General features: G+C 71.4%; 101 protein-coding genes, 5 tRNA genes and 1 pseudogene (1 of these 107 running past the window's edge). 62 read left to right on the top strand and 45 right to left on the bottom strand.

What is annotated here, in order from left to right; all coding sequences use genetic code 11:
* Positions 1-1,479, top strand: partial view of a hypothetical protein gene (locus EYW40_RS04495; protein ID WP_135820402.1) — the 3' portion only. 66 nt of this gene lie to the left of the window's left edge; the window shows 1,479 of its 1,545 coding nt (coding positions 67-1,545); its start codon lies off the left edge, out of view; it ends in the stop codon at positions 1,477-1,479.
* A gap of 15 nt (positions 1,480-1,494) precedes the next feature.
* Here the strand turns inward: EYW40_RS04495 and EYW40_RS04490 are convergent, their stop codons facing one another.
* Both EYW40_RS04490 and EYW40_RS04485 read right to left on the bottom strand, forming a co-directional pair.
* Positions 1,495-1,728, bottom strand: coding sequence for a DUF8119 family protein (locus EYW40_RS04490; protein WP_202614428.1), 234 nt, complete (start codon positions 1,726-1,728; stop codon positions 1,495-1,497).
* Between the two features lie 39 nt (positions 1,729-1,767).
* Entirely contained in the window at positions 1,768-2,937 is a 1,170-nt protein-coding gene (locus tag EYW40_RS04485; protein WP_135820401.1) for a hypothetical protein, read from the bottom strand.
* Between the two features lie 296 nt (positions 2,938-3,233).
* On the opposite strand from EYW40_RS04485, the gene EYW40_RS04480 reads away from it, so the two are divergent.
* From EYW40_RS04480 to EYW40_RS04470, 3 genes are all read left to right on the top strand, one after another.
* Positions 3,234-3,809 carry a heme NO-binding domain-containing protein gene (locus EYW40_RS04480; protein ID WP_135820400.1) on the top strand — a complete coding sequence of 192 codons (576 nt, stop codon included), beginning with the start codon at positions 3,234-3,236 and terminating at the stop codon, positions 3,807-3,809.
* 1 nt (position 3,810) lies between these two features.
* Positions 3,811-5,361 carry a methyl-accepting chemotaxis protein gene (locus EYW40_RS04475; protein ID WP_135820399.1) on the top strand — a complete coding sequence of 517 codons (1,551 nt, stop codon included), beginning with the start codon at positions 3,811-3,813 and terminating at the stop codon, positions 5,359-5,361.
* Between the two features lie 211 nt (positions 5,362-5,572).
* Positions 5,573-6,757, top strand: coding sequence for an outer membrane protein assembly factor BamB family protein (locus EYW40_RS04470; RefSeq protein ID WP_135820398.1), 1,185 nt, complete (start codon positions 5,573-5,575; stop codon positions 6,755-6,757).
* Between the two features lie 106 nt (positions 6,758-6,863).
* On the opposite strand, the gene EYW40_RS04465 is transcribed toward EYW40_RS04470, so the two are convergent.
* The 3 genes from EYW40_RS04465 to EYW40_RS04455 all read right to left on the bottom strand — a co-directional run bounded on the left by EYW40_RS04465 (position 6,864) and on the right by EYW40_RS04455 (position 10,332).
* Positions 6,864-7,127 (bottom strand): hypothetical protein, encoded by a 264-nt coding sequence (locus EYW40_RS04465; RefSeq protein WP_135820397.1) that lies wholly within the window; start codon positions 7,125-7,127, stop codon positions 6,864-6,866.
* Positions 7,124-7,921, bottom strand: a complete 798-nt coding sequence (locus EYW40_RS04460; RefSeq protein WP_135820396.1) for a hypothetical protein — start codon at positions 7,919-7,921, stop codon at positions 7,124-7,126. Before EYW40_RS04460 ends, EYW40_RS04465 begins: the two co-directional genes overlap by 4 nt.
* 131 nt (positions 7,922-8,052) lie before the next feature.
* On the bottom strand, positions 8,053-10,332 hold the full coding sequence (locus EYW40_RS04455) for a bacterio-opsin activator domain-containing protein (protein ID WP_135820395.1): 2,280 nt from the start codon (positions 10,330-10,332) through the stop codon (positions 8,053-8,055).
* 171 nt (positions 10,333-10,503) lie between these two features.
* Between EYW40_RS04455 and EYW40_RS04450 the strand changes: the two genes are divergently transcribed.
* Positions 10,504-12,687, top strand: coding sequence for a PAS domain S-box protein (locus EYW40_RS04450; protein WP_135820394.1), 2,184 nt, complete (start codon positions 10,504-10,506; stop codon positions 12,685-12,687).
* Between the two features lie 333 nt (positions 12,688-13,020).
* Here the strand turns inward: EYW40_RS04450 and EYW40_RS04445 are convergent.
* The 3 genes from EYW40_RS04445 to EYW40_RS04435 all read right to left on the bottom strand — a co-directional run bounded on the left by EYW40_RS04445 (position 13,021) and on the right by EYW40_RS04435 (position 14,075).
* A tRNA-Phe gene (locus EYW40_RS04445) sits at positions 13,021-13,094 on the bottom strand.
* 67 nt (positions 13,095-13,161) lie between these two features.
* Positions 13,162-13,659: a GNAT family N-acetyltransferase gene (locus tag EYW40_RS04440; protein WP_161973159.1), complete on the bottom strand. Its 498-nt coding sequence runs from the start codon at positions 13,657-13,659 to the stop codon at positions 13,162-13,164.
* A gap of 342 nt (positions 13,660-14,001) precedes the next feature.
* Positions 14,002-14,075 (bottom strand) — tRNA-Val (locus EYW40_RS04435).
* 83 nt (positions 14,076-14,158) lie between these two features.
* On the opposite strand from EYW40_RS04435, the gene EYW40_RS04430 reads away from it, so the two are divergent.
* From EYW40_RS04430 to EYW40_RS04420, 3 genes are read left to right on the top strand one after another with little or no spacing between them, the layout of a single operon-like run.
* Positions 14,159-14,725 carry a DUF192 domain-containing protein gene (locus EYW40_RS04430; protein ID WP_135820392.1) on the top strand — a complete coding sequence of 189 codons (567 nt, stop codon included), beginning with the start codon at positions 14,159-14,161 and terminating at the stop codon, positions 14,723-14,725.
* Positions 14,726-14,757: 32 nt separating this feature from the next.
* Positions 14,758-15,027 carry a DUF7538 family protein gene (locus tag EYW40_RS04425; RefSeq protein WP_135820391.1) on the top strand — a complete coding sequence of 90 codons (270 nt, stop codon included), beginning with the start codon at positions 14,758-14,760 and terminating at the stop codon, positions 15,025-15,027.
* A 52-nt stretch (positions 15,028-15,079) separates the two neighbouring features.
* Positions 15,080-17,020, top strand: coding sequence for an ABC transporter ATP-binding protein (locus tag EYW40_RS04420; protein WP_135820390.1), 1,941 nt, complete (start codon positions 15,080-15,082; stop codon positions 17,018-17,020).
* A gap of 41 nt (positions 17,021-17,061) precedes the next feature.
* On the opposite strand, the gene otsB is transcribed toward EYW40_RS04420, so the two are convergent.
* The 3 genes from otsB to EYW40_RS04405 all read right to left on the bottom strand — a co-directional run bounded on the left by otsB (position 17,062) and on the right by EYW40_RS04405 (position 20,069).
* Entirely contained in the window at positions 17,062-17,910 is an 849-nt protein-coding gene (gene otsB, locus EYW40_RS04415) for a trehalose-phosphatase (RefSeq protein ID WP_161973158.1), read from the bottom strand.
* Positions 17,907-19,445: an alpha,alpha-trehalose-phosphate synthase (UDP-forming) gene (locus EYW40_RS04410; protein ID WP_202614427.1), complete on the bottom strand. Its 1,539-nt coding sequence runs from the start codon at positions 19,443-19,445 to the stop codon at positions 17,907-17,909. Before EYW40_RS04410 ends, otsB begins: the two co-directional genes overlap by 4 nt.
* A 279-nt stretch (positions 19,446-19,724) precedes the next feature.
* Positions 19,725-20,069 carry a DUF5789 family protein gene (locus tag EYW40_RS04405; protein WP_135820389.1) on the bottom strand — a complete coding sequence of 115 codons (345 nt, stop codon included), beginning with the start codon at positions 20,067-20,069 and terminating at the stop codon, positions 19,725-19,727.
* A gap of 87 nt (positions 20,070-20,156) precedes the next feature.
* On the opposite strand from EYW40_RS04405, the gene EYW40_RS04400 reads away from it, so the two are divergent.
* Positions 20,157-20,894, top strand: a complete 738-nt coding sequence (locus tag EYW40_RS04400) for a creatininase family protein (RefSeq protein ID WP_135820388.1) — start codon at positions 20,157-20,159, stop codon at positions 20,892-20,894.
* On the opposite strand, the gene EYW40_RS04395 is transcribed toward EYW40_RS04400, so the two are convergent.
* Both EYW40_RS04395 and EYW40_RS04390 read right to left on the bottom strand, forming a co-directional pair.
* Positions 20,895-21,314: a DUF5790 family protein gene (locus EYW40_RS04395; RefSeq protein ID WP_135820387.1), complete on the bottom strand. Its 420-nt coding sequence runs from the start codon at positions 21,312-21,314 to the stop codon at positions 20,895-20,897. It abuts the gene before it with no gap.
* Between the two features lie 93 nt (positions 21,315-21,407).
* Positions 21,408-21,755 (bottom strand): dihydroneopterin aldolase family protein, encoded by a 348-nt coding sequence (locus tag EYW40_RS04390; protein WP_135820386.1) that lies wholly within the window; start codon positions 21,753-21,755, stop codon positions 21,408-21,410.
* 122 nt (positions 21,756-21,877) lie between these two features.
* Between EYW40_RS04390 and azf the strand changes: the two genes are divergently transcribed.
* Complete coding sequence (azf, locus tag EYW40_RS04385) at positions 21,878-22,621, top strand: NAD-dependent glucose-6-phosphate dehydrogenase Azf (RefSeq protein ID WP_135820385.1); 744 nt, start codon at positions 21,878-21,880, stop codon at positions 22,619-22,621.
* Between the two features lie 71 nt (positions 22,622-22,692).
* The gene (locus EYW40_RS04380) at positions 22,693-24,087 is read left to right on the top strand and encodes a PAS domain-containing sensor histidine kinase (protein ID WP_135820384.1); all 1,395 of its coding nucleotides are present in this window, start codon (positions 22,693-22,695) and stop codon (positions 24,085-24,087) included.
* On the opposite strand, the gene EYW40_RS04375 is transcribed toward EYW40_RS04380, so the two are convergent.
* Positions 24,084-24,704, bottom strand: coding sequence for a DUF309 domain-containing protein (locus EYW40_RS04375; RefSeq protein ID WP_135820383.1), 621 nt, complete (start codon positions 24,702-24,704; stop codon positions 24,084-24,086). The two genes, EYW40_RS04380 and EYW40_RS04375, sit on opposite strands and share 4 nt — an antisense overlap.
* A gap of 146 nt (positions 24,705-24,850) precedes the next feature.
* Positions 24,851-24,923, bottom strand: a tRNA-Arg gene (locus EYW40_RS04370).
* A gap of 158 nt (positions 24,924-25,081) precedes the next feature.
* Between EYW40_RS04370 and EYW40_RS04365 the strand changes: the two genes are divergently transcribed.
* From EYW40_RS04365 to EYW40_RS04350, 4 genes are all read left to right on the top strand, one after another.
* Entirely contained in the window at positions 25,082-25,639 is a 558-nt protein-coding gene (locus EYW40_RS04365) for a hypothetical protein (protein WP_135820382.1), read from the top strand.
* A gap of 138 nt (positions 25,640-25,777) precedes the next feature.
* Positions 25,778-27,238: a single-stranded DNA binding protein gene (locus tag EYW40_RS04360; RefSeq protein WP_135820381.1), complete on the top strand. Its 1,461-nt coding sequence runs from the start codon at positions 25,778-25,780 to the stop codon at positions 27,236-27,238.
* A gap of 166 nt (positions 27,239-27,404) precedes the next feature.
* Positions 27,405-27,836, top strand: coding sequence for a histone family protein (locus tag EYW40_RS20370; protein ID WP_135820380.1), 432 nt, complete (start codon positions 27,405-27,407; stop codon positions 27,834-27,836).
* Complete coding sequence (locus tag EYW40_RS04350) at positions 27,837-28,847, top strand: histone deacetylase family protein (RefSeq protein ID WP_135820379.1); 1,011 nt, start codon at positions 27,837-27,839, stop codon at positions 28,845-28,847. It abuts the gene before it with no gap.
* Here EYW40_RS04350 and cca read toward each other — a convergent pair.
* Positions 28,826-30,184, bottom strand: a complete 1,359-nt coding sequence (gene cca, locus EYW40_RS04345) for a CCA tRNA nucleotidyltransferase (protein WP_135820378.1) — start codon at positions 30,182-30,184, stop codon at positions 28,826-28,828. The genes EYW40_RS04350 and cca overlap by 22 nt on opposite strands.
* A gap of 109 nt (positions 30,185-30,293) precedes the next feature.
* On the opposite strand from cca, the gene EYW40_RS04340 reads away from it, so the two are divergent.
* Positions 30,294-30,366 (top strand) — tRNA-Asn (locus tag EYW40_RS04340).
* A 1-nt stretch (position 30,367) separates the two neighbouring features.
* On the opposite strand, the gene EYW40_RS04335 is transcribed toward EYW40_RS04340, so the two are convergent.
* The gene (locus tag EYW40_RS04335; RefSeq protein ID WP_135820377.1) at positions 30,368-31,717 is read right to left on the bottom strand and encodes a glycosyltransferase family 2 protein; all 1,350 of its coding nucleotides are present in this window, start codon (positions 31,715-31,717) and stop codon (positions 30,368-30,370) included.
* Between the two features lie 230 nt (positions 31,718-31,947).
* Between EYW40_RS04335 and EYW40_RS04330 the strand changes: the two genes are divergently transcribed.
* The 4 genes from EYW40_RS04330 (at position 31,948) to EYW40_RS04315 (ending at position 38,651) form a co-directional block, all read left to right on the top strand.
* Positions 31,948-32,022, top strand: a tRNA-Ile gene (locus EYW40_RS04330).
* Between the two features lie 176 nt (positions 32,023-32,198).
* Positions 32,199-33,569 carry a UDP-N-acetylglucosamine 2-epimerase gene (locus EYW40_RS04325; RefSeq protein ID WP_135820376.1) on the top strand — a complete coding sequence of 457 codons (1,371 nt, stop codon included), beginning with the start codon at positions 32,199-32,201 and terminating at the stop codon, positions 33,567-33,569.
* A gap of 106 nt (positions 33,570-33,675) precedes the next feature.
* On the top strand, positions 33,676-36,972 hold the full coding sequence (locus EYW40_RS04320; protein ID WP_135820375.1) for a tetratricopeptide repeat protein: 3,297 nt from the start codon (positions 33,676-33,678) through the stop codon (positions 36,970-36,972).
* Between the two features lie 92 nt (positions 36,973-37,064).
* On the top strand, positions 37,065-38,651 hold the full coding sequence (locus EYW40_RS04315; RefSeq protein WP_135820374.1) for a cellulase family glycosylhydrolase: 1,587 nt from the start codon (positions 37,065-37,067) through the stop codon (positions 38,649-38,651).
* Between the two features lie 30 nt (positions 38,652-38,681).
* Here the strand turns inward: EYW40_RS04315 and EYW40_RS04310 are convergent, their stop codons facing one another.
* Positions 38,682-40,004 carry an outer membrane protein assembly factor BamB family protein gene (locus tag EYW40_RS04310; RefSeq protein WP_161973157.1) on the bottom strand — a complete coding sequence of 441 codons (1,323 nt, stop codon included), beginning with the start codon at positions 40,002-40,004 and terminating at the stop codon, positions 38,682-38,684.
* A gap of 180 nt (positions 40,005-40,184) precedes the next feature.
* Here EYW40_RS04310 and EYW40_RS04305 point away from each other — a divergent pair, with 180 nt between their 5' ends.
* The 11 genes from EYW40_RS04305 to EYW40_RS04250 all read left to right on the top strand — a co-directional run bounded on the left by EYW40_RS04305 (position 40,185) and on the right by EYW40_RS04250 (position 54,464).
* Complete coding sequence (locus EYW40_RS04305) at positions 40,185-42,872, top strand: transglutaminase TgpA family protein (RefSeq protein ID WP_135820372.1); 2,688 nt, start codon at positions 40,185-40,187, stop codon at positions 42,870-42,872.
* Entirely contained in the window at positions 42,869-43,576 is a 708-nt protein-coding gene (locus EYW40_RS04300) for a DUF7269 family protein (RefSeq protein ID WP_135820371.1), read from the top strand. Before EYW40_RS04305 ends, EYW40_RS04300 begins: the two co-directional genes overlap by 4 nt.
* Positions 43,576-44,862, top strand: a complete 1,287-nt coding sequence (locus EYW40_RS04295) for a DUF58 domain-containing protein (RefSeq protein ID WP_135820370.1) — start codon at positions 43,576-43,578, stop codon at positions 44,860-44,862. The genes EYW40_RS04300 and EYW40_RS04295 overlap by 1 nt, the downstream gene beginning before the upstream one ends.
* Positions 44,859-46,382 (top strand): DUF7519 family protein, encoded by a 1,524-nt coding sequence (locus EYW40_RS19515; RefSeq protein WP_161973156.1) that lies wholly within the window; start codon positions 44,859-44,861, stop codon positions 46,380-46,382. The genes EYW40_RS04295 and EYW40_RS19515 overlap by 4 nt, the downstream gene beginning before the upstream one ends.
* Before the next feature lie 56 nt (positions 46,383-46,438).
* Complete coding sequence (locus tag EYW40_RS04280; protein WP_135820368.1) at positions 46,439-47,413, top strand: AAA family ATPase; 975 nt, start codon at positions 46,439-46,441, stop codon at positions 47,411-47,413.
* Positions 47,414-47,492: 79 nt separating this feature from the next.
* On the top strand, positions 47,493-48,206 hold the full coding sequence (locus EYW40_RS04275; RefSeq protein WP_135820367.1) for a queuosine precursor transporter: 714 nt from the start codon (positions 47,493-47,495) through the stop codon (positions 48,204-48,206).
* A gap of 75 nt (positions 48,207-48,281) precedes the next feature.
* Positions 48,282-48,551, top strand: coding sequence for a hypothetical protein (locus tag EYW40_RS04270; protein ID WP_135820366.1), 270 nt, complete (start codon positions 48,282-48,284; stop codon positions 48,549-48,551).
* 176 nt (positions 48,552-48,727) lie between these two features.
* Positions 48,728-49,768, top strand: coding sequence for a metal ABC transporter substrate-binding protein (locus EYW40_RS04265; RefSeq protein WP_135820365.1), 1,041 nt, complete (start codon positions 48,728-48,730; stop codon positions 49,766-49,768).
* Positions 49,765-50,505 carry a metal ABC transporter ATP-binding protein gene (locus tag EYW40_RS04260; protein WP_135820364.1) on the top strand — a complete coding sequence of 247 codons (741 nt, stop codon included), beginning with the start codon at positions 49,765-49,767 and terminating at the stop codon, positions 50,503-50,505. Before EYW40_RS04265 ends, EYW40_RS04260 begins: the two co-directional genes overlap by 4 nt.
* Positions 50,498-51,349 (top strand): metal ABC transporter permease, encoded by an 852-nt coding sequence (locus EYW40_RS04255; protein WP_135820363.1) that lies wholly within the window; start codon positions 50,498-50,500, stop codon positions 51,347-51,349. The genes EYW40_RS04260 and EYW40_RS04255 overlap by 8 nt, the downstream gene beginning before the upstream one ends.
* 97 nt (positions 51,350-51,446) lie before the next feature.
* Positions 51,447-54,464: an FAD-binding and (Fe-S)-binding domain-containing protein gene (locus tag EYW40_RS04250; protein ID WP_135820362.1), complete on the top strand. Its 3,018-nt coding sequence runs from the start codon at positions 51,447-51,449 to the stop codon at positions 54,462-54,464.
* A 37-nt stretch (positions 54,465-54,501) separates the two neighbouring features.
* Here EYW40_RS04250 and EYW40_RS04245 read toward each other — a convergent pair whose 3' ends face one another.
* Both EYW40_RS04245 and EYW40_RS04240 read right to left on the bottom strand, forming a co-directional pair.
* The gene (locus EYW40_RS04245) at positions 54,502-55,251 is read right to left on the bottom strand and encodes an SIR2 family NAD-dependent protein deacylase (RefSeq protein ID WP_135820361.1); all 750 of its coding nucleotides are present in this window, start codon (positions 55,249-55,251) and stop codon (positions 54,502-54,504) included.
* Positions 55,252-55,332: 81 nt separating this feature from the next.
* Complete coding sequence (locus tag EYW40_RS04240; protein WP_135820360.1) at positions 55,333-56,547, bottom strand: acyl-CoA dehydrogenase family protein; 1,215 nt, start codon at positions 56,545-56,547, stop codon at positions 55,333-55,335.
* Between the two features lie 166 nt (positions 56,548-56,713).
* Here EYW40_RS04240 and EYW40_RS04235 point away from each other — a divergent pair, with 166 nt between their 5' ends.
* A complete protein-coding gene (locus EYW40_RS04235) occupies positions 56,714-56,965 on the top strand; it encodes an MTH865 family protein (protein ID WP_135820359.1) in 252 nt (83 codons plus the stop codon).
* 36 nt (positions 56,966-57,001) lie between these two features.
* Here the strand turns inward: EYW40_RS04235 and EYW40_RS04230 are convergent, their stop codons facing one another.
* Positions 57,002-57,778 carry an SDR family oxidoreductase gene (locus tag EYW40_RS04230; RefSeq protein ID WP_135820358.1) on the bottom strand — a complete coding sequence of 259 codons (777 nt, stop codon included), beginning with the start codon at positions 57,776-57,778 and terminating at the stop codon, positions 57,002-57,004.
* A 210-nt stretch (positions 57,779-57,988) separates the two neighbouring features.
* On the opposite strand from EYW40_RS04230, the gene EYW40_RS19510 reads away from it, so the two are divergent.
* The 3 genes from EYW40_RS19510 (at position 57,989) to EYW40_RS04220 (ending at position 59,388) form a co-directional block, all read left to right on the top strand.
* Positions 57,989-58,153, top strand: coding sequence for a hypothetical protein (locus tag EYW40_RS19510; protein WP_161973155.1), 165 nt, complete (start codon positions 57,989-57,991; stop codon positions 58,151-58,153).
* A gap of 326 nt (positions 58,154-58,479) precedes the next feature.
* Positions 58,480-58,782: a hypothetical protein gene (locus tag EYW40_RS04225; protein ID WP_135820357.1), complete on the top strand. Its 303-nt coding sequence runs from the start codon at positions 58,480-58,482 to the stop codon at positions 58,780-58,782.
* Between the two features lie 276 nt (positions 58,783-59,058).
* Positions 59,059-59,388, top strand: coding sequence for a hypothetical protein (locus tag EYW40_RS04220; RefSeq protein ID WP_135820356.1), 330 nt, complete (start codon positions 59,059-59,061; stop codon positions 59,386-59,388).
* A 17-nt stretch (positions 59,389-59,405) separates the two neighbouring features.
* Here EYW40_RS04220 and EYW40_RS04215 read toward each other — a convergent pair whose 3' ends face one another.
* The gene (locus tag EYW40_RS04215) at positions 59,406-60,197 is read right to left on the bottom strand and encodes an enoyl-CoA hydratase/isomerase family protein (protein WP_135820355.1); all 792 of its coding nucleotides are present in this window, start codon (positions 60,195-60,197) and stop codon (positions 59,406-59,408) included.
* 25 nt (positions 60,198-60,222) lie between these two features.
* Complete coding sequence (locus EYW40_RS04210; protein WP_135820354.1) at positions 60,223-61,785, bottom strand: long-chain-fatty-acid--CoA ligase; 1,563 nt, start codon at positions 61,783-61,785, stop codon at positions 60,223-60,225.
* Positions 61,786-61,932: 147 nt separating this feature from the next.
* Here EYW40_RS04210 and EYW40_RS04205 point away from each other — a divergent pair, with 147 nt between their 5' ends.
* Entirely contained in the window at positions 61,933-63,030 is a 1,098-nt protein-coding gene (locus EYW40_RS04205; protein WP_135820353.1) for an aminopeptidase, read from the top strand.
* Between the two features lie 208 nt (positions 63,031-63,238).
* On the opposite strand, the gene EYW40_RS04200 is transcribed toward EYW40_RS04205, so the two are convergent.
* From EYW40_RS04200 to EYW40_RS04190, 3 genes are all read right to left on the bottom strand, one after another.
* Complete coding sequence (locus EYW40_RS04200; RefSeq protein ID WP_135820352.1) at positions 63,239-64,138, bottom strand: glycosyltransferase family 2 protein; 900 nt, start codon at positions 64,136-64,138, stop codon at positions 63,239-63,241.
* A gap of 55 nt (positions 64,139-64,193) precedes the next feature.
* Entirely contained in the window at positions 64,194-64,901 is a 708-nt protein-coding gene (locus EYW40_RS04195) for a class I SAM-dependent methyltransferase (protein ID WP_135820351.1), read from the bottom strand.
* A 120-nt stretch (positions 64,902-65,021) separates the two neighbouring features.
* The gene (locus EYW40_RS04190) at positions 65,022-65,429 is read right to left on the bottom strand and encodes a PPOX class F420-dependent oxidoreductase (RefSeq protein ID WP_135820350.1); all 408 of its coding nucleotides are present in this window, start codon (positions 65,427-65,429) and stop codon (positions 65,022-65,024) included.
* Between the two features lie 137 nt (positions 65,430-65,566).
* Between EYW40_RS04190 and EYW40_RS04185 the strand changes: the two genes are divergently transcribed.
* The 4 genes from EYW40_RS04185 to EYW40_RS04170 all read left to right on the top strand — a co-directional run bounded on the left by EYW40_RS04185 (position 65,567) and on the right by EYW40_RS04170 (position 67,952).
* On the top strand, positions 65,567-65,851 hold the full coding sequence (locus EYW40_RS04185) for a winged helix-turn-helix domain-containing protein (protein ID WP_135820349.1): 285 nt from the start codon (positions 65,567-65,569) through the stop codon (positions 65,849-65,851).
* An 81-nt stretch (positions 65,852-65,932) separates the two neighbouring features.
* Complete coding sequence (locus tag EYW40_RS04180; protein WP_135820348.1) at positions 65,933-66,706, top strand: MBL fold metallo-hydrolase; 774 nt, start codon at positions 65,933-65,935, stop codon at positions 66,704-66,706.
* A gap of 92 nt (positions 66,707-66,798) precedes the next feature.
* Positions 66,799-67,500, top strand: coding sequence for a YkgJ family cysteine cluster protein (locus EYW40_RS04175; RefSeq protein WP_135820628.1), 702 nt, complete (start codon positions 66,799-66,801; stop codon positions 67,498-67,500).
* 56 nt (positions 67,501-67,556) lie between these two features.
* Positions 67,557-67,952 (top strand): TRAM domain-containing protein, encoded by a 396-nt coding sequence (locus tag EYW40_RS04170; RefSeq protein WP_135820347.1) that lies wholly within the window; start codon positions 67,557-67,559, stop codon positions 67,950-67,952.
* A 54-nt stretch (positions 67,953-68,006) separates the two neighbouring features.
* Here EYW40_RS04170 and EYW40_RS19845 read toward each other — a convergent pair whose 3' ends face one another.
* Positions 68,007-68,183: a hypothetical protein gene (locus EYW40_RS19845; protein ID WP_202614426.1), complete on the bottom strand. Its 177-nt coding sequence runs from the start codon at positions 68,181-68,183 to the stop codon at positions 68,007-68,009.
* A gap of 119 nt (positions 68,184-68,302) precedes the next feature.
* Between EYW40_RS19845 and EYW40_RS04165 the strand changes: the two genes are divergently transcribed.
* Entirely contained in the window at positions 68,303-69,271 is a 969-nt protein-coding gene (locus EYW40_RS04165; RefSeq protein ID WP_135820346.1) for a nucleotidyltransferase family protein, read from the top strand.
* Positions 69,272-69,307: 36 nt separating this feature from the next.
* Here EYW40_RS04165 and EYW40_RS04160 read toward each other — a convergent pair whose 3' ends face one another.
* The 6 genes from EYW40_RS04160 to EYW40_RS04135 all read right to left on the bottom strand — a co-directional run bounded on the left by EYW40_RS04160 (position 69,308) and on the right by EYW40_RS04135 (position 75,972).
* Entirely contained in the window at positions 69,308-70,030 is a 723-nt protein-coding gene (locus EYW40_RS04160; RefSeq protein WP_135820345.1) for a diphthine--ammonia ligase, read from the bottom strand.
* Positions 70,031-70,108: 78 nt separating this feature from the next.
* A complete protein-coding gene (locus EYW40_RS04155; protein WP_135820344.1) occupies positions 70,109-71,260 on the bottom strand; it encodes a DUF373 family protein in 1,152 nt (383 codons plus the stop codon).
* A 124-nt stretch (positions 71,261-71,384) separates the two neighbouring features.
* Entirely contained in the window at positions 71,385-72,392 is a 1,008-nt protein-coding gene (gene sppA / locus EYW40_RS04150; protein WP_135820343.1) for a signal peptide peptidase SppA, read from the bottom strand.
* 121 nt (positions 72,393-72,513) lie between these two features.
* A complete protein-coding gene (locus EYW40_RS04145) occupies positions 72,514-72,816 on the bottom strand; it encodes a hypothetical protein (protein WP_135820342.1) in 303 nt (100 codons plus the stop codon).
* Between the two features lie 161 nt (positions 72,817-72,977).
* Entirely contained in the window at positions 72,978-73,859 is an 882-nt protein-coding gene (locus EYW40_RS04140) for a coiled-coil protein (RefSeq protein ID WP_135820341.1), read from the bottom strand.
* Positions 73,860-74,109: 250 nt separating this feature from the next.
* The gene (locus EYW40_RS04135) at positions 74,110-75,972 is read right to left on the bottom strand and encodes a glycoside hydrolase family 2 protein (protein WP_135820340.1); all 1,863 of its coding nucleotides are present in this window, start codon (positions 75,970-75,972) and stop codon (positions 74,110-74,112) included.
* Between the two features lie 186 nt (positions 75,973-76,158).
* Here EYW40_RS04135 and EYW40_RS19840 point away from each other — a divergent pair, with 186 nt between their 5' ends.
* The 3 genes from EYW40_RS19840 to EYW40_RS04125 are packed head-to-tail and all read left to right on the top strand — an operon-like array spanning position 76,159 to position 77,660.
* Positions 76,159-76,320, top strand: a complete 162-nt coding sequence (locus EYW40_RS19840) for a hypothetical protein (protein WP_202614425.1) — start codon at positions 76,159-76,161, stop codon at positions 76,318-76,320.
* A 25-nt stretch (positions 76,321-76,345) separates the two neighbouring features.
* Positions 76,346-76,759, top strand: a complete 414-nt coding sequence (locus tag EYW40_RS04130; RefSeq protein ID WP_135820339.1) for a DUF371 domain-containing protein — start codon at positions 76,346-76,348, stop codon at positions 76,757-76,759.
* Between the two features lie 37 nt (positions 76,760-76,796).
* Positions 76,797-77,660, top strand: coding sequence for an endonuclease III domain-containing protein (locus EYW40_RS04125; RefSeq protein ID WP_135820338.1), 864 nt, complete (start codon positions 76,797-76,799; stop codon positions 77,658-77,660).
* A 337-nt stretch (positions 77,661-77,997) separates the two neighbouring features.
* Here EYW40_RS04125 and EYW40_RS04120 read toward each other — a convergent pair whose 3' ends face one another.
* Positions 77,998-79,929 (bottom strand): beta-CASP ribonuclease aCPSF1, encoded by a 1,932-nt coding sequence (locus EYW40_RS04120; protein ID WP_135820337.1) that lies wholly within the window; start codon positions 79,927-79,929, stop codon positions 77,998-78,000.
* 454 nt (positions 79,930-80,383) lie between these two features.
* Here EYW40_RS04120 and EYW40_RS04115 point away from each other — a divergent pair, with 454 nt between their 5' ends.
* Complete coding sequence (locus tag EYW40_RS04115) at positions 80,384-80,866, top strand: DUF7984 family protein (protein WP_135820336.1); 483 nt, start codon at positions 80,384-80,386, stop codon at positions 80,864-80,866.
* A 4-nt stretch (positions 80,867-80,870) separates the two neighbouring features.
* Here EYW40_RS04115 and EYW40_RS04110 read toward each other — a convergent pair whose 3' ends face one another.
* Together EYW40_RS04110 and EYW40_RS04105 are read right to left on the bottom strand one after the other, a co-directional pair.
* Positions 80,871-81,596, bottom strand: coding sequence for a DICT sensory domain-containing protein (locus tag EYW40_RS04110; protein ID WP_135820335.1), 726 nt, complete (start codon positions 81,594-81,596; stop codon positions 80,871-80,873).
* Complete coding sequence (locus EYW40_RS04105; protein WP_135820334.1) at positions 81,580-81,993, bottom strand: DUF7344 domain-containing protein; 414 nt, start codon at positions 81,991-81,993, stop codon at positions 81,580-81,582. The genes EYW40_RS04110 and EYW40_RS04105 overlap by 17 nt, the downstream gene beginning before the upstream one ends.
* Before the next feature lie 110 nt (positions 81,994-82,103).
* Here EYW40_RS04105 and proS point away from each other — a divergent pair, with 110 nt between their 5' ends.
* Complete coding sequence (gene proS / locus EYW40_RS04100) at positions 82,104-83,558, top strand: proline--tRNA ligase (protein ID WP_135820333.1); 1,455 nt, start codon at positions 82,104-82,106, stop codon at positions 83,556-83,558.
* Positions 83,559-83,609: 51 nt separating this feature from the next.
* Here proS and EYW40_RS04095 read toward each other — a convergent pair whose 3' ends face one another.
* Positions 83,610-84,119: a zinc metalloprotease gene (locus EYW40_RS04095; RefSeq protein ID WP_135820332.1), complete on the bottom strand. Its 510-nt coding sequence runs from the start codon at positions 84,117-84,119 to the stop codon at positions 83,610-83,612.
* A gap of 192 nt (positions 84,120-84,311) precedes the next feature.
* Between EYW40_RS04095 and EYW40_RS04090 the strand changes: the two genes are divergently transcribed.
* The 4 genes from EYW40_RS04090 (at position 84,312) to EYW40_RS04075 (ending at position 92,570) form a co-directional block, all read left to right on the top strand.
* Positions 84,312-85,019, top strand: coding sequence for a metallophosphoesterase family protein (locus EYW40_RS04090; RefSeq protein WP_135820331.1), 708 nt, complete (start codon positions 84,312-84,314; stop codon positions 85,017-85,019).
* The gene (gene ppk1 / locus EYW40_RS04085) at positions 85,016-87,274 is read left to right on the top strand and encodes a polyphosphate kinase 1 (RefSeq protein WP_135820330.1); all 2,259 of its coding nucleotides are present in this window, start codon (positions 85,016-85,018) and stop codon (positions 87,272-87,274) included. The genes EYW40_RS04090 and ppk1 overlap by 4 nt, the downstream gene beginning before the upstream one ends.
* A gap of 254 nt (positions 87,275-87,528) precedes the next feature.
* A complete protein-coding gene (gene gltB, locus EYW40_RS04080) occupies positions 87,529-92,064 on the top strand; it encodes a glutamate synthase large subunit (protein WP_135820329.1) in 4,536 nt (1,511 codons plus the stop codon).
* A gap of 74 nt (positions 92,065-92,138) precedes the next feature.
* Positions 92,139-92,570 carry an NUDIX hydrolase gene (locus EYW40_RS04075; RefSeq protein WP_135820328.1) on the top strand — a complete coding sequence of 144 codons (432 nt, stop codon included), beginning with the start codon at positions 92,139-92,141 and terminating at the stop codon, positions 92,568-92,570.
* Here EYW40_RS04075 and EYW40_RS04070 read toward each other — a convergent pair.
* From EYW40_RS04070 to EYW40_RS04060, 3 genes are read right to left on the bottom strand one after another with little or no spacing between them, the layout of a single operon-like run.
* On the bottom strand, positions 92,567-93,289 hold the full coding sequence (locus tag EYW40_RS04070; RefSeq protein WP_135820327.1) for a methyltransferase domain-containing protein: 723 nt from the start codon (positions 93,287-93,289) through the stop codon (positions 92,567-92,569). The genes EYW40_RS04075 and EYW40_RS04070 overlap by 4 nt on opposite strands.
* On the bottom strand, positions 93,286-93,669 hold the full coding sequence (locus tag EYW40_RS04065; RefSeq protein ID WP_135820326.1) for a nascent polypeptide-associated complex protein: 384 nt from the start codon (positions 93,667-93,669) through the stop codon (positions 93,286-93,288). Before EYW40_RS04065 ends, EYW40_RS04070 begins: the two co-directional genes overlap by 4 nt.
* Before the next feature lie 41 nt (positions 93,670-93,710).
* Entirely contained in the window at positions 93,711-94,184 is a 474-nt protein-coding gene (locus EYW40_RS04060; RefSeq protein WP_135820325.1) for a PUA domain-containing protein, read from the bottom strand.
* 130 nt (positions 94,185-94,314) lie between these two features.
* Between EYW40_RS04060 and EYW40_RS19835 the strand changes: the two genes are divergently transcribed.
* Positions 94,315-94,491 (top strand): hypothetical protein, encoded by a 177-nt coding sequence (locus tag EYW40_RS19835; protein WP_202614424.1) that lies wholly within the window; start codon positions 94,315-94,317, stop codon positions 94,489-94,491.
* A gap of 33 nt (positions 94,492-94,524) precedes the next feature.
* On the opposite strand, the gene EYW40_RS04055 is transcribed toward EYW40_RS19835, so the two are convergent.
* Positions 94,525-95,022 carry a LabA-like NYN domain-containing protein gene (locus EYW40_RS04055; protein ID WP_135820324.1) on the bottom strand — a complete coding sequence of 166 codons (498 nt, stop codon included), beginning with the start codon at positions 95,020-95,022 and terminating at the stop codon, positions 94,525-94,527.
* Between the two features lie 79 nt (positions 95,023-95,101).
* Positions 95,102-95,926: a M48 family metalloprotease gene (locus EYW40_RS04050; protein ID WP_135820323.1), complete on the bottom strand. Its 825-nt coding sequence runs from the start codon at positions 95,924-95,926 to the stop codon at positions 95,102-95,104.
* Positions 95,927-96,236: 310 nt separating this feature from the next.
* On the opposite strand from EYW40_RS04050, the gene dapA reads away from it, so the two are divergent.
* The 9 genes from dapA to EYW40_RS04005 are packed head-to-tail and all read left to right on the top strand — an operon-like array spanning position 96,237 to position 104,391.
* Positions 96,237-97,157: a 4-hydroxy-tetrahydrodipicolinate synthase gene (gene dapA / locus EYW40_RS04045; RefSeq protein WP_135820322.1), complete on the top strand. Its 921-nt coding sequence runs from the start codon at positions 96,237-96,239 to the stop codon at positions 97,155-97,157.
* Positions 97,154-97,933 (top strand): 4-hydroxy-tetrahydrodipicolinate reductase, encoded by a 780-nt coding sequence (dapB, locus tag EYW40_RS04040; protein ID WP_135820321.1) that lies wholly within the window; start codon positions 97,154-97,156, stop codon positions 97,931-97,933. Before dapA ends, dapB begins: the two co-directional genes overlap by 4 nt.
* A complete protein-coding gene (locus tag EYW40_RS04035; RefSeq protein WP_135820320.1) occupies positions 97,930-98,772 on the top strand; it encodes a 2,3,4,5-tetrahydropyridine-2,6-dicarboxylate N-succinyltransferase in 843 nt (280 codons plus the stop codon). Before dapB ends, EYW40_RS04035 begins: the two co-directional genes overlap by 4 nt.
* Complete coding sequence (gene lysA / locus EYW40_RS04030; protein ID WP_135820319.1) at positions 98,769-100,031, top strand: diaminopimelate decarboxylase; 1,263 nt, start codon at positions 98,769-98,771, stop codon at positions 100,029-100,031. The genes EYW40_RS04035 and lysA overlap by 4 nt, the downstream gene beginning before the upstream one ends.
* The gene (gene dapF / locus EYW40_RS04025; protein WP_135820318.1) at positions 100,028-100,876 is read left to right on the top strand and encodes a diaminopimelate epimerase; all 849 of its coding nucleotides are present in this window, start codon (positions 100,028-100,030) and stop codon (positions 100,874-100,876) included. The genes lysA and dapF overlap by 4 nt, the downstream gene beginning before the upstream one ends.
* On the top strand, positions 100,873-101,946 hold the full coding sequence (locus EYW40_RS04020; protein WP_135820317.1) for a M20 family metallopeptidase: 1,074 nt from the start codon (positions 100,873-100,875) through the stop codon (positions 101,944-101,946). The genes dapF and EYW40_RS04020 overlap by 4 nt, the downstream gene beginning before the upstream one ends.
* 49 nt (positions 101,947-101,995) lie before the next feature.
* Positions 101,996-102,658, top strand: a complete 663-nt coding sequence (locus EYW40_RS04015) for a cyclase family protein (protein ID WP_135820316.1) — start codon at positions 101,996-101,998, stop codon at positions 102,656-102,658.
* Between the two features lie 31 nt (positions 102,659-102,689).
* The gene (locus tag EYW40_RS04010; RefSeq protein WP_135820315.1) at positions 102,690-103,613 is read left to right on the top strand and encodes an ABC transporter ATP-binding protein; all 924 of its coding nucleotides are present in this window, start codon (positions 102,690-102,692) and stop codon (positions 103,611-103,613) included.
* Complete coding sequence (locus tag EYW40_RS04005; protein ID WP_135820314.1) at positions 103,606-104,391, top strand: ABC transporter permease subunit; 786 nt, start codon at positions 103,606-103,608, stop codon at positions 104,389-104,391. Before EYW40_RS04010 ends, EYW40_RS04005 begins: the two co-directional genes overlap by 8 nt.
* A 29-nt stretch (positions 104,392-104,420) precedes the next feature.
* Here the strand turns inward: EYW40_RS04005 and purB are convergent, their stop codons facing one another.
* Positions 104,421-105,812, bottom strand: coding sequence for an adenylosuccinate lyase (gene purB, locus EYW40_RS04000; RefSeq protein WP_135820313.1), 1,392 nt, complete (start codon positions 105,810-105,812; stop codon positions 104,421-104,423).
* Between the two features lie 168 nt (positions 105,813-105,980).
* On the opposite strand from purB, the gene purH reads away from it, so the two are divergent.
* On the top strand, positions 105,981-107,594 hold the full coding sequence (purH, locus tag EYW40_RS03995) for a bifunctional phosphoribosylaminoimidazolecarboxamide formyltransferase/IMP cyclohydrolase (RefSeq protein WP_135820312.1): 1,614 nt from the start codon (positions 105,981-105,983) through the stop codon (positions 107,592-107,594).
* Between the two features lie 71 nt (positions 107,595-107,665).
* Positions 107,666-110,101 (top strand): dihydropteroate synthase, encoded by a 2,436-nt coding sequence (gene folP / locus EYW40_RS03990; protein ID WP_135820311.1) that lies wholly within the window; start codon positions 107,666-107,668, stop codon positions 110,099-110,101.
* A gap of 21 nt (positions 110,102-110,122) precedes the next feature.
* Here folP and EYW40_RS03985 read toward each other — a convergent pair whose 3' ends face one another.
* Together EYW40_RS03985 and EYW40_RS19830 are read right to left on the bottom strand one after the other, a co-directional pair.
* Positions 110,123-111,190, bottom strand: coding sequence for a glycosyltransferase family 4 protein (locus tag EYW40_RS03985; RefSeq protein WP_135820310.1), 1,068 nt, complete (start codon positions 111,188-111,190; stop codon positions 110,123-110,125).
* 87 nt (positions 111,191-111,277) lie between these two features.
* Positions 111,278-111,873 (bottom strand): annotated as a pseudogene (locus EYW40_RS19830) (hypothetical protein); the annotation flags it as partial.

Below are 111,873 nucleotides of genomic sequence, written 5' to 3'. Positions count from 1 at the left end.
CTGACGGCGGTCCCGTCGGCCGCGACCGGCGCGACCCGGGCCGAGGCGACGCACGCGGTCGCGCAGGGCGGGACCTGTACGCCCGTCGTTCCCCTGTCGGGCGACCGGCCGGTCGAACGGCTGTACGACCTCCGCATCCCGGACCGCTTCGGCGGGGAAAACGGGGCGACCGACCCCGGATCGGGCCCGTACTACGGCTCGGTCGGGACCCGGGACCTCCAGCGGTCGAACACGTCCGTCAGCTTCCTCTACGACGGGCCGAACGGGCTGAGCCTCGTCGTCGTCCACGGGGCGTTCGACGGCGGCGGGGCGGCCTCGTGGCGGGTCGAGGGCGTCCCGCAGGGGGCGTCGTGGGCCGTGAAGGACGACCTGTACCTCGACCCCGACACCGGGGAGCCGGCGGAGAGGAACTACGACCGCTGGGCCGTCGACGGGACCACCCACCGGATCGACTGGACGTGGGGCGACAGCGGGACCGACGGCGGCGCGCTCCGCGGCCTCGGCGACGAGTTCGCGCTCGCGGTCGACCCGGCGTTCAACGGGGCGGCCGCGCTCGCCGACGGGCCGTACGACGGCGAGGTCACCGACTGGCAGTTCCTCTCGTTCCCGGACGGCCGGGCGTCGCCCGAACGGGTCCCGCTCGCGCTGGACCGCGAACTGGTCGTTCGCGCGGGCGGTTGCGGCGGCGGTGGCGACCCCGGCGGGGGGGACGAGGGCGGCGACAAGGCCCCCGACGAAGTGGAAGTCGACGTCGACGTGAAGCCCGGCAGCGGCGACGCCGCAACGGTCAACCCCCGGAGCCGAGGCGTGATCCCGGTCGCGGTCCGGAGCGACGCGGTCGACCCCGCGGCGGTCGACGCCGGGACGGTGCGGTTCGGCCCGCCGGCCGTCGTCGACGACGGCGGCGGGGCCGGCCCCGTTCACGGCGGCCACCCGGCCGACGGGGCGCTCGTCCTCCACTTCCGGGCGGCCGAGGCGGGGTTCTCCGCGGGCGACGACGCCGCGAAACTCGTCGGGAAGGCGGACGGGGTTTCGGTCGTCGGGACCGCGGACGTGCGGATCGTCGGCAGCGAGGGGGACGACTCCGGCGACGCCGGACGCCGCGACGGCGGTGCCGACGACCGGAACCGCGGGGCGGACGGCGACGACCGGGGCGGCGACTCCGGGGACGATGGGCCGGGCGACGCTCCGGGCGGCGACGGTGACGCTTCGAGCGGAGGCGAGGACGACGGCGATTCGCCGCCGGAAGGGCGCGGCGACGAGGGCGGTGGCAACCCCGGGCGCGGTAACGGCCGTGGCCGCGGACGCGGCAACGACCGAAACGGATCCGACGGCGGCGGGGACGGCGGACGCGGTGGTGGTGGACGCGGTAGCGGCGGGAACGGGCGTGGTGGCGACGGGAACGGGCGTGGTGATGAGCGCGGCCGGGGCCGCGGGAACGGCGGGTCGAACGGGCGTGGGAACGGCCGCCGGGGCTGACCGCCCCGCGCCCCGTCAGCCGCGCAGTCGGCTCGCCAGCGCCCGTCCCCGGAGCGAGTAGCCCAGCACGCCGCCGAACACGACCGCGTAGTAGGCCAGGAGCGGCCACCCGGCCACCCGGAACGCGACCGACACGACCACGACCCAGGCGACGACGAGGACGAGGTCGACCAGGAGCGAGCGCCACGGGAGCACGCCGAGCGCCCCGCTGACCGGGGCCGGGAGCCGAGAGGGGTCCGTCGAGGTCACGGCCGCCCTGTCGACGCGGACCGGCGTAAAGGTCGCCCGTCAGAAGTGGAGGCCGTGCTCGTCGAGCAGGTGGTGGGCGGCGGTCCCCCACGAGAAGTCCGCCCCGGGCCACCAGGTGCGGGCGTTGTTGAGGCCGCCGACGAGCACGCCGCCGTCCGGGTTCTCCGGGTCGACGTGGTAGTTCACGGACCCGCTGTCGCCGTCGACGACGTCGCCCTGGCCGCCCCACTTGAGCTGGCCCGTCTTGCAGCTCCGCCCCGTGTAGCAGGTGACGCCGTCGATGCCCTCGATGCTCCCCGTCGTGCGGTCGGAGTACGACCCGACCTTCGTCAGTTTCTCGCCCCGGGCCATCAGGTCGGCCAGCCCCAGCCTCGTGTACTGCCCGACGACCCGCCGCGGCGAGGCCCGCTGGATCGCCGACCGCGGCTCGAACCCGTCGGTCGGCGCGACCCGCACCAGGTCCGCCGTCGGATACCCCCGCGCGACGGTGCCGACGACGTGCGGGTCGCCGTCGACGAGCACCGCGAGCGGCTCGCCACGGTGCTCGGTCGTCATCGTCCCGCCCTCGCCGAACACGTGGTTCGATGTCCCGAAAAAGGGCGACCCGCTCTCGCCGTACAGCGCCGGCGTGAGCGTCCCGTGGCCGGCGTCCGTCTCGCAGACGACGCCGCCGGGGACCCGACCCGACGACAGCGACGGGAGCTGATAGGCGTCCGCCCGGTCGGAGTCCGCGTCCGGCTGGGGCGGGACCCCCTCCAGGAGGTTCACCGACAGGTCCACCCCGTCGGACGGGTCGGCCAGCGCGTCCGAGACGTTCTCCTCCGTCGCGTCGACCGAGAGGCTCGCCGCCGGCCCGTCGTGGCTCCCCGGGACGACGAACGCCCCCACCAGCGACTCCGCGCCCGCCTGTATGAGTCGCTCCTTGGCCTCGAACGCGATCCGGAGGCTCTCGTGCCACGCCGCGGGCACCTCCTTGGTTCGCGGTTCGAGTTCCGGCGACCCCGGGTCGGGCCGCACCATCGCGTAGGTGATCGTGTCGAGGTCCCGCGACGAGACGTAGTCCGCCCCGAACCCGGCGACGAGCGCGGCGCTCGCGCCGAGGTTGACGCCCGTCCGAAGCAGCCGGCGGCGTCGCATCGCGGGTCCCGCGTCGTCGGTTCCGGTCGCTTCCGCGTCGGCTTCCCCGTCCCCCCGTGTCACGCCCGCCATACGGTGCGAAGGACTAATTGGTTATCCCCGGTCGGCGCTGTCGCCCGGTACGTGGGGTGGCCACGCGGCGGTTCCGACCGTTCGTGGTGTTTGGAACTTCCTGCCCCCGTTAATAGATGTCAATGCGGTGTTTGGTTTTTCCTAGCATCCCCGTACTGGACAACTGTGGTTTTATATACTTTCCCTTCTTGACCATTATGCAGTATGGTTCTCGAACTGATACTGGCACTGAAAGGGAATGTGCAGCCGTCGTTGGGCCGTAGCGACCGCTCTTCCGGTCGTGGGGATCGTCGCTGATGCACGGGATCATTCTGAAGACGCTGAAGGACTACGTCGTCGAGCAGTACGACGCGGAGACGTGGGAGGACGTACAGGCGCGGGCGGGGCGTGAAGGCGAGATGTACGTCGCGGTCACGACGTACGACGAGGAAGTCACCGTCGACCTGCTGGACGCGGCGCTGGACGTCACCGACACCTCGATGAAGACGTTCATGTACGACTGGGGGAAGTGGATCATCGAGCCCATCATCGAGATCTACGGGAGCGCGTACGTCGAACCCCACTGGGACGGGCTCGACCTGCTGACCCAGATCGAGGCGATCCACACCCAGTTGCGGCAGCGCCGGATGGGCGAGATGACGCCGCCCGTGTTGCGGATCGAGAAGATCGAGGAGGAGACGCTGAAGATCGTCTACGGCTCGCAGCGACAGTGGTGCCAGTGGATCCCCGGCCTCATCGAGGGCGTCGGCGACTACTACGACGAGGAGTTCCGCTACAAGGAACACACGTGCATGCTCGAGGGCGACGACCGCTGCACGTTCAGCGTAAAGCGGGTCTCCCCCACGCCGGCCGCCGGAGGGGCGGGTGACTGAGATGGCGTCCGACGCCACACCCGATGACGCCGCACCTGACGACGCCGCACCCGACGACGGCGGGTCCGGCCTCGGGACGCTCGGCTTCGGGATCGCGACGCTGCTCGCCGGCGGCCTCGTCCTCGGCGGCGCGCTCGTCGGGACGGGCAACACCGACCCCACCGTCGCAGCGGCCGGCGGGGCCGGCGTGCTCGCGAGCGTCGTCGTCGGGACGGCGCTGTCCGCGCGGCGCGCCAGCACCGACTCCGGCGAACGCGAGGCGTTCCGGACGGCGCTCGAAACCCGGGAGTCGGGGGCACGGATCGACGGGGACTGGAGCCGCCCCGTGTTCCAACTCGCGGCGAGCGAACTGAACGACCGCGTCGGCGAGGCGGCGGCGCTGCGGGAGCAGGTCGACGGCCTCGAAGCCGACCTCGCGACGCTGCGCCGTCGCGTCCGGGAGTACGACGCCGTCGCGGCCGACGTCGAGAAGTGCGTCGAGCGCGCGGCGAACGAGGACGACTTCACCGCCCGCGTCGACGAGGAGCGGTCGGACGAGACGGCCCGCACGACGGCCGCGGCGGTGAACGCGCTCCTCGACGAGGTGGCGACCACGCTGGCCGACATCCGCGGGTTCGCCGACGAGGTCGCCGCCTACAGCCACGAGGTGACCCTCTCGACCCAGGAGGTCAGCGAGGGCGCCGACCGCGTCCACGTGATGCTGAACGAGATATCCGAGGAGTCGAACGCCCAGGCCGAGGAGCTCGAACGCGCCACCGAGGAGGTCGGCGACCTCTCGGCGACCGTCAAGGAAATGTCGGTCTCGACGGCCGAGGTCGCCGACATCGCCGAGCGGACCGCCGAGGTCGGCCGCTCCGGCCGTGACGCCGCCAACGACGCGATCGACGGCATGAACGAGATCCAGACCCAGTCCGCCGAGACCGTCGACGCGCTCGAACAGCTCGAAGCCGAGGTCACCCAGATCGACGAACTGGTCGACGCGATCCGGGAGATCGCCGAGGAGACGAACATGCTCGCGCTGAACGCCAACATCGAGGCCTCCCGGACCGGCCAGGAGGAGGGCTTTGCGGTCGTCGCGACCCAGATCAAGGAGCTGGCCGAACACTCCAAGGAGGCGGCCGACGAGGTCGAGGAGCGCCTCGACAACATCCGCGCCCAGACCGAACGGACCGTCGACGAGGCCGAGCAGACGAGCGAGCGGATCGCCCAGCAGACCGCCTCCGTCGAGGACGCGGTCGACTCGCTGGAGAAGGTCGCACAGGCAGCGGCCCAGACCAACGCCGGGGTCCAGGCGATCAACGAGACCACCGAGCAACAGACCGACTCCGTCGGCGAGGTGCTGGACACCGTCGAGGGCGCGACCGAGGTCTCCCTCGAGACGGCCGACGAGGCCGAGCGCGCGGCGACCTCCGCCGAGTCCCAGTCCGCGGCGCTCTCCCGCGTGAACGAGAGCATCGACCGGCTCGCCGACCAGGCCGACGAACTCAGCGAAACGCTGGAGTCCGTGTCCGTCGCCGACGGCGAGGAGGCGGCTCCGTCCGACGCGGCGTGAGGGCAGCGGGGGCCGACTTCGCCCCTCTCGCGGATTTCTTCTAGCCGGAACTCCGACGTACGGCCGCAGTAATCAGCGGTTTTGTCGACGTCCCGTCACGGGGCGCGCTTTCCGTCCACCCGCGACGCTGGCCTCGCGGCAACCACCACCGCGCCGGCGACGCTAATCACGTAGTCTCGCGTTTTAACAGCGGCTTCTTCGAGTTCCCTCCATGCCAAAACCGATGGACCGGCGGCGGGCGCTGCAACTCGTTGCGACGACGGGGGCCGCGGCCCTCGCCGGCTGTTCGGGCGGCGGCGACGCGGCCGATTCGGACGACAGGCCCGACGACAGCACCGACGCAGCGACCGTCGACGGCACCGGGAGTTCGACCGGCGACGGGACGGACGGGAACTCGCCACCGCCGGGGTTCGAGTCGCTCTGGGAGAGGAAGTTGCCCGAGGAGGACGCGAGCGCGGCCCAGTACATCACAGCGACGGGGGACGACTTTCTGGCCGTCGCCGTCGAAAACGTCCTGTACGGGATCGACACGGCCGACGGAACGCTCAACTGGGAGTTCTCCGACGGCGGTGACATCGACGCGCTGGCGGTCAGCGACACCCACGTCTTCCTCCACCACACGGCGCGGCAGGGGCCGGGAACGGTGTACGCCGTCGACCAGGCGAACGGCGAGAAGGCCGGCCAGCGGCAGGGGGCGTCGGACCGGCTCCCGATGCTTGCGCTGACGGAGTACGTCGTCGTGCCCCACGAGTATCAGAACTTCAACGACGGCCTGTACGTCATGACGCCCGACGGGGGGCTCTACGGGAGCCTCACCGAGGTGCCGGGGGTCAAGTGGGTTGACGGGGAGGGCGACCGCGTCGTCGTCGGCCGCTGGGAGGCCAGCGACAACGCCGGGGTGGTCGGCCACGACCTGAGCGTCGACGTCGGCAGCGAACGGCGCTGGACGATCCCCGACCTGGAACTGTTCGACACGACCGTCGTCGACGGGACGCTGGTCGCCCCCAACGGGGACGCCTACACCCTGCTCGACGTCGAGACCGGCGACCGAACCGACGTCCCGGTCGAGACGGAACTGAGTTCCCATGGGATCGTCTCCGCCGGCGGACTGGCGTTTCACATGACCGGCAACGAGGTTATCCACGCTGTCGACCCCGCCGCCGGGGAGGTGGCGTGGACGACCGAGGAGAACCTCGACGGCGTCACCAGCCTGGTGTCGACCGGCGACGCGGTCGTCCTCCGGCACGCGGACCACTTCCGCGGGCTCGCCCCCGACTCGGGCGAGGTGCTCGCACAGGGCGGGACGTCGCAGGCGGAACCGCTGTCCGTCGCGGCCAACGGCCAGGGGGTCTACTCCTGTCACACGACCGTCTTCGCCCACGACGTCGAGTTTTGAGGCGGGCACACCGGCGACACCTGGGGTCGGAGCCGCCCCGACTGCCGGATGGGAGGTACGCATCCCGGCGGACGCGGCGTCCGAGCGGTCCCGCGGCCACCGGACCCTACCTGCTCCCGTCCTGGTGTCCGGATCCGCCGCCGAGCGTCACCGTGAGTTCGTCGCTCCGAACCGCCCCGTAGCAGGACGCACAGCCGACGAACCCGAGGATGCCGCCGACCGCGAGCAGGACGACCCGGCCGACCCCCGCGGCGGTCAGGCCGGCAGCGACGAGCGCCGCGCCGACGAGCAGGAACGGGGTCCCGACGACCAGTTTCAGCACCCTCGCCTTCGTCCCCCGAAGGGTAAACGAGATACCATCGCCCGTCATCGTGGCCGCTCGTGGTCGGTGAGCGTCATCTCGAGGAGCGCCTCGCCGCCCTGTTCGAACAGCAGCGACACCGCGAACGGGTAGCCATCGGCGAGACGGACGGTCTGCACCTGGTCGACCGAGTCGGGGGTCACTGTGAACTCGGTGCACGTGACGCCGCTTACCGTGGTCTCGCCGGCGACGTCGACGGTCGCGGTTTCCCAGTCCTCGTTTTCGCCGGTGCTCCGGACGGTAAACGCGTTCCCGGCGCGCAACTCGCCTTGCTGCCCGTAGACGAGCGCCGACCGGAGCAGCGGGAAGTAACTGACGTCGCGTGCGCGCTCGACTTCGTCGACGATGCCGCTCTGCGTGCCCGAAATCGACTGGGTGTGTGTCTCCCCGTTGGCGACGGTCGTCCGGTCGACCGTGACGTCGTCGCCGGCGACCGAAGCGACGACCCACGTCTCCTCGCTCTCCGCGTCGCCGAAGGTCGTGTCGTACGTGTACGACTCGCCCTCGGAGAACGTGTACGCCGGGAGTCGGACGTCGTCCGGCGTCCCCTCCGAGTTCTCGGCTTCCGTCCCCGTCCGGTCGGGACCCTCCGTTTCCGTCCCCGTCCCCTCCGGCTCCGACGCGGTGGTAGACGCCGCCCCTTCCGTCGCCGTCGAGCCGGTCGTCCCGTCGCCCTCGCTCGCGTCGGTATCCGAATCGGCGTCGCCGCCGTCACCGCCGCCGCTACAGCCGGCGACGCCGAGTGAGACCGCGACCGCTCCCAGTCCCCGGAGGAACCGTCGCCGGCGGGCATGCCGGCTCATGAGTCGCTCCACGTCGCGGCACCCGGCCGTGTTCGAGACGCTCCTGTTCGGGGTGTCCCGGCAATGCTGTGGTAGTCCACACCGACGTGTGGAAACGGTGATACAAAGCTCCGGACACTATCTGTATAGCGTCACTGCTCGATGAGCGTCGAGAGGATGGCTCGCTGGGCCTTCCGCAGGTGGCCGTGGAGCGTCGGCGGGGCGATGTTCAGCGACGCGGCGACCGCCTCGGCCGTGCTCGCACGCGGCCAGTCGAAGTAACCCGCCCGATAGGCCGCCTGCACGGCTTCGCGCTGTCTCTCGGTCAGTTCGTCGAGAACCCCGTCCGGGCGGCCGACCGTCGTCACGTCCCGGTCGTACTCGCGGGTCGAAACGAGGTCGGCCCCGTCGTACTCCGCCCGGACGTGGTCGACGATGTCACGGACGTCGCTGTCGGCGGGGGCCTCGACCGTCAGGCGGACGCCGGTGGCGTCCCCGGACGCATCGCGGACGGTCGCCCCGACGCTGGTGATCGTGTCGAGAAGCGGCGACGTCGACATGACGAGTTCGACCCGGCCGCCCTCCCCGTCCACCGGGACGACCCGAGCGCGTTCGACCCCCGTCTCCCCGTTCAGTTCGTCCACGACGCCGTCGACTTCTGCCCCGTCGACGGAGAGATACAGGACCCACTGGGGCCCGGCCGAGACGTACCCGTCGAGCGCGATCGAACAGTCGAACTCGGTCGCTATCCGGGCCAACATGGAGTCCGCGACGGGGACCCGAAACCCGAGTTCGACCACGGCGTCGGCGAACAGTAACTCGCGGTTGTTCGCGGCGTAGATCACCGACCCGACGGCACGCCCGAGGACGTCGAACCCGGCCCGGGCGCGGTCACCGAACGCCCCCTCGTGCGTGGCGTAGACCACGAGCACTCCGTACACCGCGTCCCCGTCCCGAAGCGGGACCGCGATGGTCGCCTCGAACCCCCGGTCACTCGCCGCCTCGGGCCAGCCCCCGTCGGACCCGTCGGCGGAGGTGGCGACCGCGATCGACCGGCTCCGGAGTGCCCGGTTCTCCGGCCACTGGTCGACCCCGTCGGCGTCGGCTATCGCGTCGAGGTAGCCCCTGTCGTCGCCGGCGCTCGCCCGGGGCACGATGCGGTCGCCGTCGAACTCGCGGTCGCCGATCCAGGCGAATTGATAGAGGTCGGATGCGACGAGCCGTTCACAGACCGCCCGCTCGACGCTGTCCCGGCTGGCGGTTTTGAGCGACTCCCGCGTGGTTTCCAGCAGGAGGTGCGTGATACGGTCCAGCGTTTCGAGTTCGTTGCGCTGCCGTTCGAGCGTTCGCTCGCGTTGGTTGCGCTCCGTGACGTCCCTGATGATCCCCACGCTCCCGGGAAACTCGCCGTCCTCGGGGTCGTGTCGCAACCGGTAGTTCGATTCGAGTTCGACCGTCTCGCCGCTTGCCGTCTCGGTGCGTGCCTCGACGGTCCCCGTCGTCAGGTCCCCCTCGACGACCCGCTCGCGCATGTCCGCGGCCATCGCCATCTGGCTCTCGTCGGCGAACAGCGTCCGCGGGTCGGTCCCGAGTAACTCCGACGCCGGCCGTTCGAAGATGTTCGACATCTCCTCGTTGACGTAGGTGAACTCGAGGTTCTCGTCGAGCGTGTACACGCCGTCGACGACCGTCTCTAAGATCGTCTCGTACCGCTTGATGTCCTCGCTACGGTCGGCGATGTCGTAGCAGACGAGGCAGCGAACGGCCCCGCCGTCCTCCGGGCTGACCGTCGTTTCCCGGACCTCGTGTGCGAGTCGCTTTCCGTCCGCGGTACGCAGGTCGAGTTCGACTCCCCGGCCCTCGGCGTGTAGCCGCCCGAGCCGGGCGTGGTGGTCGCTCGCCACCAGCCGCTCGACAGCCATCCCGTCGAGATCCGCGTGGTCGTAGCCGGTTCGGTCCGGTAGTGCCCCGTTCCATCGGTCCAGTCGCCCCTGCCCGTCGAGCGTGAACGCCACGGCGTGCATCCCGTCGAGGAGTTCCCCGGCGAGGTGGGGGTCCGTCGCGAACCCTGTCTCGGAGGCGGCTCCCCCCGGCGGGTCGTCCTCCGCTTCGGTCGCGCTCCAGACGAGCGTGCCGCCGTCGGTCACCGTCAACGTGAGTTCGAGTCGAGCGCCGCCGCCGGCCCGAACCCGGCCCTCCCACCGTCCCGCCGCGTGGGCCTGTTCGACCGCCGCCGCCAGGCGTTCGCCCCCCTCGTCGTCGAACGCGGCCCGCCACGGCTCCCCGACCAGCGTGTCGGCCTCGCTGCCGAGCAGCGAGGCCAGTTCCGCGGAGACCGAAACGAACCTGCCGTCGGCCTGGATCCCGACGGCTCCCGGGAGCGCGTCGACGACGTCCGCCCACACCTCAGAAATATTATTTTTACTACCCATTACTCGTGATATGTCCGTTGTTTGGCGGAGTGCGTGTTAATCCCCCGGTTGCACGCACCGCCAACGCAACGCTGGCCGGACAGCGATGCACCGGTCGACACGCGATGGTGATTCCCGCCTGCTGTGACTGCCGGCACCACTATCTTGATAGTTGAATCGTAACGCTAGTCCGTGAGCACCCAAGACCCATCGCCCGTAAACGAGGCCCTTCTCCATCTCAACGGGACGGACCCGATCACGGTCTTACACGTCGACGACGACCCGGACTTCGCCGACCTGGTTTCGGTGTACCTCGAACGCGAAAACAGCTCACTGGAGGTCATCACCGAGACGAGCGCCGACGCCGGACTGGACCGTCTCGCCGACGTCGATATCGACTGCATCGTCAGCGATTACGACATGCCGCGGACGGACGGGCTCGAGTTCCTGAGCGCCGTACGCGAGGAGTATCCGCAGGTCCCGTTCATCCTCTTTACGGGAAAGGGGAGCGAGGAGATCGCGAGCGACGCCATCTCCGCGGGCGTCACCGACTACCTCCAGAAGGGGGGCGGAACCGACCAGTACACGGTCCTCGAAAACCGGATCTCCAACGCCGTCCGACAGTACCAGGCCGAACGGGAGATAGACCGCGGGTTTCAGGCGCTGGAAACCGCCCGCGAGGGCATCAGTCTGCTCGACGAGGAGGGAACGTTCCTCTACGTCAACCAGGCGTACGCCGACACCTACGGCTACGACCGGAGCGAGTTGATCGGCGAGCACTGGGAGACGATCTATCCCGAGGACCACGTGACGCAGGTCTACGAGGAGATCCTCCCCGCCGTCTCCGAGGAGGGGCAGTGGGAGGGGGAACACACCCACCGCACGAAAGACGGGGAGCGCCTCGTCGTCGACCACGCGCTCGCCTACGCCGAGAGCGGTTCGATCATCTGTCTGGTGCGGGACGTCACCGACGAGAAGGAGACCCAGCGCATTCTCGAGGAGGAACGCAGGCGCTTCGAGTTGTTCGTCGACGCCGTCGAGGAGTACGCCATCTTCGCGCTCGATGCGGACGGCTACGTGACGAGCTGGAACCGGGGTGCCGAGCGGATCAAGGGCTACGCGCCCGAGGAAATCCTCGGCGAACACGTCTCGACGTTCCACACCGAGAAGCAGGCCGACGCGGGGTCCCCCGACGAGTTGCTGGAGCAGGCACTCGAAGACGGGTGGGTCACGGACGAGGGCTGGCGCGTCCGCGAGGGCGGCTCGCGGTTCTGGGCCGACGTGACCATCACCGCCGTCTTCGACGGGAACGGCCGGCACCGGGGATACGTGAAGGTCACGCAGGACGTCACCGACCGGCTCGACACCCGGGACGAACCGGACGGGGACCGTCAGTTCATCGACCAGGCGCTCGACGTGCTCGACGACGTGTTCTACGTGCTCGACCCGGACGGGAGCATCTCCCGCGTCACGCAGCGCGCCATAGAGGTGACCGGCTACACGGAGGCGGAGCTACGCTCGATGGACCTGGTGGAACTCTTCCCCGAGGACCAGCGGGCGCGGGTCCAGTCGGACATCGAGGACGCCATCGCGACCGGCAGCGCCGAGCTGGAAGTGGACGTCCTGACGAAGGACGGCCGGACGATCCCCTACGAGTTTCGCAAGCGCCGGATCACCGACGAGGACGGGGACGTCGTCGGCGCGGTCGGCATCGGACGCGACATCACGAAGCGCAAGCGTCGGGAACGCCAGCTCCAGCGCCAGCTGGACCAGTTCGAACGGTTCGGAAGCATCCTCTCACACGACCTGCGAACGCCGCTCCAGACGGTCACGGGGCGAATAGATCTGGCGAGGGAGACCGGCGAGACGGAGCACCTCGACAAGGCCGAGGCGGCGCTGGGGCGGTTGGAGATGCTCATCGACGACCTATCGACCGTGATGCGCGAGGGCGAACTCGTCGACGACGTGACGGCGCTCGACGTCGAGGCGTCCGTCCGGGACGTCTGGGAGGCGCTCCCGACCGACGGGGTGAGCCTCCGGGTGCGCGAGACGGCGCGGATCCGAGCCGACGAAAACGCGTTCGCCCGACTGCTGGAGAACCTGCTCAAGAACGCGCTGGACCACGGCGAGGGCACGGTGACGGTCGGCGTGCTGTCCGACGGCTTCTACCTCGAAGACGACGGCCCCGGCGTCCCCGAGGACATCCGCGAGGAGATATTCGAACTGGGATACTCGACGAAGCTAAGCGACGACGGAACCGGCTTCGGCCTGGCGAGCGCCCGCCAGATCGCCGTCGCACACGGCTGGGAGATCACCGCGACCGAGGGCGACGACGGGGGCGCCCGGTTCGAAGTGACCGACGTCGAGATGGCGTGAGTGCCGGCTGGGCGAAACGGACTCGCTTTCAGTCGGGGACGTACTGCTCCCAAACAGAGATCGCGTAGAAAGCGGATGCCGCCTCCCGGATGAACTTCTGGGAGACGGTCCTCGCTTCGCTCGGCTGCGGCCCCCAACGGTCAAATCACGGTCGGGAGCATTTCCACTGCTCCCTTCAGTCGCAGGAAAATGGCGCCTCCCGGATTTGAACCGGAGGAAGACGTGCTCACTCGCTTCGCTCGTTGCGCGCGACTTCCAGGGTTCAGAATCCGCTCGGATCGCATTCTGGATTCGAACGCGGCTCGCTACGCTCGCCGGTTAGAATCACAGAAGTGCCGCCTCCCGGATTTGAACCGGGGACAGCTCGATCTTCAGTCGAGTGCTCTCCCAGTCTGAGCTAAGGCGGCGCGCACTCCATCCTCGGTCGATGCAGGCAAAAAGGATTTCGAAACACGGCGGGCGGACGGCCGCCGTTCAGACGGAGCCGCGGAACACCCGCTCGGTGCACGTCTCGCCGCCGAGTTCGGCGGTTCTGGAGTCGACGCAGTCGTAGCCCCGCGCCCGGTAGAACCGGATCCCCACGTCGTTCTCGGCGAGGACGAGCACGCGCACCGCGTCGACCCCGCGCTCGGCCAGCGCCGTCTCGACGGCGTCGAGCAGCCGGGTCCCCACGCCCTCGCCCCAGCGGTCGGGGAGGACGTAGATACTCGACAGGCGACCCAGGTTCTCGCCGCCGTCGGCGTCGCCGCTGGCGTACCCCACCACGCCGTCGTCGTCGTCGGCGACGAAGTAGCTCACGCCGGGGTCGGTCACCGCCCGCTCCACGACCGAGGGGGCGTACCACTCCGCGAGGCACCGCTCGCGGGTCGACGCGGACAGCACGCCCTCGTACGCCGCCTCCCAGCCCGCGTGTGCCACGCGGCGGATCCCTGGTACGTCCGCCGGCGTTGCCGGCCGAACCTCGACGCTCATGGGGCGGGGTTCGACGGCCCGGCGCAAAACAGCGGGGGTCGGCGCAGGCGTTTTGGCGGTGGCCGTGCGAGACGAACCCATGGGCGACCCCGCCTGCTACCGCGACTTCTGTCCCGAGTGCGACGCGCAGGTGACCATCCTCGACGGCGAGTGTCAGGACTGCGGGGCCGAGTTGCCGGAGGACTGATTCACGAATTCACCGGTTCCAAACGTTGGCTGCAGAAGTGGGTTCGGGCGGTTTCGAACCGGAGCGAGACGTGCTCACTCACTCCGTTCGCTCCGCGCGACTCGCAGGGTTCGAAACCGCGGTCCATCCGCTCGTCACGTCCGTTCCTCGCAGAATGGGTTCGGGCGGTTTCGAACCGCCGATCTCGGCCTTGTAAAGGCCGCGTCATGACCAGCTAGACCACGAACCCGCACTTGCGGCAAGTCCCTCCCGAGGAATAACGCTTTCTCTCCGCGGCGGAACCCATTTTGCCGACGAGATTGAGTAGCGGGTATGGAGCGCTGGAAGGTGCTGAACGTCGCCGGCGTCGTGCTCGTCGTCGCCCTGCTCGGCGGGGCCGCGGTCCAGACCGGGCTGCTGGCGAACCCCTTCGCCGAGGACCGCGACCGGGCGACGGTGACGGTCACCGACGGGGACGGCGACGAGTTGGCCGTCGTCGACGCCGAGGTCGCCGACACCGGCGACGAGCGGTACACCGGACTGAGCAACCACGAGTCGCTGGCGAACGGGTCGGGGATGCTGTTCGTCCACGGCGGGGAGGACGACCGGACGTACGTGATGCGCGACATGGACTTCGGCATCGACATCGTGTTCGTCGCGGAGAACCGGACGATCACGACGATCCACGAGGCCCCCGCGCCGGGGCCGAACGAGGACGGCGAGAGCCAGCGGTACAGCGGCCGCGCGAAGTGGGTGCTGGAGGTGCCGAAGGGGTACACCGACGCACAGGGCATCGAGGCCGGGGACACCATCGCGATCGAGTACGGGAACGGGACGGCGTCGGCCAGCGAGAACGCGACGGTGACCGTCGAGAACGCGACGGCCGCCTTGCACCCGTAACGGCTACCGGCGTGGGGGCCGGAGTGGCGGCCATGAGCGAACAGGTGCGTGCGCTGGCCGAGCGCGACGGCTGGCGCGACGAGGACTTCGCGGCGCGGGTCCACTACGAGGGGGCCGGCGACCGCTACAGCGTGGAGTACTACGCCCCGACCGACTGCGTCCTCTACTGGAAGGTGAAAGGCGACGGCGAGACCGCGGTGCCGGTCGGCCGCGAGACCGTTCCCGGCCCCCTGCGGGAGCGCATCCGGCAAGACCTCGACGCGGCCGGTATCGACCCCGAGGCCGAGGGCCGGACGCTGTAGTGTTTCGAACCGAAACAACGATTTTTTACCGCGGTGGCCCCGATAACGGGCGATGGGTATTCACGCCGAGGACGACGACCCCTTCGAGGAACAGCGCGAGAGCGCTGAGAACCCGATGCGGCGGCTGTTCGGGGAGTACGGGCGCGAGAACGCCTTCCAGTTTCTCGTCGGGCTCCTCGCCAGCGTGTTCGCGCGGCTGCTCGACCTCCTGCCGCCGGTGTTGCTCGGGTTCGCGCTCGACGCGATCTTCCGCGACGACAAGCCGTTCACGGCGCTGTGGCTGGTGCCGGACGCGTGGCTCCCGGCCGACCCCCAGGGACAGCTCTGGGTCACGGTCGGGCTGATCGGCGCGGCGTTCACGTTCGGCGCGGGATTCCACTGGATCCGCAACTGGGGCTGGAACTCCTTCGCACAGAACATCCAGCACTCCGTGCGGACCGACACGTACGACAAGATGCAGCGGCTGAACATGGACTTCTTCGCCGACAAGCAGACCGGCGAGATGATGTCGATCCTCTCGAACGACGTGAACCGCCTGGAGCGGTTCTTAAACGACGGGATGAACTCCATGTTCCGGCTGTCGGTGATGGTGCTCGGCATCGCCGCCATCCTGTTTTACTACAACTGGCAGCTCGCCTTCGTCGCGCTGGTCGCGGTGCCCGCCATCGCGCTGTTCACCTGGAAGTTCATCCAGACCATCCAGCCGAAGTACGCCGACGTGCGTTCGAGCGTCGGCACGGTCAACTCCCGGCTGGAGAACAACCTCGGCGGCATCCAGGTGATCAAGACGAGCAACACCGAGGGGTACGAGTCCGACCGCGTCGAGGACGTCTCGCAGGACTACTTCGACGCCAACTGGGACGCCATCTCGACGCGGATCAAGTTCTTCCCCGGCCTGCGCCTGCTGGCCGGCTTCTCCTTCGTCGCCACGTTCCTCGCCGGCGGACTGTGGGTGCTGATGCCCGCCGACGCCGGCGGCCCGGGGCCGCTCACCGGGACGCTCAGCGCGGGCGAGTTCGTCACGTTCATCCTGCTCACCCAGCGGTTCATCTGGCCGATGGCGCAGTTCGGGCAGATCATCAACATGTACCAGCGCGCCCGCGCCTCCAGCGAGCGCATCTTCGGCCTGATGGACGAGCCGAGCCGGATCGAGGAGGACCCCGCCGCCGAGGCGCTCGTCGTCGACGAGGGCGAGGTGGTGTACGACGACGTGACCTTCGGCTACGACGAGGGCGAGACCATCGTCGAGGACGTCTCCTTCGAGGTGGAGGGCGGCGACACGCTCGCGCTGGTCGGCCCGACCGGGGCCGGCAAGTCGACGGTCCTGAAGCTGCTCCTGCGGATGTACGACGTCGACGACGGCGCGATCCGGATCGACGGGACGGACCTGCGGGACGTGACGATCCCCAGCCTCCGGAAGTCGATCGGCTACGTCAGCCAGGAGACGTTCCTGTTCTACGGCACCGTCGAGGAGAACATCACGTACGGCACGTTCGACGCCACCGAGGAGGAGATAGTCGAGGCCGCGAAGATGGCCGAGGCCCACGACTTCATCGAGAACCTGCCGGACGGCTACGACACGGAGATCGGCGAGCGCGGCGTGAAGCTGTCGGGCGGCCAGCGCCAGCGCATCTCCATCGCGCGGGCGATCCTCAAGGACCCAGAGATCCTCATCCTCGACGAGGCGACCAGCGACGTGGACACGGAGACGGAGATGCTGATCCAGCGGAGCCTGGACGAACTCACCGCCGACCGCACGACGTTCGCGATCGCCCACCGGCTCTCGACTATCAAGGACGCCGACAAGATCGTCGTGCTGGAGGACGGGGAGATAGTCGAGCGCGGGAGCCACGGGGACCTGCTCGACAACGACGGGCTGTACGCCCACCTCTGGGGCGTGCAGGCCGGCGAGATAGACGAACTGCCCGAGGAGTTCATCGAGCGCGCCGCCGAGCGGCAGGCCCGGACCGACGCGATCGACGTCGACGACTGAGCCGCGACGCGGCCGTCCGCCCCCGGCGTCGGCGGGACCCGCTACTCCGGCGCGCCGTCTCCACCTACCGACGCCGCGACGTCCGCCAGCAGCGTCCGGACTGCCGGCACGTCCGCGACCCGGTAGTCGGCGGCAGTCTCGCCGTCGCCGACCTTCACGCCGACGCCGCCCTCCGGGAGCGCCCGGAACGCGGCCTCGTCGGTCGTGTCGTCGCCGACGTAGACGGCGGTCGGCCGCTCGCCGTCGGGCACGCGGCGGTCGAGCAGCCACTCGACGGCCCGGCCCTTGTCCCAGTCCGTCCGCGGGCGGAGCTCCAGCACCGCCTTCCCGCTCGTGAGCTCCAGCGACGCGTCCTCGGCCGCGGCCCGCACGCGCTCGCGGACCCGCGGCACCGCGCCCTCGTCGGCCATCCGGTAGTGGACCGTCGCCGTCGCCCCCTTGTCCTCGACGACGACGCCCTGCGCGTCGATTTCCCGGCGGAGCCGCCGGCACACCTCGCTCAGCGCGTCGCGGGCGTCCGCCGCGGCGGGGTGGACGGTCGTCTCGCCGTCGGCGTCCAGTTCGAGGCCGTGGTTGCCGGCGTACGCGAGGCCGTCGACGCCGACGCGCTCGCGCAGGTCGGCCAGCGCCCGGCCGCTGACGACGGCGGTCGTGACCGCGGGCGCGTCCCGGAACGTCTGGAGCAGGTCGGCCATCCCGTCGGCCATCGCGGCCTCGTCGGGCCGCTCGACGATGGGCGCGAGGGTGCCGTCGAAGTCCGAGAACAGCGCGAGGCCGCCGCGCTCGGCAGCGCGGTCGGCTATCTCGGCGGCCACGTCGGCGGGGTCGCTCCGCGGCGGCTCCCCCGCCGCGTCCTCGCGGTCGTCGTCGGCGTGATCGCTCCCCGTCACTGCGACTGGCGGCCGCGGGTGGCCGTGTACCGTTTGCCCTGCTGTACGGCGCGGGCCGTCCGGAACTGGCGCGTGATCCAGGCGAACACGTCGTTCTCGTGGACGCGCTCGTCGAGCGTCGCCGCGCGGTGTGCCCGCTCCGCGTCCGGCAGCCGGAGGCCGCGGGCGACGGCGTCGGCGACCGCGTCGACGTCGTAGGGGTTGACGATCATCGCGCCCTCGTCCAGCTCCTCGGCCGCGCCGGCGAACTCGCTCAGGACGAGCACGCCGGGGTCGTCGACCTGCGACGCGACGTACTCCTTGGCGACGAGGTTCATCCCGTCCCGCACCGGCGTGATGAGCATCAGGTCCGCGCCGCGGTACAGCCCCGCGAGGTCGTCCTCGGAGAGCATCGCGGTCGTGAAGACGACCGGCTGCCAGTCCTCGGTGCCGAAGCGCTCGTTGATCGCCTCGATACGCTCCGTGATGCGGCCCTGCAGCCGGCTGTACGCCGGGATCGAGCTCCGGCTTTTCGCCCCCTTCTGGACGAACGTCAGGCGGCCGCGCCACTCCGGCGAGCGCTCCCAGAGCCGCTCTAAGGCGTCGAACCGGCGTTCGATCCCCTTGGTGTAGTCCAGCCGGTCGACGCCGAGCGCGACCTGCGTGTGCTCCCCGATGCCGTGGTCGGCCCGGAACTCGTCCCAGAAGTCGGCGGCCGCCGGCGTTTCGGCGCGGTCCCGTATCGCGTCGGCGTCGATCCCCAGCCGGAACGGCCGGACCGTCGTCGACCCGCCGCGGTAGCGGACGATGCCGTTCTCCCGGTCGACCGCCGCGTCCAGCGCCCGCTCCGCGCAGTCGAGGAACTGGCGGCAGTAGTCGGGCGTGTGGAACCCAAGCAGGTCGTTGGCGAGCAGGCCGTCCAGCACCGCCACCGCCCGTGGGCAGACGCGGAACACGTCCCACGAGGGCCACGGCAGGTGCCAGAAGTGCATCGCGAACGCGTCCGGGAGCAGGCGCTCCCGGAGGACCCGCGGGGCGAGCGCGAGGTGGTAGTCCTGGAACCAGACCACCGGGGCGGTGCCGTCGGCGGCGGCCGTCACCGCCGACGCGAACTCGCAGTTGACCGTCCGGTACCGCTCCCAGTCGTCGGTCGAGAAGTGAACGCGGGCGGTGTCGGAGTGACAGAGCGGCCACAGCGTCCGGTTGCTGATCCCGCGGTAGTAGCCGTCGAGTTGCTCGTCGGTCAGCCACACCCGGTGGAGGTCGTACGACGGGTCGTCGGGCGGCACGCTGACGACGCCGTCGTCGCTCGCCTCGCGGTCGGCCTCGCCGTCGCCCCACGCCACCCACGACCCCTCGACCGTCTGCATCACGGGGTCCAGAGCGGCGGTCAGGCCGCCGGCGGGGCGGTCGACGGTTATCCCGCCGTCGTCGTCGTCGTAGCCGTGGCTGTAGGGCTCGCGGTTCGAGACGACGATCGGCGCGCCGTCGAGCGACTCGACTGCCCGTACGGCGTCGGCGACGTTCCCGTCCTCCGCGGCGCTACCGTCGGCCACGGCGACCACCTCCGGGGGCGGCGCGGCGGCCGGTGGACCCGACGGGGCAGTCGCCGGGTCCGGCGTCGCGGTCGGTCTGCCGGTCGGTACAGTCCGGGAGCCGTCTTGGACTCTCGCGTGCCATGTGCGTGTGCCCCTGGCTTCCCGCAGCGACCGGATAAGCCACCGTCACTGTTCAGTTCTATTCAGGACGTGATGCTTCATAAACCACCCGCTACCCGCGGTAACGACGGCTTACGACGGCGGTAACCGTCGGTTACGGCGCGGCCCGGCCCGCGGTCAAAAGGACTCCTGGTCCTCCGAGATGTCCTCGCCGGGCGCGCCCTCCTCCTGCCGGTCCTCGCCCGGCGCGGGCGGGGTCCGGTCGCTGTAGTTCTTGCGCCCGATGGCCTCGTCCCCGACCATCGTGAAAACCGCCTGCCGGACGTCGTCCTCGCTCTCGAACTCCTGGTCGCCCATCGGCTCGACCAGTTCGCGGAACGTCGCCTCGCCCTCCGAGAAGGTGAGCGTCTCGTCGCCGTACGCGTCGAGCAGTTCCTCGGTGTCCGCGGGGTAGTCGTGGTTCCCCAGTTTCTCCTCCAGGTCGCCGAAGTCGACGCCCATCTCTCTGTCGTCGTCTGTCATGCTGTAGTCCCCCCAGACGAAGGGACATCGAGCGGCGGGAAAACCGTTTGCCCCACCTATAAGCCCGCCGAGGTGCAGTCTCCGGGCGTGCACCTGACCGACGCGACGTGGACGGACGCCGCGGCCGCCGGGACGGACCTCGCCGTGGTGCCCGTCGGCAGCACCGAGCAACACGGCCCGCACGCGCCGCTGGGGACCGACGCGATAACCGCCGAGGCGGTCGCGGCGGCCGGCGTCGACGCCTACGACGGCGAGGTGGTCGTCGCGCCGCCGGTTTCCGTCGGCGTCGCCGCGGAGCACCGCCAGTTCCCGGGCACGCTGTGGGTGAGCGAGGACACGTTCCGCGACTACGTCCGGGAGACCGTCGCCAGCCTCACCCACCACGGCTGGGACCGGGTCGTGCTGGTCAACGGCCACGGCGGCAACGTCGGCGCGCTCCGGGAGGTCGCCGGCCGGATCACGCGCGAGGACGACGCCTACGCCGTCCCCTTCACCTGGTTCGACGCGGTCGGCGACCACGGGGCCGACATGGGCCACGGCGGGCCGCTGGAGACGGCGCTCGTCCGGCACCTCCGCCCGGAACTGGTCCGCGAGGACCGCATCGACGAGGCGCGCGAGGGGGCCAGCGACGGCTGGGGGGAGTGGGTGAGCGGGACCAACCTCGCCCACGACTCCGCGGAGTTCACCGAGAACGGCGTCGTCGGCGACCCCGCTGAGGGCGACGCCGAGCGCGGCGAGGAACTGCTGGAACTGGCGGCCGAATCGCTGGCCGACCTGCTCTCGGCGGTCGAGGCGCGGGACGTGAACCGGCCGCCGGACCGCTAGTTACTCCTCGTCCTCCTCGTCTCCCTCGTCGGCCGCGGCGTCGTCGAGCGCGCTCCGGATCTCGGGCACCGTCGCGGTGAGGTCGCCCACCTGCTCGGCGGCGTCCTCGACGTCGGCGATCAGTTCCTCCAGGTCCGCGATGGCCGCCTCCAGGTCGTCGGCGTCGTCGAACGCGTCGGCGCGCTGGCCCATCGTGAACCACTTCTTGGCGTCGCGGAGGTGGTCCTCGGCCTCGCCGACGTCGAGCGCGGACCGCAGGCCGTTGAGCACGCCGAGCACGTTGTCGGCGTCGGTCTCCCAGACGGCGTCGCTCTCGGGGAGTTCCGCCCGCGCGGCGGCGAGCGACTCCTCCACGTCCGACCGCATCTCCGAGGCCGCCTCGCCGAACAGCTCGTCGTCGTCCAGGGTGGACTGACTCATGTGGTGACGTTTCACGCGGGCGGCTTTAAAAGGTTGCCCGAAAGCGGAAGTGAAACTCGGCGAGGGAGCGTCCGTGACGGCCGTCGAGCCGGGTCAGTCCGCCACGTCGACGACTTCCATCAGCGGGTAGTCGCCGTCCATCGCCATGCGCGTCCGGACGGTCGTCCCCTCGTACTCGATCCGCATCTCGACCTCCACGAACCGGCCCGTGAGTTCGGCGTAGTCGGCCGACTGCTCGGCGAGTTCGTCCGCGAGGACGTCCTCCAGCACGTCGACCGTGACGGACTCGCAGAACGGCTGGTTCTCGATCGCCTCCGCCATCGCGCGCTCCAGGCTGGCGGCGCTGTCGGGGCTGACGGGCGTGCCGGCGAACTGGTGGTACAGCGTCCCGAACTTGATCCCGGCCTCGAAGCAGGCCGCCTCGCGGTCCGTGGGGTCCATGGGCGGCGAGAGGGGGGCGGCGGGCAAGTGCGTTCGGGTCGCGGTCCGGCGGGCGGCGGAGCGCCCGGGCGCACGGACGGGATCGCACGTTACTTATTCCGGTACGCTCTGGCAACAGACGAATGGACGACCCTGTCTTGCTCACGGGCGCGGCGGGCCGTGTCGGGCAGGCGATCTTGGGGGGACTGGCCGACGAGTACGAGTGGCGGCTCCTCGACCGGGACCCGCCGACCGGCGACCCGCCCGGCGAGTTCGTCGTCGCCGACGTGACCGACGAGGAGGCGGTCCGGGAGGCGATGGAGGGCGTCAGCGTGGTCATCCACCTCGCGGGCGACCCCCGGCCGGAGGCCCCCTGGGACAGCGTGCTGACGAACAACATCGACGGGACCAAGATCGTGTACGAGGCGGCCGTCGACGCCGGCGTCGACCGCGTCGTCTTCGCCTCCTCGAACCACGCCGTCGGGGCCTACGAGACCGACGACCGCACGCCCGAGATGTACCGGCCCCAGGGCGACGTGTTGCTCGATGGGACCGAACTCCCCCGCCCGAGCAACCTCTACGGCGTCTCGAAGGCGGCCGGCGAGACGCTCGGCCGGTACTACCACGACCACCACGACCTCTCGGTCTGCTGTGTCCGCATCGGCAACCTGACCGAGGACCACCCCCCAATCGACTACGAGCGCGGCCAGGCGATGTGGCTCTCCTACCGCGACTGCGCCCACCTGTTCGACCGCGCCATCCGGGCCGACTACGGCTACGAGATCGTGTACGGCATCTCCGACAACGACCGCAAGTACTACTCCATCGAGCACGCCCGGGACGTGCTGGGGTACGAGCCCCGGGACAACTCCGCCGAGTTCGACTGACGCGGCCCGCAGCCAGTTTTGCGACTCGCCGACCCGTTTATGTACCGGAGGTGCGTTGCGGCAGTCGTACGATGACGAAGCCGGTCGCGGTCCTGTACGTCGTCGAGGGGGACAGCGACCGCGCCGCCGCGCTCGACCGCGACGGGATCGACGTCGACACGGCCACGCCGGACGCGGTCGAGCGCGCCGGGTCCTACGACTGCATCGTCTACGAGCCGGCGACCATCGACGGTGACGACCGGAACCTGGACGGGGCGCTCCGGGCCGCCTACCCCGACGTCCCCGTGATCCGGGTCGCGTCGACCGGGGCCGGCGAACCCGCGACCGACGCGACACGCGCCGACCGCTCGACGGCCGCGGACCGGCTCGCGGAGCGGGTCAGGGCCGTCGCCGGCGGGCGGGCCGGCGGGCCGCCCCAGGCGAGCGACGAACGCGACGGCGACCGCCTCGCCGCGCTGTTCGAGAACGTCGGCGACCCCGTCGTCCGGACCGAGTTCGTCGACGGCGAGCCGGTCGTTCGGAACGTCAACGAGGCGTTCGAGCGGGTGTTCGGCTACGAGGCCGACCGGCTCCTGGGGGAGCCGCTCAACGACTTCATCGTCCCCCCGGACGAACGCGAGAGCGCGAAGCGCCTCGACGACCGCGCCGTATCGAACGAGCGCATCCAGGGCGAGGTGCGGCGACAGACCGCCGACGGGATCCGCTATTTCCTCTTTCGCGCCGTGCCGATCGCCCCGGACGACCCGACGGGCAACTACGAGGGGTTCGCGATATACACCGACATCACCGAGCGGAAGACCCGCGAGCGCCGCCTCGAAGTGCTGAACCGGGTGCTCAGGCACAACATGCGGAACAACGTGAACGTGATCAACGGCTACGCGGAACTGCTCGGCGCGGACGCGGAGCCGCAACTCGTCGAACGGGCCGCGCGGACGATACGGCGGACCGCCGACGACGTGGCGTCGCTGACGGCCAAGATACGCGACATCGAGCGGGCGGTCGACGGGGGCGGCCGCCGGCCCGTCGAACTCCGCCCCCTCGTCGACCGGGCGGTCGAGCCGTACCGGAGCGCCGCCGACGTGACGACCGCGGTGCCCGACGGGCTCGTCGTCGCGGCGGGCGACGGGCTCGAACTGGCCGTCGAGAACCTCGTCGACAACGCCGTCGCGCACAACGACACCGACGTCCCGTCGGTCCGGGTCGACGCGCGGCGCGACGGGTCGTGGATCCACATCGCGGTCAGCGACGACGGGCCGGGCATCCCGGCGGCCGAGCGCGTGGTGCTCACCGGCGAACACGAGATCACCCAACTGGAACACGGGAGCGGGCTGGGGCTGTGGCTGGTTAACTGGGCCGTCACGTCGAGCGGCGGCGAGGTGACCTTCGCCGACAACGACCCGCGGGGGAGCGTCGTCACGGTCCGCCTGCCGGCGGCGTCCCCGCCGCCCGACGCGGCGTCGGACTAGTCGAACAGCCCGGCGACGTCGGACTCGCGGTGTCGCCGCCGCTCGACGTGGTCCGCGAGACGCTGGTAGACGATGTCGCGGTGCTCGGCGTCGCGGGCGAAGTCCAGCACGAACGTGACGAACTCGCTCGTCGACCGCCCAGCCTCGATGTCCTCGCGCCCGTAGCGCGCCGCCCGGTCGATGACGGACTCGTCGAAGCGCTCGGACTCCGCGGCGAGGACCGCCGCCGCGACCGCGCCGGCGTCGAACTCCAGGTCGCCGAGCGTGACGGCGGTCCCCTCGTGGGCGAGCCGCGGCGGTCGCTCGCGCTCGACGCGCTCCGGGTCCGCGCCCAGCGCCGCGAGGTGCCGGCGGACCGCGGCCACGTCGACGCCGCGGTACTCGTCGGGCAATCCCGCGAGGTACTCGTCGGCGCTCTCGACCAGTCCGGCGACGCCGTCCCAGTTGCGCTCGCGGGCGTGGTGGACCGCGGCGGTGAACTGGATCAGGCCGTGGAGGAACCGCTCGTCGTCGGTACCACGCTCCAGGTCGAGCCAGCGGTCCTCCCAGGCGTCGTGGGCGGCGTGGTAGCCGCCGGCGTTGTACACCGCGATCCCTGCCCGGAGGTGGTCGCGCATGCCAACGGATTCGCCCCGGCGGAGGAAACCGGTTTCGCTCGGGCGAAGTCGACCGCACCGACGCTGGACGTATGTGGGATTCGTAGATACCGTCGCCGACCGAGCGGACCGCTCGCCGTCGCTCGTCGTCGTTGCGCTTCGGAAAACGTCCGGACGGCGATTTGAACGCCGGTCCCTGGCTCCGCAAGCCAAGAGGATAGTCCACTACCCTATCCGGACTCATCTCTACGTATTCGGGAAGTACGTAAAGCGGTTACGATGTGGGGGCGACTTGGTGGTGGCTGCCACAGGTCGCGGTCGGCCGCGGGGGCTGGGAGGCTCAAACGCTCGTTTGTCCGTCCACAAGGGATTTTTACGCACGGCTTCTCCCGATAGATATGAAACGACGCGACGTGCTCCGCCGAACGTGCGGGGCGCTCGCCGTCGGCGCGACCGCCGGCTGTCTGTCGAGCGACGGCGGCGAGGGGGACGGCGGGAACGAGACGGACGCGACCGAGACGACGGCCGGAACCGACGCCGCGGTCGGGGCCGGGAACGACACCGCCGCCGGGACCGAGGACCCGACGACCCGGCAGGGGACGAAGCGGGAAGAGTCGGACGGCAGCGGCGAGTCGATCGAGACGACCCGGACCGACTGCCGGTCCGGGGACGACGCGGACGCGGCGAGCGTCAGCTTCGGCGAGGGCGAGGTCGGGATCACGGGATCGGTCATCGTCGCCGACCCGTGTCACGCGGCCGCGTTCGGGGCGGTCGAGCGACGGGACGACGAACTCGTCGTGGTCGTCGAGCCGGCGGACGACGGCAACGCGTGCATGCAGTGCGAGGGCGTCGTCGACTACGCGGCGTCGATAGCGGTCGACGACCCGCCGGCGACGGTGACCGTGAAACACCGCAGCCAGGGGCGCACCCGGACCGTCGAAACCGCCTCGGCGTAGCGGGAATTTATATCCGATCGGGGGGCAACCCGGCGGCGTGACGGTGGCACGCGATCGCGGGAGATCGGACGACGGCGGCGGGCGGGATCGGCAAGGACAACGCTTAAGCGCGGGCCAACCCTGCCCCTCGGTATATTCATGGGCGAGATAGAGGACGTCTACGCGGACCTCGACGCCGACGTCTCCATCGAGGAGTTCCGCGAGGCCGTCGAGGAGAAGGTCGAGCAGATGGGGGGGCTCGCCGACGAGGAGACCGCGGCGATGCTCATCGCCCACGAACTCGGCGAGAACGAGGTCAACGGGGTCGCCGACGTCGAGCCGGGGATGGAGGACGTGGAGTTCACCGCGAAGGTGACCGCCGTGGGGGAACTGCGGACGTTCGAGCGCGATGGCGAGGACGAACCGGAGGGCCGCGTCGCCAACGTCGACCTGGCCGACGAGACGGGCTCCGTCCGCGTCACGTTCTGGGACGAGATGGCCGAGGGCGCGACCGAGGAGCTGTCGGTCGGCGACGTGATCGCGGTGAAGGGCCGCCCGAAGGAGGGGTACAACGGCGTCGAGGTGAACGTCAGCGACGTCGACCCCGAGGTCGACGCGGAGGTCGACGTGCAGGTCCAGGACACCTACCGCGTCGAGGACCTCTCGCTCGGGCTCTCGAACGTAAACCTCGCGGGGAAGGTGCTCGACACCGACGAGGTGCGCACGTTCGACCGCGACGACGGCAGCGAGGGGAAGGTGTCGAACCTCGTCGTCGGCGACCCGACGGGGAAGGTCCGCGTGACGATGTGGGACGGGATGGCCGACCGCGCCGAGGAACTCTCCGACGGCCTCTCCGTCGAAATCGTCGACGGCTACGTCCGCGAGCGCGACGGCTCGCTCGAACTGCACGTCGGCGAGCGCGGCGCGGTCGAGGAGATAGACGAGGAGGTCGAGTACGTCCCCGAGAGCACGCCCATCGAGACGCTGGAGATCGGCCAGACCGTCGACATCAGCGGCGTCGTGCGCTCGGCCGACCCCAAGCGGACGTTCGACCGCGACGACGGCAGCGAGGGCCAGGTCCGCAACGTCCGCGTGCAGGACGACACCGGCGACGTGCGCGTGGCGCTGTGGGGGCCGAAGGCCGACAAGGAGATCGCCCCCGGCGACGAGGTCGCGCTCGCCGACGTGGAGATCCAGGACGGCTGGCAGGACGACATCGAGGCCTCGGCCGGGTGGCAGGCGACCGTGACGGTGTTGGACGAGGGCGACGGCGCCCCGAGCGCGGGGAACGACGCCGGCGGCGACGACGAGAACGCCGGCCTCGGCTCGTTCGGCGGCGACGGCGGAACGAGCGGGGACGCCAACGCTGGCGGCGAACCGTCGTCGGGCAGCGACAACGCGACGGCATCATCGGACGGCGGCGCGGCCGCGGCGGTCGTCGCCGACGGCGAGGACGCGGAGTTCACCGGCACGGTCGTGCAGGCGGGCGACCCCGTCGTGCTGGACGACGGCGAGGAGACGGTGAGCGTCGACACCGACGCCGACGTCCGACTGGGTCAGGAGGTCACCGTCCGCGGCGAACTGTCGGACGGCCGGATCGACGCCGACGACGTGTTCTGAGACGCCCCCCGTCGTACTGGGTTCCCGGTGGCGTCCGGGGCGGTCGGCGACTCCCGGGACGGAACTGCAACAGTCCGTATAGCCCGGCCCATCGGTCGAAACGAACGCAGACGGACGCAACGCCGCTACGAAAAAGGTTAAGGGTGCGACCCGCCCGGGTTTTGGTATGAGCGTTGAGTTACCGTTCGCCCCGGTCGATACGGTCATCCGCCGCAACGCGGGCGACCTGCGGGTGAGCGCGGACGCCGCCGAGGAGTTGGCCCGCCGGATCCAGGCCCACGGTGCGTCGCTGGCGGTCGACGCCGCCGAACAGGCGACCGAGGACGGCCGGAAGACGCTGATGGCCGCCGACTTCGGCGTCGGGCAGGTCGTCGACAAGGAGAGCCTGACGCTGCCGGTCGCTCCCGTCGATCGGATCGCGCGGCAGGACATCGACGACAGCTACCGCGTGTCGATGGACGCGCGGGTCGCGCTCGCGGACATCCTCGAGGACTACGCCGACAACGTGGCCGCGGCGGCGGCGACGCTCGCGCGGCACGCCGACCGGCGAACCGTTAAGGCCGAGGACATCGAGACGTACTTCAAGCTCTTCGATTAGATGAAGTTCGGCTACAGCGAGGTCTGCCTCGACCACGACACGGGCGCGCGCCACCCCGAGACGCCGGACCGCCTCCGGGCGATCCGCGAAGGGCTAAAGCGGGAGCACGGCGTGGAGTACGTCGACGCCGCGCCCGTCGACCGGGCCGCCGTCGAGGCGGTCCACGACCCGGCGTACGTCGCGGAGTTCCACGAGTTCTGCGACGACGGCGGCGGCAACTGGGACCCCGACACCGTCGCCGTCGAGCGGACGTGGGACGCCGCCCTCCAGAGCGCCGGCCTCGCTCGCTGGGCCGCCGAAACAGCGCTCGACGGGACGAACGGGCGGTCGACGCCGTTCGCGATCGGCCGGCCGCCGGGCCACCACGCCGAGACCGACGACGCGATGGGCTTTTGCTTCGTCAACAACGTCGCGGTCGCCGCGCAGGCGGCGCTCTCCGAGCGGGCCGAGCGGGTCGCCGTCATCGACTGGGACGTCCACCACGGCAACGGCACCCAGGAGATATTCTACGACCGCGACGACGTCTTCTTCGCCTCGCTCCACGAGGACGGCATCTACCCCGGCACGGGCGAGGTCGACGAGACCGGGACGGGCGACGGCGACGGATACACGCTGAACGTGCCGCTGCCCGCCGGCGCCGGCGACGCCGAGTACGAGGCCGTCGTCGAGGACGCCGTCGCGCCGGCGGTCGCAGACTTCGACCCCGACCTGCTGCTGGTGAGCGCCGGGTTCGACGCCCACCGCCACGACCCCATCTCGCGGATGCGCGTCTCGACCGAGGGGTACGGCGTGCTCACCGACCGCGTGCGGGGGATCGCCGCCGACGCCGACGCCGCGCTCGGCTTCGTGCTGGAGGGCGGCTACGGCCTGGACGTGCTGGCCGAGGGCGTCAGGATGGTCCACGAGGTGTTCGACGGCCGCAAGCCGGTCGAACCGGACGACGGGGTCGACGACGACGTCGAACGGCTCGTCGACGACGTCCGGCGCGCTCACGGCCTCGGCGAGAAGTAACGGGCGAGTTCTCTTCCGAACGCCTCCGCGAGTTCCGCCACGTCGCCGCCGACGAGCACGTCGTACTCTGCCCGCAGCGCCTCCTCGACGGTCGCGCCGAGCGCCACGTCGAACAGCGCGTCGCTCCGGAGGAAGCCGGCCGCGGACCGGTGGTCGCGCTCGCGCTCGACGACGTAGCGGTCGCCGTCGACGAACGGCCCGTACGCGTCGCCGCCGTCGTACTTCCCGTAGAAGCCGGCCGCGTGCTCGCGGACGTGGACCGGCGGCCCCTCGTGGCGCTCGACGGCCGGCAGTTCGGCGACGGCGAGTTCGGCGAGCAGGACGGCGTCGTCGTCCGCGAACGCCGTCGCCCGGAGCACGTCGAAGCCGCGGCGGTCGAGTTCGTCGGTCACGCCCGACAGCGACTTGCGGAGCTGGGGGTACAGCTGGTCCTCGACCACGTCGGGCGCGTCGAACCGCACGGCGACGGGCGTCGTCCCGCGGCGCTCGACGTGGCCGCGGACCGCGTCGGCCGAAAGCGGCTCCGGCGGGTCCGGGAAGAACAGGTCGGCCCGCGGGTCGTCGAGCAACTCCCGCGCGTAGTGCTGGACGCGGGCGACGTTGGCCCGGGAGAGCACCGCCGCGACGTTGCGCCCGGGGTCGGTCGGGTCGATCACGACGAGCGGGTCGTCGAACGTCGCGGTCCCGTGGTCCTCGGGGTCGAGCCGGACCGGCGGGTGCCAGTCGGCCGCGGCCTCGACGAACGGGCGGAAGCCGCCGTACGCCAGGACGAGCAGTTCGACGAGGTAGCCGCTGAACCCCTGCGTCCGGAGGTCGCTCCCGTACGCGCCGACCCCCTTCAGGAACTGCTTGGCGAGGCGAACGTCGGCGGCGCTCGCCTCGTCCAGCCGCTCGCGCAGGTATTCCGTGTGAAACGGCGTGCGGTCGACCGCCGACTGGATCTCGGTCGCCGACGCCACGTCGTAGCAGGGCACGAGGTCGACGTCGAACCCGCGGAACTCGCCGGTGACGTAGGGGTGTTCGGCGTACTCCTCGCCGCCCTCGGGCAGGACCTCGTCGCCGACCCGGAGGCCGTACGCCTCCAGCCGCTCGCGATCCAGGTCGGGGGGGAACCGGACGAACACGTCGATGTCGCGGTCGCCGCTGATCCAGGTGCCCCGCGCCGTGCTGCCGACGAGCAGGGCGTCGGCGTCGACGCCGATGTCGGCGACCGCCGCCTCGCAGCGGTCGACGAGCTCCGCGGCGGCCGCGGACAGGCGCTCGCGCTCCTCGGGCGCGGGGTCTATCTCCTCCCGCACCGCCCGCGTCGCCGCCCGGAACGCGTCGTCGTCGGTCATCGGGCGCGGCTACTCGCCGTCGCGCCGAAAGCGTGTCGGTGCCCTACGCCCTGCGGCGAAAACGAAAGCCCTATCAAATGCCGCGGCGCTACCTGTGAGTGACGACGGAGCCGCCGTAGCTCAGCTGGTAGAGCACCTGGTTGTTACCCAGGTTGTCACAGGTTCGAGCCCTGTCGGCGGCGCTCATTCCTCCGAACGCGACGTTGTCACGTAGACGCTCGGCTTGCCGAGCACGAACTCCTCGATGAACGCGACCACGAACACGACCGTCTGGAACACGAGGTAGAACCACAGGGTGAACGCCGCGAGGTACTCCAGGGGGTGGTGACGCTCGCCGTCGCGCCAGTCCTGCGCGAAGACGAGGTACGACACTGTCAGCGGCGCGACCGCGATGGCCCCCCAGACGACGTCGCTGTACGGCACGTACGGCCGCGTGTTCACGAGCGACAGGCCGTCGAGCAGGATCATCGGCAGCGCGAGGGCGAACAGCACCGGGAGGATCGCGTAGGCGAACGTGTACGCGGCGTCGGCCCGCTTGCGGGGGGTGACGTGGGCCGCCCCGGGGAGCGTAGGCAGGTACCGAACCGCGACCTGCATCCACCCGCGTGCCCACCGCTTGCGCTGGCTCCACCACGCCGACAGCGTCGCCGGGTTCTCCTCGTAGGTGATCACGCCCGGGTCGACGCGGAGTTCCTTGCCGGCGTCGTGGATCTTCGATGACATGTCGATATCCTCGACCAGTATCTCCTCGTCGAACGCGCCCAGTTCCTCGAACACCTCGGCCCGGAAGAACGCCTGGCCGCCGCCGAAGATGGTGAAGCCGTCGACCACGTCGCGGGCGAACAGGTCCGCCTTCTCGGCGATGTGGCGCTCGACGGTCGCGTGGAGCGCGAGCAGCGAGTCCGTCGGGTTGCGGCCGTAACAGCGCCCCTTCACGCACCACACGTCCTCGTCGGCCAGGAACCAGCCCACCGCGCGGCGCACGGCGTCGGGCTTGAACTGGTGGTCGGCGTCGATGCTGGCGATCACCTCGCCGGTCGCGTACTGGAGCGCGTAGTTCGCCGCTTTGGCCTTCCCGCCGCCGGGTTCGTCGCGCTCGACCGCCCGGAACCGCGGGTCGTCGGCCGCCGCGGCCTCGGCTATCTCGGCGGTCCGGTCGGACGACCCGGCCTCGTAGCAGAGGATCACCTCCAGTTTCTCGGCGGGGTAGTCGATCGCCTTGCACGCATCGATCGTGCCCTGCAACACCGGCTCCTCGTTGTACGCGGGGACGACGACGCTCACCGTCGGCAGGTCGGCGTCGTCGGGGATCGCCGGCGGGTCGACGCTGGCGAACGCGAGCACGCCAGAGACGACCGTCCGCGCGACGAGGCCGAACAGCACGACGAGAAAGACCGTGTTGAGCGCCCGTCCGTACCACGCCGACAGGAACGCGGGGAACAGGACCCCGACGAGACAGATGGCCGTGATCCCGGCGTACAGCGTCACGGTCCGGACCGAGACGGACGTCTCCTCGACGGTTTTAACGTCCATCGGCCCGAGTCACCCCGCGGTTCGGTCGGAAGTCGACTCCGCAGTCGGTCCGCCCCCGGCCTGCGTTTTTCACACCCGGAGAGGAACCTAACAGCTCCATGAAGGTTGCTATGAGCCCGATATATCGGTCCATCGTATCCGTACGGCTCCCCGACGGTACGGACGGATCCGGAGCGGTCCGTGGAAACGATAGGCTGAAATGGACCGCCGGGAAACACGTGACCGTACGGGGGCCCTTAGCTCAGCCCGGTTAGAGCGCTCGGCTCATAACCGAGTGGTCGGTGGTTCGAATCCGCCAGGGCCCATGGAACCGCGCCGCGGAGCGGCGCGTGTGGAATATCGTCCGCGGATTCGAAGCAGGGAACGGAGCGAAGCGGAGTGACCGCGGTTCGAATCCGCCAGGGCCAATCGCTTCTGCTCCGGACCGACGGCGGAGCGTCAGATCCAAACGCCCATGCCGGAGCGATCCGACCGGTTTCGTATGGACGCTACCCCGACGGTGTACGAGGACCGCCTCGACGCCCAGCTGGCGGGCGAGGACTTCGCCATCGCCGTCGTGACCGCGACGAAGCCCGACTTCTACAAGCAGGCTCCCGTCGTCGCCGCGGCGGCCGAGCGCGACCTCCCGGCGTTCGTGATCCACACCGGGCAACACTACGACGACGTGCTCGGCCACGGCCTCCGGGAGTACGGGCTGGAGGACCACGTCGCCGCGGACCTGGGGATCCGGGGCGACCTCAGCCAGAAGACGGCCCAGACGATGCTGGCGGTCCGGGAACTCGCCGACCGTCTCGACGAGTACGACGCGACGGTGCTGCCGGTCGTCCACGGCGACACGCACGCGGCGGGGATCTTCCCGCAGGCGTGGCTGTTCGCCACCAACCAGCTCGTCGCCCACAACGAGGCGGGGCTACGGGGGATGGCCCCCGACTACGGGACGGTGAGCGACCCCGAGTCGCTCGTCGCCGACCAGTGGGAGGGCGAGTGGCACATCGAGCGCTCCGAGCCGTTCCCGGAGCAGTACGACACGTTCGTCGGGTCGGCCGCCTCGATCTACCAGTTCGCGCCGGTCGAGCTGAACCGGGAACACCTCCTCGACGAGGGGTATCCGGCGTCGGTGAACGGGCGGGAGCGGGTCCCCGTCGTCGGCAACTCCGTCGTCGACGCCATCGACATGAAGGCCGACCACGACGGGGAGAGCGTCTTCGACGTCTACCCCACGCTGGAGGAGCGCGACGACTGGATCCGCGTCGACATCCACCGCCGGGCGAACCTGCTCCCCGGCCGGTTCACCGCGCTCGTCGAGGGGGTCGTCGACCTCGTCGAGGACGGGTACAACGTCAACTTCGTCGAGTTGAACGCGACCCGGACGGCTCTGGAGAACTACGGCTACCGGGAGAAGCTGGAGCGGCTGGCCGACGAGCGCGAGAACTTCCTGTTTACGGGCCTGTGGAAGAAACACGCCCACGTCTACGAGTTCCTCCGGTCGGGCCAGTGTTTCGCGGAACTGACCGACTCGGGGAGCATGCAGGAGGAACTGAACCACATCGACGAGGCGATCTGTCTCACCGCCCGGTTCAACACCGACCGCCCCGAGACGGTGTTCGACGCCGGGACGAACCTGCTCGTGCCGCCGGTGTCGGGCGACGTGGTGCACGACACGGTGGCGTACGTCGCCGAGACGCCCGCGGTTCGGGAAGAGATCGCCACCGGCGACCACCTCTACGGCGAGAACGTCGGCGAGCGGATCGTCGACTTCCTCGCCGAGCGCCGCGACGAGGGGGTCTTCGAGTGGGCCCACGAGCGGCTTGGCTTCGACGCCGGCGGCGACCGCGAGTTCGACTACCTCTGAGCGCGGCCATCCCGGGAGTCGACGGCGCTGACCCACCCCTGGGGTCCCGGCGTCGGGGGCGGCGATCCGCCGTCAAACACTTTACAGCCGAGTGATAGGTGTCGGTATGGACACCGGGGAGGAGACGGCCCGGATCGAACTCGTCGCCGACCGCCGCGAGTTCCTGACGCGCCTGTTGGACCGACCGGCTGACAAGCCGACGCTCGTCGACGACCTCGACGCGTCGCGGTCGACCGTGGACCGTGCGATCAGGGAACTGGAGCGCGCCGACCTCGTCGACCGCGTCGACGGCGAGTACGTGGCGACCACGCTCGGCGAACTCGCCGTCGAGCGCTACCGGGCGTTCGTCGACGACCAGCGCGCGATCTTCGCCGCCGACGGCGCGCTGGCGGCGCTGCCGCCGGCGGCCGACCTCCCGGCCGAACTGCTGACGGAGGGGGAGGTATCGGCCGCGCCGGACGAGCCGTACCGCCTCTACGAGCGGCTGCTCGCGGACGTGCGGACGGCGGATGCGGTCGACGCGCTGTTGCCGCGGCTGGGCGACACGCGGCCGCTGCGGCTGTGTCGGGCGCGCCTCCTCGACGGGGACCTCTCCGGCGGGGTCGTCGCCGCGCCGGACGTCGCCGACCGCCTCCGCGAGGAGTTCCCGGCCCTGGCCGCGGACCTCGGGTCACGGTCGGGGTTCGACCTCCGGCGGGGGGAGGTGCCGCCGTTCGAACTGTTCGTGGTCAGGGAGGGGGACCGGCGGACGGTGTTCGTCCTGACGGCCGACGGCGGCGATGCGGTCGGGCTCGTACGGTCGACGGCCGACGCGGTCGTTGACTGGGCCGAGGGGGTTCTGGCCGCCGTCGGCGCGACGGCGACGCCCGTCGACGTGTCGGTCCCCGACGACGCCGCGGCGACGGCGCTGGCCGAGGCGAGCGACCCGCTCCGGGCCGACGGGTTCGAGCGGTTCGACGAGCGGGCGTTCGCCGGGCGGACGCCGACGGACCCGGTGCGGGCGTGGCAGACCGGCCACGGCCTGGCGGACGTGTACTACGGCTACGCGTTCCAGCGCCGCACCCGGCCGGACGACGGCGACGGCCGCCCCGTCGCGGCGGCGCTCGCGGACCGGCTTGGTGCCGGCGACGACGTGGTGGTCACCGGGCCGCCCGGGGACGGGAAGTCGACGACTTGCCGCTCGGTCGCGTGTCGGTGGGTCCGGCGGGACCGCGGGCCGGTGTTCTACCGCCCGGCGCGTGCCGGGGAGTCGTTCGACGCGCCCGAGCGGGTGGCCGCGGCGGCGGACTGCGACGGGCGGGCGCTCGTCGTCGTGGAGAACGCCACGGGCAAGCGGGGCGAGGCCGCCCTGGAGCTGTGCCGGCTGCTCGACGGCGACGCCGCGGTCCTGCTGGAGGCCCGCGACGGCGACTGGCGGGGGCTCGCGGAGTCGCTCTCCGACGCGACCCTGCGCGAGGTGCTGCGGTCGGGCGTCGACGAGTTCCGGCTGCCGGCCCTCGACGCGGCCGCCTGCGAGCGGGCCGTCGAGGCGTTCGAGGCGGCCACCGGGCGGCGGGTCGCCGTCGACCCGGAGCGGCTGCTGGAGCGCGTGAACCGCGGCGACGCGGGCGGGATGTACTTCCTGAGCTACCACCTCGTCGCCCACTCCGGGGGCGCGCCGTGGCGGCGCGGCGAGGACGCGCCGACCGGCCTCGATGCCGACGTTCGCGAGGCCCACGACGCGCTCGGCGACGCGGGCGACGGGGGCACGGCGCTGGCTGTCGGCGCGCTCGCCGCGGCGCTGGTCGCGGCCGACCGCGCGGTGACGGCGGGGCAGATCCACGCCGTCGCGGCGGGGCGGGTCGCGGACGGCGACGCCGACCCGGTCGACGCCCACCGGCGGATCGCCGACGCCCTCGACGCGCTGACCGGCCGGCTGCTGTTTCCGGCCGACGACGGCTACCGGACCCAGCACCCCTACTGGGCCGTCCAGTTCCTCGAGACGCTGCTTGACCGCGAGGAGCGCCGCGCCGTCGCCGCGTTCGAGCGCGGCCTCTCGGCGCTGTTCGCCGCCGCGGACGACCGGGCGCGCCGCGACCGGGTCGAGCGCTGGCTCGGCGGCGAGGCGACGACGCTGCGGCGGACCGCCGACGACCCCGACGGGCTCGTCCGGTCGGTGTTCGACCTCGCCACCGACCACTCGTCGCTCGTCCCGCTGTTCGGCGACCACACCCGGTCCGGGATCGCGCTCCCGGAGGGCTGTACCCCCGAAACGACGCTGGCCTGCCTCCGCGACCGGATGGTCGGCTGGTACGAACACGGCGACCTGGACCGCGCCGAGTCGGTCGCGGAGGCGCTGGCCGAGCGGGCCCGCGATGTCGACGCGGACGCCGCAACCCGCGACCGGTTCGTCGTTCGGAGCCTCGTCAACCGCGGCGAGGTCGCCGAGCAGCGCGGCGACATGACGACCGCCCGGGAGCGCTTCGAGCGGGCGCTCGACCGGGCGTCGGCGGCCGACGACGACCGCCTCCGCGTCATGGCGCGGAACTCGCTGGCGTGGGTCGCGCTCCAGACCGACCGCTTCGACGACGCCGAGGCACACCTCGACGCCGCGCTGTCGACCGGCGAGGACCTGCCGCCGATGCCGGAGCGGGCGACCACGACGAACTACCGGGCCTCGCTCGCCCGCAGGCGGGGGGACCTCGACCGGGCCGAGGAGTGGCTCCGGCGGACGCTGTCGATGGACCGGCAACTCGGCGACGACGGAGACGTCGCCCACACGCTCAACGAACTCGGCATCGTCACCGAGAACCAGGGCGAGTTCGACCGGGCGGCGGACTACTACCGGCGGTGTATCGAACGCCGCCGCGAGACGGGCAACCGCCGGGCGCTCGCCAAGAACGTGTACAACCTCGGCGACCTGCTCGCCAAGCGGGGCGACGTGACGGGCGCGGAGGACTGCCTCGAACGGGCGCTGTCGCTCGCCGACGAACTCGGGATGGACCGGTTCCGGGGGAACGTCCACGCCGGGTTCGGCCGGGTCGCGCTCGAACGCGGCGACCTGGAGGCGGCCGCCGACCACTACCGCCGGAACCGGGAGATCCACCGCGACCACGACCACGACGTGGGGGCCGCACAGGCGGTCGTCAAACTCGGCGACGTGGCACGGGAGCGGGCCGACGCCGGGACCGCGCTCGACCGCTACGACCGCGCCGCGGCGACGCTCTCCGACCTCGACGCCGTCGGGATGGCCGTCAAGACGCTGGAGCGGCGCGTCGACCTCCTCGTCGACGAGGGGCGACGCGACGCGGCGGCGGTCTGTTGCGAGCGCGCGGCCGACCTCGCCGCGGACGCGGGCCTCGACGACCGCGGCGAGGAGTTCCGCGAGCGCCGGGCCGACCTCCTCGCGGCGGCGGACGACTGAGGCCCGACGGCGCGGCCGGCCCGCCGCCGCTCACGGCCTGAGCGGCCTCGTCGGCCGGTGACGTAATGGTGCCGTCGTGCCATTCACGGGATATGACACGCGACGGTGACGACGCACCCGGCGACCGTCGGCGGTTCCTCGCGGCGCTGGCCGCGGCGGGCGTGCCGGCGGTCGCCGGGTGTAACCGGACCGGCGGGGAGTCGACGGAGGCGGCCACCGACGAACCGACGGACTCGGCCACGGGAACGGCGACGCCGACCGACACGGCCGAACCGACCGAACCGGGGCCGTCCGCCGGGATCGCGGACCTGTCCGTGACGCCGACGCCCGTCGGGCAGTACCGGACCGGCACGGTCGCCGTGACGGTGGCGAACGACGGCGCGGAGCCGTTCGACGGGCTGGTCGCCGTGGAGTTCGAGGACGAGTTCGTGGACTCGACGGCGGTCGACCTGCCGGCCGGCGAACGCGCGGAGGCGACCGTCGAGTTCGAGCGCGGGCGGGTCGGGGGGAACCCGGTGACGGCCTCCCTGCGGGACGAGGGGGAGACGCTCGACAGCGCGACGGCGGCGGTCGAAGTCGCCCCGTACCCGGAACACGACGTTGGCGTCGACGGCACCGACCTGGTCTGTGGTGACGGCGTGGTCCGCTTCGGCGGGTCGTCGCTGGCGAACGCGTTCTCGCCGGACCGGGGCACGGACCTGGAGACGGCGTTCGACACCATCGCCGAGCGCGGCGTCATGAGCGTCCGCGTCTTCGGGTTCGCGCCGTCGTGGGCGCGGATCGACAGCATGCACGGGCCGGAGTCGTACAACGACGCGTGGTTCGAGTACTTCGACCACGTCGTCGCCGCGGCCAAGCGCCGCGACATCCGGCTGTTCGTGCCGCTCATCAACGGCAACCCGGCGTACGGGCCCATCGGCGAGGAGAACCTGAGCGTCAACGTCCCGCAGTTCGTGCGGTGGGCCGACGACGCGGAGACGCGCAGCGACTTCTTCGACAGCGACGAGTGCATGGCGATGTTCGAGGGCTGGGTCGAGCGACTGCTCACCCACGAGAACCACCTCACCGGCGTCGAGTACCGGAACGACCCCACCATCGCGATGTGGGAACTGGGCAACGAGATACAGATGTCGCCGCCGCGGGTCGGCGAGTCGATCCGGCCGTGGATCGAGGCGGCGGGCGCGTTCGTGAAGGACCTGGACGACCGGACGCTGCTCACCACGGGGTCGTACGGCCACCAGGGCCGGAACGCGTTCGTCGACGAGGCGAGCGCCGACCCCATCGACGTGGTGTCGATCCACTACTACCCCGGCCCGAGCCACAAAGACCTCCCGGAAGAGGAGGTGGTTCCGACGCTCGAATCGACGATCGAGACGGTCCGCGAGGAGTTAGGAAAGCCGCTGTACGTCGGCGAGTACAACTGGGGCGTCCAGCCCGAGGACTCGGCCCCTTACGGGGAACGCGCGGAGTGGGTCGCCCGCCTGCAGGGCGTCATGGAGAGGGACGACGTCGCCGCCACGAACTTCTGGACGGTCGCCGTCGAGGAGCGCCCCACGAGCTACCACAAGCACTCGACGGTGTACGCCCCGGCGGAATCGACGACGCTCGACGTCATCGAGTCCCACGTCCGCCGGATGCGCGCGGCATCGCCGTCGTCGTGCGTCGGGGCGGAGGACTGACCGCGGTAGCCGGCGGTCGGGGCGTCGCGGTCACTCGTAGGCGACGAGCGACGCGGGGCTCCCGGAGCCGCCGTACTGGTCGGCCGAACGGGTCACGACGAACAGCATCCCGCCGGCGGGGACGACCGTCCCGACGACGACGTCGGACGGCGTCAGTTCCCAGCCCCCGGACCCGAGGTCCCTGCTCCAGGCCTTGAGCGTCTTCCCGTGGCCGAACAGCACGGCGTCGTCGGTGACGGCGTGTCGCGACGCGCCGTCGGACTGCCGGGGGACGGTCGTGCCGCCGACGCCGACGCTCCCGGTCCGCTCCATGCTCGTCCCGTCGTAGGCGCGGATCTCGGTGCCGTCGTTCGTTCCGTACGCGTAGGCGGTCTCGCCGTCGGCGAAGACCGCGGTTTCGTCGTACGCCATGTCCGCTATCGTCCCCGTTCCGGTGGCCGTCCGGTCGGCCAACGACACGGCATACAGTACGCTGTCCGACGAACCGGTCACGTTCGCGTGGACAAAGCAGGTGTCGCCGACCACGCCGGCCGGCGTGAATTCGAACACGTTATCGTCGGCTTCGACGCCGATCTCGCGTGCGACGTTCCCGTCGCCCGGGTCGTGTGCGAGGAGGGAGAACGCACCCTCCTCCGAGTATTTGGACGTCGTGTACACGTACTCGTCGTCGACCGCGTGTCGTCGGAGCCACGTGTCCTCGTTGCGCCAGACCTCGTCGCCGCTGGCGAGGTCGAGGCCGACGAGCGCGGATCGGTACCAGACGACGGCGGTGCCGCCGACCGCGAGGGCCTTCCCGAGCCTGTAATTGCTACGGAGGTCCCACACGTCGGTCGTCCAGCGGTGCTCGCCGCCGGCCGCCTCGAACGCCGACACCTGCGACTGGTACGTGACGAGCACCGCGTCGCCGGCGAGCGTGACGTAGCCCGGGTCGGCGTAACTCCTCGTGCTCGACTCCCGTCCGACGGTCGCCTCCCAGGCTTTCTCCCCGGTTCCGGCGTCCAGCGCCGCCACTTTCGACTCATCCTGCACCCGGTAGGTGACGTACACCTGCCCGCGGTCGTCGTCGACGGCCGGCCCCATCATGCCGGCGGTGAAGCCGGGGTTCCCGCCGGCCTGGAACCGCCACGCTTCGGACGGCGCGGACGAACCGGCCCACGACCCCGCATAGCTGGCGCTCCGTCCCGACCCGCCGACGGTTTCGACCGTCGTCAGGTCGGCCACGCTGCCGCCGTTTGCCCCGTCCGATCCGTCGCCACCGCCGCCGAGACAGCCCGCGACCCCGCCGAGGGCCAGCGCCCCGGTCGTTTCCAGCACCCGGCGTCGCGTCCGGCCGTCCGTCGTATCGCGTTCCATAGCAGTACACAGCGACGACAGGTACATTCTCTCACCGCTTGAGCGGACCGCTCACGCGGTGAGCGAGAGCGACCCGTCGCCGTGACGGCGCGTCGAGCACTCCAAGACTTATTACTCTCTCGGCACCTGTATCCGACAACACGACGGCCGGGTCCCCCGCCCCGGCCCCGGAGACGAGTCATGGCCGGACCACCCCCCGACGACCGACAGGATGCGTCGAACAGCCCTCCGAACGACGGCCGCGACCCGCTGACGGCGGCGCTCGCCGTCGCCTGTGTCGTCGGCCTGGTCGCGGCCGGCACGGTCGTGCCGGCGCTCGCCGCGCCCCTGAGCGGCGACAGCTTCAACGAGTCGCTGTTCGACCAGTCCGGCGGCGACGGCGGCGGGCCGTCGACCCCGTCCGGCGGCGTGCCCGGGGGCACCGGCGCGGCGTCGGCAGGGCTCGGCGCGCTGAACCCCGGCGACAGCACGAGCGTCGGCGGCTCGCTCGGCGGCGCGTCGCTGCGCAACCAGTCCGCCGAGACGCACTTCTACGTCGAGAGCGACCAGCCGGCGTACTGGCGCACCGGGGCGTACGACATGTACACGGGCGAGGGCTGGGCGGTCGGCCAGGGCGAGTTCTTCGACGCGGCGCGGTCGAACCGCGGCGGCTACCGCCTGGAGCAGACGGTCGAACTCGAACGGCCGGCCACCGCGCTGCCGGCGGCGTGGCGGCCGATCGACATCGACACGGACGCGCGGGTGTCGGTCCAGCGGTACGGCATCGCCGCCGACGAGCCGCTCGCGGCGGGGAGCGAGTACACGGTGACGAGCTACCGGCGGAACCCCGACCCCGAACTGCTCCGGCGTACGGGGACGCCGACCGGCTCCGAGCAGCTCGAACGGTACACCCGCATGCCCGACTCGACGCCGGACCGCGTGGGGGAGTTCACGTCGGAGCTGACCGCGAACGACGCGACGGCCTACGACAAGGCCGCGACGATAGAGCGGTGGCTGGAGGAGAACAAGGACTACTCGCTCGACGCGTCCCACGACACGAGCGGCGACGTGGCCGACCAGTTCATCTTCGAGATGGATGAGGGGTACTGCGAGTACTACGCGACGGCGATGACGGCGATGCTGCGGACACAGGACATCCCCGCGCGCTACGTCGTCGGCTACAGCCAGGGCCAGCCAGTCGACGAGAACCGCTACGAGGTGCGGGGGATGAACGCCCACGCCTGGGTCGAGGTGTACTTCGAGGACGTCGGCTGGGTGAAGTTCGACCCGACGCCCGCGGCGGACCGCCAGACCGTCCAGCAGCAGGCCGTCGAGAACCGGACCGGCGACGGCGAGGACTACCCCCACGAGGTGCAGACGAGCCCCGGCGAGACGTACGACCCGAGCAACGGGACCCTCACGAACGCTGAACCGCCGTACTCGATCGACCTCGGTGACGACCCCGCGCCCGGACGGGACGTGACGGTGTCGGTGACGAAGGCGGGCCGACCCGTCGAGGGCGTGGTCGTCTCGTTCAACGGTGAACCCGTCGGCAGAACGGACTCGGCGGGCCAGGTGGTCGGGACGGTGCCGTACACGGACAGCCTCAACGTCACCGTCCGCCCCGTCGAGGTGGCGACGCGGGAGAGCGGGCCGGCCGGTCTCACGGTGACCGACAGCGCCGCGCTCGCCGGCGCGGGCGAGCGGTCCGGCGGCTTCGCCTTCGGCGCACCGCCGGCACAGGAAGCGCCGGCCGACGGCAACGGCACCCGGACGTACGACGTGGACACGACCGTCTCGGTCCGTGTGGCCGGGACGCCGACGCCGGGGGCGACCGTCGACCTGCTCGTCCGGGCCGGCGGGGAGCCGTTCCGGAACGCGACGGTGCGGATCGACGGGGAGACGGTCGGCCGGACGGACGAGGCGGGGACGTTCACGACCACGCTCCGCGGCGAGGCCGGCGACGAGGTGACCGTCGCCGTCGAGCGGGGCGACGTGGCCGGCGAGCGGACGATATCGCTCGGCGAACTCGACGCGAGCGTCGACGGGCTGGCGGTGGCGGGCCGGAACGCCACCGTCGTCGTCACCGTCGGCGACGACCCCGTGTCCAACGCCACGGTGGCGATAAACGGCGAGACGGTCGGGCGGACCGACGGCGACGGGGAGCTGTCGGTGCCGCTCCCGCTCGCGAACTCGGCGACGGTGACGGCGTCGGTCGACGGGCGGACGACCGAAACCGCGCTCGACGGCCTCCTGTTGCCGGTCGCGGCGGCGGGCGTCGCCCTCGTCGCGGCGCTTTCGGGGGCCGTCGCGCTCGCGCGCCGCCGCGGAGTGACCGTCGACGACGTGGCGGCGCGGCTGCGCTGGGTCGCCGGCGGGTTCGTCGCCGTCCTCGTCGCGCTCGGCGACGGGCTCGACGGGCTGGCGCGGCTGGTCCAGCGGGCGGTGGAGCGGTTCGACGGGTTCCGGCGGCTCCGGGCGGCGCTGGCGGGGCTGACGCTGGGCGGCGTCGTCGCCCGGCTGCGGGCCCTCGTCCGGCAGCTGCTCGGGCGGGTCGGCATCGGCGGCGGCCCGCGGCCCGAGCCGACCGACCGAACGGAGGTCGTCGAGCGCGCGACTGCGCCCGAGGACGTGAGCGAGGAGCGCCGCTCGCTCCGGGCGCTCTGGCGTCGGTTCGTTGGCCTCGTCTCGCCGGGCGACAACCGGACGCGGACGCCGGGCGACGTGGCCCGGGCGGCGGTGCGGAAGGGGTTCCCGGACGAGCCGGTGTACCGGCTGACGAACGCGTTCCGGCGCGCGGAGTACGGCGAGGACCGCCCGGACGAGGAGCGGCTGTCGGCTGCCCGCCGCGCGCTCGACGCGCTCCGGAACCGGGGCGAGGACCGATGAACCGCTGGGGTCGCCGGCTCGTCGTCGCCGTCGGAGCGACGACGCTGGCGGCGGGGGTCGCACTCGCCTACGCGCCCGACCTGCTGCCAGCGGGGGTCCGGACGGCCGCCCGCGAGGCGGCCGCCTCGACCGGCTCGACCCGGATCGCAGCTGCCGTCGCGGCGTTCGGCCTGCTGGCCGTGCTGTGGAGCGTCCGCTCGTCGGGCGAGCCCGGCCGGAGCGAGCCCATCGTCGCCGCGCCCCCCGAGGACCCGACGACGGACGACGACGTCGCGGGCGAGGCGTTCGACGCCGCCGTCGAGCGCGTCGGCGAGCGGGAGCTGTCGGCGTGGGGCCGCGGCCCCGACCCCGCCGCGACCCTGTACGAGACGGCGCTCGTGGTGCTGAACCGGAGCCGCCCGGACGCGGACGCCGAGGCGCTGGTCGCCGCCGGGACGTGGACGGACGACCGCGTCGCGGCCGGGTTCCTCGGCGACGAGCGCGCGACGGCGTGGACGTTCGGCGAGCGCCTCCGCCTCTGGCTCGCCCCCGAGCGGGAGACCCGCCGGCGTGCGGCCCGGACGGTCGACGCGCTCCGCCGGGAACTCGACCGCCACGAGCGCCGCTGGCACGGCGGGGGAGCGGACGGCCGACCGCAGGCGGGCGGCGACCCGCAGCCCCGGCGGGAGGACGGCCCGCGTCGCGGCGAGGGGGTGTCCCGCTGATGGCGTCGGTGCGGCGGTTCGGCGGCGCGGTCGCCGGGAGCGCGGCGCTGGCGTCGGCCGGCGTCGCGAGCGGCCAGCAGCCGCTGCTGGCGGCCGCCGTCGTCCCGCTCGCGTTCGTCCTCGTCGGGGCGCTGTCGGGGACGCCCGCCGCGGCGGGGAGCGTCCGGGTCGACCGGTCGATCCGGCCGGCGTCGCCGATGCCGGGCGAGACGGTCACCGTGACGCTGACCGTGACGAACGCGACCGACCGGGCGCTGCCGGACGTGCGCATCGTCGACGGCGTCCCCGACGCTGTCACCGTCTTCGCGGGGTCGCCGCGCGCGGCGGTCGCGCTCCGGGCCGGCGAGTCGGCGACCGTATCGTACTCGCTGGTCGCGCGCCGCGGCGAGTACGCCTTCGACCCGCCGCGGGTCAGGCTCCGGAACGCGAGCGCCACGCGGTACGACACCGCCGCGGTCGAGGCCGGCGGCGACGCCCGCCTCTCCTGTGAGGTCGGCGTCGACGAGGTGCCGCTCCACGAGCAGACGACGGGGTTCACCGGCCAGCTTCCGACGGACACCGGCGGCTCCGGCGTCGAGTTCTACGGCACGCGGGAGTACCGGACCGGCGACCCGCCGAGCCGGATCGACTGGCGGCAACTGGCCAAGAGCGGCTCGCTGACGACCGTGGACTACCGGCGACAGCAGGCCGCCCGGACCGTCGTTCTGGTCGACGCCCGCGACGCCTGCGACGTCGCGCCGGCCGAGGGGTATCCCACCGGCGTGGACCTGGGCGTGTACGCCGCCGCGCGGCTGGTCGGCACGCTGGCGAACGCCGACCACCAGGTCGGGGTCGCCGCCGTCGAGGACGCGCCGGCCGGCGAGACGGTCGCCTGGGTCGAGCCGTCGAGCGGGCCGGAGCTACGGGCGCGGGCCGAGCGGCTGTTCTCGGAGGTGCTCGCGTCGCCGGCAGGCGACCGGGGCGTCGCGGACGGTAGCGGGGCCGGAAACGACGCGGTCGCCGACCTCCGCCGCCGCCTCTCCGGGTCGACGCAACTGATCGTCGTCAGCCCGTTCCTCGACGCCTACCCGCCGGAGGCGGTGCGGACGCTCGCGGCCCATGGCCACGAACTGACCGTCGTCTCGCCGGACGTGGCCGGCGACGGGTCGACCGGCAAGCGGATCGTCGCGCTCGAACGCCGGACCCGGCTGGCCGGGGTGCGGGACGCCGGCGTACCGGTCGTCGACTGGCACCCGGACGAGCCGCTGACGCTGGCGCTGGCCGACGCGCTGGAGGCGGTGCGATGAGCCTGAACCCCTTCGTCGGCCCGGAGCGGGCGGCAAACGGCGACGCGACGCCGCCGCGGACGAGCCGCCTCCTCGTCACCGCCGTCGTCGGCGCCGGCGTCCTGTTCGTCGGCTCCCGGACGGCGGTCCTGGAGCAGGTGGTGGACAGCGCGGTGGCGGCGCTCGTCGTCGCGGTCGCGCTGTCGCTGTTGAACGAGGACGACCCCGAACCGCTCGCGGTCGGCGCGTTGCTGCTGGTCCCGGCCGGCGCGATGCTGGTCGGCGACCTGGTCGCCATGGCGAGCGGCCCGCCGGTGCGGGCCCTGCGCGCGGTCGCGCTGCTGGTCGCCGTCACCGGCCTCGCCGCGCTGTGGACCGGCGTCGTCGGGAACCGGTCGCTCGCGACCGCCGTCTCCCGCTTTGGCTACGCGCTCCTCCCGCTGTCGCTGGCCGCGCTCATGGCGATGGCCTCGAAGCTCGGCTCGGTCGAGACGGCGGCCGTCGGCGGGCCGGTCGTCGGCGCGCTGTGGGGCGAACTGGTCGCCCCCACGGGCCGGACGCTGCGGGTCGGCGACTTCCTCCTGTTGCTGGCCGCCGCGAGCTACGCCGCGCGGGCGGCGCTCGCGCGGCTGCCGCTCGTCGAACTCGCGCCCGAGCGGGCGACCGACCGGCGCGCGGAGCAGGTCCGGCGGGCGCGGGTCCACCTCCAGCGGACGTACCTCGTCGTCGCGCCCCTCGGCGTCCTGGTCGGCGGCCTGACGCTGCTCGGGACCGTCCCGTCCGGCGGCCCCGTCGGCGCGGTGCTCGGGGCGCTTGACGGGATAGCGACCGCCGGGGCGCTCCGCTGGCTGCTCGTCGTCGTGGCGGCCGTCGGGGCCGTCGCCGCCGCGGCGGCCGAGGCGGTCCTCCGCGTCCGGGACGCCGCGGCGGCCGACGTCACGCCCCGCGCCGTCCCCTTCGCGGCCGGCGTGGCGGTCGTCCTCGCCGTCTCCGTGTTCACCGCGCCGGTGATAACGCGGGTCCGCGCCCGGACGCCGGTCGCGATGGCGCCGGTGCTGGAGGAACTGATCGCCGTCGCGGGCCGGGGCTCCGTGGCCCTGCTCGCGGTCGCCGGCAGCGCGATCCTCTTTACCGCGCTGGCCGGCGGCGTCGTCCTGCTCGCCCGCCTCGGCTTCCTGACGGACCGCGTCGCGCCGGTGTCGCTCGCCAGCGGCGGGCTGTTCGTCGGCGCGCTCATCACGGGGATCATCGGCGACGGGCCGCTTGCGCTGTACATCGGCGTGGCCGCCGCGACCGTCGCCTGGGACGCCGGGGAGTTCGGCGTCGGCGTCGCCGAGGAACTGGGCCGGAAGGCGTGGAGCCGGCAGGGCGAACTCGTCCACGCGGTGGCGAGCGTCGCCGTCGCGGCCGCCGGCGTCGCCGGGGCGCTCGCGCTGGAGGGGACCATGCGCCGGCCGGTCCCCGAGGGGTCGCTGGTCGCGGTCGGCGCGGCGGCGGCGTTCGTCGGGACGGTGCTGTTGCTGTCCCGGGTCCAGTCGTAGCCGGCGACCGGCCCGGAGCCGAAAGCATACGTAGCGGCCGGCGCTAGACGGAGGCGATGAGCGAGTCCCCGACACGCAGCGTCGACGAGGCCGCCGCCGAGTGCTCGGCGATCCTCGACGCGGTCCACGAGGCCGTCATCGCCGACAGACAGTTCCCCCGTACCGTCCTCCTGGGGGTGCTCGCCCGCGGCCACGTCCTGCTGGAGGACGTGCCGGGCACCGGGAAGACCCTCACCGCCCGGTCGATGGCCGAGGCGCTCGGCCTCTCCTTTAACCGCATCCAGTTCACGCCGGACCTCCTGCCCTCCGACATCACCGGCACCCACGTGTACGACGAGACGGACGGCACCTTCGAGTTCAACGAGGGGCCGGTGTTCGCGAACGTCGTGCTGGCCGACGAGATAAACCGCGCGCCGCCGAAGACCCAGGCCGCCCTGCTGGAGGCCATGGAGGAAGGGCAGGTCACCGTCGACGGCGACACCCACGTCCTGCCCGACCCCTTCTTCGTGATCGCCACCCAGAACCCCGTCGAGCAGGAGGGCACGTTCGAACTGCCCGAGGCCCAGCGGGACCGCTTCGTCGTGAAGACGGAGATGGGGTATCCGGGCCGGGGCGGCGAACTCCAGTTGCTCAAGCGCCGCGCGAACCGCAGCGAGCAGTCCCCGGCCGTGGAGCAGGTGATCGAGGGGGCCGACGTGGCGGACCTGCAGGCGGTCCCGGAGACGGTGAGCGTCGACGACGCGATCCGCGGCTACATCGTCGACCTCTGCCGGGAGACGCGGTCGGACCCCCGGGTCGAGGTCGGCGTCTCCCCGCGGGGCGTCCAGCGGCTGTTCGAGGCCGCGCGGGCCAACGCCGTCATCGCCGGCCGGGACTTCGTCGCGCCCGACGACGTACAGGGCGTCGCCCAGCCGGTGCTGGCCCACCGCCTCGTGCTCACCACCGAGGCGTCGGTCAACGGCGTCGAGAAAAGCGCCGTCGTCGCCGACGTGCTGAACCGCGTCGCGGTGCCGGCGATGGCGACCGAGTGAGGCGGCCGACGGCGCGGACGCGTCGGCCCACGACGAGCCGTTTCGGAGGGCTGAAGGGGGCGACGGGCCTCGCTGGGGTATGAGCGACACACATCCGGGCACCCCGACCGTCGGACAGGTCTCCCTCGTGGCCCTGTTCGTCACGGCGCTGGTGACCGCACAGCTGACCGCGACCAAGATACTGGCGTTCGGCCTCCCCGTCTCCGTCCCCGTGGCGGGCGACCAACTGCTCCTGCCGGGGGCCGCGCTGGCCTACGCCGTCACGTTCCTCGCGAGCGACTGCTACGCCGAACTGTACGGCCGCCGCGCGGCGCAGGTGGTCGTCAACGTCGCGTTCGTCATGAACTTCGTCGTGCTGGCGCTGGTGTGGTCGACGATCCTCGCCCCGGCGTCGCCGGCGGGCGTCGACGCCGGCACGTTCGAGACCGTGCTGGGCGCGAGCACGAACATCGTCCTCGGGAGCCTGCTCGCCTACGTCGTCTCGCAGAACTGGGACGTGGTCGCCTTCCACCGCCTGCGGGAGTACACCGACGGCGACGCGCTGTGGCTCCGCAACGTCGGGTCGACCGCGAGCAGCCAGGCCATCGACACCGTCATCTTCGTCTCGGTCGCCTTCTTCGTCGCCCCGCGACTGCTCGGCGTCGGCGGCGCGCTGGAGCCACCGGCGATACTCTCCCTCATCGTCGGTCAGTACCTGCTGAAACTCGCCATCGCCGTGCTCGACACGCCGGTGGTGTACGCCGTCGTGGCCGCCGTCCGCGACCGCGAGGGGAGCGCCGTCGCCCCGACCTGACCGGGACCTCTCGCCGCCGCGACCGGTAGGCCCGCTGACTGCGACGCTTTTCACCGCCCCCGTGGGACGACCGACATGGCCAGCGACCCGTCGGTCGAGGCGGTGGAGGAGGGCGACGACTACTACCACGTCCGCTTTCGCGACCCCGACGAGTTCGACGAGATACGCACGCCCGACTGGGCGGACGAAGCGTCCGACTCGGTGTCGGAGGGGAGCGAGGTCCGGACCGGAAAAGAGGAGGGGAGCGACGACTGGGAGGTTCAGAGCGTCCTGATAAAGAAAAGCGTCGGCGAAGGGAAGGCCCGGGAGCAGGCCGAAGAGATAGTCGAGACGATCCGGTCCTGACGCCGCGGTCCGCCACGGGACTCGTTTTCGTCGCCGTCCGCTGCCGGCCCGGTTCGGCCGCGGGACCGCGTTTCTGTCCCGATGCGCTCGGTAGCTGTGCGTGGGGCAACGATATAATAACAGAGAATCTTTGAATAATAGCTCTTATTAAGATAGGATATAGAGTTAATACCGAGATGAACGGACTGACTCGACGCGGGATGCTCGCGACCGGCGCTGGAACGCTTGCGGCGGCCGTCGCCGGCTGTCTCGGCGGCGTCTCGGGCGACGACGGCGGCACGACGGCGGAGGCCTCGTTTTTCGTGCTCGGGGACTTCGCGGCGGAAGTGGCGGGCGACGCCGCCGACGCCGAGACGCTGGTGCCGGTCGGCCAGCACGGTCACGGCTGGGAGCCGTCCGGCCAGCTCCAGCGAAACGTGCTGACCGCCGATGCCTTCGTCTACATGGGCGAGGGGTTCCAGCCGTGGGCCGACGACGTCGTCGCGAACGTCGAGCGCGACGACGAGGACGTCGAAGTCGTCGCCGCGCGGCGCGACGTCGACCACCTGCCGCCGGACGGGAGCCACGACGGACACGACGACCGCGACGAGCACGACGGGGAGAACCACGACGACGGCCACGACGGCGACGACCACGGGGACGGGAGCGAGGATCACGACGACGGCGGGCACGACCACGGGGACGCCGACCCCCACTTCTGGCTCGACCCGACGCGCGCGGCGACGGCCGTCGGGACGATCGCCGACGGGTTCGCGGCGGTCGACCCCGACAACGAGTCCGCCTACCGGGACAACGCCGCGGCGTACCGGGACCGGCTGGCGGCGCTCGACGACGAGTTCGAGGCCGCCCTGTCGTCCGCGTCGCGGGACGCCGTGCTCGTGGCCGGGCACAACTCCTTCCAGTACATGGGCCGCCGGTACGGCTTCGAGGTCCACGCGCTGACGTCCGTCTCGCCGGACGACTCCCCCTCCCAGCGGGACATCGGGGCGGCACAGGAAATCATCGAGCGCCACGGGATTGACCACGTGCTCGCGCCGACGTTCGAGGCCGACCGCGCCGCCGAACTGCTCGTCGAGGACACCGACGCGAGCGAGGTCCTGCCGATCACGCCGATCCCCGGCCGGACGGAGGCGTGGGCGGACGAGGGGTGGGGGTACGTGGAGGTGCAGGAGCACGTGAACCTGCCGTCGCTGCGGACGGCGCTGGGTGCCGAATGACGGTCGTCGACGTCGACGGGGTGACGTTCGGCTACGGCCCACGGCCGGCCGTCGAGGACGTGACGCTGCGCGTGGAGGCCGGGGAGTTCCTCGGCCTCGTCGGGCCGAACGGCTCCGGCAAGAGCACGCTCGTCGCGCTGCTACTCGGGCTCCGCCGCCCGGACGCCGGCTCGGTCGAACTGTTCGGCGAGCCGGCCCACGAGTTCGGCGACGGCGAGCGCGTCGGCTACGTCGCGCAGAACGCGGCCGGCGGCGACGGCGGGATGCCGGTCACCGTCCGCGAGGCGGTGCGCATGGGCCGGTACCCGCGCGTCGGGTTCGGCCGGTTCCGCGACGCCGACCGCGCGGCCGTCGAGCGGGCGATGGACACCGTCGGCGTGGCCGACCTCGCGGACCGACAGCTGCGGCGGCTCTCGGGCGGGCAGCGCCAGCGGGCGTACATCGCCCGCGCGCTTGCCGGCGACGCGGACCTGCTCGTGCTGGACGAGCCGGCGGTCGGCGTCGACGCGGAGTCGCGGGCGGCGTTCTACGACCTGCTCGCCGACCTCAACGCCGACGGGCTCACCATCGTGCTGGTCGAGCACGACATCGGCGTCGTGACGAGCCACGCCACGAGCGTCGCCTGCGTCAACTGCTCGCTGGAGTACCACGGCGACCCTGCGGACTTCGTCGAGAGCGACGCGCTGTCGCGGGCGTACGGCGCGAACCGGCAACTGCTCCGTCACGACCATGATTGACCTGGTCGAGATGGTCGGTTTCCGGTTCATGCAGCGGGCGCTGGTGGCCGGGGTCTGCGTCGCCGTCGTCGCCCCGCTGGTCGGCAGCTTCCTCGTCCACCGCGAGATGGCGCTCATCGGCGACGCGCTCGCCCACACGGCGTTCGCGGGGGTGGCGATCGGGCTGTTCGTCGGCTCCGCGCTCGCCGTCCCGGTGTCGCCCGAACTGGCCGCGCTCGTCGTCGCCGTCCTCGCCGCCCTCCTGATCCAGGCCATCGCCGAGCGGACGGACGCGTACGGCGACGTGTCGATGGCGATAGTCCTCTCGGGCGGGTTCGCGCTCGGAAGCGTGGTGATCAGCCTCGACGGCGGCATCTCGGTGGGCATCCGCCAGTACCTGTTCGGAAGCCTCGCGACCGTCACGGAGGGCAACGTCCGGCTGCTGGTCGCCCTGACCGTCCTCGTCGTCGCCGTCGTCGGGGCCACGTACCGCAAACTGGCCTACGTCACGTTCGACGAAACCGCGGCGCGCGTCGGCGGGGTCGACGTGGGGCTGTACAACCGCCTGCTCGTCGTGCTGACCGCGGTGGTCGTCGTCGGCGCGATGCGGATCATGGGCGTCGTCCTCGTCGCCGCGATGCTGGTCGTCCCGGTGGCGGCCGCCTCGACGGTCGCCCGGAGCTTCCGGCAGTCGGTCGCGCTCGCGGTCGTCGCCGCGCAGGTCGCCGTGCTCGTCGGCGTCACCGTCTCCTACGCGCACGGCACCGCGGCCGGCGGGACGATAGTCCTCGCGGCGATCGCGGTGTACGCGGCCGCCCTCGCCGCCCGCGCGCTCGGCTCCCGCCTGCGGACCGCGGCCCGGTAAGCCGAGCCGTGACCCGAACGCTGACGTAGGCCGACGCGAAACACGGGCGTATGCACTTATCGAACTCACGGGTAACGGTATCCGGGTGGGTCAGCCGATGACCGCCAGCCGCGGCGGCCCGGGCACGCGAGCCGACCCCAGCGCGGACGACCGTGCACCCTACGACTACGCGGGCGGGTCGGTCGACCGCCCCGGCCTCGTCGACGACCTGGAGGGCCTCGTCGACGGCGAGGTGCGGTTCGACGAGTACAGCCGCCAGCTGTACGCCACCGACGCCAGCGCGTACGAGCGCACCCCGATCGGCGTCGTCTTCCCGACGCGGACGGACGACGTGGCGGCGGTGATGGAGTACTGCGCCGAGCGGGAGATCCCCGTGCTCCCGCGGGGCGGCGGGACGAGCCTCGCGGGCCAGACCGTCAACGAGGCGGTCGTGCTCGACTTCACGCGGCACATGGACGCCGTCCTCGACGTGGACCCCGACGCGCGCCGGGCGCGGGTCCAGCCGGGGACCGTCCTCGCTGACCTCAACGCCGATCTGGAACCCCACGGTCTGAAGTTCGCGCCCGACCCCGCGTGGGGCGACAAGAGCGCCATCGGCGGCGCGGTCGGCAACAACTCGACCGGCGCACACTCCCTGCAGTACGGCAAGACCGACGCCTACGTCGAGGAGGCGGAGGTCGTCCTCGCGGACGGCACCGTGACAACGTTCGGCGAGGTGAGCCGCGAGACGATCCGCGAGCGCGCCGGCGACGGCGACGTGGAGGCGCGGGTGTACGCCGAGGTCGACCGGATACTCGACGAGGAGCGCGACGAGATAGACGCCCGCTACCCGGAGCTGAAGCGCAACGTCTCGGGGTACAACCTCGACAAGCTGGTCGAGGGGGCCGACGACGGGACGGTCAACCTCGCGAAGCTGCTGGCCGGGAGCGAGGGGACGCTTGCGGTCGTCACCGAGGTCGAGGTGTCGCTCGAACCGATCCCGGCGACGAAGTCGCTCGCCCTGCTGTCGTACGGCAGCGTCGTCGAGGCGATGGAGGACGTGGAGCCGATCCTCGAACACGACCCCGCGGCGGTCGAACTGGTCGACGACGTGCTCATCGACCTCGCCCGGGACACCGCTGAGTTCGAGGACGTCGTGGCGATGCTCCCGGAGGGGACCGACTCGGTCCTGCTCGTTGAGTTCTACGCCGACGACGAGGCCGAGGGCCGCGAGAAGGTGGCCGGGCTGCTCGCCGACCGCGTGCCGGCAAGCGACGCGTCGGCCCCCGACGGCGCGCCGGCGACCGGCGCAGAGGCCCGCGCCGTCGCCGCGCTGGAGGCCCACGACGCCGACGACCGAGCGCGGTTCTGGAAGCTCCGCAAGTCCGGCCTCCCAATCTTGCTGTCGCGGACGACCGACGAGAAGCACATCTCGTTCATCGAGGACTGTGCGATCCCGCCGGAGCACCTCCCGGCGTACGTCGCCGGCTTCCAGGAGATCCTGGAGGACCACGACACGTTCGCCAGCTTCTACGCCCACGCCGGCCCGGGCGTGCTCCACATCCGGCCGCTCGTCAACACCAAGTCCGACATGGGGGCCGAGACGATGGAGTCCATCGCGGACGACGTGACCGACCTCGTCGTCGAGTTCGGCGGCAGCGTCTCCGGCGAGCACGGCGACGGCCGCGCCCGCACCCAGTGGAACCGGAAACTGTACGGCGACGAGCTGTGGTCGACGTTCCGCGACCTCAAGTCGGCGTTCGACCCCGACTGGCTGCTCAACCCCGGGAACGTCTGCGGCGACCACGACATGACCGAGCACTTCCGGTACGGCGACGACTACGAGTTCGACGCCGGCTTCGACCCGGAACTGAACTGGGAGAACGACCAGGGGTTCCAGGGGATGGCCGAACTGTGCCACGGCTGTGGCGGCTGCCGCGGCGAGCAGGACACCACCGGCGGCGTGATGTGCCCGACGTACCGCGCCGAGGACGAGGAGATCCTGAGCACCCGCGGCCGGGCGAACGCGCTCCGGCAGGCGATGAGCGGCGACCTGCCCGACGAGGAGCAGCTATCGGGCGAGTTCGCCGACGAGGTGCTCGACCTCTGTATCGGCTGCAAGGGCTGTGCGAAGGACTGCCCGAGCGAGGTCGACATGGCGAAGCTGAAAACGGAGGTGACCCACGAGCGCCACCAGCGGGAGGGGGCGAGCCTCCGGGACCGCGCCTTCGCCAACTTCGACTCGCTGGCGGCCCTCGGGAGCGCGACCGCGCCCGTCTCGAACTGGCTGCCGAAGCTCCCCGGCGCGCGGGCCGTCATGGAGAAGGCGTTCGGGATCGCCCGCGAGCGCTCGCTGCCGTCGTTCAGCCGGGAGACGCTCCGGGACTGGTTCGAAGCCCGCGGCGGCCCCGCCGTCTCGCCGGGCGAGGCCGAGCGCACGGCGGTGCTCCTGCCCGACACGTACACGAACTACACTCACCCCGAGCGCGGGAAGGCGGCCGTCCGCGTGCTGGAGGCCGCGGGTGTCCGCGTGGAACTGGCCGAGGCGACCGACAGCGGCCGCCCGGCCCACTCGAAGGGCTTTCTCGACGCCGCCCGCGACACCGCCGCCGACGTGGTCGCCGAACTCGCGCCGGAGGTCGACGAGGGCCGGGACGTGGTCGTCGTCGAGCCGTCCGACGCCGTCATGCTCCAGTCCGACTACCTCGACCTGCTGTCGGGCCGGGACGTGGACCGAGTCGCCGAGAACGCCTACGGCGTCTGCGAGTATCTCGACGCGTTCGGGCTGGACGACGCGCTCGACGCGGACGCCGCGGGCGCGCTCACGTACCACGGCCACTGCCACCAGAAGGCGACGAAGAAGGACCACCACGCGGTCGGCGTCCTCCGCCGGGCCGGCTACGACGTGGACCCGCTCGACTCCACCTGCTGCGGGATGGCCGGTACGTTCGGCTACGAGGCCGAGCACTACTCGATGAGCCAGGCGATCGGCTCGATCCTGTTCGACCAGGTCGTCGAGAGCGACGGCGACGAGGTCGTCGCGCCCGGCGCGTCCTGCCGGACGCAACTGGGCGACCGGGAGGGCGCGGGGCCGCCGGCCCACCCCGTCGAGAAACTGGCCGCCGCGCTGGAGTAGGTCGGCAGCGGTGACGCGGGCCGGTCGTCCCGCAGTATCAGTCCGACACGGCGTCGGCGACCGCCGGCAACACCTCGGTCACGTCCCCCCGGAAGACGTGGGCCGCGCGGTCCGCGGCCCGCGTCGGTTCGGCGTTGACGACCGCCAGCGTCGCCCCGCCCTCGGCCGCCCGCCGCGGGAGGCTGGCCGCCGGTTCGACCGTCAGCGAGGTGCCCGCGACGAGCATCGCGTCGCAGCCGGCCGCGTGGCTCTCCGCGGCCGACAGCGCCGCTTCCGGCAACCGCTCGCCGAAGAGGACGGTGTCGGGCTTCAGGAGGCCGCCGCAGTCGCAGCGCGGCGGGGCCTCGCCGTCACGGACGCGCTCGACCGCCGCCTCGGCCGCCACCGACGCGTCGCAGCGTCGGCAGGTCGCGCGGTCGCCCCGGCCGTGGAGTCGCACCACGCGCTCGCCCCCGGCCGCCGCGTGCAGGCCGTCGACGTTCTGCGTGACCACAGCGTCGACGTGGCCGGCGGCCTCTAGGTCGGCCAGCGCCTCGTGGGCGGCGTTCGGTGCGGCGTTTCCGGAGATCTCGGCGTGGAGGTCGACCCAGTCCCGCCAGAACGCGCTGGGCTCCGCGAGGAAGCGCCGGACGTGGAAGTCGCTCTCGTCGTAGCGCTCCCACAGGCCGCCGTCGCCGCGGAAGTCCGGGATCCCGGAGGCGGTGCTGACGCCGGCACCGGTGAGCGCGACGGCGCGGTCCGCGGCGGCCAGCGCCTCGGCGAGGGCAGTCACGTCGGCGTCGTTCATGGGCGGCGGTACGGCGGCAGCGAGCAAAAGCACGACGGGGGCGGCGGTCGGGGCTCCGTGACCGGGTAACGGGCGGCCGGCTCAGCCCTCGTACCGCGTGATCCCCTCGATGGCGTCCTCGTTCACGCCGTCGTACGCGTCGCGGGCGATCACCCGACGGTGGACCTCGTCGGCCCCGTCGATGATGCGGAACGCGCGGACGTTCTCGTAGAAGTCCGCCAGCGGCAGGTCCTTTCCGATGCCGTTGCCGCCACAGAGCTGGATCGCCTCGTCGACGGCGTGCTGGACGGCGTTGGCCGTGAACACCTTCGACATCGCCACCGGGACGCGGCCTTCGCCGCCCTCGGCGATGGTACGGGCCGCGTGGCGGACCATCGTCCGGGCGGCGTGCAGTTGCGTCTCGGCGTCGGCGACGCGGTGGCGCAGCGACTCTTTCTCGGCGAGCGCCTCGCCGAACGCCTGCCGCTCGGCGGTGTACGCCTTCGCTATCTCCAGGGCGCGCTGGGCCATCCCGCTGTAGCGCATGCAGTGGGTGAGCCGGGCCGGGCCGAGCCGCCGCTGGGCGATGGCGAAGCCGGCGTTTTTCGCGCCGAGCATGTTCGCCTCGGGGACCCGGACGTCGCGGTACCGGATCTCGGCGTGGCTCATCCCCGTCACCTCGCCGCCGACGTGGGGGATGTCCCGAACGACCTCGACCCCGTCCGCGTCCGCGGGCACGAGGAACATCGAACACCCCTGGTACGGGTGGGCGTCCGGGTCCGTGCGGGCCATCACGATGAGCACGTCGGCCTCGGTGCCCTGCGTCGTCCACCACTTGTGGCCGTTTATCACCCACTCGTCGCCGTCCCGCTCGGCGGTCGTCCGGATCATCTTCGGGTCGGAGCCGCCGCCCTGAAGCGGTTCGGTCATCGAGAACGCCGACCGCGCCTCGCCCTCGGCGAGGGGGCGGAGCCAGCGCTCCTTCTGTTCGTCCGTGCCGACCATCTCCAGCGTGTGCATGTTCCCCTCGTCGGGGGCGGCCGCGCGGATCGCCGCCGGGCCGAGCAGGCTCCGCCCGGCCGCCTCGAACACGGGGAGGGCCTCGCGGAAGTCCAGGCCGAGGCCGCCGTACTCCTCGGGGATCTGGGGGGCGTACACCTCGCGCTCCCGGGCCCGCTCGCGGAGCGTCGCCACCGTCTCCGCCGAGACGGGCCCGTCGCCGAGCAGGTCCCGCTCGACGGGGATCACGTCCTCCTCGACGAACGCGCGCGTTCGGTCGGCCACCTCGCGGCCGGCCGCCGGGTCGTGGTAGTCCATACCGTCTCCCACGGTCGGCGCGGTGTAAAAACTTCCCCCGAATTGTCCGTTTCCGCGGCCCGGGCCGACGCCGACCACGGGTTCCGGGCGAATCCGCCGCTCGACCGCGGCACCTCTCGGAAAAACTACACCAAAATTTAATATTTATGCCCCAAAAGGGGGTTGCATGGCAGACGAAGATGACCTCCGGCAACAGATGATCGACGCGTTCGAAGGTGCCGACTACCCCATCTCCAGCCCGATGGACCTCGTCCCGGCGCTCCCCGACGGCCCCGGAACGAAGTTCGAGTCCGGCGACTTCTCGATGACGGCGATGGAGCTCAACACGAAGCTGCCCGGCGGCGACTTCCCGTACGACTCGGCGGAGGCGTTCGTCGACGACGTGATAGAGCAGCTCAAGGACCAGGACTACCTGTAGCCCCGCCGGACCGACCCGGCGACGCGGCCCGATTTCTCAGTAGGAGAACAGGTCGGCACCGCCGGTGACGCCGATCACCTGTCCCGTCACGTAGCCCGCCAGGTCGCTGGCGAGGTACGCGACGAGGTTCGCGACGTCCTCCTCGCGCCCCAGCTTCTTCATCGGCGTCGCCTGCCGGACGCGCTCGTACTGGGGCTCGAACGCCTCCAGCTCCTCCGGCGAGAGGTCCGCGAGCGCGCCGACGACGATGCTCGGCGCGAGCACGTTCGACGTGACGCCGTGTTTCGCGCCCTCCAGCGCCAGCGTCTTGCCGAAGCCGGTCATCCCGGCCTTCGTCGTCGCGTACGACAGCTGCGCGAAGTTGCCGCCGACGCCCGCGATGCTCGCCATGTTGATCACCCGACCCCAGCCGCGGTCGCACATCGCCGGGAACACCTCCGTCGTCACGTTGTACGCGCTCGTGAGGTTCACCTCGAGGTCGCGGTCCCACTTCTCGTCGTCGAAGTCGCCCACGCGGGCGACGGTGTCGACGATGCCGGCGTTGTTCACCAGCACGTCGACGCCCCCGGTCCGTTCGCGGACCCCCTCGACCGCCGCGGCCACCTCGTCGCGGTCCGTCAGGTCGCACTCGACCGCGAACGCGTCGCCGCCGTCGTCGCGGATCCCCTCTGCGACAACCTCCGCCGAGTCGCCGTCGACGTCCACCACGGCGACCTCCGCGCCCTCGCGGGCGAGCACCTCGCAGTCCACGCTCCCGATGCGGCCGGCGCCGCCCGTCACCAGCGCGGTCCGACCGTCAAGTCCGAGATCCATGCACACACCGTGCGGGCGCGCTCGCTTAACCGTTTGGGACAGTGAACGCTCGGAAAGTTTTCGGCCGTTCCGGTGGGCGGCGGTTATGGCGCGGACGACGTTCATGATCGATGTGAATAAAACGCGGTTGTGAACCCCAAGCACACCGCCAGTAGTTTTATTTTCCCAACCGTTCTGGCATGGAGTACACCGTCTCCGGGTGAGATCACGATGACCATCGCAACGCCACACTGGACGACCGCTCGCGCGACGAGCGGTCCGTCCAACGAGTCCGAGGGTGCTACCTCGGCGGCCGTCGTCTCCGACGGCGCGGCGTTCGGCGATGGGTGCGACGTGACTCGCCCGCGCGCTCGGACCGAACCCCTCGCCGCGTAGGACGCCGCCGAGGGTCGGCCCGTTTCTCCGGAACTCCACCGTTCCGGGGACGGGTCCGTCCCTCGACGGGGGTCGGGCCGAGCGCGGTTCTCCGACCCCTCACGGCGTTTCCCGGCGAGCCCCGGGCGTGCGACGGTGGCGACCGCCCCGCGCGCCCCGCTGGCGCTCCCGCCGACGGCCGTCCGGTCCCCGGACACCGCCCGTCGCCGAGCACGACGGCGCTGGAGAGGTATCGCTACCGACCGCCCCACCCCCGCCGCGGCAGCCCGCCGCGGCCCCGGACCGTCCCGCACGGGACCCGCGCGTTCGACTCGCGCCGGGGGAGTATGCAGGCCAGACAGATGCCCGCGGCGACAGTGACCGCCGAGATCGAACTGCGGGTGCCCCGCGACGGCGAGGCCCTGGAGCGCGACGCCGAGACCGTGCTGGAACGCGTCGACGGCGTCGCCGAGGCCGACGTCGACCGCCTGACCGGCGTCACCCCGACCCTGAACGACCTGCAGGTGGGCGTCGCCGTCCGCCTGACGTTCGACGAGCGGCCGGCCGACGCCGCGGCCGCCCGCGAGACGCTCGCCGACGGCTTCGGCGTCGCCGACGTGGCGGATGTCGAGGTCGCCGACGCGGCGTGACCGCCGCCGCTCCCAGGGGTACCGCGAGGGGGCAGGTTCGACTCCTGCCGGGAGCCTATGCACGATATCCCCCGCCCCGTGACGCTTCCGGGGCACGGATCCGACGCACGCACGACGGACGGCCGGCCGCCCTACCTCGGGGCTGGCCGGGCCGCCTGACCCCGCGACGGTCCACCTGAGGACCGTCGCCGTCCCGACCGACTTGGGTCGGCCGGAACCGCCGCGCCGACCCCGCGGAGTCGCATCGCTCGCCGACCGAACCCGCACACGACACCCATGTTCCGACGACACGACTCAGACCGACACGACGCACCGCTCGCCGACCGACTGTCCGCCGCCGCCGCGGACGCCGCCGAAGGCGTCGCCGACCGCGCCCGGCGGCCCCCGCCCGTCCTCGACGCGGCGCTGGCCGTCACGGCGGTCACCGCGCTGTTCGCCGCCGCCGCCCTCTCCGCCGCCGCCGCGCTGGCGTTGGCCGCCGTCGTCGGCGGTCCCCTGGCGGGCGCGGCAGCCGTCGCGCTGGCGCTGGCCGCCGTCCTCGTCGCCCTGCCGCTGGCGGCGGTCCGGGTCGCCGCGGCGGCGGCGGAGCGCGCCCTCGCGGCCTGACGCCGGGGTCGGGCGCGCTACCGCCCCTCGAACGACGGGTCGCGGCCCTCCATGAACGCCTCCGCGCCCTCGCGGTGGTCCGCGGACTCGAACACCGCCGCCTGCGCGTCGGCCTCGCACTCCACGGCCTCGCGGAGCGACCGCCCGGAGCCGCGGTTCAGCAGGCGCTTCGACGCCCGCAGGGCGACGGTCGGCCCCGAGGCGATCCGGTCGACCAGTTCGGCGGTCCGCTCGTCGAACTCGTCGTCCGGGTAGACGCGGTTGAGCACGCCCAGATCCGCCGCCTCCGCCGCGGGGAGGCGCTCGCCGGTGAACACCAGTTCCTTGGCGACGTTCTCGCCGACGAGCCGCGGCAGGAGGTAGGAGGTGCCGGAGTCGACCGCGAGGCCGACGTTCCGGAAGCCGAAGCTCACCGACGACGACTCGCTGGCGACCTGCAGGTCGCAGGCGATGGCGAGGTTCGCGCCCGCGCCGAAGGCCGCGCCGTCTATCTTCGCCACGGTCGGGAGCGGGCACTCCGCGACGCGGGCGACCGCCCGCCCCGTCAACTCGATGACGATCCGCACCTTCTCGGCCGTCGTCACGTCGCCGGCCAGCCCCTCGATCATCATGTTCACGTCGCCGCCGGCGGAGAACGTGTCGCCAGCGCCCTCGACGACGAGACAGCGGGCGTCGCTCCCCTCGACGTCGTCGACGGCGTCGATCAGGCCGCGGGCGACGTCCTCGGTCAGCGCGTTGCGGGTGCCCGGCTGGTCGATCGTCACCGTGGCGACCCCGTCGTCGTAGCCGACCGTGACCGCCTCGCTCATGCGACCCCTCGTCCGGCAGTCCGTCTCACTCGTCGTCACCCACGAGTTCGAACTTCTGGACCTTCCCCGTGGTCGTCCGGGGCAGTTCGTCGACGAACTCGACCTCGCGGGGGTGTTTGTACTCCGCGAGGTTGTCGAGGCAGTACTGCCGTATCTCGTCGGCGGTCACGTCGGCGTCCGGGGTGGTCACCACGAACGCCTTCACCGTCTCGCCGCGGCGCTCGTCGGGGATGCCGACGACCGCGGCCTCGGCGACCGCCTCGTGTTCGAACAGCAACTCCTCGACCTCGCGCGGATAGACGTTGTAGCCGCCGCTGACGATGACGTGTTTCTCCCGGTCGACGACGAAGTAGAAGCCGTCCTTGTCGTAGTAGCCCACGTCGCCGGTGTGGAACCAGCGCTGCCCGTCGGCCTCGGTGAAGGCCTCCTCGTTGGCCGCCGGCAGGCCGGCGTACCCCTTCATCACGTTGGGGCCGCTGACGACGAGTTCGCCGGTGATCTCGTCCAAGTCCACCTCGTCCTCGTCGACCGGTCCCTCCTCGACGGGCGGGACCGTCTCGAAGTCGTCGTCGACGATGCGGGCGTCGACGCCCTCCAGCGTCTTCCCGATGCTGCCGACGCGGCGGCCGGCCTCGGGGCTGTTGAAGTGGGTGACGGGGCTGGTTTCGGTGAGGCCGTACCCCTCGTAGATGGTCGCCTCGTACAGTTCCTCGAACCGCCGGAGCACCTCCGCCGGGATGCCGGCCCCGCCGACGCCACAGAGGCGCAGCGAGGAGAGGTCGAACTCCTCGGCGTCGGGCTGGTTGATGACGTCGTTGTACATCGCCGGGACGCCGTGCATCATCGTGAGCTCCGCCTTCTGGATCAGGCCGACCGCCTGCTGGGCGTCCCACTTCGGGAGCGGGTAGTACGCGCCGCCGCGGAACAGCGTCGCGTTCATCACGACGGTCATTCCGTAGATGTGGAACAGCGGGAGGACGCCGAGCTGTCTGTCGTCGGGCTTGATCCCGCCCGGCACCAGGTCCGCCGCCACGTTCGCGTTCGAGTCGAGGTTCCGGTGGGTGAGCTGGACCCCCTTCGGCTGGCCCGTCGTACCGCTCGTGTACGGCTGGACCGCGACGTCGTCGTCATCGCGCTCGACCACGTCCGCCGGCTCGTCGGCGAGGAACGCCTCGAACGGCGTCCCCGCGTCGGCCTCGCCGCCGACCGTAACGAGGTGTTCGACGGCGGTGTCGTCGCGCACCTCCTCGACGAACGGCGCGAGGTCCGCCAGCGCCACGACGACTTCGGCCCCGCTGTCGCCGAGCAGGTGGCCGATCTCCCGGGACTTGTACTGCGGGTTCATCGGCACCACGACGCCGCCGGCCCGGAGCGTGCCGTGGAACGCCGTGACGAACTGCGGCAGGTTCGGCAGGTACACGGCGACGCGGTCGTCCGGCTCGATGCCCCTCTCGGCCAGCGCCGCCGCGAACTGCCCGGTTCGGTGCCAGAGCCCGCCGTAGCTGACGTCGGTTCCGTCGAAGTGTACCGCTGTCGACTCGGGCCGCTCGGCGGCCACCTCGCCGACGTTCCGTACTAGGTTTGTCATTGTCCATCGTTAACGTTGATGTCGCGGATGTAAAACCTTCCGCCCGTTTCCTGTTTTCGTCGGGACACCTCCCGGTCCTCGCCCGGTGGCCGCCGTCGCCGGGTGGATCCCGCCGGTTCTTTTACCGCCGCCGGCACAGGGGCGAGTATGGACGACAGGGTTCGCGAGCACGCCGAGGTGCTCGTTGACTGGAGCGCGCGGATAGAGGACGGCGACAACGTAGTCGTCTCCGTCGGCCCGGCGGCCCACGACCTGGCGGTCGCCGTCGCGGAGAAACTCGGGGAGCGCGGCGCGAACCTCCTCGCGACGTACTCCTCCGGCGAGGTGCGCCGGGCGTATCTCAACGCACACGACGGCGAGTTCGACGCGGACCCGGCCCACCAGTTGGCGATGTACGAGAACGCCGACGCGGTCCTCTCCCTGGGCGGCGGCCGGAACCGGGCCGCGATGGCCGACGTGCCGAGCGAGCGCCGCGGAGCGTCCCGGGAAGCGATGAAGGGAGTCGGCGAGGCCCGGCTGGACACCGACTGGGTGTCGACGCTGCATCCAACGCGCTCGCTGGCCCAGCAGGCCGGGATGTCCTACGAGGCGTATCAGGACTTCGTGTACGACGCCGTCCTGCGTGACTGGGAGTCGCTCGCCGACGAGATGGCCAGGATGAAGGAGGTGCTGGACGCGGGGAGCGAGGTCCGCCTCGTGAAGGATGGCACCGACCTGACGATGTCGATCGAGGGGCGTACGGCGGTCAACAGCGCCGCCTCGGTCGCCTACGACTCCCACAACCTGCCGAGCGGCGAAGTGTTCACCGCGCCGTACGCGACGGAGGGCGAGGTGCTGTTCGACGTGCCGATGACGCTGCGGGGCACTGCCGTCCGCGACGTGCGCCTCACCTTCGAGGACGGCGAGGTAGTCGACTACGAGGCCGCGCAGGGCGAGAGCGTGGTCGGCGACATCGTCGAAACCGACGAGGGGTCGCGCCGCCTCGGCGAACTCGGGATCGGCATGAACCGCGGCATCGACCGCGTCACCGACAACATCCTGTTCGACGAGAAGATGGGCGAGACGGTCCACCTGGCGCTGGGCCGCGCCTACGACAGCAACCTGCCCGAGGGCGAATCCGGCAACGACAGCGCCGTTCACGTCGACATGATCACGGACACGAGCGAGGACGCCCGCCTTGAGGTCGACGGCGAAGTGATCCAGCGGAACGGCCGGTTCCGGTGGGAGGACGGGTTCGAAGAGTAGGTGGCAGCTCTCACACCTCACACCGCTCGACGGCCGGGCGGGCGGCGAGGCCCCGCCGCGGGCCGAGCCGTCCAACCCGGGGGAGGGCAGGCTGGCAGCGATTAGTCAGCAGCGAGCATCCGCGAGCGCTCCGGCGCTCGCGGCCTTTTTTGATCGACATTTTTTGGCCGAGCGGTCGCCGCAGGCGACCCGAGGCGAAAAAAGGTCGTTAGCGCCAGTCGTACCGCTCGACGACGCGGTCGTGGCGGTCGGCCAGCCCGTTGGGGTTGCCGTCGCCGTCGCGCGACCGGGCGGCGAAGCCGTCCTTGCTGCCGGCGACGATGCCGCGCAGGACGCTCCGGCCGTTGCCGAGCCACGCCGACGGCTCCACGTCGCCCCGGACCACGTCCTTGGCGACCGCGACGGCGTCGGAAACTGCGAGGCCGGCCATCCGCCGGGGGACGCAGTGGTGGACGCCGTAGTTCTTGCAAAGCTGGTAGGCCAGCGAGCGGTGTCGCCACCCCCAGTCGTGCTCCGTGCGGCCGCCGTCGGTGCCGTACTCGCCGCGGACGCTCATCTCCGGCGTCCAGGCGACGGTCCGGTCCGCGCCGGCGAGGCGGTGGGAGGCGTCCCGCGCGCCGCCGCGTTCGAGGTACTCGTCGAAGCCGTCGATCGCCTCGACGGCGTCGCGGGCGAACGCGACGTTGTTCCCGTTGAAGAAGGTGACCGACCGGCCGGCGTACGTCCGGGTCTCCTCGTCCTCGGTGGTCATCCCCGCGCGGAGCGTGCGGTGGGTCGGGCCGGTGACCGCGTCGGCCCCGTCGGAAAGCGTCGACTCGACGGCGTCGTACCACGACGGCTCGACCGCGAGCCGGTAGCCGAGCACGGCGACGGCCTCGCCCGTCGACGCCTCGATGCCGGCGTTCCGGGCGACGTTGACGTTGCGGTCCGATATCTCGAGCAGGAGGTCCACGTCGTCGCGCTCGCGGACCATCCCCGTCGTCCCGTCCGACGACGGGCCGTTGACCACGACCACCTCGGCGTCGGGGGCGTGGTCGGCGAGCGCGTCGAGACACCGTTCCAGTCGCTCTCGGCCGTTGAGCGTCGGAACGACTACCGAGAGCTCCATACGGTCCTATAGGTCCAACAGCGGTTAAAAGATCATTGGATGGTCCCCAAAAGCGTCACTCGACCGACGCGTTCCAGTAGGAGACGGAGGCGAGGCTGTCGCCGACGGGCGAGCGGCCGATCCCGGTGTCGATGCCGCGGACGGTGCTGGCGAGGCTGTTAGGGATCTTGCGGTAGAAGCCGTACGGGAGGACGAAGTCGTGCTCGTCGCCGACGAGTCGGAGGTCGGCTTTCGCCAGCAGCGACTCGACCTCCGAGCGGGAGTAGAGCCGCGACCCCATCGGGAGGAGCCAGTTGTAGATGCTCCGGGTGCTAAAGCGGTTGAACGTGTCGAAAAACACCTGGTCCTTCGAGACGCGGCGCATCTCGCTCAGGAACGCCGCGGGGGTGTCCGCGAGGTGGAAAAACCGCATGGCGAACACGGTGTCGAAGTGGTCGTCGGGGAACGGCAGGCGCGCGGCGTCGCCGCGCATGAACTCCAGCGTGTCGTCGACGCCGGCCGAGCGGGCCTTCTCCCGCCCCTGCTGGAGCATCGGCCCCGAGATGTCGAGTCCGACCACGTCGGCCCCGCGCTCCGCGAGCATGACCGTGAACCGGCCGGTGCCACAGGCTATCTCGAGGACGCGCTTGTCGTCGACGGGGCCGACGGCGTCGAGGACCGCCTCCTTCTCGCGGCGGTCGATGAGTCGCCCCCCGCGGGAGAACCGCTTCTCGTCGTACTCCTCGGCGACGTCGGACTCCTGATACCACTCCTGTCCCTTCACGCTGTGGTGATTTCCTCGCCCCTGGAATAAAACGGTACTGGAGTCGTTCCGCCGACCCGGTCCGGCGCTTCGAGCGGTCCCGCGCCGCGGTGGACGGGTTCCGGCCGCCGTCCGCGGGCGCTACTCGCCGCCGGTGCGGACCTCGTCGGGCCGGATCCGGATGATGACGCGCTCGCCGGACTCCTCGCCGTGGTTGGGGTACTCGTCGACGCCCATGTACCGTTCGGCGAGCCGGTCGATGTGTTCGACCGCTCCCTCCGTGGTGACCTCCTCGACGGTCCCCGTGACCGAGAGGTAGCGGTACGGGTCGTCGGGGTCCAGCATCGACAGCGCGACGGTCCCGTTGTCCCGGACGTTTCGCTCCTTCCGCCGCCCGCGGGCGGTGTTGACCAGGAGTTCGCCCGCGTCGGCGTCGTAGTCGACCCACACCGGCGTCACGTGTGGGGTCGCGTCGTCCTCCTGTGTCACGAAGTGTGCGAACGTCTCCTTCTCGAACAGGTCGCGGTGGGAGGCTGGTATTTCGACCACGGTTGGGGCGAGGTCCGGGTCGGAAAAAACGGTGTCGAGACGACACCTTATATGATAATGATACACCTAATATTGTGCACATTGTTTGAACCCCCATATAGCCAAGCTTTACTTACAACGTTTGCCGAGTGGGTGCCATGAGCACCAGCGCGACGGACGACCGCTCGAAGGATACCGAGGAGACACCGCTGTCGGACACGGAGTTTCGCGACCGCCTCCGCGAGCTCCCGCCGAGTGCCAAACTCGTGGCGAAAGTCCTGGAATCGGACGCGCCGCTCTCGCAGGGCCAGCTCGCGGAGGAGTCGCTGCTGCCCGACCGGACCGTCCGCTACGCGCTGAACCGCCTGGAGGACGACGACCTCGTCAACTCCCGGTACTCCTTCCAGGACGCGCGGAAGCAGGTGTACTTCCTGAACAACTGATCAACCTTCTCCCGGATCGGTCAGCGATCCGAACGAACCGACTCCGTCGGTTTTCTTACCCCCAGCCACCCAACGACGAGCATGGACGCTATCGACCGCGTCGCCGTTCCGGCGGCCGGCGCGCCCGGCGGGACGACGAACGCCTACCTCGTCGGCCGCGACGCCGCCCTGCTGGTCGACCCCGCCGCGCGGACCGACGACCTCGACGCCGCCATCGAGGCGCGCGACGTCGCCCACGTCGCGGTCACGCACGCACACCCCGACCACATCGGCGGCGTCGCCGAGTACGCCGCCCGCTGCGACGCGACGGTCTGGTGCCGCGCCGGCCGCGCCGAGCGGTTCGAGCGGGCAACCGGCGTCGCCCCCGATGAGACGTTCCGCGAGGGGACCGTGATCCCGGCGGCCGGCGGCGTCACCGTCCTCGACACGCCCGGCCACGCGCCCGACCACGTCGCCTTCGTCGCCGGCGACGACGTGCTGGCCGGGGACCTCGCCGTCGCCGAGGGGAGCGTCGCGGTGGCCGCGCCGGAGGGCGACCTCCGGGGCTACCTCACCGCGCTCCGCCGGCTGTACGCCCGTGACCCCGCCCGACTGCTCCCCGGTCACGGCCCCGTGATCGACGCGGTCCGCGAGACCCTGGCGCGACTCCTCGCCCACCGCACGGACCGCGAGCGGAAGGTGCGCCGGGCCGTCGCGGACGGCGCGCGGACCGTCGACGAGGTGGTCGACGCCGCCTACGCGAAGGACCTGACCGGCGTCCGCGACCTGGCGGCCGGCACCGTCCGCGCCCACCTGGAGAAACTCGCCGTCGAGGGCGTGGTCGCGTGGGACGGCGAGCGGGCGACGCCGCGGTGAGTCACGGCCGGACCACAGCCGTCGGGTTCGAGGGGGTTCGGCGGCTGGTCCCCGACCGCGCTCCTTTTGCCGCCCCGGACGTACCGTCGGGCATGGAGAGCCTCGAAGCCGAACTGGAGCGCGCCCGCGACCTCGACGTGGCGGCGCTGGCCGACGCCGTCGAGTCCATCGGCTTCGAGTGCACGCGCTGCGGGGCCTGCTGCAAGGCCGACGACGAGGACCCACACACCGCGACCGTGTTCCCCGACGAGGTGCGGGACCTGCAGGACGGGGAACGCGACTGGCGCGACGTCGCCCGGCCGATGCCGTACGGGCTGACCGACGGCCCGGACGGCCCCGAGGGCGAGACGTTCGAGTGGGCGCTCCAGACGGACGGCTGTGGCGACTGCGCGTTCTACGCCGAGGACGACGACGGAACCGGGGCCTGCACGGTCCACGAGGACCGCCCGCTGATCTGCCGGACGTACCCGTTCAGCGTCGCGCTGGCCGGCACCAGCCAGCCCATGGGCGAGGCGGTCGACAGCGTCCCCGTGGACGGGCAACGACCGGACGGCGACGCCGGCGACGGGTCGGGGCTGCTCCGCGCTCACGAGTGCGAGGGGCTCGGCCGGGACATCTCCCGCGAGGACGCCGAGGACCTGGCCGTGGCCCTCAAGGAACGCGCGGTCCGGGAACTCGAGGAGGCGATCGCCGTCCGGGATACGTACGAACCGGTCGAGGCGGGCCCGGGTGAAGTCGTCGTCCACGACTCCGAGGGCGCGAAGTCCGCCGACGGCACGCCGCGGGACCGCTGAGCGGCGGCGGTACTTCTTTAACGGATGAATCCGAGGTACATGCTGGAGGTTTGACCTTGGAAATATCTGATGAACTCCTGTGTCTGTTCAGTGCCGACGTGTCCGTTCAGGACGACAAGTACGTCGTGGAGGTACCGCGCCGGGAGGTCGAAACCGGCGCGGTCGAGGCCGGCGGGACGTATCGCGTCGCGCTCATCTCCAGCGAGGACGCCTCCGAGTCCGAGGAGTCGTCCTCCGGCGCGCCCCCCGAGCCCCAGCCGCCGGTCGAGGTCGGCGAGACCCGCTACGTCGAGATCGAGGACATCGGCAAGCAGGGTGACGGCATCGCCCGCGTCGAGCGCGGCTACGTGATCATCGTCCCCGGCGCGGAGGTCGGCGAGCGCGTGAAGATCGAGGTGACGGAGGTCAAGTCGAACTTCGCGGTCGGCGAGATCATCGAGGAGACCTTCTGAGGCGTCCGTCGGCGCGTCGACGGACGATCGACGACCGACGGAGCGCCGCCCGCGTCACTTCGTGAAGTAGGGCGGCTCGTCGCGTTCCCCCAGCGCCCACTCGAGCTCCGCGATGGCCCGCAGCAGTTCGACTTCCATCTCGTCCTCGACGGGCGTCGTCGGCGGGTCGTTCGCGTCGTACTTCTCCTCCAGGGCGTCGATCCGTGCCCGCAACTCCGTTTCCGATCTCATCTACTGCTTCCGGCAACGCGGCCCGGGGTAATAGAAGCTGGTGCTCCCGCCTCGCTCGGCCCGCGGTCGGACTGCCAGGAAGGATAAAGGACTTACCACGCGCCGTCGTCGCTCCGGGTATGGACGCAGTCGTGCTTGCGGGAGGCTACGCCACTCGACTCTGGCCGATCACGAAGAATCGGCCCAAGATGTTCCTGCCGATCGGCGACGCGACGGTCATCGACCAGATATTCGCCGAACTGGAGGGCGACGACCGGATCGACGACGTGTACGTCAGCACGAACGAGCGGTTCGCCGACGACTTCCGCGAGCACCTCGCCGACAGCGGGTTCGAGAAGCCGACGCTCTCGATCGAGGACACCGAGGAGGAGGACGAGAAGTTCGGCGTCGTCGGCGCGCTCGCCCAGCTGGTCGACCGCGAGGGCGTCGACGACGACCTGCTGGTCATCGCGGGCGACAACCTGATCAGCTTCGACGTCGCCGAGTTCGTCGACTTCTTCCAGGAGAAGGGGGAGCCGACGCTGGCCGCCTACGACGTGGGGTCGAAGGAGCGCGCGAAGTCGTACGGGCTGGTCGAACTGGAGGGCGACCGCGTCGTCGACTTCCAGGAGAAGCCGGAGGACCCGAACAGCACGCTCGTCTCCATCGCCTGCTACGCCTTCACCGCCGACACGCTCGGTGCACTGGAGGAGTATCTGGAGAGCGGGAACAACCCCGACGAGCCGGGCTGGTTCGTCCAGTGGCTGCAGGACCGCCAGCCGGTGTACGCCTTCGCCTTCGACGAGGCGTGGTTCGACATCGGCACCCCCGAGAGCTACCTCGACGCCGTCGCCTGGCACCTGAACGGCGACAACCGGATCGCCCCGGACGCGACCATCGAGGACAGCACGGTCGGGGAGAACGTCCACGTCATGTCCGGCGCCGAAATCGTCGACTCGCACGTCGACTCCTCGATCATCTTCTCCGACGCGACGTTACACGGCACCGACGTGCGCAACTCGATCATCGACCGCGACACCGACCTCCACAACCTCGACCTGGCCGGCGCGCTCATCGGCGCACACACCGAGATCCGGAACGGCGAGTAAGGCGTTGTCGGCCGTGGCTCGGTGCGTTTCGCTTCGCTACCCCAGCCGCGCGTCCGTGATCCGCAGCGTCCCCCGCGACCCCTCCCACTCCGTCTCGTAGTCCAGTTCGATCGGGCGGTCCATGTGCGGGCCGTCGGTCACCAGCGTCTCGAACTCGCCGCCCTCGCCGAGCACGTGGACGCCGTACTCGTCGTGTAGTTCGCGCAAATCGGCAAGCGCCTCGCGGTCGAGCGTCCGGCCGAGCCACGACTCGTCCAGCCCGTACGCGGCGACCTGCACGATCCGGATATCGAAGCCGGCGTCGATCATCGCCTCGGCGAGCGTCTCGGGGTCGCGCTGCCACAGCGGGGCGAACAGTTCGACGCCGAGGCGCTCGCACATCGCCTCGATCCGGCTGGTCTGGAACTCGCTCTCGACGGCCCCGGCGGTGACGCCCGCGACCCCGCCGTCGAGTTCGTCGTCGAGCGCAACCAGCGCGGCCTCCAGCGGTTCGAGTTCGGCGTCGCCCTGCGCGCCGGCGTCGGCCGCGGCCGCCGCGTCGAGGTCGCCCGGGTCGACGTCGACGAGTTCGATCCCGACGCTCTCCGCGGCCAGCGCCGCCAGGTCGGTCGCGGGGACGTGGTACATGTACGAGTCCTCGCCCGGGTGGACGGTGACGAGCCGCTCGACCGGCAGGTCGCGTTCGAGCGCCCGGTACAGCGCCCACGAGGAGTCCTTGCCGCCGGAGAAGAGGCTCACCCAGGCTCCGCTGTCGTTCATACCTCCGCCTCGCATCCCGCGGATAAACCAGCTACGGACTGCTGGCGACGGCACACGCCCGGATCGCCGCGGTCCCGCCTACGGCCCGCCGCCGGGCAGTTCGTCCTCGTCGATGCTCGTCCCGCCGAGGTAGGTGGCGACCCGGACGCCGATCAGGCTGACGAGCACGCCCGCAACGACGAAGATGGCAAGGTGCTCGCCCGGCGAGAGCGCGAACGGCTCGACCGACACCACCCCGAGTTCGAGCCGGGGGACGGCAAACGGCGGCAGCAGGTCGGCGCGTTCGAGGAAGTACGCGGAGAACCCCCGGATCACGAGGCCGACGGCGAGGACCCCGAAGGGGATGTTCAGGTAGGAACTGCGGACGCTGTCCTCCTGTATCGCCACGTCGAGCAGGCGGCCGGTGCTCGCGGCCAGGGCGGCGGTCGCCAGCCACGGGACGCTGTCGTGGGCGAACCGCATCGCCTGCAGGAGGACGCTCTCCTGGCCGGAGAGATCGGAGACGCCGAGCGCGCCGACGAACACGCCGATGAGCGACAGCCCGACGGCGACGACGTAGGTGACGATCGACACCCGGCCGGAGTACAGCGACTCCCGGACGCGGACCGCGAGTTCGGTGAGGTACTCGTCGACGCCGAGGCCCTTGTACAGCAGGAACAGCCCGATGACAGCGGTGATGGAGGAGACGGCGATCGCCGGCCCGGCGAAGGCCGAGAGCACCGGCGCGACGAGGAGGGCGAGGCCGATCGGCACGAGGACGGTCTGTCGGAGCTCCTCGTCGGCGAGGAACTGCTTCAGCAGGTAGTACGTCGACTCGATGTCGCGGGCCTGCCGGACGACCACGCGGTCGACCGAGTCGACCCGGAGGCGGCTCTCGACGATAGGGACCAGCCGCTCGTCCTGTGCGCTGTCGATGACGACGACCGCCGAGTCGGGGTCGTGCTCCTCGATGAGGGCGTCGAGCTGGCGGGCGACCGACCGGTCCGCGCCGACGACGTTCTCGGTCCCGCCCGAGACGACGGCGACGACGGCGTCCTGGTCGTCGTCACGCAGGTCGCGGGTGACCCGCAGGGCCTCCAGCAGCGAGTTGACGCTGGAGTCCTCCGGGTCCGCGAGGCCGACGTCGGTGACGAGGGAGTGGACGGCCTCCCAGCCCGACACCGGCGTCCGGAGGCCGGCCTTCCGGCCGATGTCGTCCGTGCGGTCGACACACACCACGAGCGTGGTCACGGTAGCTCCGACAACACGGCCGGAGGATAAAAACCCTCGACTTATACCGTTCGCTCTCGCCAACGACCGGTTATCGCCCGCACCGCCACCGGCGATAACCGGTGACCAGTGAGGGCGAACGGTATTACTTCACGCGAAACTCCACGAGGGAGCCGTCCCGGTCGGCGACGACGCTCGCCGCGCCGCGCCCGAACGCCCGGGCGACGGCCTGCGCGCCGACGCTCAGCCGCTCGCCGATCCCGCGGTCCGGCTCGAACCGCTCGACCGCCACCTCGTCCAGGCCCGCCCGGTCCGCGAGGCGCGCCTCCACGTCGTCGCGGTCCCCGAGCGCGTCCACGAGGCCGTTCTCGGCGGCCTGCCGGCCGTGGTAGATGCGCGCCTCCGTGTCGTCGACGAACTCGCGGTCGACGTCACGGGCCTCGGCGACCAGGTCGACGAAGCTCTCGTAACTGCTGTCGATCACGCCCTGGAAGTACGCCCGCTCGTCCTCGGAGAGGGACTTCAGCGGGTCCATCGTGTCCTTGTACTCCCCGCCGGTGAAACGCTCCAGTTCGACGCCGTAGCGGTCGGCAAGATCCGAGAACTTCCGCTGGTTGGCGATGACGCCGATGCTGCCGACGAGGCTGTCGCGGTGGGCCACGAACTCGTCGCAGCCGCAGGCGATCATGTAGCCGCCGCTGGCGCAGATGTCCTTGGCGTGTGCCACCGTCGGCCCGTCGAAGTCGGCGGCCGCGCGCCGGATCTCGTCGCTGGCGACCGGCTGGCCGCCCGGCGTGTCGAGCGTGACCACCAGCGCCTCCGCCCCGTCGTCCGCGTCGGCCGCCTCGATCCGGTCGACGATGTCGTCGGCCGACGCCCCGCCGGGCCGCAGCGGCATCCCGCCCCCGTCGGACGTGATCGGCCCCGTCACCTTTACCTCCGCGACGTTGTAGCCGGGGAACAGCGACCCGGCGAGGTTGCCGGCGACTTTCAGGCCGAACAGCGCCGTCGCGACGGCGAGCAGGACGCCGACCACGCCGGCCGACGTCTCGGCTGGGACGACGACGAACAGCCCGACGCCGACCGCGGCGGCGACCAGCGCGCCGACGAGTACGATCCCGAGCTTTCCGAGTGACTGCAGCGTGGTTCCCATGGGTTCACCTGCCGTCGTGTTGCGGGCGCGGGCAGAAAAGGGTGGAGCCTCCGGCGACCCACGCCCGGCGGTCCGGGTCGCCGGGAGCCCTGCGACTGACCGCCGGGACCCGACGGCCGGATCAGCTCGGCCCCGCGCCGGCGCTCTCCGGCGTCTCGTCGAGCAGGCGCTCCGCCCGCTCCCGGAGCGACCCCGACAGGTCGTCCCCCTCCACGAGCTGTCGGAGCCGGGTCCTGCACTGCGGGTGTGCGAGCGCGTCCAGCGCCAGCTCGCGATACGACTCGTCGATGCCGTCCATTCGGGCCAGCTTCGCGAGCCGGCTGCACTCGTTGGCCGTCTCGAGCGTGTCGATCGCCGCCTCGCGGGCGTCGCGGTCCGCCGACTCGTCGGTCGCGGTCTCGTAGTTCTCCTCGGGCGTGCTCATGCGACCGCCGGTCGACGCCGACGGCAATAACCGTCGGGGGCGGGCGCGTCGTCGCCCGCCGACGCACGTTCGCCGCCCCGCGACCGGGCCGACGCCGGCGACCGACGGCGCAGCTGCTACCGACTCGCGACCGCCGGAGAGAACCGCAAAATCCTAGCCGACTACAGCAGCCCCGTCTTCTGGAGCTTCATCAGGTCCTCGGTTTCGAGGGTTTCGCCTTCCTTGAACTTCTGGTAGATCTCCTCGGCCTCCTCCTTGGCCTCCTGTTCCTTCTGCTCGCGCTCGGACTTGCGCTCCTCCTCCTCCTGCTTGTCGAGCTCGCGCAGGCGCTTCTGGACGCGGACGAAGTCCTCGTGGTGGCGGTCGGCCGCCTCCTGGGCCTCGACGAACTTCTCGTGCATCTCGTCGGCCTCGTCGCGGATGTCGTCGGCCTCGCGGTAGGCCTCGATCATCTGGTTGTGGTGCTCCTGGGCCTTGTCGGCGAGCTCCGTCACCTTCTGGTGGTGCTTGGAGGCCTCCGAGCGGACGGACTCGGCCTTCTCGACGTACTCCTCAAGGTCCTCGTTCTGGTCGAGTTTCTCCTTGCGCTGCTGGTACTCCTCGCGCTTCTCCTCGATCTTCTCGATGAGTTCGCGCTCGTCCTCGGTCGAGAGCACCTCGGTCTGCTGTTTGAACTCCAGGTCCTCGATCTCCTCCTCGAGCTCCTCCAGGTCCTTGCCCTCGTCGAGCTCGAGGTCGGATTTCATCTCCTCGACCTTGTCGAACAGCTCGTTGGCCTTCGCGTTGAGCTCGTTGCGCTGTTCCTTGTGCTCCTGGACCAGCTCGTTGAGCTCGTCGCGCTTCTCGCGGTGTTCCTGGGCCTCGTCGACCTTCTCGCGGGTCTTCGCGTTCAGGTCGTCGCGCTTGGACGCGCGCTCCGAGGCCATCTGGTTCAGCTCGTTCCGTCGGTCGCGGAGCTGCCCGGCTCGCTTGATGAGCTGGCCTTTGGATTCGTTTTCGAGGTCGTCCTCTGTGAGTTCGATGTTCTTGCTTTCGTCTACCATGTGTTAGTCAAACCTCTGTGCCATACCCGCACCGGCGGGCGACAGTCGCCGCTGATCGACCGTTACTGACCGTGGATAAGGATTCCCTGTCATTCTGTCGAGCGAGCGATGCTGCCGGAACGCCGGTGACGTTCTGGTACCAGTTAGTAGCGCGGGTTTGAATATAAAAGTATCGGTCACTGAACCCCTGAAAACAGTTAGCAAGCGGCCCAGAGAGGGTGTAAACGGTTCACACACGCCGCCGGTTCACTTATAAATCGTACTCGTTGTACACGGTGCGGTCCGACAGGGTGAGCAGGAGTTCGACGTCGTCGGCGTCCGGCGGGATCCGCGCCGCGCCGGCGTCGACACGGTCGCCGGGATCGACGGACAGTTCGGCGGTCCCCTCGGCGTCGCCGGCGGCCCACGAGAGCGTCGGCTCGACGGCCTCGGGCCCGTCGTTGACGACGGTGACGCCCACCGCGCCCGGCGACGGCGGTTCGTCGAGCATCGCCTGCACCGGCTCGAACGACTCGCCAAGTGCCTCGTAGCCGGGCTTTGCCTCGCCGCCGTGGGCAAGCACGCCCATCCCGGCCCCCGGCGCGGCGTCCCGCAGGGCGAAGGCCGCCAGCACGTCGGTGCTGCGCCGGCGGAGCGTCTCGGTGACCGTCTTCAGCGTCGCGGCCTGCCGGGCCTGCGACTCGGCGGGGTCGTCCGTCCCGACGGCGGCGTCGTGGGTCGCCCGGTCGAACCCGGGCACGTCGCCCTCGGCGTCCGCCACGAGCGACCCCGCGCCGTACTCGCCGACGACCCCGCCGAGGTCGGGGTAGCGGTCGAGGAGCCACTCCGCGTCGGTCGCCGCCCCGTACGACCAGCCCGGATAGAGGTGGGCGGCGTCCGGCGCGGTGCCGGGCGGCCCGGCGACCGGCACCGTCGGCGTCCCGTCGGGGAACGCCTCGGCGACGCGCTCGGCCGGCCCGCGGTCGTACGACGTCCGCCACGCCCGCCAGCGGAGGCGATACCTGCTCGTCCGACCCGCGCCCAGCGGGTCGGCGAAGGGCGAGCGGGGGTCGTCGTGGACGCCGTACAGGCTCACGCTCGGGTGGTGGCCGTACTCGTCGGCGAGCATCGCGGCGAGCGCGCGGCCGCGGTCCGGGTCGAACTCGCGGTCGCCCGAAAGCGGGAGGTCCTGCCAGACGAGCAGCCCCGCCTCGTCGGCCGCCTCGTGGAGGTCGTGGGGCGGGACGTGGGCGTGTGCCCGGACCAGGTTCGCGTTGGCGTCGGCCGCGCGCTCGACGTCCGCTGCGGGGTCGGCGGCGGGGAGCACGTTGACCCCCCGCGCCTGCACCTGCCGGCCGTTCACGCGCAGGCCGTCGTCGCCGTACGAGACGGTGCGGAGGCCGGTCGTCGCGCTCGCGCTGGCGTCGCCCAGTTTCGCACGGACCGTGTAGCGGTGTTGCGGTCCGTGGTCGTTCGGCCACCAGAACGAGGGGTCCCGCACCCGTATCTCCCGGCTCACCGTCGTTCGCTCGCCGGCGTCGGCGGTCACCTCGGCGCGCTCCATCGCGCCGCCGCCGCGGAACCCCTCGGGCCGCAGCGAGAAGGTGACGTAGTCGTCGACCGCTTCGCCGGCGTCGACCGCGACGGTCGCCTCGATGGTCGCGTCGTCGCCGTCAACGCGGGGTTCGACCGTCAGGTCGTCGAGGAACGTCGGCGGGCGGACCCGGACGTGTGCCCCCCACCGGATCCCGGGGACGCCGGCGACCGTGGGGAGCTGGTCGGTGCGCTCGACGCCGCCGAACGCGTCCTCGGGCGCGCGGCACTCGACGACGAGTTCGTTGCGCTCCTCGGGGACGAACTCCCGGCGGAACGGGACGAAGTAGGCGTCGTGCTCGCCGAGCAGGTCCCCGTTGAGCCACACCCGTGCGTGCGCGTACAGCCCGCGCAGGTCGAGCAGGGTCCGCTGTGCGTCGTCGCTCCGCGGGTCGTCGAACGCCAGCCGATAGGCGACGGCCGACTCGCCCGCGAACCGCTCGGGCTGTCCCGGCACCGATACGTCCTCCCACTCCCCGGCGCTCGGCGGGTCCCCGTCGTCGCCCGGGTCGACCGCCGCGGCCGTCCACGTCCCCGTCATCACTACACTGGCCACCGCACCCCTGCGAAATAGGCTTTACGTCGTCGCCCTGCCCGGCCGCGTACCGCGGGAACCGTTTGCCAGCCGGCGTGGGGAAACCGACGCGTACGACCCGGCGAGCTATCAGTTTCACTTTCACTCCGGGGACGGGTCGCTTTGACAAGGGCCCGCGCTGAACCGCAGGATATGCTCGAACGGCTCACCGCCACGTGCGAGGCGGCCGGCTGCGACCGCGCGCTCGACGACGGCAACTGCATGCTGGAGATGGAGCGCGACGGCGGCGTCCGCCGCGCCTACGAGTGCGACTGCGGCGCGGTCACCGTCACGGTCGTCGATCCGTCCCGCTAAGTGGGGCGGCCGAAAACCGCCGGCCATGGAAGAAGTCGTCCGCGCTCGCGGCCACGACAACGTGACCGCCGAGCACGGCAGCACCTTCGAGGTGACGACCGACGACTACCTCACGCCGGCCGGCGACTGCATCCTCGCCGTGGAGGCCGACCGCGCGCCCGCCGACTTCGACCCCGAGTTCGTCGAGGCGTGCCGGGACGAAAACGCCACGATCACGGCCACGTTCGAGGCCGCCGGCCACGTCGAGACGGTCCGGGGCCGCGGCGACCCCGACCTGGAACTGACGAGCGAGCGGAGCATGGTGGGCCGCACCAGCGACTACGTCGACGAGCGCACGTTCCTGCTCGGCGCGGACTTTCCCGCCGTGGGGTTCGACCGCGACCTCGTAGCGGCGCTGGCCGACGGCGCGGACCTGACGGTGACGGTGACCGTCGAGTAGCGGGAGGCATTTCTTCCGGGCGTCCCAACGCCCGCCCATGTCCGACGACGCCGAGCCGACGGAGAACATCAGCGGCGGGACGGAGGGCTGGGAGGCGTTCGCCGACGACGGGAGCGGGGAGTCGGCCACCCGGGCCGAGGCCGTCGTCGACCGCCTCGGCGACATGTACTGGCAGAAGGCCTACGGCGGGCGCGACGCGTTCGAGTGCCTCGTCCGTACGATCCTGAGCCAGAACACGAGCGACGTGGCGAGCCAGCCCGCCCACGACGCGCTGATGGAGCGGTACGGGGCCGGCGAGGCGCGACGCGCCTCGGAAGGGTCGAGCGGCGACGAGCCGCGAGACGACGCGGACCTGGCCGAATCGCTCGCCGCCGCCGAGCAATCCCGCCTCGCGGAGACCATCTCCGGCGCGGGCCTGTACAACCAGAAGTCCGAGGTGATCATCGACGCCGCGGAGTGGGTGCTGTCGGAGTTCGGTTCGGAAGCGGCGTTCGACGAGTTCGTCCGGTCGGGCGAGCCCTCGGAGGTCCGGGATACGCTGCTTTCGGTGACCGGCGTCGGGCCGAAGACCGCGGACTGCGTCCTGCTGTTCTCGGGCGGCCGCGGCGGGGTGTTTCCCGTGGACACGCACGTCCACCGCATCGCGCGCCGCCTCGGGGTCGCGCCCGCCGACGCCGACCACGAGGGCGTCCGCGCCGCGCTGGAGCGCGACGTCCCCGCCGAGAAATGCGGCTTCGGCCACACCGCGATGATCCAGTTCGGCCGGGAGTACTGCAAGGCCCGAAAACCGGCGTGTCTGGACGACCCCGACGCCTGTCCGATGGCCGATATCTGCGACCAGGTCGGCGTCTACCCCGCGACGGGCGAGGTCGAGGACCCGGCGGACGCCGCCGGCGACTGAGCGGAACCGTCTCGGACGGCTCTCAGTCCGTTCGCAGGTGCGCGTCTACGGTTAGCCGCCTTGGCGAAGACCGATTTGGCTCTAACCTTTTCGGTTACCGATGTGGTTACCACATCGAAGCGAAGCTACACGACTCACCGTTAACCCGGCCAGCGCGAGCGCGCGGCGCGCTTCCGCGCCGCGGGCGAGCGTCCGGGGAAGGGCAGGCACTCGAAGCGTGCGCTGACGACCGTCAGCGCTCGCGCAGACTAGCGGGCCTTAGCGAGAATCGCGCAGCGATTCTGGCGGCGGACATTGAAAGGGCGCAGCGAGCGCTGCCAAGCGCTCGCAAGGGCTTTCAGACGAAGCGGAAGGTTTCCAGGTTCTTCGGCGCGAACGTCCGCATGTTGTAGTCGTGGTACAGCGCCGACGAGAGGTCCTGCACGGAGGACTCGTCGCCGTGGACACAGAGCACCTTCTCGGGGCGGGGGTTCATCGTCTTCACGAAGTTCTCAAGGCCCTGCCGGTCGGCGTGGCCGGAGAAGCCGTCGACGGTCTCGACGTCCATCTTCAGCGTGAGCGTGTCGCCGCCGCGGCGGCCGCCGTTGCCGCGGTCGCTGATCGGGATCTCGTCCCAGCCGCTCTGGATGCGGCTACCCAGCGTGCCCTGGGCCTGGTAGCCGACGAACGTCAGCGTGTTGTCCGGGTCGCTGCCGAAGTGGCGGAGCCACGACATGATGGGGCCGCCCTCGACCATGCCGGAGGTCGAGAGGACGATACACGGCTCGCCGTCGGCGACTTCGCGGCGCTCCTCCTCGCCGCCGTCGATGTGGTTGAACTGGTCGGCGAGGAAGGGGTTGTCGTCCTCGTGGAAGATGCGGTCCCGGAGTTCGTCCCGGAGGTACTCGGGGTAGGTGGAGTGGATCGCCGTCGCCTCCCAGATCATCCCGTCGAGGTGGACGGGCATCTCGGGGATGTCGCCGCTGCGCATCGCCTCCTCGATGACGAGCATCATCTCCTGGGAGCGGCCGACGGCGAACGCGGGGATCAGTATCTTCCCGTCGTCCTCGTAGGTCTCGTTGATGACGCGCTTGAGCTTGCGCTCGGAGTCCTCCTGGTCGGTCTGGTAGTCGTTCCGGCCGCCGTAGGTGGACTCCAGCACGAGCGTCTCGACGCGCGGGAAGTCGTTGACCGCGCCGTTGAACAGGCGGGTGTCGTCGTAGTGGATGTCGCCCGAGAACGCGACGTTGTACAGGCCGTCGCCGATGTGGAAGTGGCTCACCGCCGAGCCGAGGATGTGGCCGGCGTTGTGGAGGGTGAGCTTCACGTCGGGCGCGATGTCGGTCACGTCGCCGTACTCCAGCGGGATGGTGTGTTTGATCGCCTCGCGGACCATCTCGGAGTCGTAGGGGGGCGCGCGGCCCTCCTTGGCGGCGACGTCGAGGTAGTCCAGTTGGAGCAGGCCCATCAGGTCACGGGTCGGCTCCGTCGTGTAGATGGGGCCGTCGTAGCCGTACTTGAACAGCAGCGGGATGAGCGCGGAGTGGTCGAGGTGAGCGTGGGTGAGCACGACGGCGTCGATGTTCTGTGCGCCCGCGCCCAGCGCCTCGGGCACCTGGAGGTACGGCACCTCGTCCGGCGCGCCGGGCTTGTCGCCGCAGTCGATGAGGATGCGCGTCTCGGGCGTCGAGAGGACGAAGGAGGCCCGCCCGACCTCGCGACAGCAGCCCAGCGTGGTGATGCGGACGTACTCGTCGTCGGACATCTCCTCGCGGTGGATCTGGCGGCCGACGCGTTCGAGCACGTCGCGGCGCTCGTCGCGCTCCTGCTTGAGGAAGTTCCGGACGTTCGAGACGGTGGAGGACTCGATCGGCGGCGTGCGGACGACCTCGGGCGTCCAGCCGACCTTCTGGGTGATCTCCCGGAGCGTCGAGCCGTGGCGGCCGATCACCATGCCGGGCTTCTCGGCCTCGATGACGACCTCGCCGGTGTCGGCGTGGAAGTCGAGGTCGGTCACCCCGGCGTCGTCCGGGATGACGTTCATGATCTGCTCCCGTGCGTCGCCGGGTTTCGTGAGCACGTCCGGGTCCGGCCGGACGGTGATCCGCTTGCGGAGCTTGCTCGCGAGCTGTCGGATCAGGTCGCCCTTCTGGGCGAACCGCTTCGGGTCGCGGGTGTACACGACCAGTTCGGGGCCCTCGTACTTGACGTCCGACACCGTGATGTCGTTCGGCAGTTCGCTCGTGATCTCTTCGCGCAGGTCGTCGAGTTGTTGGTCAACTGAACTCATAATGAGAGCTGGATATCGTCAGTCGGGTCTCCCGGACTCGGTGGGCGGTCGCCGCGTTCCGTCGGCCGTCCGCCGGGGGAGCCCCGGCGGTCGGCGGACTGTCATACGGACCGTCGTAGTCCGTTACCGGCGTCCGCCGACCCGTGCAGGCGGTCATCGGTAGATCGTTACAACAGTCCGTATCAAACGGTTCGTCACTGCGTCGTAACGCGGTACACATAGCGATGTCGTCCCGGTTGTGCTGTGGGCGGCGCGTCGGTCGACACGCTCGGGAGTCGGTCCCACGATGTGCGGGAAGGTCCGGAAGAACCCGCTTACCCGGCAATATTACTTCCTTGTTATAAAAGCCTTCGCAATACCGGGCGCGGCCCCGCAACCGTCGCCGCTCCTCGCTCGGCGACGGGTGAGGGTGACGGCCGAAGCTAGTAGGACCGTCGGCGCGTATCGGCGGTCCATGCGACTCACCCCCGACGACGTCGTCGACGAGCGCGACTGGGTGCGGGAGCGCGCCGACGTGGTGGTCCCGCTCATCAACGACCTCCGGGCGGAGTTCACGGAGCTGTTCGACACGGACGTCGACCCGGTCGCGCCCGCGGCGTACCGCGAGGAGGTCGACGCCGTCTTCGCCGACGGCGACCTCGCCGTCAACGTCGCCGCGCTGGTCCGACTGCTGCGCGAACTGGACGTCGAGACGGACTACCCGGGCTTCGTCGTCGACGAACTGCTCGGCCGCCGGCTCGCGGGGATGATCGCCGGCAACCAGCCGCTCGGCCTGCTCGGCGAGGCGGCGTTCCACTACGCCGACGCCCGGCACCACCCGCCGGACGCGACCGCCGGGAGCGACGACCTGGAGGCGGCGCTCTCCGCGGGGTTCCAGACCCGGCTCCCCGGCTGGGACTGGACGGAGGGGCCGAGCCCGTTCCGGGTCGGCCAGTAGGGGCTCAGTACGTCGCCCGGAGGTGGGCCGTCACCTCGTCGACGCGGGCGGGGTCGTACGTCCACACGCCGCGGTACTCGCCGGGCGCGCGCTCCTCGGCCAGCAGCGCGCACTTGTTCTCGTCGGTCCCGCCGCCCTCGAAGGCGACGAACCACACCGTCCCGACCTCGCCGGCGTCGGAGGCGTGGACCGTGACGCCGGGGATCGCGGGGCGGTCCCACTCGGCGGCGACGTAGAGGTGGACCGCGAGGTCCTCGCGCCGCCCCAGCCGCTCGTACACCGACCGCTGGGCCGCCAGCGCGTCGGGCGACTGGAAACCGACGTACAGCGTGCCGCGGCCGACCCGCCAGGCCCGGTCCTCTATCTCCCGCGTCGTCGCCAGCAACTGCCGCCGGTCGGTGGCGGCGAACCCGGTCCCCTCGAACAGGTCCATGAACCGTCGGAACGACTCGTCGCGCGAGCCGCCGGGCGGGCGGACGGGCGGCGAGAGGCTCGCCCGGACGCTGTCGAGCGCGAGCGCCCCGCGGAACGCCCCGTCGCGTCGGACGACGACGAACCCGCCGGTCCCGTCGTCCGGGTACGGTCGGTGCGCGACGCTTACGTTGCGGGCCGCAAACAGGTCGCCGAGTCGGTCGAACGGCTCGGGCGCGTACACGGTCACGTCGACCGCGTCGGTCGTGGCGGCGGCGATGGCGTCCCGGAGCGCCATCGCGCTACTGGCCCCCGGCATGCTCCCCGTCGAGGCTGGCGTGGTCGGCGTCGCCGGCGGCGGCGATCGCGGTATCTATCAGCGCCTCGACCGCCGCCGGCGGGTCGGCGAGCGCGACGCGGCCGGTTTCGGGGTCGTAGTCGACCGCCCCGCTGTCCGCGAGGGCGGGGAGCGCGGCGTGGTGGAGGTCGATCTCGATCCGGTCGCGTCGCTCCGGCCGGACGAACGTCCCCTCCGCCGCCGCCCGCCGCCCGGCGACGACGTCGGCGAGTTCGCTCAGGCTGCTCTCCCCTCGCTCCCGGAGGTAGTACAGGACGACACGGCGGTCGGCGTCGGCGAGCGCCTCGAAGGCGTCGTCGATCCCGGCGCGGTCGGCGTCGTTGACCGCCTCGCCGTCGGTGCGATCCTGCTCCGTCATACGTTACCGGTGTGCACACCGGATGAAGAATCCTTTCGTTGCTGACTGGTAGGTCCGCGGACGGTCGCCAACACGGCGCGTTTATTACTCCGGTGCCACGACGAAGGTACATGAGCGACGAGCAGGACCTCGGCATCACCGAGAGCAAGGAGCACAGCCCCGGGGAGTGGTACGCGGAGGTCGTCCAGAAGGCCGGCCTCGCGGACTACGCGCCGATGGGCGGGTTCATCGTCACCCGCCCGCGCGGGTACGCCCTCTGGGAGTCGATCCAGGACCACCTCGACGGCTGGTTCAAGGACACCGGCGTCACCAACGCCTACTTCCCGCTTTTCATCCCCGAGAGCTACCTCGAACGCGAGAAGGACATCGTCGAGGGGTTCGACCCCGAGGTCGCGTGGGTCACCCAGGGCGGCCACGACGAACTGGAGGAGCGCCTCGCGGTGCGGCCCACCAGCGAGAGCATCATCGCGCCCTTTATCGCGAAGTGGACCCGGAGCTACCGCGACCTTCCGATGCGCCTGAACCAGTGGTGTAGCGTCGTCCGCTGGGAGGCCACCGAGACGAAGCCGTTCTTCCGCACCAAGGAGTTCCTCTGGCAGGAGGGCCACACCGCCCACGAGGACGGCGACGAGGCCTGGGAGGAGACGATGACCCGCCTCGACCAGTACGAGCGACTGTACGAGGACGTGCTCGCCATCCCGGTACTGCGCGGCCGCAAGCCGCCCCACGACAAGTTCCCCGGCGCGGACACGACGACGACCGTCGAGGCGCTGATGCCCGACGGCAAGTCCGTCCAGGGCGGCACCAGCCACTACCTCGGCCAGTCGTTCGCGGAGGCGTTCGACATCACGTTCGTCGACGAGGACGAGGAGGAGTCCGTCGCCCACACCACCTCGTGGGGGCTCTCCTGGCGCGCGCTCGGCGCGCTGATCATGACCCACAGCGACGACCAGGGCCTCGTGCTCCCGCCGGCCGTCGCGCCCACGCAGGTCGCCATCGTCCCCATCTGGCAGGAGGACACCAAGGAGGAGGTGCTCGACTACGCCGAGAGGATCGCCGAGGAACTGGAGGCCGCCGGCGTCAGCGTCGAACTCGACGACCGCGACGAGCGCAACCCCGGCTTCAAGTTCAACGAGCACGAGCTGAACGGCGTCCCCGTCCGCTTCGAGATCGGCCCGAACGAGGTCGAGGACGAGCGCGTCACCGTCGTCCACCGGCCGGACGGCGAGTCCGTCGAGGCGGACCGCGACGGCATCGCCGACGCCGTCGAGGACCACTTCGAGGACGTCCACGACAAGCTCTACGCCGCCGCCGAGGAGAACCTGGAGGAGAACGTCCGCGAGGCCCACTCGCCCGAGGACATCCTCGGCACCATCGGGCGCTACGGCGGCTACGTCAAGACGCCGTGGTGCGGCGACGAGGCCTGCGAGACGGCGATCAAGGAGGAGATCGCCGCCGAGATCGTGATGACGCCCCTGGACGACGACGCCGAGCCGATCGGCGACGACTGTGGCGTCTGCGGCGACGAGGCCGTCGAGACGGCGTACTTCGCGAAGTCGTACTGACGGCAGCCCCACTTCTCACCGCCTCCCCCGTGGCCCGTCGCGGCCTCCCGCTCACCCGACGATGGCGACGTACAGCGCGACGGTCCAGACGAGGCTCCCGATCCCCTCTATCGCAAGCAGCGTCGCGGCCCGAACCGGCACAGCGAGCAGGTAGCCCAGCGGCCGCGTCGTCCACGGGAGGCCGCCGGCCGTCTCGAGTAGGCCGTCGGTGTCCGAGGGGCTGGGGATCGCGGTCCACGCGAAACAGCCGCCGAGCCAGAGGAAGGGCACGGCGAGCGCCGACTCGACCGCACCCGCGACGACGAACGCGGGGACCGCCAGCGCGCTGTTGACGGCGAACGGCGCGACGGCGATGGCGAAGTCCGCGGCGAACCGGTCGGTCGGCGCGTGGTCGACGTACGCGTCCTTCCCGAAGGGGTTCAGCGACGGCGTCGAGTGCACGGCGACGCCGCTCAGGCGGCAGGCGGCGACGTGGGCGTACTCGTGGGTGAGGATGCCCGGCGCGAGGACGAGCGTGAGGGGGACGTACAGGGCGGCACCGAGGGTCGACCGGAGCGACATCCGGCGGACGTAGGGGGACCGGCGGATAAACGCTGGCGGTACCCGCCGACATTGGTAGGTCTATTGAGTGCTCCGTACCGGTACCGACTGGTACGGTGGAGTAATATAAAGGACCTAACAGTCTCCGGGGGTTGTCACGAGCAACGCCGCCGGCGCGGCCGCGGGGCACCGCGCCGGCGAAGGGACCCAGCAATGACGACAGTTCAATTCGACGGCGAGACCGCGGAGCGACACAGGCGCATCGACCCCGACCGGTGGGACGACATCTACGTCGTCGGCGACGTACACGGCTGTCTCCGGGAACTGGAGGCGCTCGTCGACGCGGTCGACCCGAGCGACGACGACCTGCTCGTGTTCGTCGGCGACCTGGTCCGGAAAGGGCCCGACAGCGCGGGCGTCCTGCGGTACGTCCGTGCCGCGCCCAACGCCGTCAGCGTCCGCGGGAACAACGAGGACAAACTGCTGCGCGGCGACGCCCGCCTCCCCGACCTGACGTCCGACGACGTGGCGTATCTGGAGGGGCTCCCGGTCGCGCTGTCCTGGGACGACGCGCTGGTCGTCCACGGCGGCGTCGACCCCCGCTGGGAGCTTGCGGACCACGGGATCGACGACCTGCTGACGCGGCGCTCGGTGCCGCCGGGCAACGGGTACGACGGACCGTTCTGGTTCGAGCGGTACGCCGGCCCGCCGCGGGTGTTTTTCGGCCACACGGTCCTCGACGCCCCGTTCGAGAGCGACGGGGCGGTCGGGCTCGACACCGGCTGCGTCTACGGCGGGCGGCTGACGGCGTACGACTTCTACGGCGACGAGTTCGTCAGCGTGCCCGCCCGGCGGACGTACGAGGCGCGCTGCGACGAGAAGGTGATCTCCCCGGCTTCGCTGGAGGCGACGCCCCGATGAGCGAGGAACGCCACGCCGACGCCGAGCCCGCGGACGGCGGATCCGGCGGCGAGGCAACGGGGGCCGACGTTGCGGGCGACGAGGGGCCGACGGACTCGGCTGCCGACGCCAATGACCCGGCGACCGAGAGCGACCCGGCGGCTCCCGATCCGGGTGACGTCGCCCGGCCGGCCGACCCGTCCGCCGTCGACCTCTCGGACCCCGAGTACTACCTGAACCGGGAGCTGAGCGAACTTGCGTTCCAGCGGCGGGTGCTCGCGGAGGCGCTCGACGGCGACAACCCGCTGCTGGAGCGCGTGAAGTTCCTCGCCATCTTCACGCGCAACATGGACGAGTTCTTCCGGAAGCGGGTCGGCGGCCTGAAACAGCAGGTGGCCGCCGGCATCACGGAGCCCACGCCCGACGGGCGGACGCCCGAGGAGCAGTGGGCCGAGGTGCTGGAGACAGCGCGGCCGATGTTCGAGCGGCAGGCGGAGTGTTACCGCGAGGCCGTCAGGCCGGCGCTCGCCGCCGCAGGCATCGAGATCTGCGACCACGCCGACCTCGCGCCCGAGGAGCGGGCGGAGCTTCGGGCGCACTTCGAGGAGTCCGTCCTGCCGACGCTGACCCCGCTGACGTTCGACCCGGCCCACCCCTTCCCCTTCATCTCGAACCAGAGCCTCTCGCTGGCCGTGCTCACGCGCGAGTCCCCGGGCGCCGACCTCACGTTCTCCCGGGTGAAGATCCCCCGCAACCAGGTCCGCTTCGTCGAGGTCGACGACGACCGGTACGTCCCGCTGGAGCAGGTGGTACGCGCGAACCTCGATCTCCTCTTTCCCGACGTGACGGTCGTCGACACCGGGCTCTTCCGGGTGACCCGCAACGCGGAGGTCGGTCGGGACGAGGACGTCGCCGAGGACCTGATCGAGATGGTCGAGGAGGTCATAGAGGAGCGCCGCTTCGCGACGGTCGTCCGCCTGGAGGTCGAGCGCGACATGCCCGAGGCGGCGCTGTCGATACTCAAACGACAGCTCGACCTGGACGACCGCGAGGTGTACCGCCTCGACGGTCCCCTCGAGTTCCGCGACTTCGACGCGATCGCCGACCTCGACCGCCCGGACCTGAAGGCCGACGAGTGGACGCCCCAGCCCCATCCGCGGCTGCCCGACCGCGGCGCGCCGGACGGGGACATCTTCGACGAGATACGGCGCGACGACGTGCTGGTCCACCACCCCTACCACTCGTTCGACGCCACCGTTCAGCGGTTCCTGGAGGCGGCCGCCCGCGACCCCGACGTGCTCGCCATCAAGGCAGCCATCTACCGGACCGCGAGCGACTCGCAGGTGATAGAGAGCCTCATCGAGGCCGCCCGGAACGGCAAGCAGGTCGCGGTGATGGTCGAACTGAAGGCGCGGTTCGACGAGGAGAACAACCTCGCCTGGGCCAAGCGCCTCGAGGAGGAGGGGATCCACGTCGCGTACGGCACCATCGGCTACAAGACCCACACGAAGACCTCGCTGGTCGTCCGCCAGGAGGCCGACGGCGTGCGGCTCTACTCCCACGTCGGCACCGGCAACTACCACTCGGAGACGGCCAAGACGTACGAGGACCTGGGGCTGCTCACGGCCGACCGGGACGTGGGCCAGGACCTCGTGAAGCTGTTCAACTACTTCACGGGCCACTCCCTCCACGAGGAGTACCGGTCGCTGCTCATCGCGCCGGGGAACATGCGCGAGCGGTTCGTCGACCTGATCCGGGCGGAGGCCGAGCGGGCGCGCAACGGCGAGCCGGCGCGGATCACGGCCAAGATGAACCGGCTGGAGGACCCCGAGATAGTCCGGGAGCTGTACGAGGCCTCGATGGCGGGCGTCGACATCGACCTCGTGGTCCGGGACATCTGCCGGCTCCGCCCCGGCGTGCCGGGCGTCAGCGAGACGGTCGACGTGTACAGCATCGTCGGGCGGTTCCTCGAACACTCCCGGGTGTTTCGCTTCCACGCCGGCGGCGACCCCGAGCACTACGTCGGCTCGGCCGACTGGATGACGCGCAACCTCGACAACCGCGTCGAGACGGTCGTCCCGATAGACGACCCCCGCCTGCAGGACGAACTGGACCGCCTCCTCGACCTGGCGCTCGCCGACAACCGGAACGCCTGGGTGATGCAGCCCGACGGCAGCTACGTCCCCCGGGAGCCCGACCCCGACGAACCGGACCGGGACATCCACGCGGACCTCATGCGCCGGACCCTCCAGTCGGGACGGCCGGGCGGCCCTTGATACTCGTTCACGAAAGGTGTCGAGGGAGCCGTTCGAGATCCGTCCCGAACGACGGAGAATAAATGATCAGTTCTGCCCGAATTCAGATCTCCGGTTCCGATACGGAATCTATTTCGGAGTAACGAGTTCGAACGATCCCCCCATGGCCGCCCGGCGATCGTCCGGATATATGCATTATATATCCTAGTATGGGACTATGGTCCACTTAACGATTTAGGAACAACCTCTTATTGGAGCAGCCGACACTCAGCGGTATGACCGACCACCACGGGCAGGTATCCCCCGAACGAACCGAGGGACTCGCGGACCCGACCGACGAGCGGTCCAACTGCGGCGTCGGCGTCGTCATGGATCTGGACGACGGGACGAGCCACGACGTCGTCGCCGACGGCCTCGAACTGCTGGAGAACCTCGAACACCGCGGCACGACCGGCGCGGAGGAGTCGACCGGCGACGGCGCCGGCGTCCTCCTCCAGACGCCACACGACTTCTTCGCCGACGAACTCGACGTCTCCCTCCCCGACACGTACGCCGTCGGGTCGCTGTTCCTCCCGCAGGACGCGGACGCCGCGGCCGGCCTGAAGGACCTCGTCGAGGCGACGCTCGCCGAGCACGACGTCGACGTGTTCCACTGGCGCGACGTGCCGACGGACAACGCCGACCTCGGCGCGACGGCGGTCGACTCCGAGCCCGACGTGACCCAGTGTTTCGTCCGGCCCGACGGCCTCGACGTCGAGGCGTTCGACCGCGCGCTGTACGTCGGCCGCCGGGCGCTGGAGAACCGCGTCGAGGACGAGCGGCCGCCGGGCCACGAGCGGTTCTACGTCTGCTCGCTCGACCGCGAGACGCTCGTGTACAAGGGCCTGCTCAAGGGCGACCAGGTCGCGGGCTACTACCCCGACCTCTCCGACGAGCGCGTCCGGTCGACGTTCGTCATGGTCCACGCGCGGTTCTCGACGAACACGCTGGGCGCGTGGCACCTCGCACACCCCTACCGGAACATCATCCACAACGGCGAGTTCAACACCATCCAGGGCAACATCAACTGGATGCGCGCCCGCGAGACCGACCTGGAATCGGAGACGCTGGGCAATGACATCGAGGAACTGAAGCCGATCATCAACGACCCCGAGCAGTCCGACACCGCCTCCGTCGACAACGCCCTGGAACTGCTGATGGAGGACGGCCGGGACCTCCCCCACGCGCTCCGGATGCTCATCCCCGAGGCGTGGCGCGACGACGACGCGATGGACCCCGACCGGAAGGACTGGTACGACTTCCACGCGTCGCTGGTCGAGCCGTGGGACGGCCCCGCCCTCGTCGCCGCGACCGACGGCGAGCGGGTCGGCGCGGTGCTGGACCGCAACGGGCTGCGCCCCTGCCGCTACGACGTGACGACCGACAACACGCTCGTGATGGCCAGCGAGGCCGGCGCGCTCGAAACGCCCCCCTCGGAGATCCGCGAGCGCGGCCGCCTCCAGCCGGGTCAGCTGTTCCTCGCGGACCCCTCGGAGGGCCGGGTCATCCCGGACGCCGAGGTGTTCGACGACCTCGTCGACGAGCGCTACGGCGAGTGGGTCGACGACGAGCAGGTCCACCTCCACGAGGTGGCCGACGCAAACGACCGCGAGCCCCGCACCAGCGTCGACGACCTGCGCGCCTACCAGTCGGCGTACGGCTACACCCACGACGAACTGGAGAACATCATCGAGCCGATGATGAAACAGGGGAAAGACCCCGTCGGCTCGATGGGCGACGACACGCCGCTGTCGGTGCTGTCGGACTTCAACCGCCCGCTGTTCACCTACTTCAAGCAGCTGTTCGCCCAGGTGACGAACCCGCCGCTTGACTACATCCGCGAGGAGCTGGTGACGAGCCTCGAATCGCGGCTCGGCTTCCAGCGCAACCTGCTCGACGAGTCCGCCGACCACGCGCGCCAGCTCGTCGTCGACTCGCCGGTGCTCACCGACGCCGAGACCGCCGAGATCCGCAACCTCTCGGCGAACGGCCTCTCCTCCGTCACGGTCGACATCACGTACGACCTGGACGGCGACCTGCGCGAGGCGGTCGAGCGCGTCCGCGACGAGGCCCGCGAGGCGATCGAGGCCGGCAACGACGTGGTCGTCCTCTCGGACCGCGCGACCGGCCCCGACCGCGTCCCGATCCCCAGCCTGCTGGCGATGGCCGGCGTCCACCACCACCTCGTCCGCAACGGCCTGCGCAACCACGCCGGCATCGTCGTCGAGTCGGGCGACCCGCGGGCGGTCCACCACCTCGCGACGCTCGTGGGCTACGGCGCGGACGCCGTCAACCCCTACCTCGCGTTCGCGACCATCGACGACGTCGTGGCCGGCGAGGACGGCGCCGACGTCGAGGACGCCGTCGCGGCGTACGTCGGCGCGCTGGAGGACGGCCTGCTGAAGACGATGGCGAAGATGGGCATCTCCACGGTGGAGAGCTACCAGGGCGCACAGATCTTCGAGGCGGTCGGCCTCGACGACGACTTCGTCGCCGAGTACTTCGAGGGCACGGAGGCCCGCACCGGCGGCATCGGCATCGAGGATATCGAGGCCGACCTGGAGGAGCGCCACCGCAACGCCTTCGACGGCGCGGACATCGAGCGCCAGGGCGAGTACGAGCACCGGTCGAACGGCATCCACCACCAGTGGAACCCCGAGACGGTCGGCACGCTCCAGCAGGCGGTCCGGCAGGGCGACTACGACACGTACCTCGACTTCGCCGACCTGATCAACGACCAGAACCAGAACCTCCAGACCCTGCGGGGGCTGCTGGAGTTCGACACGGACTCCCGCGAGTCGATCCCCGTCGAGGAGGTCGAACCGGTCGCGGACATCGTCGAGCGGTTCTCGACGGCCGCGATGTCGCTTGGCTCCATCTCGCCGGAGGCCCACGAGAACAACGCCATCGCGATGAACCGCATGGGCGCGAAGTCCAACACGGGCGAGGGCGGCGAGCCGCCCGAGCGGTTCGGCACCGAGAAGGAGTGCAACGTCAAGCAGGTCGCCTCCGGCCGCTTCGGCGTCACCTCGTCGTACCTGACCAGCGCCGACGAACTGCAGATCAAGATGGCCCAGGGGTCAAAGCCCGGCGAGGGCGGCCACCTCCCCGGGATGAAGGTCAACGAGATGATCGCCCACGTCCGGCACGCGACGCCCGGCGTCGGCCTCATCTCGCCGCCGCCGCTGCACGACATCTACTCCATCGAGGACCTGAAACAGCTGATCCACGACCTGAAGGCGGCCAGCCCGGACGCCGACATCAACGTCAAGCTGGTCTCCGAGGCGGGCATCGGCACCATCGCCGCGGGCGTCGCCAAGGCCAACGCCGACGTGGTCCACATCTCCGGCCACGACGGCGGCACCGGCGCGAGCCCGCGCACCTCGATCAAGAACGCCGGCCTGCCGTGGGAACTCGGCCTCGCGGAGGCCAACCAGATGCTCGTCGGCACCGACCTGCGCGACCGCATCCGCGTCTCCGTCGACGGCGGGATGAAGACCGGCCGCGACGTGGCCGTCGGCGCGCTGCTCGGGGCCGAGGAGTACGTGTTCGGCACGGCGTCGCTGGTCACCAGCGGCTGCGTGATGGCCCGCCAGTGCCACAAGAACACCTGCCCGGTCGGCGTCGCCACCCAGCGCGAGGAACTGCGCAGCCGCTTCCCCGGCGAGCCGGAACACGTCATCAACTACATGACGTTCATCGCCCAGGAACTGCGCGAGATCATGGCCGAACTCGGCTTCGAGACGGTCGACGAGATGGTCGGCCGCGTCGACGTGCTCGCCCAGCGCGACGACGTCGACCACCCGAAGGCGCGCAACGTCGACCTCTCGGGCGTGCTCGCCGAGCCCGACGGCGACCAGCGCCGGAAGGTCCGCGAGCAGACCCACGAGGTCGACGACGCGCTCGACTGGGACCTGATCGACGCCGCCGAGCCCGCCCTCGACGCGGGCGAGCCGGTCGAACTCGTCGCCGACGTGTCGAACGTCGACCGCGCGGTCGGCGCGACGCTGTCCCACGAGGTGTCCTCGCGCCACGGCACGACCGGCCTGCCGGACGACACCGTGAACGTCGACCTGCAGGGCACCGCCGGGCAGAGCTTCGGCGCGTTCCTCGCGGGCGGCGTCTCGCTGCACCTGACCGGCAGCGCCAACGACTACGTTGGCAAGGGCCTCTCGGGCGGGAAGCTCTCCGTGACGACGCCCGACGACGCGGCCTACGACGCCGCGGAGAACGTCTGCGTCGGCAACGTCGCGCTGTACGGCGCGACCGACGGCGAGGCCTACGTCAACGGCGTCGCCGGCGAGCGCTTCGCGGTGCGCAACTCCGGCGTGAAAGCCGTCGTCGAGGGCGTCGGCGACCACGGCTGCGAGTACATGACCGGCGGCGCGGTCGCCGTGCTCGGCGACGTGGGCAAGAACTTCGCGGCCGGCATGTCCGGCGGCGTCGCCTACGTGCTGGACGAGGACGGCGACTTCGCCGAGAAGGCCAACACCGGGATGGTGAGCGTCTCCGACTCGCTGTCCGAGAAGGACCGCCGGATGCTCCGCCGCCTGATCGAGAACCACGTCGCCTACACCGGCAGCGAGCGCGGCGCGGCGATCCTGGACGCGTGGGACGAGTACGTCGAGCGGTTCGCCGTGGTGATGCCGGACGCCTACCACCGCGTCATCACCGAGGAGGGCGCCGACGACGTCCGCGAGTCCCCGCCCGAGGCGGCGACGGTCGACGCCGCGGCGGACTCGCCGGGCTTTGCGGCCTCGTCCGACGACTGACGACCTCCCTCTCCTCACGTCCGCCGTCCCGAACGGACAGCTACTTGTCGAACGTCGGTCTATCCGCGAAGCCCATGAGTTGGCGAGACGTCCGTCCGGTCGCCCTGGCCGTCGTCCGGCGGGACGGCCGGATCCTGCTTGCGGAGCACTACGACCCCGCCGAGGACTACACCTTCTACCGGCCGGTCGGCGGCGCGATCGAGTTCGGCGAACACAGCCGGGACGCCGTGCGCCGGGAGTTCCGCGAAGAACTCGGCGTCGAACTGACCGGCGTCCGGTCGGTCGACACCTACGAGCGGACGTTCACGTTCGACGGGACCGAAGGTCACGAGATCTGGCGGCTGTACGAGGCCGACATCGTGGAGGATTGGCCGTACGAACTCGACCGCTTCGAGGCCGAGGAGCCGGAGCTCGGGGAGGCGTTCGACGTCGTCTGGAAGGAGCCCGCCGCCTTCGCCGAGCGGGACGAGGTCGTCTACCCGCCGTCGCTGCTTGCGGACCTCTAGTCGTTCCGGGCGACGGTCAGGTAGCCGGTGTGGCCGACGCCGGCGGTCGACGGGCGGGAGCCGCGGTCGTCGAAGTCCATCTCGCGCTCGATCGTCTCCAGCGTGCGGACGTCGCCGAGGCCGACGTCCTCGGCGGTCCGGGCCACCTCGCGGGTGTCCTCGACGAACGGGGAGTAGACGGCGACGAAGCCGCCCCGCGCGAGCAGGTCGGGCGCGCGCTCGACGACGGTCGGGGCGTCCTCGGTGTCGAGCGTGACCACGTCGAACGGCCCGAGGTCGTCGAGGCCCTCGGTCACGTCGCCGGCCCGCACCTCGACGGCGTCGGACACGTCCGCCGTCGCCATGTTCCCCCGGGCCACCTCGGCGAACTCGGGGTCGCGCTCGAACGTGAGCACGTCCGCGCCGATCCGGCCCATGTACGCCGCGAGCACGCCGGTGCCGGTGCCGGCGTCGAGCACGCGGTCGCCGGCCTCGACGCCGACCTCGCCGAGGACCCGGCCGACGTCGCGGGGCACCATCGGCGCGCCGGTGCGTTCGAGGTGATGAAAGAGGTCGGGGCCGCGCAGGCGGCGGACGTGGAACTCGTCGCCGAGGTGCGTTTCGAGGGTGTCGCCCGGTGAGACGTCCTCGGGGACCTCCAGCACGCCGAGGTCCGTCTGGAGCTCCTCGCCGGGGTCGCGCAGGTACTCCCGGTCGCCGTGGACGAGGACGACCGTCACTCCAGGCTGTCGACGGCCGCGGCGAGGTCGCCGTTGTTCTCCTCCAGGGCCTCGCGGGCCGCCGCCTCGCTGGCGCCGGTCCGCTGGGCGACGATCTCGACGTCCTCGTCGGGGACGCCGCCGTCGTCGCCGTCGTCGGCCTCGTTCCCGTCTTCCGGGAGCGCGCCGGCCTCGCGGGTCTCGGGCTCGCCGACGACCTGGTAGGTCTGCTGGCCCTGGGCGTCCATCCGGGTGACCTCGGCGTCGTCGAACACCAGGTCGCCGTCGTCGGTGCGGATGATGACTTCGTTTGCCTCCAGCTCCTCGAAGTCGATGCCCATCTGCTCCATCATCTGCTTCATCTTGCGGGGATTGAGGCCCCCGCCGCCGCCTCCGAACATACCCGGAGGGTCGCGTTACTCCGAGAAAAGACTGACGAACGTCACTCGCCCGCGCCCTCCCGCACCTTCACCGCCATCCCGCTCCCGAACGCGACCATCGCGTCGGCGGCCAGTTCCGCGCGGCCGACCGCGAGCAGGTCGCCCGACTCGTGGACCACGAGCACCTCGTCGCCGGGGCGGACGGCCGGGTCCGCCTCGTCGACGAACTTCGCGAAGGCGTTGCGGCCCTCGCGGACGAACGGCTCGCTCTCGTCGCCGACGACGACCCGCGCCGCCGGCGCGTCCAGCCCCGCCGCGAGCCGCCGCCCGCCGGCGATCCCCAGCGTGAACCGGCCGTCGATGCCGTGGGAGACGACCCGCCCCTCGTCGGCGACGACCTGCTGTGGCCGGCCGGAGGTCGTGCGCTTGATCCGTAGCTCCTCGTCGGCCGGGAACAGCGCCCGCCCCGCCCCGCGACCGAACTGGTAGTCGGCGACGGTCCGAAGTCGGACCAGGTCGCCCGCGTCGTCGCTCATTGCCGCCCAGTTCGACACACGCCCTCGAAAGCCCTTCGACACGGCGGCCGGGGTTCGTGAGTCGTTACCACGCTACCCCCGCGGACCGGTAGAGAAAACTATAAGCGTTCGGTGCCGATCCCTACGTACAATGGATACGAAGAAAGTCGCGCTTGGGGCCGTGTTGCTGGTCGTGAGCAGCGTCGTGCTTCTGGCGACGGGCGCACTGCGGGACACGTCACTACTCATTCCGGCCGCGATCGCGTCGCTCGGGATGGCGGCCGGCGCGCTGCTCGTCGGGACGGCCGGCGACGGCCGCCCGGTCTGAACCGGACGACGCGAAGTACCGGAGGGCGACCCTTTACAGCAGGAACGTGTCGGGGCGCTCGCTCAGGTCGATGAAGGCGTCGACGGCGTCGACGAGTTCGTCGGAGGTCGACTCCTCGAACCCCATCGCCTCGACGCGGACGCCCTCGTGACGCAGGTGCGAGCAGAGCCGCGAGAAGTCGCCGTCGCCCGTACAGAGGACGATCGTGTCGACGTGGTTCGTCAGCGTCACCGCGTCGAGACACATGCCGACGTCCCAGTCGGCCTTCTTCGACCCGTCCTTGAACGTCTTGATGTCCTTTATCTTCGTCTCGTAGCCGATGTCCGTCAGCGCGTCGAAGAAGGACTCCTCCTCCGGCGAGTCCGCGCGGATGACGTACGCGATCGCGCGGACGAGTTCGCGGTCCTGTACCCCCTTGTTCAGCAGTTCGGAGTAGTCGATGTTCCGGCTGTAGAGGCTCTGTGCGGAGTGATAGAGGTTCTGCGCGTCGGCGAGCATCGCGACGCGCTGGCCCGAGTGGATATCCACCATACCCGAACGTGTGTCGGGGGCCAGTAAAATGGCTTCGGGGGAAACGTCCCGCAGTCGGATGGGTTCCCCGGCGGCGTCCTCAGTAACTCCGGAGCTTCTCGATGCGCTTCTCGACCGGCGGGTGGGTCGCGAGAACCGACTTCAGGAGGCCGCGCTCGGAGTCGAAGATACAGAGCGCGCTCACGTCGTCGCCGACGCGGCTCTCGCGGCCCTCGGCGCCGCGCTGGATCTTCTCCAGGGCGCGGGCCAGCGGCTCGCCGCCGCCGATGTGCTGGGCGGCGTCGCTGTCGGCGACGTACTCGCGGTACCGCGAGATGGCGAGCACAAACAGCATCACGAACATCTGCGTGAGGATGCCAGCGATGTAACCGAGCACGAAGTCGGCGATGTCGTTGTCGCCGGTGAGCATGATCGTCCACTGGACGGCGATGCCGACGATGGAGGCGATAGACTGGCCGAGCACCATCGTGACCACGTCGCGGTTGTCGAGGTGGGCCAGTTCGTGGGCGATGACGCCTTTCAGTTCGTCGCGTTCGAGGATGCGGATGAGTTCGCTGGAGACGACCACGACGCCCGCGCCGCGCCGGCCCGTGGCGAAGGCGTTGGGGACGCCCATGTCGGCGACCATCAGCTTCGGCTTGTCGAGGTTCATCTCGAAGCAGATGCCGTCGACCATTTTGTGGATCTCCTGATACTGCTGTTCGTCCATCTCCTCTGCGCCGACGCTGCGCAGCGCCATCCACTTGCCGAGCTTGTACTGGAAGCCGGCAAAGAGGACGGAGCCGACGAGCACCAGCCACAGCGGGACGCCGAGCGTGAAGGCAAAGCCCGCCACGAGCGCGTAGAACGCGAACAGGATGGTGCCCACGAACGCCATCCGGAGTTTGAGTCCGATGTGTCTCATACGCGAGAGTATCCGCCCGTGAGCCATATATCTCTTGTTGATTGTGACAGACCCTCGCGTGGGGCTCGGTAACTCGGCCCCGCCGAGGCAGGATTCGCGGGCGGCACAAGCCCTAAGTCCTCCCGTTACCGTTGGTACGGTAATGCCAGCGGCCGCTCGTCCGGGCGTCGTCTCACCGAAGCCGACGAGCGGCGCGACCGTCCTTCTGAAAAAACGCGCGTAGGGTGTGCTCGCGGCGGGGGTGGCGTCCCCGTCCCGGGCGCGTTCGACCGGCATCGCGCGACCGACCCACACTAACCACACAGCACCAATGACACACGACATCGACTTCAGCGGCGTCTTCCCGGCGCTCACCACGCCGTTCGACGCCGACGAGCGGATCGACTTCGACCAGCTACGCGAGAACGCCCGGTACCTCGAATCGGCGGGCGTCGACGGGGTCGTCCCCGTCGGCTCCACCGGCGAGAGCGCGACCCTGACCCACGACGAGCACGTCGAGGTCGTCGAGGCGGTCGTCGACGCCGTCGACGACGTGCCGGTGGTCGCCGGCACCGGGAGCAACAACACCCGCGAGGCGCTCGAACTCTCCGAGCGCGCCGCCGACGCAGGGGCCGACGCGCTCCTGCTCATCTCGCCGTACTACAACAAGCCAGAGCAGCGCGGGCTGGTCGAGCACTACCGCACCGTCGCGGACGCCGTCGACCTGCCCCAGATCGTCTACAACGTCCCGTCGCGCACGGGGCGGAACATCGACCCCGACACCGCGGTCGAATTCGCCGCCCACGAGAACGTCGCGGGCTTCAAGGCCGCCAGCGGCGACCTGGGTCAGATATCCGAGATAGTCGAGCGGACGCGCGACGAGGACTTCGCCGTCCTCTCGGGCGACGACCCGCTCACCGTCCCGATGATCTCGGTCGGCGCGACCGGCACAATCAGCGTCGTCGCCAACGTCGAACCGGAGCGCACCTGCGCGATGGTCGGCGCGGCGCTGGCGGGCGACTTCGAACGCGCCCGCGGGATCCACCACGAACTCGGCGACCTGACCCGCGCGCTGTTCGTCGAGACCAACCCCATCCCGGTGAAGGAGGCCATGTCGATCCGCGGCCGCGGCTCGCCGGAACTCCGCTCGCCGCTCACGCGCCTCGACGAGGCGCACCGCGAGCGCCTCCGGGCCGTGCTCGCGGACCTCGACGGCGAGGCCGCCGACGCCGGGGCGGAGGTCGAGCCGTGACGGTCCGGCTGGCCGTCACCGGCGCGACCGGCCGCATGGGCCGGGAGCTTATCGCGGAGGCGGCCGACCGCGACGACGTCTCGGTCGTTCTGGCGGTCAACCGCGACCCGGACGTCGAGGCGGTCGACGGCGTCGCGGTCGAGGACGCGGCCGACTTCGGCGACCTCCTGGCGGCCCGCGAGGCCGAGGCGGTCGTCGACTTCACCGGCCCGGAGTCGAGCGTGGCGTACGTCGAGGCGGCCGCCGACGCCGGCGTCCCCGCCGTCGTCGGCACGACCGGCTTCGACGACGGCCAACTGGACGCGCTCCGGGAAGCCAGCGAGGCCGTGCCGGTGCTGAAGGCGGCGAACTTCGCCCGCGGCGTCCAGGCGCTGCTGGACGTGGTCGGCGACGCCGTGGCGAACCTGCCGGGGTACGACGTGGAACTCGTCGAGACCCACCACAACGCGAAGCGGGACGCGCCGAGCGGCACCGCGAAGTCGATCCTGCGGGAGGTCGAGGACGCCCGCGGGGTCGGCGACGACCGCCGCGTCCACGGCCGCGAGGGCGAGGCACCGCGCGAGGACGGCGATATCGGCGTCCACGCGCTCCGGGCCGGCGACGTGACCGGCGAGCACGAGGTGCTGGTCGCCGGCAACCACGAGGAGGTGCGGCTCACCCACCGCGCCGAGAGCCGCGGCGTGTTCGCGGCGGGCGCGGTCGACGCCGCGGCCTGGCTATCGCAACAGGAATCAGGGTGGTACGACTTCGGTGACGTACTGGAGGGACCCCAATGAGTCAGTCGACGCTTGCAGCCGAGATAGAGGACCTGTGGCAGCGCTACGAGAACGACGAGATAGACGCCGGGACGGCCGGCGCGGACGCCGCCGACACGCTGGAGGCGTTCCTCGACGCGCTGGAGGCCGGCGAGGTGCGGGCGGCCGAGAAGCGCGGCGGGGAGTGGGAGGCGAACGCGTGGGTCAAGCGCGGCATCCTGCTCAACTTCGGCCTGCGGGAGACGGAGCCACGGGAGTACGGCGACGTGCGCTACCACGACGTGCTCCCCCTGCGCGACACCGCCGACCTCGGCGAGCGCGGCACGCGCAACACGCCGGACGGCACGACGGTCCGTCGCGGCGCGTACCTCGGCGCGGACTGCATCATGATGAGCCCGAGCTTCGTCAACGTCGGCGCGCACGTCGGTGACGGCACCCTCGTCGACTCCGCGGACACGGTCGGCTCCTGTGCCCAGATCGGCGCGAACGTGAAGCTCGGCGCGAACACGCTGATCGGCGGCGTCCTCGAACCCGTCGAGGACGCGCCGGTGGTCGTCGAGGACGACGTGTCGCTGGGCGCGGGCTGTCGGGTCACCAGCGGCTTCGTCGTCGGCGAGGGCAGCGTCGTCGGCGAGAACACGCTGCTGACCCCCCGGATCCCGGTCTACGACCTCGTCGAGGAGGAAGTGATCTACGGCGAACTGCCGCCCGAGCGCCGTGCGTTCACCCGCTTCGTCGAGTCGTCGATCGGCGAGCACGACCTGTTCGAGGGCGGCGCGTACAAGCCGGCCGTCGTCGCGACGAGCTTAGAGCAGGAGACCCTGGAGGCGGCGGCCAAGGAGGACGCCCTGCGGGAATGAGCGCGGCTACCCCCGCGGTGCGGCGGCTCGACGCCTGGGACGCGGCGCGGCTCCGCGACCTCCGCGACGAGCACGGCAGCCCGCTGTACGTCCTCGACCTCGACCGCGTGCGGGAGAACTACCGCCGCATGGCGGGGGCGTTCCCCGACGCCGAGATACGGTACGCCGCGAAGGCGAACACGCTCGGCCGCGTCCTCTCGACGCTGGGCGAGGCCGGCGCGGGCATCGAATGTGCCTCCGCCGGCGAGGTCGCACGGGCCCTCGACGCGCTCGACGGCGGGACGGACGGCGCGGTCGCCGACCCCGGCGCGCGCGTCCAGTACACCGCGGTCAACCCGCCGGCCGGCGACCTCGACACGGTCGTCGACCTGTGGCGCGAGTACCCCGACCTGACGGTCACCGTCGGCGCGGAGGACACCCTCGACCGCCTCGAAGCGCGGGGGTACGACGGCCGCCTCTGCGTCCGCGTCAACCCCGGCGTCGGCGCGGGCCACCACGAGAAGGTGTCGACCGGCGCGGACGCGAAGTTCGGCGTCCCGTACGGCCTGGCGACCGACCTGCTCGCCGACGCGGCCGACCGCGGCTTCGACGTGGTGGGTGTCCACGCCCACGCCGGGAGCGGCATCTCCGGCGACGACCTGGCGGCCCACCGCGAACTCGTCGCGCGGATGGGCGACTTGGCGCGGGACGCGCCGGTTCCCCTGGAGTTCGTCGACGTCGGCGGCGGCTTCGGCGTCCCGTACCGGCCGGACGAGGCCCCGCTCGACCTCGACGCCGTCGCGGACGCGACCCGCGAGGCGCTCGGCGACGTGGACGCGCGGCTGGCGGTCGAACCCGGGCGCTACCTCGTCGCGGACGCGGGCGTCCTGCTGGCGGACGTCAACACCGTCAAGGAGACGCCCGAGACGACCGTCGTCGGCGTCGACGCCGGGATGACGACGCTGCTCCGGCCGGCGATGTACGACGCGTACCACGCGGTCCGCAACCTCGCGCCGGACGCCGGCGAGCGCGGGACGGTCGCCCAGACCGTCACGGGCCCCATCTGCGAGAGCGCGGACGTGTTCTGCACGGACCGCGACCTGCCCGCGCCGGCCCGGGGCGACACGCTCGCGCTCGGCAACGCCGGCGCGTACGGCTACGAGATGGCCAGCCAGTACAACTCCCGCCCCCGGCCGGCGACGGTGACGCTGGACGACGGCGCGGCGACGCTCGCCCGCCGCCGGGAGACGGTGGCGGACGTCACGAGGCTCGAAGAATGATACGCTACGAGAAGCTCCACGGCACCGGCAACGACTTCCTGGTCGTCGACGCGGCCGCCGACGTGGCGGACTGGAGCGCGTTCGCGGTCGCCCACTGCGACCGCGAGACGGGCGTCGGCGCGGACGACCCGGACCGGACGACCGGCGCGGACGGCGTGCTCGTCCTCGACATGGACGCCACCCCGAACCCGCCCGAGGTGACGATGCGGCTCTACCAGCCCGACGGCGGCACCGCGGCGATGTGTGGCAACGGCGCGCGCTGCGTCGCGCGCTGGGTCGCCGACCGGACCAACGCCCGCGAAGTCGTCATCCACACGCCCGCGGGCACCCGGCGGGCCGAGATCCACGGCGACGACGTGGCCGTCGAGATGGGCGTCCCGTCGTTCGACCCGGCGGAGGTCCCCCTCGCCCGCGACGAGCCGCTGGTCGCGGAGGATGTCGAGGGCTGGGAGGTGACGGCGCTCACGACGGGCGTCCCCCACGCCGTCGTCTTCGTCGACGACGCCGACGCCGTCGACCTGGCGGCGATGGCCCCGCCGATCCGCCACGCCGACGTCTTCCCGGAGGGCGCGAACGTCAACGTCGCCAGCGGAACCGACGACGGGTTCGCCCAGCGCACGTTCGAGCGCGGCGTCGAGGGCGAGACCGACGCCTGCGGCACCGGCGCGGTCGCGGTCGCGGCCGCCGCCCGCCGCCTTGGCCTGACCGACGCCGAGCGCGTGACGGTCTCGCCGCCGGGCGGCGACCTCACGGTGCGGCTCCCCGAGGCCGGCCCCGCGGTCCTGCGCGGCCCCGTCGAGCGCGAGTTCGACGGCGAACTCCCCGCGGTCCCGACCCAGTCGTGACGTTCGACCCCGTTTCCTTCGTCGAACGCGCGGTCCCGGTCGACTCCACCGAGGACGTGGGCGAGATGCGGGACCTGCTCGTCGGGACGCTCGCGGACGCGGGCGTCGACGCGACGGTCGACGGGGCGGGGAACACGCTCGCCTCGCGCGGGTCGGGCGACACCCACGTCGTGTTGAACACGCACATCGACACGGTGCCGCCCCACGTCCCGTTCGAGCGCGACGACGACACGGTCCGCGGCCGCGGCTCCTGCGACGCGAAGGGGCCGCTCGCGGCGCTGCTGTCGGCGTTCCTCGCGGTCGATCCGGGCGAGGCCGGCCGCGTGACGCTTGCGGTCACCCCGGACGAGGAGACGCTGTCGACCGGCGCGGCGGCGCTCGACCTCGACCCCGACTACTGCGTCGTCGGCGAGCCGACCGGGCTGGACGTCTGCAACGCCGCGAAGGGGCGGTTCCAGGGGACCGTCACGCTCTCGGGTGAAAACGCCCACGCCGCCGAACCCGCGGAGGGGACCAACGCGGTGGCCGCGCTGGAGGGCGTCCTCCGCGCGCTCGACACGTTCGACGGGCGCGACGACGCGCCGCCGGTCCACGACGCGCTCGGCGCGGCGACGCTGACGCCGACCGTCGTCTCCGGCGGGACCGCGACCAACCAGATCCCCGCGGCGAGCGAACTCGTGGTCGACCGCCGGAGCGTCCCGCCGGAGACGGCCGAGGGCTTCCGCTCGTCGCTCGAAGCCCACCTCCGCGAGGGCGTCCCCGACGACGTCGGCGTCGACTTCTCGCTGACCGACCGCGAGAGCCCGTTCCTGGAGGCGTTCTCGACGCCGGCCGACGACCCGCTCGTGACGGCCCTGGCCGACGCGGCGGGGGGCGACGTGCGCCCGTTCACCGCCGCCACGGAGGCCTCCTACTTCGCCGCCGACGCGCCGACGGTCGTGTTCGGGCCGGGCGTACTGGCCGACGACGAGGGCGCGGTCGCCCACGCCGAACGGGAGTACGTCCGGGTCGGTGAGGTCCGGGCGGCCGCCGATGCGGTCGCGGCGACGCTGCGCGAACTGCTCGGCTGACCGTCCGCCGCGGGCCACCCTTTTCACCGCCGTCGCCGACGTGACCGGTATGGCCCACCGCGACCTGACGCGCCGCGTCGAGACGGATATGCCGACCTACCCCGGCGACCCGCCGGTATCCGTCGCGCCCCACGCCACCGTCGAGGCGGACGGCTACCGCGTCTCGGCGGTCGAGTGTGGCACGCACGCCGGCACGCACGTCGACGCCCCGAGCCACACCGAACCGGACGGCCGGACGATAGACGAGTTCCCCGTCGGGACGTTCGCCTTCGACGCGAAGCTGGTGGACCTCCGCGGGCGCGGCCCGCGGGCGGCGATCCGCCCCGCGGACCTGCCGGAGACGGACGCGGGGATGCTGGTGCTCCGGACCGGGTGGGCCGGGCGGTGGGGCGACCCGTCGTACTTCGACCACCCGTACCTCTCGGCCGCGGCGGCCGAGGACTGCGCCGAGCGCGGGTACCACGTGGCGACCGACGCGGCGAGCGTCGACCCCTCGCCCTCGCGGACCGACGCCGGGACCGCCGCCGACCCCGACGGCGTGCCCGCCCACCACGCGCTGCTCGGCGCGGAGCGGCTGATAGTCGAGAACCTGACGAACCTGGACGGCCTGCCCGAGCGCTTCGAACTCCGGGCCTACCCCCTGCGGGTGGCCGGCGGCGACGGCGCGCCGGTCCGGGCCGTCGCGGTCGCCGAACGGCCCCGACGGCGGTAGCTTCATTCGACCGGGGGTCGAACCCCCGCCGATGGCGGCGATAACGGTCGACGGCCTCACGAAGGACTACGGCGAGGTGCTCGCCAACGACGGCGTCACCTTCGAGGTGGCCGAGGGCGAGGTGTTTGGCTACCTCGGTCCGAACGGGGCCGGCAAGACGACGACCATCCGCACGCTGCTGGGGTTCCAGTCGCCGACCGACGGGACCGCGTCGGTGCTCGGCGCGGACGTGCGGGCGGAGGACGAACTGATCGCCGCCAAGCGGCGGGTCGGCTACCTGCCGGCGACGCCGTCGTTCGACGAGACGGCGACCGGGCGGCAGGTGCTCGACCTCCACGGGTCGGTCAAGGGCGACCCGCGCCGCGGGGAACTGCTCGACCTGTTCGACCCGCCGCTCGACCGGGAGATACGCGACTACTCGACGGGCAACGCCCAGAAGCTCGGGCTGGTGCAGGCGTTCATGCACGACCCGGACCTCGTCGTGATGGACGAGCCGACGTCGGGGCTGGACCCGCTGATGCAGCGCCGCTTCGAGGAGTTCGTCCGCGCGGAGCGGCGCGCCGGGACGACGGTGTTCCTCTCCTCGCACGTGCTGAGCGAGGTGCGGCGGCTCTGCGACCGCGTCGGCGTCATCAGGGACGGCCACATTGTGGCCGTCGAGCGCGTCGCCGACCTGCTCGGGCGCTCGGGCAAGGCGGTGCTCGCGCGGGTCGACGGGTCGGTGTCGGCCGACGACGTGACCCTCGCCGGCGCACACGACGTCGCCGTCCGGACCGTCGCGGCCCCGGACGACCGCGACGCCGGCGGGACCGTCACGGAGGTGACGTTCACCTACACCGGCGACGTGAACGAACTGGTCGCTTTCCTCGACCGGTTCGACCTGCTGGAGGTGGACGTCGAGGAAGCGCCCCTCGAGGACGTGTTCATGCAGTTTTACGGGGACGACGATGCTTGAACTCGCCCGCTACGACGGCCGGAAGCGCCTGCCCGGCGCGCTGGCGATGACCGTCGGCATCGCCGCGCTCACGGCGATGTACGTCGGGCTGTTTCCCTCGATCACGGCGACGGCGAACCTGGACGAACTCATCGCGGCGTACCCGCCGGCGGTCCGCGAGGCGTTCGACATCCGGACGATGAACACCATCGAGGGGTTTCTCGCCACCCAGCTGTACGCGTTCGCCTGGGTGATCCTGCTCGGCCTCTACTTCGCGTACGCGGCGGCCGGCCTGATCGCCGCGGACGTGGAGCGCGGGCGGATGGACCTGACGCTCTCCATGCCGGTCTCGCGGAGCCGCGTCGTGCTGGAGAAGTTCGCCTCGCTGGGCGTCCCGCTGTTCGTCGCCAACGCGGCGATGCCGGTCGTCGTGTTCGTCGCCACCCTCGCCATCGACGAGTCGGTCGCGATGGAGCGCGTGGCGATGGCCCACCTCCTCTCGGTGCCGTACCTGCTGGCCTGTGCCGGCATCGGACTGGTCGCCTCCGTCGCGGTCGACCGCGCCTCGGTAGCCCAGCGGGCGGCCGCGGGCGCGGTGTTCGCGCTGTTTCTCGTCGAGTCCGTCGTCGCCGGCACCGACCTCGAACCGCTCGGCGCGCTCTCGCCGACGCGGTACTACGTCCCGAGCGAGATACTCGTCGACGGCACGTACGACGTCGGCGGGGCCGCGGTCCTGCTGGCCGGCACCGCGGTCCTCGTGCTGGCGAGCCGGGAGTGGTTCCGGCGGCGGGACGTGTGAGGCGTGGGGATTGGGCGGGCAGCGGCGCTCTACCGGTCGACGTCGACGTCGTCGACGAGCGCGTCGGCCACGCCGACGTACGTCTCCGGCGAGAGCGCACGCAGATCCGCCCGGGTTTCCGCGTCCACGTCGAGGTCGTCGAACAGGTCCCGGAAGTCCTCGATCGACACGTCCTGCCCGCGGGTGAGCGCCTTCACGCGCTCGTAGGCGTCCCCGTGGCCCTCGCGGCGGAGGATCGTCTGGACGGCTTCCCCGATGACCTCCGGGGTCGCCCGCAGGTCGTCGCGCATCACCTGCTCGTTGGGGACGACCTTGTCGAGGCCGTCGGCGGTCTTGGTGTAGCCGATCAGACAGTGGGCAAGCGCCGCGCCGATGTTGCGCTTGACGGTCGAGTCCGAGAGGTCCCGCTGCAGCCGCGACGTCGTGATGTAGTCCGCGAGGAACGTCAGGTCGCTGTTTGCCTTCGAGAGGTTCCCCTCGCTGTTCTCGAAGTCGATCGGGTTGACCTTGTGGGGCATCGTCGACGACCCCGTCTCGCCCTCCGTCGCTTCTTGGCCGAGGTAGCGGTCGCTCACGTACAGCCAGACGTCCCGGTCCAGGTCGAGGAGGACGTTGTTCGCGCCCCGCAGCGCGTCGAACAGCTCCGCGAGGTCGTCGCAGGGGTTGACCTGCGTCGTCAGCGGCGCGTACTCCATGCCGAGCCCGGTCACGAACTCGCGGGCGAAGGCCCGCCAGTCGACTTCCGGGAGCGCGGCGTCGTGGGCGGCGAACGTCCCGCTCGCGCCGCCGAGCTTCCCGGTGATCCCGTCGAGCGCGCGCCGGATGCGGCCCGTCGCGCGGCCGAGGCGGGCGGCGTAGACGGCCATCTCCTTGCCGAACGTCGTCGGCGTCGCGGGCTGGCCGTGGGTCCGGGCGAGCATCGGGAGGTCGCGGTGCTCGCGGGCCATGTCGACCAGCGTGTCGCGCACGTCCCGCAGTTCGCCGAGCAGCACCTCCTCGACGGCCGGGCCGACGAGCAGGCGGTGCGCGAGGTTGTTCACGTCCTCGCTGGTCAGCCCGAAGTGGATCCACGGGACGACGTCCGCCATGTCGTCGGGCAGGTGGTGGCGGATGTAGTACTCGACGGCCTTCACGTCGTGGTTGGTCGCCTCGTACTCGCCGTACCCCTCCGTCTCCAACTTCTTCACGAGGCGGGCGTCCTCCTCCGCGAAGTCCTTGTACAGCGCCCGCAGGGTCTGGCGCGCCGCGGTGTCGAGTGCCAGCGGCGTCGCGTCGAGGTCGGCCAGCGCGACGAGGTACTCCACCTCGACGCGCACCCGCGCCCGCATCAGCGCGGCCTCGCTCGCGTACGGGGCCAGCGGCGCGGTCCGGGACGCGTAGCGCCCGTCGAGCGGCGACACGGCGTGCAGGGATTCGGTCATGCACGAGCGTCCCGCGCCGCGGGCAAAAAGGCTACCGGATGCCTGAAGGCACAGACGTGGATAGTAACGGGAACTATCGTCGAAATACTGGCTATACTATACACGAACATGGATACAAACCCGCCGCGGACCGCAACTACTTTGCCAGCCGCGTGCCGGAGTCGAGGTATGGAGATCGCAGGCCTCGCCAGCAACCGCGGCCGCAACCTGATGCACGTCGCCGACGAGTCGCCGGGCGGTGCCGATCTGGCCGTCGTCCTGACCAACGACGCCGACGCGCCGGTCCTCGACGAGGCGGAAAAGCGCGGGATCCCGACGGAGGTCGTCGAACGCGCGGACGGCGAGGGCCGCCGCGACCACGAGGAGCGCGTCGTCGCGGCGCTGGACGGCTACGACGCCGACCTGGTCTGTCTCGACGGTTACATGCGCATCCTCTCGGACGAGTTCCTCGACGGCGCGCCGACGACGCTGAACGTCCACCCGTCGCTGCTGCCGTCGTTCCCGGGCACGGACGCCTGGGGCGACGCGCTCGACGCGGGCGTCGACGTCACCGGCTGCACCGTCCACGTCGTCACGGACGCCACCGACGAGGACGGCGAGGTCGTCGAGGACCTGGTCGACGCCGGCCCCGTCGTCACGCAGGAGCCGGTTCCGGTGTACGAGGGCGACGACGCCGACGACCTGAAGGAGCGCGTGCTGTACCAGGGGGAGTTCAAGGCGTACCCGCGGGCAGTCGAGTGGTTCGCCGAGGGCCGCGTCGACGTGGACCGCGAGGCCGGCGTCGTCAGCGTCGAGGGCGACGAGGCCGCGGACCTGCCCGCGCGCCGCGTGACGACCGCCGACCGCGCGGCCGACCTGCGTTACGGCGAGAACCCCCACCAGGACGCCGCGCTGTACGCCGACCGGGCCAGCGAGGCGGCCACCGTCGTCGGCGCGCCGCAGTTGAACGAGGGCGCGAAGGCGCTGTCCTACAACAACTACAACGACGCCGACGCCGCGCTGTCGCTCGTCAAGGAGTTCGACCGCCCCGCGGCGGCCGTCATCAAGCACACGAACCCGGCGGGCTGTGCCACCGCCGAGACGCTCGAAGCCGCCTACGCCGACGCGCTGTCGACCGACGCCAAGAGCGCGTTCGGCGGTATCGTCGCCCTCAACCGCGAGTGCGACGCCGCCACCGCCGAGCGCGTCGCCGACTCGTTCAAGGAGGTCGTCGTCGCTCCGGGGTACACCGACGACGCGCTCGCGGCGCTGTTCGAGAAGGACAATTTGCGGGTGCTCGACGTGGGATCGCTCGACGCCCCCGCCGAGACCCACACGGAGAAGGACCTCGTCGGCGGGACGCTCGTCCAGGAGCGCGACCGGCAGGCCCCGACCGCCGACGACCTGGAGGTCGTCACGGAGCGCGAACCGACCGACGAGCAGGTCGAGTCGATGCTGTTCGCCTGGCGGACGATAAAGCACGTCAAGTCCAACGCCATCCTCTTTGCGACGGGCACGGAGACGGTCGGCGTCGGTGCGGGGCAGGTGTCCCGCGTGGACGCCGTCGAGATAGCGAAGATGAAAGCCGAGAGCGACGCCGAGGGCAAGTCCGCCGACGGCGCGGTGATGGCCTCCGACGCCTTCTTCCCGTTCCCGGACGCCATCGAGGCCGCGGCCGAGGCCGGCATCGAGGCCGTCATCCAGCCGGGCGGGTCGGTCAACGACGACGACGTGATCGCCGCCTGCGACGAGCACGACATCGCGATGGCCTTCACCGGCAGCCGGGCGTTCCGGCACGACTGACGGCCGCGCGAGGGCCGCCCCCACTCCGGGTTTCGAAGGGCTAAAGCGCGGGGGAACCCCACGTCGCAGGTATGGAGTATCACGAGGCGGCGAACTTCCTCTACGACCTGCGGCGGTTCGGCCCGCGCCCGGGGACCGAGTCGACCGCGGACCTGCTCGCCCACCTCGACGTCGACGACCGCCCGCGGTTCGTCCAAGTCGCGGGCTCGAACGGGAAGGGCAGCACCGCGCGGATGGTCGAGTCGGTCCTGCGGGAGGCCGGGCTGTCCGTCGGACTCTACACCTCGCCGCACTTCGAGGACCTCCGCGAGCGCGTCCGGGTCGACGGCCGGATGGTCCCCGAGTCGGCCGTCGCCGAGTTCGTCGACGCGGTCCGCCCGTACGTCGTCGACCGGGCGGCCGACGGCGAGCCGCCGACGTTCTTCGAGACGATGACGGCGCTCGCGGTGTGGCAGTTCGCCCGCCGGGACGTCGACGTCGCCGTGCTGGAGGTGGGGATCGGCGGCAAACTGGACGCGACGAGCGCCGTCGACCCCGTCGCCAGCGCGGTTACGACCGTCTCGCTGGAGCACACGAGCGTCCTCGGCGACACGGTCGCCGAGATCGGCCGCGACAAGGCCCACGTCGCGCCGGACGACGCGCCGCTCGTGACCGGGACGACCGGCGAGGCGCTGGCCGCCGTCCGGGAGCAGGCCGGCGACGTGGTCACCGTCGGCGAGGAAGACGCCGACGTGACCGCCACGTACGGGGGCCGGACGAACCACGCCGAGGCGAGCGTCGCGCTCGACGGCCCGGACTGGGGGGTCGAGACGCGGCTCCCGACACTGGGCGCGCATCAGGCGACCAACGCCGGCATCGCCGCCGTGCTCGCCCGGCAGGTCGCGGGGGTCGACGAGGGGACCATCGCCCGCGGCCTCCGGAGCGCCCACTGGCCCGGCCGGTTCGAGGTGATCGGCGCGTCGCCGACGGTCGTCCTCGACGGCGCGCACAACCCCGCCGCCTGCGAGCGCCTCGCCGAGACGCTCGCGGAGTTCGACTACGACGACCTCCGCCTCGTGGTCGGCGCGATGCACGAGAAGGACCACCGCGGGATGGCCGCCGCGCTGCCGACGCCGGACGCGGTGACGGCCTGCCGCCCGGCGCTGTCACGCGCCGAGGACGCGGACGTGCTGGCCACGGTGTTCGACCGCGCCGGGGCCGGATCGGTCCGGACGCGCGACGCCGTCGCCGACGCCGTCGACGCCGCGCTCGCCGACGCCGGCCCCGACGACCTGGTGGTCGTGACCGGCTCGCTGTACGCCGTCGCGGAGGCCCGGTCGCGGTGGACCAACGCGCCGGTCCCCAAGACGGTCCGCGACCGGGCCGACGCCCGCGGGGCGCTGGAGAGCGCGAACGTCCCCGAGCCGGCGGTCCGGCGGCTGGCGGCCGACGGCGTCCACCGGACGCTGAAGCTCCGCGTCCAGCGCCGGCAGGCCCACGCGCTCCGGGAGGAACTGCCGTCGCTCGGCGGCGACTGCGCCGTCTCGGGGCTGGCCGCGGGGAGCGACGACGGCCGCGTCGTCGACGCCGTGCTGTCCGGGACGCTCGCGCAGTTCGAGGCGCTCGTCGACGCGCTCGACGACCGCCCCCACGGCCTCCCGACCGTCGCCGACCGGATCCGCGACGCGCTGGACCTCGGGGGACGCGCCGACGGCGGCGACTACCCGTGGACGGACGGCACCGCGGTGATGGGCATCCTCAACGTCACGCCCGACTCGTTCCACGACGGCGGCGAGTACGACCGCGTCGAGGACGCCGTCCGCCGCGCCGAGGAGATGGTCGAGAACAGGGCCGACATCGTCGACGTGGGCGGCGAGAGCACCCGCCCCGGCGCGGACCCGGTGCCGGTCGAGGAAGAACTGGAGCGCGTCGTCCCCGTCGTCGAAGCGATCGCCGACGTCGACGCGATGATCTCCGTCGACACGCGCCGGGCGGCCGTCGCCGAGGCGACGCTGGACGCGGGCGCGGACGTCGTCAACGACGTCACCGGCCTCGCCGACCCCGAGATGCGCTTCGTCGCTGCCGACCACGACGCGCCGCTGGTCGTGATGCACAGCCGGGACGCGCCGGTCGACCCGACCGCCGACGTGGAGTACGACGACGTGGTCGAGGACGTCATCGCGGAACTGCGGGAGCGCGTCCTGCTGGCCGAGAAGGCCGGGCTGGACCGCGAGCAGATACTGGTCGACCCCGGGCTCGGCTTCGCGAAGTCCGCCGCCGAGAGCTTCGAACTGCTCGACCGCGCCGACGAACTGCGGGCGCTCGGCTGCCCCGTCATGATCGGCCACTCCCACAAGTCCATGTTCGCACGCGCCGGCTACGAGCACGGCGAGCGCGGCGACGCGACCGTCGCCGCGACGGCGCTGGCGGCCGACCGCGGTGCCGACGTGGTCCGGGTCCACGATGTCGCCGAGAACGTCGCGGCGGTGCGGGTCACCGACGCGACGACCGACGGCGACGGTCGGTAGGCTCCCCGACGGGTCCCGTTCTCAGAACAGCCCCGCTTCCTCCCGCAGCGCGCGGTAGCGGTCGAGGTACGACTCCAGCACCTGACGGCGGTCGAAGTCGGCGAACGACTCGTCGACGTCGAGGCGCGCCAGGTCGCCCGCGTCGACGATGGCGTCGGCCAGTTCCTGCTCGCTCGTCGTCCGGAACCCCCGTTCGCGGTTCTCGACCAGTTCGTGCGCGCTGGAGTCGGCGTGGTACTCGACGATGCCGACACAGCCCGCGGCGAGCGCCCACGCCAGTTCGGTCGGGAACGCACAGCGCGTCGCCGTCTGGGCGAACACGTGGGCGTCGCGGTAGACGGCGATCCGCTCGTCGCGGTCGCACTCGCCGACGAAGTTCACCCGGCCGTCGATCCGCAGGTTGCGGGCCTGCTGCTCGTACGCCGCCCGCTCCGGCCCGTCGCCGATCACCGTCGCCGTCCAGTCGCGGTCCCGCAACTCGGCCAGCGCGAGCAGGAGGCTCTCCAGGTTCGCGCCCTCGTCGAGGCGGCGCGCGTACACGACGCTGCCGCCGTCGCCCGGCGGCGTCGCCCGGATCCGGTCGAAGTCGACCGCGTCCGGGATCACCGCGACGTCGTCGCCGTCCGCGCCGGCCCCCCGCGCCCACGTCTTCACCGTCCGGGAGGGCGTCACGACGGCGTCGGGTCGGGTGAGCGCCCACCGCCGGGTCCGCTCGCTCCCCGCGGTCAGTTCGTCCTCGCCGTACCACTCGGCGACGAGGGGACACCGCGACAGCGACGCGCCGACGCTCGCGGCGGCGACCTGCGACGGCGGCACCGCGCCCGCGTGGACCACGTCCGGGTCGACCCTCCGCAGGACGAACGGCAACCGGACGAGAAACGACGTGCCCGCCTCCGTGCCGACGACGGTGCCGTGGTACGTGACCCCGCCGACCTCGTGGCGGTGCTCCGGCTCCGACCACCACTTCTCGCAGAGGACGTGGACGTCGTGCCCCCGCTCGGCCAGCCCCTCGGCGACGAACTGTAGCCGCCGGAGCGCCGGGCTCTCCCGGCGGTGCCACGTCTCCAGCGTCACGACCGCGATCCGCATTTGCCGGAGGTGACGCAGGGGGCCGTTAAAAATCCCGTCCGTTTGCGCCGGACGGGTGGGCACTCCGGTCCGAGGACGGCAGTCGGGTTACCGGTATCGCCGGAAGGCCGCGACCCCGAACGCGACGATCCCCAGCGGAGCGACGTAGTTACCGAGGTCGATCGAACTGCCCTGCGTGCTCGGTTCGACGTTCTCCTGCTGTCCCTGCGGCGGGCCGCAGGACCCGGCCGTTCCCGACGTACCGCCTTCGTATTGGCAGGTGTCGGTCGACGACTTGACGATGACGCTTGATATCTCCTGGTTGGAGGTCCACGACACTTCGATCGGTTCGCCGTTGTCCTTCGTGTCCGTGACCGTCACGGAGACTCCCTGGCTGTCGCCGCCTTCGGGGCTGAAGGAGCCGCCTCCCTCTTGGAACCGCACGAGTTGCCGTTCCCCGTCGGGGCACGGATCGTTACCGGGGCCCTTCTCGCCCTCGACGCAGAACGCGACGTAACTTATCGCTGCGAGGTTCGGCGTCGTCGTGTCGGTGGTCGTAGTCGTGTCGGTGGTCGTAGTCGTGTCGGTGGTGGTGTCAGTCGTCGTGTCGGTGGTGGTGTCAGTCGTCGTGTCGGTGGTGGTGTCAGTCGTCGTGTCGGTGGTGGTGTCAGTCGTCGTGTCGGTGGTGGTGTCAGTCGTCGTGT

It is taken from the genome of Halostella litorea (assembly GCF_004785955.1).
Lineage (GTDB): Archaea > Halobacteriota > Halobacteria > Halobacteriales > Natronoarchaeaceae > Halostella > Halostella litorea.
Note: the sequence above shows the minus strand (reverse complement) of the source record. Positions and strands in the feature narration are given on the sequence as shown.

Excerpts from the sequence above, each read along its gene's own strand:
- EYW40_RS04485 (WP_135820401.1), bottom strand. The coding sequence starts at position 2,937 with ATGGCGGGCGTGACACGGGGGGACGGGGAAGCCGACGCGGAAGCGACC.
- EYW40_RS04480 (WP_135820400.1), top strand. The coding sequence starts at position 3,234 with ATGCACGGGATCATTCTGAAGACGCTGAAGGACTACGTCGTCGAGCAG.
- EYW40_RS04475 (WP_135820399.1), top strand. The coding sequence starts at position 3,811 with ATGGCGTCCGACGCCACACCCGATGACGCCGCACCTGACGACGCCGCA.
- EYW40_RS04470 (WP_135820398.1), top strand. The coding sequence starts at position 5,573 with ATGCCAAAACCGATGGACCGGCGGCGGGCGCTGCAACTCGTTGCGACG.
- EYW40_RS04465 (WP_135820397.1), bottom strand. The coding sequence starts at position 7,127 with ATGACGGGCGATGGTATCTCGTTTACCCTTCGGGGGACGAAGGCGAGG.
- EYW40_RS04460 (WP_135820396.1), bottom strand. The coding sequence starts at position 7,921 with ATGAGCCGGCATGCCCGCCGGCGACGGTTCCTCCGGGGACTGGGAGCG.
- EYW40_RS04455 (WP_135820395.1), bottom strand. The coding sequence starts at position 10,332 with ATGGGTAGTAAAAATAATATTTCTGAGGTGTGGGCGGACGTCGTCGAC.
- EYW40_RS04440 (WP_161973159.1), bottom strand. The coding sequence starts at position 13,659 with ATGAGCGTCGAGGTTCGGCCGGCAACGCCGGCGGACGTACCAGGGATC.
- EYW40_RS04430 (WP_135820392.1), top strand. The coding sequence starts at position 14,159 with ATGGAGCGCTGGAAGGTGCTGAACGTCGCCGGCGTCGTGCTCGTCGTC.
- EYW40_RS04425 (WP_135820391.1), top strand. The coding sequence starts at position 14,758 with ATGAGCGAACAGGTGCGTGCGCTGGCCGAGCGCGACGGCTGGCGCGAC.
- EYW40_RS04420 (WP_135820390.1), top strand. The coding sequence starts at position 15,080 with ATGGGTATTCACGCCGAGGACGACGACCCCTTCGAGGAACAGCGCGAG.
- EYW40_RS04405 (WP_135820389.1), bottom strand. The coding sequence starts at position 20,069 with ATGACAGACGACGACAGAGAGATGGGCGTCGACTTCGGCGACCTGGAG.
- EYW40_RS04395 (WP_135820387.1), bottom strand. The coding sequence starts at position 21,314 with ATGAGTCAGTCCACCCTGGACGACGACGAGCTGTTCGGCGAGGCGGCC.
- EYW40_RS04390 (WP_135820386.1), bottom strand. The coding sequence starts at position 21,755 with ATGGACCCCACGGACCGCGAGGCGGCCTGCTTCGAGGCCGGGATCAAG.
- azf (WP_135820385.1), top strand. The coding sequence starts at position 21,878 with ATGGACGACCCTGTCTTGCTCACGGGCGCGGCGGGCCGTGTCGGGCAG.
- EYW40_RS04380 (WP_135820384.1), top strand. The coding sequence starts at position 22,693 with ATGACGAAGCCGGTCGCGGTCCTGTACGTCGTCGAGGGGGACAGCGAC.
- EYW40_RS04375 (WP_135820383.1), bottom strand. The coding sequence starts at position 24,704 with ATGCGCGACCACCTCCGGGCAGGGATCGCGGTGTACAACGCCGGCGGC.
- EYW40_RS04365 (WP_135820382.1), top strand. The coding sequence starts at position 25,082 with ATGAAACGACGCGACGTGCTCCGCCGAACGTGCGGGGCGCTCGCCGTC.
- EYW40_RS04360 (WP_135820381.1), top strand. The coding sequence starts at position 25,778 with ATGGGCGAGATAGAGGACGTCTACGCGGACCTCGACGCCGACGTCTCC.
- EYW40_RS20370 (WP_135820380.1), top strand. The coding sequence starts at position 27,405 with ATGAGCGTTGAGTTACCGTTCGCCCCGGTCGATACGGTCATCCGCCGC.
- EYW40_RS04350 (WP_135820379.1), top strand. The coding sequence starts at position 27,837 with ATGAAGTTCGGCTACAGCGAGGTCTGCCTCGACCACGACACGGGCGCG.
- cca (WP_135820378.1), bottom strand. The coding sequence starts at position 30,184 with ATGACCGACGACGACGCGTTCCGGGCGGCGACGCGGGCGGTGCGGGAG.
- EYW40_RS04335 (WP_135820377.1), bottom strand. The coding sequence starts at position 31,717 with ATGGACGTTAAAACCGTCGAGGAGACGTCCGTCTCGGTCCGGACCGTG.
- EYW40_RS04325 (WP_135820376.1), top strand. The coding sequence starts at position 32,199 with ATGGACGCTACCCCGACGGTGTACGAGGACCGCCTCGACGCCCAGCTG.
- EYW40_RS04320 (WP_135820375.1), top strand. The coding sequence starts at position 33,676 with ATGGACACCGGGGAGGAGACGGCCCGGATCGAACTCGTCGCCGACCGC.
- EYW40_RS04315 (WP_135820374.1), top strand. The coding sequence starts at position 37,065 with ATGACACGCGACGGTGACGACGCACCCGGCGACCGTCGGCGGTTCCTC.
- EYW40_RS04310 (WP_161973157.1), bottom strand. The coding sequence starts at position 40,004 with ATGGAACGCGATACGACGGACGGCCGGACGCGACGCCGGGTGCTGGAA.
- EYW40_RS04305 (WP_135820372.1), top strand. The coding sequence starts at position 40,185 with ATGGCCGGACCACCCCCCGACGACCGACAGGATGCGTCGAACAGCCCT.
- EYW40_RS04300 (WP_135820371.1), top strand. The coding sequence starts at position 42,869 with ATGAACCGCTGGGGTCGCCGGCTCGTCGTCGCCGTCGGAGCGACGACG.
- EYW40_RS04295 (WP_135820370.1), top strand. The coding sequence starts at position 43,576 with ATGGCGTCGGTGCGGCGGTTCGGCGGCGCGGTCGCCGGGAGCGCGGCG.
- EYW40_RS19515 (WP_161973156.1), top strand. The coding sequence starts at position 44,859 with ATGAGCCTGAACCCCTTCGTCGGCCCGGAGCGGGCGGCAAACGGCGAC.
- EYW40_RS04280 (WP_135820368.1), top strand. The coding sequence starts at position 46,439 with ATGAGCGAGTCCCCGACACGCAGCGTCGACGAGGCCGCCGCCGAGTGC.
- EYW40_RS04275 (WP_135820367.1), top strand. The coding sequence starts at position 47,493 with ATGAGCGACACACATCCGGGCACCCCGACCGTCGGACAGGTCTCCCTC.
- EYW40_RS04270 (WP_135820366.1), top strand. The coding sequence starts at position 48,282 with ATGGCCAGCGACCCGTCGGTCGAGGCGGTGGAGGAGGGCGACGACTAC.
- EYW40_RS04265 (WP_135820365.1), top strand. The coding sequence starts at position 48,728 with ATGAACGGACTGACTCGACGCGGGATGCTCGCGACCGGCGCTGGAACG.
- EYW40_RS04260 (WP_135820364.1), top strand. The coding sequence starts at position 49,765 with ATGACGGTCGTCGACGTCGACGGGGTGACGTTCGGCTACGGCCCACGG.
- EYW40_RS04255 (WP_135820363.1), top strand. The coding sequence starts at position 50,498 with ATGATTGACCTGGTCGAGATGGTCGGTTTCCGGTTCATGCAGCGGGCG.
- EYW40_RS04250 (WP_135820362.1), top strand. The coding sequence starts at position 51,447 with ATGACCGCCAGCCGCGGCGGCCCGGGCACGCGAGCCGACCCCAGCGCG.
- EYW40_RS04245 (WP_135820361.1), bottom strand. The coding sequence starts at position 55,251 with ATGAACGACGCCGACGTGACTGCCCTCGCCGAGGCGCTGGCCGCCGCG.
- EYW40_RS04240 (WP_135820360.1), bottom strand. The coding sequence starts at position 56,547 with ATGGACTACCACGACCCGGCGGCCGGCCGCGAGGTGGCCGACCGAACG.
- EYW40_RS04235 (WP_135820359.1), top strand. The coding sequence starts at position 56,714 with ATGGCAGACGAAGATGACCTCCGGCAACAGATGATCGACGCGTTCGAA.
- EYW40_RS04230 (WP_135820358.1), bottom strand. The coding sequence starts at position 57,778 with ATGGATCTCGGACTTGACGGTCGGACCGCGCTGGTGACGGGCGGCGCC.
- EYW40_RS19510 (WP_161973155.1), top strand. The coding sequence starts at position 57,989 with ATGACCATCGCAACGCCACACTGGACGACCGCTCGCGCGACGAGCGGT.
- EYW40_RS04225 (WP_135820357.1), top strand. The coding sequence starts at position 58,480 with ATGCAGGCCAGACAGATGCCCGCGGCGACAGTGACCGCCGAGATCGAA.
- EYW40_RS04220 (WP_135820356.1), top strand. The coding sequence starts at position 59,059 with ATGTTCCGACGACACGACTCAGACCGACACGACGCACCGCTCGCCGAC.
- EYW40_RS04215 (WP_135820355.1), bottom strand. The coding sequence starts at position 60,197 with ATGAGCGAGGCGGTCACGGTCGGCTACGACGACGGGGTCGCCACGGTG.
- EYW40_RS04210 (WP_135820354.1), bottom strand. The coding sequence starts at position 61,785 with ATGACAAACCTAGTACGGAACGTCGGCGAGGTGGCCGCCGAGCGGCCC.
- EYW40_RS04205 (WP_135820353.1), top strand. The coding sequence starts at position 61,933 with ATGGACGACAGGGTTCGCGAGCACGCCGAGGTGCTCGTTGACTGGAGC.
- EYW40_RS04200 (WP_135820352.1), bottom strand. The coding sequence starts at position 64,138 with ATGGAGCTCTCGGTAGTCGTTCCGACGCTCAACGGCCGAGAGCGACTG.
- EYW40_RS04185 (WP_135820349.1), top strand. The coding sequence starts at position 65,567 with ATGAGCACCAGCGCGACGGACGACCGCTCGAAGGATACCGAGGAGACA.
- EYW40_RS04180 (WP_135820348.1), top strand. The coding sequence starts at position 65,933 with ATGGACGCTATCGACCGCGTCGCCGTTCCGGCGGCCGGCGCGCCCGGC.
- EYW40_RS04175 (WP_135820628.1), top strand. The coding sequence starts at position 66,799 with ATGGAGAGCCTCGAAGCCGAACTGGAGCGCGCCCGCGACCTCGACGTG.
- EYW40_RS19845 (WP_202614426.1), bottom strand. The coding sequence starts at position 68,183 with ATGAGATCGGAAACGGAGTTGCGGGCACGGATCGACGCCCTGGAGGAG.
- EYW40_RS04165 (WP_135820346.1), top strand. The coding sequence starts at position 68,303 with ATGGACGCAGTCGTGCTTGCGGGAGGCTACGCCACTCGACTCTGGCCG.
- EYW40_RS04160 (WP_135820345.1), bottom strand. The coding sequence starts at position 70,030 with ATGAACGACAGCGGAGCCTGGGTGAGCCTCTTCTCCGGCGGCAAGGAC.
- sppA (WP_135820343.1), bottom strand. The coding sequence starts at position 72,392 with ATGGGAACCACGCTGCAGTCACTCGGAAAGCTCGGGATCGTACTCGTC.
- EYW40_RS04145 (WP_135820342.1), bottom strand. The coding sequence starts at position 72,816 with ATGAGCACGCCCGAGGAGAACTACGAGACCGCGACCGACGAGTCGGCG.
- EYW40_RS04140 (WP_135820341.1), bottom strand. The coding sequence starts at position 73,859 with ATGGTAGACGAAAGCAAGAACATCGAACTCACAGAGGACGACCTCGAA.
- EYW40_RS04135 (WP_135820340.1), bottom strand. The coding sequence starts at position 75,972 with ATGACGGGGACGTGGACGGCCGCGGCGGTCGACCCGGGCGACGACGGG.
- EYW40_RS19840 (WP_202614425.1), top strand. The coding sequence starts at position 76,159 with ATGCTCGAACGGCTCACCGCCACGTGCGAGGCGGCCGGCTGCGACCGC.
- EYW40_RS04130 (WP_135820339.1), top strand. The coding sequence starts at position 76,346 with ATGGAAGAAGTCGTCCGCGCTCGCGGCCACGACAACGTGACCGCCGAG.
- EYW40_RS04125 (WP_135820338.1), top strand. The coding sequence starts at position 76,797 with ATGTCCGACGACGCCGAGCCGACGGAGAACATCAGCGGCGGGACGGAG.
- EYW40_RS04120 (WP_135820337.1), bottom strand. The coding sequence starts at position 79,929 with ATGAGTTCAGTTGACCAACAACTCGACGACCTGCGCGAAGAGATCACG.
- EYW40_RS04115 (WP_135820336.1), top strand. The coding sequence starts at position 80,384 with ATGCGACTCACCCCCGACGACGTCGTCGACGAGCGCGACTGGGTGCGG.
- EYW40_RS04110 (WP_135820335.1), bottom strand. The coding sequence starts at position 81,596 with ATGCCGGGGGCCAGTAGCGCGATGGCGCTCCGGGACGCCATCGCCGCC.
- EYW40_RS04105 (WP_135820334.1), bottom strand. The coding sequence starts at position 81,993 with ATGACGGAGCAGGATCGCACCGACGGCGAGGCGGTCAACGACGCCGAC.
- proS (WP_135820333.1), top strand. The coding sequence starts at position 82,104 with ATGAGCGACGAGCAGGACCTCGGCATCACCGAGAGCAAGGAGCACAGC.
- EYW40_RS04095 (WP_135820332.1), bottom strand. The coding sequence starts at position 84,119 with ATGTCGCTCCGGTCGACCCTCGGTGCCGCCCTGTACGTCCCCCTCACG.
- EYW40_RS04090 (WP_135820331.1), top strand. The coding sequence starts at position 84,312 with ATGACGACAGTTCAATTCGACGGCGAGACCGCGGAGCGACACAGGCGC.
- ppk1 (WP_135820330.1), top strand. The coding sequence starts at position 85,016 with ATGAGCGAGGAACGCCACGCCGACGCCGAGCCCGCGGACGGCGGATCC.
- gltB (WP_135820329.1), top strand. The coding sequence starts at position 87,529 with ATGACCGACCACCACGGGCAGGTATCCCCCGAACGAACCGAGGGACTC.
- EYW40_RS04075 (WP_135820328.1), top strand. The coding sequence starts at position 92,139 with ATGAGTTGGCGAGACGTCCGTCCGGTCGCCCTGGCCGTCGTCCGGCGG.
- EYW40_RS04065 (WP_135820326.1), bottom strand. The coding sequence starts at position 93,669 with ATGTTCGGAGGCGGCGGCGGGGGCCTCAATCCCCGCAAGATGAAGCAG.
- EYW40_RS04060 (WP_135820325.1), bottom strand. The coding sequence starts at position 94,184 with ATGAGCGACGACGCGGGCGACCTGGTCCGACTTCGGACCGTCGCCGAC.
- EYW40_RS19835 (WP_202614424.1), top strand. The coding sequence starts at position 94,315 with ATGGATACGAAGAAAGTCGCGCTTGGGGCCGTGTTGCTGGTCGTGAGC.
- EYW40_RS04055 (WP_135820324.1), bottom strand. The coding sequence starts at position 95,022 with ATGGTGGATATCCACTCGGGCCAGCGCGTCGCGATGCTCGCCGACGCG.
- EYW40_RS04050 (WP_135820323.1), bottom strand. The coding sequence starts at position 95,926 with ATGAGACACATCGGACTCAAACTCCGGATGGCGTTCGTGGGCACCATC.
- dapA (WP_135820322.1), top strand. The coding sequence starts at position 96,237 with ATGACACACGACATCGACTTCAGCGGCGTCTTCCCGGCGCTCACCACG.
- EYW40_RS04035 (WP_135820320.1), top strand. The coding sequence starts at position 97,930 with ATGAGTCAGTCGACGCTTGCAGCCGAGATAGAGGACCTGTGGCAGCGC.
- lysA (WP_135820319.1), top strand. The coding sequence starts at position 98,769 with ATGAGCGCGGCTACCCCCGCGGTGCGGCGGCTCGACGCCTGGGACGCG.
- dapF (WP_135820318.1), top strand. The coding sequence starts at position 100,028 with ATGATACGCTACGAGAAGCTCCACGGCACCGGCAACGACTTCCTGGTC.
- EYW40_RS04015 (WP_135820316.1), top strand. The coding sequence starts at position 101,996 with ATGGCCCACCGCGACCTGACGCGCCGCGTCGAGACGGATATGCCGACC.
- EYW40_RS04010 (WP_135820315.1), top strand. The coding sequence starts at position 102,690 with ATGGCGGCGATAACGGTCGACGGCCTCACGAAGGACTACGGCGAGGTG.
- EYW40_RS04005 (WP_135820314.1), top strand. The coding sequence starts at position 103,606 with ATGCTTGAACTCGCCCGCTACGACGGCCGGAAGCGCCTGCCCGGCGCG.
- purB (WP_135820313.1), bottom strand. The coding sequence starts at position 105,812 with ATGACCGAATCCCTGCACGCCGTGTCGCCGCTCGACGGGCGCTACGCG.
- purH (WP_135820312.1), top strand. The coding sequence starts at position 105,981 with ATGGAGATCGCAGGCCTCGCCAGCAACCGCGGCCGCAACCTGATGCAC.
- folP (WP_135820311.1), top strand. The coding sequence starts at position 107,666 with ATGGAGTATCACGAGGCGGCGAACTTCCTCTACGACCTGCGGCGGTTC.
- EYW40_RS03985 (WP_135820310.1), bottom strand. The coding sequence starts at position 111,190 with ATGCGGATCGCGGTCGTGACGCTGGAGACGTGGCACCGCCGGGAGAGC.